A 90622-nucleotide genomic window follows, 5' to 3' on the forward strand; every position below is an offset into this window, starting at 1 on the left:
GGTTTCGTTCGTCACCCTGGCCGAGGTTTTCGCGATCATTTCCGCGGCCGATCCGGCGCTTGGGCAGATCCCGCAAAACCAGTTCGGCATTCTTAACCTGATACTCGGCAGCGCCACCGAAGCGCAGAAAGGACAACTGTTCAAAAGTGTCCTTGATGGCTGGCGCATCGGTAATGCCGGGCCGGAACGCGGCACCAAAAATACCCTGGAGCTGAAGGCGCGCATCACCGCTGACGGCGTCCTCAATGGCCAGAAGTTTTATTCCACTGGCGCACTGTTCGCCCATTGGGTCGCGGTCAAGGCGTTGAACGATGACGGCAAGCAAGTGCTGGCATTCATCCGTCGCGGCACACCGGGATTGCGCATCGTCGATGACTGGTCCGGTTTTGGTCAGCGCACCACCGCCAGCGGCACGATTTTGCTTAACAACGTGCAGGTCGATCCCGAACTGGTGGTGGATAACTGGCGGATCAACGACACGCCGAACATTCAGGGTGCCGTCTCGCAACTGATTCAAGCAGCCATCGACGCCGGTATCGCCCGAGGCGCCATCGACGACGCCATCGACTTCGTGAAAACCCGCGCCCGGCCGTGGATCGACGCCAAGGTCGAGCGAGCCAGCGATGACCTGTACGTGATCGCCGATATCGGCAAGTTGAAAATCGAACTGCACGCTGCCGAAGCGCTGCTGCGCAAAGCAGGGCAAGTACTCGATGACGTCAGCGCCGCACCATTCACCGCCGAGTCTGCCGCCCGCGCCTCGATTGCCGTGGCCGAAGCCAAAGTGCTGACCACCGAGATCTCGTTGCTGGCCAGCGAAAAGCTGCTCGAACTGGCCGGCAGCCGCGCGACCCTCGCCGAATTCAACCTCGACCGCCACTGGCGCAACGCCCGGGTGCACACCCTGCACGACCCGGTGCGCTGGAAGTATCACGCGGTTGGCGCCTATCGCCTCAATAGCACGCTGCCTAATCGCCATTCCTGGATCTGACGACCAGACATCTGGAGAAACACATGACAAGTTCTCAGCACGTCGCGGTCATTACCAGCGATGAACAAGCCCTGATCGTCGCCAGCGACCTGGCCGAAGACTTCAAACGCGACAGCGCCACACGCGACCGCGAGCGCCGTTTGCCACATCCGGAACTGGAGGTTTTTTCCCGCTCGGGTCTTTGGGGCATCAGCGTGCCAAAGGAATACGGCGGCGCCGGTGTATCCAACGTGACCCTGGCCAAAGTCATCGCTCTGATTGCCCGGGCCGATGGCTCCCTGGGGCAGATCCCGCAGAACCATTTCTATGCACTCGAAGTACTGCGGGTGAACGGCAGCCACGAGCAGAAGCAACGCCTGTACGCCGAAGTCTTGGCCGGCCAGCGCTTCGGCAATGCGTTGGCCGAACTCGGCACCAAAACCGCACACGATCGCGTCACCAGCCTGACTCGCGACGCCAGCGGCTATCGCATCAATGGTCGCAAGTTCTACGCCACCGGCGCGATCTACGCCCAGCGCATTCCCACCTCGGTGGTGGATGAAAACGGCGTGCAGCAACTGGCGTTCGTCCCGCGCAACAGCAAGGGCCTGACGGTGATCGACGACTGGAGCGGCTTCGGCCAGCGCACCACCGGCAGCGGTTCGGTGGTGTTCGAAGATGTCTTTGTTGCCGCCGAAGATGTGATCCCCTTTCAAAGCGCTTTCGAGCGCCCGACTCCGGTCGGTCCGCTGGCGCAGATACTTCATGCCGCCATCGACACCGGCATCGCCCGCGCCGCGTATGAAGATGCGCTGCACTTCGTGCGCACCAAAACCCGGCCGTGGATCGACGCCACCCACGAAAAAGCCACGGATGATCCACTGACCCTCAAGAGCTTCGGCCACCTGAGCATTCGCCTGCACGCCGCCGAGGCGCTGCTGGAACGTGCCGGTGAATACCTCGACAAGGCCCAGGCCGACACGAACGCCGAGACTGTCGCTGCCGCCTCGATTGCCGTCGCCGAAGCCCGCGCCCTCAGCACAGAAATCTCCCTGGCCGCCGGCAGCACGCTGTTCGAACTGGCCGGCAGCCAGGCGACCCTGATCGAACACGGCCTCGACCGCCACTGGCGCAACGCCCGGGTGCACACTCTGCACGACCCGGTGCGCTGGAAGTACCACGCCGTCGGCAATTACTACCTCAACGATGAAAACCCGCCACTGCGGGGGACCATCTGATGGCCAAGAAGAAAATTCTGCTGAATGCCTTCAACATGAATTGCATCGGGCACATCAACCACGGTTTGTGGGCGCACCCGCGCGACACATCCACCCGCTACAACACGATCGAATACTGGACCGAACTGGCGCAGTTGCTGGAGCGCGGGTTGTTCGACGGCCTGTTCATCGCCGACATCGTCGGGGTCTACGACGTCTACCAGAACTCGGTGGACGTGCCGCTGAAAGAGTCGATCCAGTTGCCGGTCAACGATCCGCTGCTGCTGGTTTCAGCGATGGCGGCAGTGACGAAAAACCTCGGCTTCGGCCTGACCGCCAACCTCACCTACGAAGCGCCGTACCTGTTCGCCCGCCGCCTGTCGACCCTGGATCACCTGAGCCGTGGGCGGGTCGGCTGGAACATCGTCACCGGCTACCTCGACAGCGCCGCCAAGGCCATGGGCCTGAGCGAACAGGTCGAGCATGACCGCCGCTACGACCAGGCCGACGAGTACCTGGAGGTGCTCTACAAACTCCTGGAAGGCAGTTGGGAAAACGGCGCGGTGCTCAACGATCCGCAACAGCGGATCTACGCGCAGCCGGACAAAGTGCACAAGGTCGAGCACAAGGGCGAGTTCTATCAGGTCGACGGTTATCACCTCTGTGAGCCTTCGCCGCAGCGCACGCCGGTACTGTTCCAGGCCGGCAGCTCGGATCGCGGTTTGCTGTTCGCCGGGCGACATGCCGAGTGCGTGTTCATCAGTGGTCAGACCAAGGCATCGACCAAGGCGCAGGTGGACAAGGTGCGCGCCAGTGCCGTCGAAGCCGGGCGCAATCCCGAGGACATCAAAGTGTTCATGGGCCTGAACGTGATCGTTGGCGCCACCGAAGAGCTGGCCTGGGCCAAGCACGCCGAATACCTGAGCTACGCCAGTGCAGAGGCCGGCGTGGCGCACTTTTCGGCGTCCACCGGGATCGATTTTTCTCAATATGAAATCGACGAGCCGATCCAGTACGTGAAGAGCAACGCCATCCAGTCCGCCACCAAACACCTGCAAAACAACGACTGGACTCGGCGCAAATTGCTGGAGCAGCACGCTCTCGGCGGTCGTTACATCACCGTGGTTGGCTCGCCTGAGCAGGTAGCCGATGAACTGGAATCGTGGATCGCCGAGACGGGTCTGGATGGCTTCAACCTGACCCGCATTGTTACGCCGGAAAGCTATGTGGATTTCATTGATTTGGTGATTCCCGAGTTGCAACGGCGGGGCTCGTACAAGACCGCGTACGACAGCGGCACCTTGCGCGAAAAGCTGTTTCAGCGGGAGGCGCATTTGCCTGAGCAACATACCGGCTCGACCTATCGCCGCTAAAAAGCTTCGCTGGCAAGCCAGCTCCTACAGGGGATCGCAGGCCCTTGTAGGAGCTGGCTTGCCAGCGAAGAGGCCCGACCAAACACCACAAATTCTATGCACTGACTGGATTACTCATCATGAAAAAGCACTACCTCTTCCACCCAGTCAAAGCACTGGCCCTGGCCCTCGGTCTGTTCAGCTCGGTGACCTTCGCCGCCGACGCTCCCCTGAAAATTGGCACCACCGCCGCTTTCGCCATTCCCCTTGAAGCAGCTGTCGAAGAGGCCTCCAAACAAGGACTGAAAGTCGAACTGGTGGAGTTCACCGACTGGATCGCGCCGAACGTCAGCCTCGCCGCTGGCGACATCGACGTGAACTACTTCCAGCACATCCCGTTCCTGGAAAACGCCAAGGCTGCGTCAGGGTTCGACCTGGTGCCATTCGCGCCGGGGATCATCAACAACGTCGGCCTCTACTCGAAGAAATACAAAAGCTTCGACGAACTGCCGCAAGGCGCCAGCGTGGCCATCGCCAACGATCCGATCAACAGTGGGCGCGGCTTGCAGCTGCTGGCCAAGGCTGGCCTGATCACCCTCAAGCCCGGCGTCGGCTACAAGGCCACCGAAGAAGACATCATCGCCAACCCGAAGCACATCAAGATCCTCCAGGTCGAAGCCGTGCAACTGGTGCGCGCCTATGACGACGCCGATCTGGTGCAGGGCTACCCGGCCTACATTCGCTTGTCGAAAACCTTCGACGCGGGCTCCGCGCTGCTGTTCGACGGCCTCGATCACAAAGAGTACGTGATTCAGTTCGTGATCCAGCCAAAGAGCAAAACCGACCCGCGCCTGATCAAGTTCGTCGACATCTACCAGCACTCGCCCGCTGTGCGCGCCGCGTTGGATAAAGCCCACGGCAAGCTCTATCAAGCCGGCTGGGAAAGCTGAGCATGACCGCCGCCTTCCAACGGCGACTGGAGATTCCAGAGCCTCAACGTGCTGAACAAACCGAGCTGCATCCCGAGCTCAATCGTGCCCATGTTCGATTCATTGGCCTGGGTAAAACCTACAACGGCCAGCAAGGCCCGGTGGCCGCGTTGCACGGCATCGACCTGGCGATCCAGCGCGGCGAAGTGTTCGGCATCATCGGCCGCAGCGGCGCCGGCAAGTCGTCGCTGATCCGCACCATCAACCGCCTGGAACAACCGAGCAGCGGTCGGGTGCTGATCGATCAGGTCGACATCGGCGAGTTCGACGAAGACCGCCTGGTGGCGCTGCGTCGGCGCATCGGCATGATCTTCCAACACTTCAACTTGATGTCGGCCAAGACCGTTTGGCAGAACGTCGAGTTGCCGTTGAAAGTCGCTGGCGTGCCCAAGGAACAACGGGAGCAGAAGGTCCGTGAACTGCTGGAACTGGTTGGCTTGCAGGCCAAACACCAGGCCTATCCGGCGCAGTTGTCCGGCGGGCAGAAACAGCGCGTGGGCATTGCCAGGGCGCTGGTGCATGACCCGGAGATTCTGCTGTGCGATGAGGCCACCTCGGCGCTGGACCCCGAGACCACGCAATCGATCCTCGGCCTGCTGCGCGAGATCAATCAACGCCTGGGGCTGACCATTGTGCTGATCACCCACGAGATGGCGGTGATCCGTGAGATCTGTGATCGCGTGGTCGTGCTCGAACACGGGCGCATCGTCGAGCAGGGACCGGTCTGGGAAGTGTTCGGCAATCCACAGCATGAGGTCAGCAAGACATTGCTGGCGCCGTTGCAACACGCATTGCCCAAAGAGCTGCAAAGCCGTTTGCAGGCGCAGCCAACATCCTCGGACGCCGCCGTGGTCCTGCGCTTGCAGTTCACCGGCAGTCAACGCGATGAACCGGACCTGGCGGCACTGTTCAGCGCCCTCGGAGGCCGTGTGCGATTGCTCCAAGGCGGCGTGGAACGGATTCAGGGTCATGCCCTGGGGCAACTACTGCTGGCGGTGACAGGCTCACCCCTCGCTGCCGAAGAGTTGCGTCAGCGCGCCAGCCAATGGGCGCAACAAGTGGAGGTACTGGGTTATGTGGTTTGATCGCTTGCTACAGGGTTTCATCGACACGTTCTTGATGGTCGGCGTGTCGTCGTTGATCGCGCTGTTGGCGGGCATTCCGCTGGCGGTGATCCTGGTCACCAGTTCCAAGGGCGGCATCTACGAAGCCCCGGCGCTGAACCGCGCACTGGGCGCGTTCGTGAACCTGTTTCGCTCGGTTCCGTTTCTGATTTTGATGGTGGCGTTGATTCCGTTCACGCGGTTGATCGTGGGCACCACTTACGGTGTATGGGCGGCCGTAGTGCCGCTGACCATCGCGGCTACGCCGTTCTTTGCACGCATTGCCGAGGTCAGCTTGCGCGAGGTCGATCATGGATTGATCGAAGCGGCGCAGGCGATGGGCTGCAGGCGCTGGCACATCGTTTGGCATGTGTTGTTGCCTGAGGCACTGCCGGGGATTGTCGGCGGGTTCACCATCACCTTGGTGACCATGATCAACTCATCAGCCATGGCCGGGGCGATTGGCGCCGGTGGGCTGGGGGACATTGCCTATCGGTATGGGTATCAGCGCTTTGATAGCCAGATCATGTTGACGGTGATTGTGTTGCTGGTGGCGGTGGTGGCGGTGATTCAGTTGGGTGGGGATCGGTTGGCGCGGGGGTTGAATAAGCGCTAGCCCTGTAGGAGCGAGCCTGCTCGCGATGGAGGTCAACGATAACGCGGGAAACCAGATTCCCCGTGGCGCCCTCAGGTTTTTCGCGAGCAAGCTCGCTCCTACACGAGTGGCGATCTTGATGATATTTCTTACAGGAAAATCAGCGGTTTTGCAGGCCTGTTCCCTTTCTTTTGCAGGACATTTCCTAGATCATTTCGCTCGCTTGCGCCTGCCGAATCCGGTGGCTAGTCTCGGTCCGTCACTGCTCATCAGTGATCGGGTTTAGTCGCCCGGATCCGCGTCGGGCGCACAGCGTCACCTTTTGTCAGGTGTTTTTTATTGCCTGAATTTTATGGTGGCTGTGCGCAGGGCACCCTCGTGGTGCGCCGGTTTTGCCTGGCGGCCGGTCGACTAACCTGTGTGCAGCCGCCACCCCCTGTTCGTTTAGTCGCGATATCGGTTGGCTCCAACTTATGCTCAGGAGTTTTACCAATGAAGAAACCCGTTCCCGACCCACCACCCGAAACCCCCACCAACGAAACCGTCACTGAAGACCTGCTCAGAGACCGCTCAGCACTCTACCGCGCCATTGATTTCCACCTCACCGGCAAACAACCCACACCACCCGATGAAATGCGCTTCTACAACGTCAGCAAAGACGTGAGTTTTGAAGACACCCAACTCTATGTCGCCGACCTGCTGCGCTGTGCTTCGGTCACGGCGTATCAGTGTGGCGATCAACTCAAAGGCGCCGACCGGGCGATGGTGTACTCGATCTGGCATTTGCTGGAGATTGCCAAGGCGATGGTGGATCACTCCATTGAGTGTTTGGGGATGAAGAAGGACTGAGCCAAGATCAAAAGATCGCAGCCTGCGGCAGCTCCTACAGAATTTACGTCCGGCTCAGGCTCTGTAGGAGCTGCCGCAGGCTGCGATCTTTCAAAGCGCGAAAGCGCTTATAGTCAACCCATCTCCTTTTTCCTGCGCAGCCGACCATGAAGCAAACACCCGACGACCTCGAACAGATCACCTCCACGACCCTGGGCCACTACAACTCGACGGCCGAAAGTTTCCGAGAAGGCACCCGCGATCACGACGTCAGCCAGAACATCGATGCCCTGCTGCGGCACATTCAGCGCGAAGCGCCTTTCGACATTCTCGACTTCGGCTGCGGGCCGGGACGTGATCTGCAGACATTCACCCGTATGGGCCACAAGGCGGTCGGCCTCGACGGTTCGGAAAAATTCGCGCAGATGGCCCGTGAGGACAGCGGTTGCGAGGTGTGGCAGCAAGACTTCTTGAAGCTTGATCTGCCAGCCGAGCGTTTCGACGGGATTTTTGCCAACGCGGTGCTGTTTCATGTTCCGCGTCAGGAATTACCGCGGGTGTTGAAACAGTTGTGGGGAGCGCTGAAACCGGGTGGGGTGTTGTTCAGTTCCAATCCCCGTGGCGAGAATCAGGAAGGCTGGAACGGGCCGCGTTATGGGTCGTATCACGACCTGGCGGCCTGGCAGCAATTGTTGATCGAGGCGGGGTTTGTGGAGCTGGAGCATTACTACCGGCCGGCAGGGCTGCCGCGGGAGCAGCAGCCCTGGTTGGCGAGTGTCTGGCGGCGCGCTGACTAAAGCGCAAATCAAAAGATCGCAGCCTTCGGCAGCTCCTACACCCACCTACTGTAGGAGCTGCCGAAGGCTGCGATCTTTTGTTTTTGTTGCCGCGGGCAAGCCCGCTCTCAAAGGGTTCAGCGCAATCCCTGTGGGAGCGAGCTTGCTCGCGATGAGCGCGATGCGCTCGCTTTTTAAACAGCCTCTTTCTTCGGCTCGCGAATCTTGTACCAGGCCACATACAGCGCCGGCAAAAACAGCAGCGTCAGCAAGGTGGCGATGACGATCCCGCCGATCATTGCGTAGGCCATCGGCCCCCAGAACACTTCCCGGGCAATCGGGATCATCCCCAGGCTCGCGGCGGCTGCCGTCAGCAGGATCGGCCGGCGTCGGTGTTCAGTGGCCTCGACCACCGCGTCCCACGGCTCATAGCCTTTATTCTCGTACTCATCGATCTGGGTCACCAGAATCACCGAGTTACGGATGATGATACCGATCAGCGCCAGAATCCCCAGGATCGCCACGAAGCCCATTGGCGTTCCGGTTGGCACCAACGCCAGCACCACGCCGATCAAGCCCAGTGGCGCGACGCTGGCGACCAGGAACATCTTCTGCACGCTGTGCAACTGGATCATCAGGAACGTGGCCATCAAGAACAGCATCAACGGCACAACCTTGGCAATCGGCCCTTGGGCCTTGCCGCTCTCCTCCACTGTACCGCCGGTGGCGACCTTGTACCCGGGCGGCAGCTTGGCGGCAAAGGCATCGATGGACGGCTTGAGGATTTTCACCAGGTCCGTCGGCTGGATCTCGTCGCGTATCGCCGCCTTGATGGTGATGGTCGGCAGGCGATCGCGACGCCACACCAGCGGCTGCTCCAGTTCGTAGCGCACGGTGGCGAACGCCAGCAGCGGAATCGAGGTGCCGCTCGGCGTGACGATTTGCAGGTTTTGAAGGGTTTCCGGCGTACCACGTTCGGAGTCCACTGCACGACCGACCACGTTGATCAGGTAGATGTCGTCGTCGACCTGGGTCACCGCCTGGCCACTGACGATGCCGTTCATCAGGTTGGCCACATCCTCGGAAGACAACCCCAACTGCCGCGCCTTGTCCTGGGCGATGTCGATGCGCAGGACTTTGCCCGGTTCGTTCCAGTCGTAGATGATCTCGCCAACGTGCGGGTTCTTGTCCAGCTCGGTGGCCAGGTCGATGGCATGGCGGCGCACCTGATCGACGTCTTTGCCGCTGACCCGGTACTGGATCGGACGCCCTACCGGCGGGCCCATTTCCAGTGCCTGGACATAACTGCCGATGCCGACGAAGTCGTTGCGCAAGCGCTCGCGAAGCTTCTGCATCATGGCCTCGCGGGTATGGCCTTTGCTGACGATCACCAACTGCGCGTAGAACGGGTTTTGCAGTTGTTGGTCCAGTGGCAGATAGAAACGGATCGCGCCCTGACCGACATAGGTGCTCCAGCGCACGATGTCCGGATCGTCCTTGAGCGTGGCCTCGAGTCGATCGACAGCCCGGCGGGTTTCGTCGAGCGAGGCGTTTTGCGGCAGGTTCAGGTCCACCAGGATTTCCGGACGATCCGAAGACGGGAAGAACTGGTTCTGCACGTAGCGCATGCTGAACAGCGCCAGTACAAAGCACAGCACCGTGATGCCAATGGCCCACCAGCGATTGCGCATGCACCACAGCAGCCCGCCGTTGAAGGCCTTGCCGATGCGCCCGGGTTCGCCTTCGTGGGGCTTCACGTTGGTGCTGAGGATGTGCACGCCGATCACCGGCGCAAACAGCACCGCCACCACCCACGACACCAGCATCGCACAGGCAATCACCGCAAACAGGGTGTAGGTGTATTCACCGGCGGAGCTGGCGTTCAAGCCGATCGGCACGAAGCCCGCCACCGTCACCAGCGTACCGGTGAGCATCGGGAACGCCGTGGAGGTGTAGGCGAAGGTCGCCGCCTGCTCCTTGGTCTCGCCCAATTCCAGACGCGTGACCATCATCTCCACGGTGATCATCGCGTCGTCCACCATCAGGCCGAGGGAAATGATCAGTGCGCCAAGGGAGATCCGCTGCATGGTAATACCGCTGTACTCCATGAACACGAAGACCAACGCCAGCACCAACGGGATCGAGCACGCCACCACCAGCCCGGCACGCACACCGAGGCTGATGAAGCTAACCACCAGCACGATGATCACCGCTTCGAACAGCGCACGGGTAAAGCCGCCGACGGCCTCTTCCACCACCACGGCCTGATCCGAGACGTTGTAGATGCCAACACCCACCGGCAGGTCGGCGGTCAGTTGTTCGATACGCTCGTGCAAGGCCTTGCCGAACGCCTGGACATTGCCACCCTTTTGCATGGCAATCGCCAGGCCGATGGCCTGTTTACCGTTGTAGCGGAATTCCGGCGAGGCCGGATCGACATAGCCGCGACTGATTTCGGCAATGTCGGCCAGACGATAGTAGCGGTCGTTGAGCTTGAGGTTGACCTCGGCCAGGTCTTTCTCCGAAGCGAACTTCCCGGAAGTGCGCACCGAGATTCGCTCCGGCCCGGCCTCGATGACACCTGCCGGGGTCACGGCGTTCTGGGTTTGCAGGCTCTGCACCACCTGACGCTGATCGATGCCCAGCGCGGCGAGTTTGCGCGTGGAGAAGTTCAGGTACAGCACTTCGTCCTGCTGGCCGACCATCTCGATCTTGCCCAGCCCCGGCACGCCGCGAATTTCCATGCGCGCCTGTTCCACGTAGTCGCGCAACTGACGCAGGGTCAGGCCGTCGGCGGTGAAGGCGTAGATCGAGCCGAAGACGTCACCGAACTCGTCGTTGAACGACGGCCCCTGTATGCCTTGCGGGAACTGGTATTTGATGTCGTTGATCTTCTTGCGCACCTGGTACCAGATTTCCGGGATGTCCTTGGCACTGGTGGTGTCGCGCAGGTACACGTACACCGTCGATTCGCCGGGGCGCGTGTAGCTTTTCACGTAGTCGAGGGAGTCGAGCTCTTCGAGCTTTTTCTCGATCCGGTCAGTGATCTGCTTGAGGGTTTCCTCCTGGGTCGCCCCCGGCCATTTGCTCTGGATCACCATGGTTTTGATGGTGAACGAAGGGTCTTCTTCGCGCCCCAGGTTGAAGTACGAGAACACACCCATCAGCAACGCAACGAACATCAGATACCAGATGAACGACTGATGCTTGAGGGCCCATTCCGAGAGGTTGAAAGGCCCTTTCATTGACTGTCCTCGTCGATTTTCACTTGTTGCCCCGGTTTGAGGCTGTTGACACCGGCACTGACCACTCGCTCGCCGTTCTTCACGCCGTCGGCCAGCACCACAGTGCTTTCGGTGCGGCTGATCACGGTGACGTCACGGGGAGAGACGGTTTTACTCTGTGCATCGATCACCCAGATGCGTGGCTTGCCATCGACCTCCTGCAGCGCGGTGAGCGGCAACTCGATGCGCGGCTTGATCGCCGAGCTCAGGGTGACGCTGATGGCCGTACCCAAGCGGAAGCCCTGTGGCGTTTCGGCCAGGGTCAGGCGGGCGCGACGGGTGCGTGTGGCGCTTTGAGCCTTGGGTTCGATTTCGCGGATGATGGCGGTGGTGTTGATGCTTGGATCAAGTTGCGCAGCAACCAGGAACACCACATCGCTGCGCAGTTGATCGACCAGGGTATCGGGCAGGTCGATCACCGCTTCCTTGATGTCCGGCTGCGCCAGGGTCACCACTTGCTGACCGGCCGTCACCACTTGCCCGGCCTCGGCGCTCCACGCGGTGACCACGGCTTTATGGTCGACACGCAACTCGGTGTAGCCCAGTTGGTCCTTGCTCTGGTTGACGGCTGCCCGGGCCTGATCGAGGGAGGCCTGGGTGGTTTTCAGGTCCGTGTTGGCCTCGTCGAGTTGTGCTTGCGCGCCGACCCCGCGGTCAAACAAGGCTTGCTGACGCTGGGCAGTGGCCTTGGCGTTGATCAGTTGCGCCTGGATTTTCGCCAGATCGCCCTGGGCCGAGCGCAATTGGTTCTGCTGATCTGAAGGATCGAGGGTGGCGAGCAATGTGCCCTTCTCGACTTCGGTGCCGACATCGACGTTACGACTGGCGATTCGCCCGCCCACGCGGAACCCGGTATTGCTTTCATAACGTGCCTGGATACTGCCGGCGAAGCGGCCCAGGTCCTCTTCGCTCAAGGCCTGGACCTTGATCGATAACACCGGCCGTACCGGCGCCGGCGGCGGTTCGCTCTTGGAACAGGCGCTCAGCACCAGCCCGATGGACAACGCCCATAAAGGCTTCATGGCTTTGCTCCCCACGTCAGGTCCTTGTAAGTGTTTTCGGCAATCTCGACTTCCATGTCCGGGTGCAACAGTTGCCCGCCCGCGATGATGACTTTGTCCCCGTCCTTCAACCCGCCACTGATGATGACCTTGCCCGTCAGGTAGCGGCTGACCGTCACCGAATGCAATTGCGCCTTGCCCTTGTCGTCGACAATCCAGACAGCAGGATTGCTGATGTTTTTGGTCAGCGCCGACCACGGCAACTCGATGACCGGCTTGCCCGATCCCCTGGCTGTGGCACTCACCACCGAACCCAACTGCATGCCGTCGGGCAGTTTGTCGAGGCCGACCTTGACCTGCACGGTTCCGGATTGCGCCGACACCGACGGGGTGATTTCGCGTACGGTGCCGGTGGTTTTGATCGCAGGGTTGTCGAGCAAGCTGAGGACAATGGTGTGATCTCTCGGCTTCTCGGCCAGCAGCGATTCATAGACATTGAACACCGCATCCCGGTCGCCGTCCCGGGCCAGGCTGAAGATCGGCATCGTCGCCTGCACCACCTGGCCGACTTCCGCCTGGCGCGCGGTAATGATCCCCGGCGCATCGGCAATCAGCGCCGTATAGCTCAACTGATCCCTGGCATTGGCCAACTGCGCCTGGGCCGCGCTCAGGGCGCTCTGGCTGCTGTGCAAGGCGGCCTGGGCCGAGTCATATTCGCTCTGGCTGGTGTAGCCCTTGGGCAAGAGTTTTTGCTGACGTACGAACGCCAGCTCGCTCTGCTTCACCCGCGCCTGTTCGGCGACCACTTGTGCCTGGGCCGAGTCGACATTGGTCTGCAGATCCTTGGGATCGAGCCGGGCGAGCACTTGCTTGGCGGTCACACGATCACCGACGTCAACCGAGCGCTGGATGATCTTGCCACCGACGCGGAAAGACAGCTCCGTCTGTACCCGCGCCTGGATATCACCGGTGAGGGTGACCGAGGCCGCGTAATCCGCTGGCTTGACGACCTGCACGAACACCCGTGGCAGGTATTCCTGTACGGGCTTTTTCTCCTCGCAAGCCGTTAGCAGGGTGACGACACTCAAGGCCATGACTACTTTCAATCCGGGAACCGCCATGCAAACTCCTTGGCCTTTTTATGGACAACTCGACAGAGAGCTTAGAACAGGATTTCAACGGCGCACGCTCCCTTTATGAAGAAACAATTCATAACGTTTTCCCCCAAAAACACGTGTCATAGACGCCTGCACGTACCTGAAAATGAGCCCGCTCGATCTCGCCTCAGGAACCCATATGCTCAAGACCCTCGCGGTGGCCAATTACCGCTCGATCAACAAATTGGTGATCCCCTTGGGCCGGCTGAATCTGATCACCGGCCCTAATGGCAGCGGTAAATCCAACCTTTACCGTGCACTGCGCCTGCTGGCGGAAACCGCTCAGGGCGGCGTGGTCAATGCGCTGGCCCGCGAAGGTGGGCTGAATTCGACCTTCTGGGCGGGCCCGGAAACCATCACCCGGCGTATGCGCAATGGCGAAGTGCCCGTCGAGGCCACGGTGCGCCAGGGCGTCAAACGCCTGCGGCTGGGGTTTGCCGGGGAAGATTTTGGCTACTCGATCAGCCTGGGCCTGCCCGATTCCAATGGCCATTTCATGCTCCCCGGGCACAGTTCGCCCATACCGTCACGCTTCGGCCTCGACCCGCAGATCAAGCGCGAATGCCTCTGGGCTGGAGCGTTCTATCGTCCGGCCAGTCTGCTGGTCGATCGTGACGGCCCAATGATCCGCGCCCGCGCCGATCGCAAGTGGGATGTGCTGGCGCAGCACACGCCGATGTTCGACAGTCTGTTCGATCAGGTCGGCAGCTTGCGCAGTTCGCCGGAAGTGCTGGAGATGCGCGAGTTCATCCGCCGCTGGCGCTTTTACGATCACTTTCGCAGCGACACCGACGCCCCGGTGCGCCAGCCGCAACTGGGCACCCGCACGCCGGTGCTGCACCACGACGGACGCGACCTGGCGGCGGCCTTGCAAACGATCATCGAAATCGGCGATCCCGAGGCATTGCGAGCCGCGATCAGCGACGCGTTTCCCGGCGCCAGGCTGGCTATCGAACCGCTGCCGGGCGGGCGCTTCGCCATCGAGTTTCATCAGGAGGGGTTGTTACGGCCGTTGTCGGCGGCGGAGTTGTCGGACGGGACGTTGCGCTATTTGCTGCTGGTCGCCGCACTGCTGACACCACGGCCACCGACACTCATGGTGTTGAACGAGCCGGAAACCAGCCTGCATCCGGATCTGCTGCCGGCGCTGGCGCGCTTGATCATCCGCGCCTCCGGGCAGTGCCAGGTGTGGGTGGTGTCCCATGCCCGGCGATTGATTTCGGCATTGCAGCAAGACCCCGACTGCAACTGCATCGTGCTGGAGAAAGATCTTGGCCAGACCGCAATTGTCGGCCAGCGCATGCTGGATGAACCGGCATGGTATTGGCCGGATTGAACGACGCGTGATTTGCCGGGACGCCAGTCTGAGCAATCCATCGCCCCAAAAAAAACGCCGACGCTAAATCAGCCGTCGGCGTTTGAAACCTTAAAGGGGTTTGCTTCGCGAATCAGAACGCCGGCAGTACCGCGCCGCTGTACTTCTTCTCGATGAATGCTTTCACTTGCGGGCTGGTCAGGGCCTTGGCCAGTTTCTGGATGGCAACGCTGTCCTTGTTGTCCGGACGGGCCACCAGGAAGTTCACGTAAGGCGAATCGGCACCTTCGATTACCAGGGCGTCTTTAGCCGGGTTCAGACCCGCTTCCAGTGCGTAGTTGGTGTTGATCATGTCCAGGTCGACCTGATCCAGCACACGCGGCAACATCGCGGACTCAAGCTCCTTGAACTTGAAGTTGTGCGGGTTCTTGGCGATGTCTTTCGGGGTCGACACGGCGTTTTTCGGGTCTTTCAACTCGATCAGGCCAGCCTTCTGCAGCAGGATCAGGGCACGGCCGCTGTTGCTGCCTTCGTTCGGGATGGCAATGGTCGCGCCATCTTTGAGCTCAGCCAGGGTTTTGACTTTCTTCGAGTAGCCGCCGAAAGGTTCAACGTGCACGCCAATCACGGTTTCAAGGTGAGTGCCTTTGCCTTCGTTGAAGCTCTTCAGGTACGGCAGGGTCTGGAAGTAGTTGGCGTCCAGACGCTTCTGGTCGACCTGCACGTTCGGCTGAACGTAGTCGGTGAAGACTTTGATTTCCAGGTCCACGCCTTCTTTGGCGAGGGTTGGCTTGATCAGCTCGAGAATCTCGGCGTGTGGGACCGGGGTCGCGGCAACCACCAGTTTCTCGCCAGCCTGGGCCAGGCCCGCGGTCAGGGCAGCCGCCAGTGCGGTGAACAACAGAACCTTTTTCATGCAGTGTCCTTATCGAAAATCACAGTCGCTTGTGGCGACGGCTTGAAAACGAGAGTGCCAGTGAAGTGCTATCGCTGGTGTGAAGCGGACAATACCGAGATTTTTTATTCCCGGACAATAACTTTTATTCGCTTTGATATTCCATTTTGAAAGCATTCAAATCTCTGGTCATCATTGCTCAAGTGCCACGCAACGTTGCGATCCGCTCGCCAATCTCATGGGTGAATGACTCCAGAGCGTCCGCTGCATCGCTTCGAAACTTCTGAGCACTGAAATCCTCAGCCAGTGATGGCCAGTGATCTTGAAGAAATTCGTCGACTTTGGCGGCGTACTTTTGCGAATTCGCGACCATGAATGCTGATGTAGAAGCGATACTCACCCCACTGGTTACCGTTTTTGCCGTCAACACGTTGTTGAGCCGGCTCTGCAATTTGACTGTACTTCTCAATGCCTCATTTGCCGTGGAAACAGCACCGTATAGACGCTGCCCCACCGCCACGCGCGCGCCCCCTCGCTGTGCAGTCACCACGTCCGCCAAGGAGCCCACACTTTTCGTCAACGCAAAGCCAATGCCTTTGCTGCCAATTTTTGCAACCGCGGTGGCCCCGAGCGACACCACTCCCAGCGCTATCGACGAGTAGGTCAATAGCTGGGCGCCAACGGTATCCGGGGCCAGCTCATCGACAACCGCCGAGGCAATTGAAACCGTCGCGGAAATGACCTCCAGCGTTAACAAGGCGAAGGCGTTAGCCGAGATCGGTACGAGTGGTGCGGTTGCGCCCATGGTAACGACTGTCAGGGCAATCGCGGCGGCAGCCAGGGCGGCGCTCACACCGATTTTCACCCACCCCAAGGTCGAGATATGCCCGGTGGGATCCTTGAGATTGACCGGATCTCCCAGACAATAGGCATAGGCATTGATGCCGCCATCCTCAAAGGGGCTCCAACTGTCGGGGCTGTGAAATCGCATCAATCGGGGGTTGTAGGCCCGATAACCCCTGCCGAGCAGATAGCACCCGGTTGACGGGTCCAGTCGCTCACCCTGAAACCCCAGCAGGGCGCCAAGTCCGCTCGATGCGGGGCGATCACCATAAGGAAGACAAGACAAAACAGATTCGTCTTGAGATCCAAGGCGCGCAAGGGCCGTGCCCTGACCATCCGTGACAAACAAGACAACGTCGTCACCTTGCTGCTCGGCCAAGGACTTGCCGTCGCCTGACAACAGACTGCGTCGGTGGTTACCGGCCACTTCGCAGCACAGTGCATGCTCGCTATAGAAAAGCCTGATCAGCTCTCCGGATTCGGCAGCCACCGCATGCAATTGATCTTCGCCGTCGAATTGATAATGCGCACGACCGCCAGCGCTGGCCACACTTTCGAGCCGACTCAGCGTGTCATATCTGAACGTGCGCCCTTGGTTATCGTTGAGCAGATTACCGTTGGCATCGTATTCGAAGCTCACTTGCCCGGGTTGATAGTGCGCGTGACTGTGAGTCAGTGAACTCAACTGGGTTTTATCAGGGCGATCGTAGGAAAACCTGCACAGGTTCACCTCCCCATCGAACCCCGTACGCACCGTCAACAGGTTATCGAGGTAGTCGTAGGTGAATTCCTGAAAATCAATGCGTTTTCCCCAGGCATCGATCGGTGCCTGCGTGCCCTCACAGTCATAGCGCTTCAGGCGCCCGCGCCTGTCGTAGGCGAAGGTTTCTGTACGTGATTGCGTACCGGACACCAACGATCGCTGTTGAAGTTTGTCATCGGCCCCAAACACTTGAAGGATTTCCAGGCGAGATCCGTCGCCGAACTGCGAAATACGCTGGATCTCACGACCGAATTCATCGTGATTCAAGGCGGTCGTCAACGAACGTTTCGAGGCGGTGTCCTCGACACTCAATGTCAGCAACTGGCCCCGGGCACCGTAGGTGTACTTCGCCAGAACCGGTCCCTGCTGAATTTCTACGGGCCGCGCCGCAGCGTCATAGACATAAGTAGTTTCTACATCGTTAACATCGGTAAAGCTGATGGGCAGCCCATTCAATGAACGGGTAGTGGCGGTGCCGAAGCGGCCTTCTCTGGAGATCCACTCCTGGGACTTCTCTTTGCCCGACCTGGCGTACTCAACCCGGCGCTGGATGGCAGGGCTGGAGGTTTCGACGAGTTGCCCGGTCAATGGATCAAATCGATATCTGGCTGATTGAGCGTGGCTGCCCATCCGCGCGGTCACGGCCCCGTTGAGCATGGGATCAAGAGTGAACCTGAAAATATCGCCCGCCGCCGTCACTTGCTGCACAGCTTGAGCGCCCCCACCTTCATAGGTCCTTGTTGCGGTTCTGCCGCCGACGATCGTACGGGTGACACGTAATAAACCGTCATAAGTCCGGGTGCCCAACACGTAGTCATCGGCACTGATTTCGATCGGATGATCACCCGTGCTCAGAGGGTCATACTTTTTTTTTATCGAAGTACCATCCGGCAGAACCGTCTCGGTCAGACGACCGAAAAGGTCATAACGCAAGCGCGTTTCGAATCCTGCCTCGTTGGTTTGCGTCAGGCAACGCCCAAGTCCGTCATAGGAAAAAGTCGCGGTAATAGTGACCACATCTTCGGAATCGATGCGTTCTTCCCGATCTGGCTTACCGAACACGTTCAATACAGAACGGGTTTTTCCAGCGCCGTCGCACCAGCATGTTCGAGTCAATGAAACCGGGTCAAACACATCGTTCACCGCGACACCATCAGGACCTACCGTTCTGCATACGCGCCCCCAGCCGTCGTGGCTGTAGGTCGTGGTTGACGCAGTGGCCTTGTCATCGCACCAATCCTGGCTGACTTCGCTCACCAGTCGACCAAAATTGTCGTAGTGGGCCTCATAGCTCAAACGCATTGGCTTTTCGGGTGAATCGACATCCTGAACTTTGACTTTGGTCGTGCGCCCGACCCCGTCGAGCCAAATCTTGCTCAGCACACCCCGTATGTTAGTGATGCCGATGGTTGCGCCGTCCTCTGACTGGCTTTCGCCGTAGAATTCAGTGATGCGTGACGCGATATCCGTTCCATCGAATGCCGCTGTCTCGCGAACGACACGGTTCAGATTGTCGTACTTCTTCAACAACTCACTGCCGCCCCCATCCCGAAGCTTGACTTCCTGTCCGATAAATCGGTCATGCCAGACTTTGCGATCATGCCTTTCGCTACCCACGTACAATTGTTGAAGGGTTTCTACCCAATCCCCATCAATTGAATATTTGAATTCGAGACGGCGGTTGCCGTTGTGCTCGGCTTGCGAGCGACTCTTGAGGCGTCCGTAAAACGTATCGCTGGCATCATCGATGTACTCGAATCGAGTATCCACGCATGGCTCTTTATTCCCTCCTTCAAACAGCCTTTCGCTTTGAGGCAACAAAAACCGATGACCGTCTTCGCGCATGGAGGGTAAGTCAATGTAGGAAAAACGGACAATGACCGTCGGCGCCGGGGCAAAATCAGGTGAAGGCGTGACCGATCGCTCCTTCAATGCCGTGACGAAACCCAGTGGGTTGGGGGGGCAACCCTCGGCACCTTCTGCCGGATAATAGACGTATTCCTCCCGGGCTCCGCTCGGATTTATCTGCGTTAGCAGATTGCCGGATTCATCATAGGTCGTATGGGTGGTTTCGGTTCTGGGCGCGGCGTTCGTAGAAGTATCGACATAACTGACGACAGATGTTTTCTGCAGTTGAAAATGGGCGGGCTGATCGGAGAAGTCCAGACCGTCAATATCGTGATAGATAATCGTTCTTTGCTGCACCTTCCCGTCGGAAGCGGACTTTTCCGAGATCATCAGGTGGAAGCGGTTGTAGGTTCTTTCGATGCGACTCAGTTCAACTGTCTTGTCGCCCACACCCGTAACCAGGCATTCGGTACAGGAGTAGGTATAAGGCCCTTTGTGCCCATGCAGATGGTCCCCATCCTGCGCCCAACGAAGTCCCGATTGATAGCCGAGGAAGTTTTTGTCGGAGTATTCATAGGCACGGGTGATCGTCGGCAACCCTGTACCCGGCACCAGAACACTGCGCCGCACCGCCGGCAAAGCATTGATTGGTGCCCCGGGCGGTAACCGGTGCTTCTGAGGAGCGTACTCAATACTCTCGACACTGCCACCCGGCGCGCGGACATCCGTCATGACCAGAAAACCATTGAGTAATTGGTAATCGAATGACCATGCAAGGTGCTCGGCGGTACCGTGATCAAGGGATATCTGCCGGAGCCATCCATCGCGAACCCGCAAAGCAAACTTCAAGCGTCTTTGCGGATGATCAGGCCATACGGTAATGCTGGCGGGTTGATCTTTCGTTTCATAACTCAGGGCCACGAGGCGGTGTTGCTGATCGTGAATTTCGTGCAGGACACGGCGGCCCCGTACCAACATGTATTTCAGACTGATCGAGCGCCCTTCGTTGGAGTGAACCTGTTCGGGCAACCATTCGTCATACGTTTCATCCGGCCTGACCAACCTCTCGATCAGACCGTTTTTATGGCTGACAACCAGATTGTCGCCGTCGAGCGTGACCAGGGTGTCTTGAAGCTTTTTATCCCTGACGATGACCTTCCCTCTGTTGATGTAGACACGATAAGAAGTTCCGCTTGCAAGGGTCAGCTTACGGGTCTTCCGATTGTAGGAGCTCAAACCCAATGACCAACCGCGTCCCCAACCGAAATCTGTTGTGCGGAAACTATCGAATGAAATACTGAAGGATATCTGCGGACCGTTGATATTGTTGGCCACCCACCCAGCGAGATTAATGCTGGTACTATAAGAGCCGGTACGGACATCAACTCCAGACTGGATAAATTCAGAAAAATTGAATGCGTTGGATTCCACTTCTGGCACTGCTGTACTCATCATCATTCCTTGACTTTGCAGACACAGTAAAGTTAAACAATTTCGATCATCGAAGAATTTCGGGTATTCATTGCGACGTCGACTTCATGCCTGTTCCCATACATATCCCGGACAAACACCCTCACCAACAAATGATCATATCGAACATGGGACGTTCCGCCCTTTCTGGCAAAGTGCATCAAAAAAGTGACTTTGCCTTGTTCTTCATGGCAGGTCGCAAGTTTATCGGCTGTTTCCCACAACACCTCCGTGCCATGATTAGCCTTGAGCCCTTTAAAATAGCCAACGGCGTAATACCCGAGATAGTCGGGATACTCGCTGCGTGCATGCAACACGCCGCTAATCGAGCAATCGATGAATTTTATATGGTGCTGATCCACTAACAGATCCAGAACATATCGATCAACCTTGGCAAGGTTCTCTGTCGGTTGCAAGTTGCCGGATAGGTGTTTGACCCTGAACTGTTCTTTTCGATAGATCGGCGGTGGAACGGTCCTCAGGCTTATTTCACCGAATTCCGAGGTTTCTTCCGAATAGAACGCCTCCCCGTCCGAACGGGTAATGGCTGCAATCAGCTTGATGGGCTCGGGAGAGTTGCTGCTGACGTAGAACTCCTTGAGAAAGATGGCTTTCCCCCGCACAACCGGGCCACGCAGTTCACCCGTGTGAGGAAACGGCTCGTAGGGCAAGCGTCGTTCCAGCGCGCATTTCCATGCCAGTTCCTCGCCGTCTCGGATGTTGTCTATCGGCAGGGCTTTGCCGGAATAGGCATCCAGCAGTTGAATGCTGTCGAACTCGCTTTGGGAAATGCCTACTACCTTTTGCCCATCGTCTACAGCTTGCACAACCACCATCAATTTCAACTGCTGATACCCATTGGCGTAAATTGTATTTCCGCCCGAAGTCGAGAAGACTTGAAATCGTTTGAGGTCTATCCACTCAGGAGAATCAGCCTCTTGAAAAGACAAGGGTGCCATCCCCGGATCAGCGGGCATATGACCCTCGACAAGAGGATTGATATCTTCCAACTCATCGTCGGCACCCGGGGCTATCGCAGCATTATTTTCAACAAGCCTCACAGAAAAATCCTTTTTCATATGATATTTAACAATGACGGATATCAATGTATCCAAGAGAAGTTAAAAGATATATCAAACCCCATCGGCCTGCAAAACGCAAAATTGTCACAACCACACTGCAAATATTACAAAATATAAAACAAGGATCAGCCCCCACAAAAAACCAAGCAACAATCAATTGCCTGGTTTCGTTATAAATATAATCAATGAGTTTATATATTGATGCTTGTGAAATGTTTTTTCAGCGCCCGGACTTCAGCGACATCTCCTTGTTGAACAAGTTGATCTATCCATCCTTGTATAAGAACCGCAGATGGCCGGGCAACCGACAGATTCAAATGTTCCGGCAATATTTCGTCACCCGTACTGACCAGCAATGCAAAGTGAATGACGTTCTCCAGCTCCCTGGTATTGCCCGGCCAACTGTGCCGCTCCAACACTTGTTGCGCCTCCTCGCTGATCAGCGGTACCGGCAGGTCCAGGCGTTGGCTGTAGATGCCGAGGAAGTACTCCGCCAGCGAGAGGATATCCCCCACCCTCTCACGCAACGCCGGCAATTCGAGCGGGCCTTCGCTGAGGTAGTGATAGAGCCGTTCATGGAATTTTCCGGCGGCAACCGCCTGGGCCAGATCGATGCTGGTGGCCGCCACCAGCCGCACATCCACCGGGCTCGGCTGCTGGGCACCGACGCGGGTGACTTCGTGGTTTTCCAGTGCGGCAAGCAGCTTGATCTGGATCGGCAGCGGCAGGTCGCCGATTTCGTCCAGGTACAGCGTGCCGCCGTTGGCCGAACCGAACCACCCGGCACGACTGCTCGCCGAGCCGCTGTAACTGCCCGCCGCATAGCCGAACAACTCGGCGTCGGCGTAAGTCGGGCTGATGGCGCCGCAGTTGACCGAGACGAATAACCCGCCGCGATCACTGGCGCGATGGATATGCCGCGCCAGCAATTCCTTGCCGGTGCCGGTTTCGCCACGGATCAGCACTGACACTGAACGCGTGGCCAGTTGCTCCAGGTCTTCACGCAATTGCCGCGAACGCGGATCGACAAACACCAGCGCCTTGGCGCGGATGCTCAGGGGACTTTTTTCGGCATCGGGAAAGGTCAGCAGCGGCTGACCGAAGGTTTCAAAGCTCATGGCAGACTCCCGCCCAAAACCGCCGGGAGACGGGGGCGTTAAATAAAGAAAGTGTTCAAGCGCGACGCAGGGCGTGGTGTTCCATGCGGTTCTGCAAGCGATAGAGATAGGCAAAACCCTGCTCCCAGCGCTGGTGACCGGACTTGACGTTGATATGCCCCGCCCCCGCCAGAATCCCCGCCTCGGCCCCCCAATGACGCGCCAGTTCCAGGGCACGCGGTGCACTGACGGCGCTGTCGTTGTCGGAGCTGACAACCTGGCTCGGGAATGGCAGCAGGTCCGTCGGAATCGGCGCGAAGTTACGCAAAGCCGGCACGCAGGCCGGGCGTTCGACATCTGCCGGCGCGACGAGCAAGGCACCGCGTACTTGACGCAAAAACTGCACGGGGGCGCTCGCTGCCCAATGGGCGACGGTGATGCAACCCAGGCTGTGGGCGATCAGGATGACCGGCGTGCTGTCGGCGGCAATCGCCTCGGCCAGCGCCGCGACCCAGTCTTCGCGACGTGGCGTCAGCCAGTCGGCCTGCTCCACCCGCGCACTGTTCGGCAGGCTGTTCTGCCAGTGGCTTTGCCAATGATCTTCCGGCGATCCTTGCCAGCCCGGCACAATCAGGTAGCGAATTGATTCGTTGCGCATGGGGGAGCTCTCCTGCTGCGTGTCTGTTCTCGGTCGAGTATAGGGAGAGGATTTATATTCGTTAAGGAATAAGAAGCTATTTATTAAGATCCATATCGAATATTAAACAACCCCCTGTAGGAGCTGCCGAAGGCTGCGATCTTTTKATTTTTAAAAACAAGATCAAAAGATCGCAGCCTTCGGCAGCTCCTACAGGGGTCAATTCTGTTTCGGGAATAAAAAAAGGGCCGCACCCTGCCAAGGAGACGGCCCCGGAAAACGAAAATCCGTTAACGCGCAGTAATCACCGACAGTTTGGTAATCCCTGCCCGCTCAATCGACGCCATGGCCCGCGCCACCTCGCCGTAATTCACACCATTGTCGGCCTGCAACTGCACGCGCACCTCGGGGTCCTTGGCCTTCACCGACTTGAGGTTGAACTCCAGCAAGTCCGGTTGTATCTCGTCCTTGTTGATAAACAGTTTGCCGGCACCGTCGATGCTCACCACCAACGGATCTTTCTGCTCCACCGGCGCCACCGCTTCGGTCTTGGGCAGGTTGATCGGAATTGCGTTGGTCAGCAGCGGCGCGGTGACGATGAACACCACCAGCAACACCAGCATCACATCCACCAGTGGCGTCACGTTGATCTCGCTCAGCACCTCATCAGAGTCTTGCGTGGAGAAAGCCATATCAGGACGCCTCCTTCACTTTCTGCGCATTGTCCTGGGCTGCCACCTTGTGCGCCTTCGGGTGGATCAGCACACGGAACGAACTCTTCTGCGCCAGGCTGTAGAAGTCATGGGCGAAGTCATCCAGGTCCGCCGCCGTCAGTTTCAAACGGCGCAAAAAATAGTTGTACACCAGCACCGCCGGCACCGCGACGGCGATCCCCACACCGGTGGCGACCAGTGCCGCGCCAATCGGTCCGGCAACCGTTTCCAGGCTTGCCGAGCCCGCCGCGCTGATGCCTTTCAACGCTTCCATGATTCCCCACACCGTGCCGAACAAACCAATGAATGGCGAGGTGCTGCCAATGCTCGCGAGCACCGCCAACCCGGTTTCCAGCGACCGGCGCTCGCGCACGATCTGCTGACGCAAGGCCCGTTCCAGACGATCCTGATGATTGATCGCCTGACTCAAATCCGCAGCCTGTGGCGGCTCGCCCACCTGGATGGCCGCGTAACCGGCCTGCGCGACACGGGCCGCGGCACCGGGCCGGGTTTCGCTCAGTTCGGCCGCCGAGTCGAGGCTCGAAGCGGCCCAGAACTGTTGATGAAACTTTCGATCCTGTGCCTTGAGGCGACCGAACTGCACGCCCTTGAGCAATGCCAAACCCCAGGTCGCGACGGAAAAAACCACCAGCAGCCAGATCACCGCGCTTTCGATGGATTCAAGTGGAGATGCCAGTAAAGTCATGGTGTATTCCTCGTATAAACGTTTCGCGCGAATTTGGTTTCGGTTTAATGAATCTTGAAATCGATGGGCACGCTGACCCAGCCGTCCCGGGCGACATCACCTTGCTTGGCCGGCACGAAACTCCAGCGTTTCACCGCGTTCAGCGCGGCCTCGTCGAGTGCCTCACGACCGCTGCTTTTCTGGATCTGGATCTCGCCGGGCTTGCCGCTGGCCAGCACGTGCACGCGCAACAACACCGTGCCTTCCCAGCCGCGACGCTGGGCCAGCGACGGGTATTCCGGCACCGGGTTTTTCAAGTAGCCGGCCGTTGCGGAGGCCGGTGTCACAGGCGCGGGCGCCGGCAGTGCAGGTGATGCCGGGACGGCGACGGGCGTTGCCGGTATCACAGGCGCGGGTGGTTGCTCAACCGCCTTGGGCGCCGGTTTCGGTATCGGTATCGGTTTGGCCTCCGGTTTAGGCTTGGGAACCGGCTTCGGTGGCGGTGGTTTCACGGCCAGTTCGTCTTCCACGGGCGGAGGCGGCTCAACCACTGGCGGCACGGGTTGTGGTGGCAGTGGTTCGACCACCGGTGGCGCCGGCCGCGAGAACTCGATGGTCATCGGCGGAATTTCCGGCGGCACGATCGGCAGCACTGGGGTCGGTTGCTGATTGACCCAATAAATCACCGCGCCATGCACCAGCAGCGCCAGCACGCCGAGCAGGATCGTTTCCCTTCGGCTCAAAATGCCCTTGGGCGAACGCTGCAAACGCAACTGGCCCAAGGGCACGCGGTGCGGTCGGCCGAGGTCGACCAACTCGCCACCAGGTGCCTGGCGCCACAACACTTCATGCGCACTGGCAGCGGTCTGGACATTGCCCATTGCTGACCCCCCCTTCTTAGAAGTCGTATCGACCGGTCACGCCCAGCGTTCGTGGCGTGCCGAGCAGGCCTTCATAACCGCCATTCGCAGCCGTCCACAGCGTCGTGTAGTAGGTTTTGTCGAAGGCGTTTTTCAGCCATAACGAAACGTCCCACTGCCCCTGGTTGAAGTCGCCGCGAAGGCCGGTGGACAGGTTGACCACTGCATAACTCGGGATCTGCCCGAAGTCGGAATCTTCCACCGTGCCCACCGCTTTGGAGCGGAACGCATAGCTGGCAGTGACGTACTCTTCGAAGCCGTTGCTCAGGTTCCACTTGTATTCGCCGTTGGCGTTGCCGATCCATTTCGAAGCGCCCACCACTTGATGCCCGCTGAGGTCGCAGGATGCCGGAGCGCCCGGCGCCAGGCTGACTTCCGGTGGGCAGGGTGCATCTTTGTACGAGAGGTAGCTCACGTCGTTGTACGAGCCATTGATGTTCAGCGTCAGGCCGCGCAACGCAAGCAGGGTGCTTTCGAATTCCACGCCACGGGAGCGCACCGAGCCGGCGTTGGTCAGGAACTGCACGCGGTTGACGTCGTCGAAGGCGTTGGTCTGATAGCCGTTGACCTGGGTCCAGAACACGTTGGCATTCAGTTGCAGGCGACGGTCCCACAGGGTGCTCTTGAAACCGAGTTCGGCGTTGTTGGCGCGCTCGGTGCCGATCAGCAGCGAATCGGCGCCGGCCACCGGCGCGGTGCCGACAGCCAGATTGACCCCGCCGGATTTTTCGCCGTGGGACAACGTGGCGTAGGTGAGCAGGTCGTCGGTGAGGCGGTAGCTGAGGTTCAACAGGCCCGAGGGACTGGAGCTGTACTGGTTGAGATCACCGGAATCGAAGACCCCCGCACGAGCGCGTCGTGCCGCGGCCGCCGCACCGGTGACCGCGGCACCACCGGCCGGCGCATCACGGGTCACCCTGGCGTTTTTCTCTTCATAGGTGCCGCGCAGGCCGGCGGTGAAATCCAGGCGCTCGGTCAGGTGCCAGGTGCCTTGGGCGAACAGCGCGAAGCTGTTGGTTTCGATATGACCGTTGCCGACACTGTCGATGTTGTTCAGCGCACCGTTGGGCGTACCGTTCCAGATGTCCGCTTGCGGGCCGTAAAAGGTGAAGGATTTGTTGTCCAGGTCAGAACCGAAGTAATAGGCGCCGAGCACGTAATCGAAGAATCCACCGGTAGGCGAGGCCAGGCGAAACTCTTGGGAATACTGCTTATCCTCCACCGAAACGCCGGCGTTGTGGAAGACGGATRCGTTCAGGCCGTCATCATTGCGCGGGGTGAAATTCCACCAGCGATAGGCGCTGATGGAGGTCAGGGTGAAGTCGCTCGGCAGTGTCCAGTTGGCCTCGACCGACGTACCGCCCTGGTGCACGGTGACGTGCTGGTCGCTGTTCAGGTTGACCTTGCGGTGCGTGCCGTCAACCAGTGTCGCACCCGCCGCATTGGCCCGACGCTGGTAAAGGTTGGTGCCATTGATGGTCGGCCCGGTGTTGAACAACACACGGGTGCCGGCGCTGGAATCCTCTTCGTTGTAGTCGCCGATCCAGCGCAGGCTGAATGATTCGTTGGGCTTGAACAGCAACTGGCCACGGAAGCCATCGCGGGAGCCGCCGTTCAAATCGTGGCCGTCGAATTCGTTCTTGATATCACCGTCGCTGCGGGTGCGATACGCAGAAAAGCGTCCGGCGAGTTCGTCATTGAGCGGGCCGGAAATCGTGCCCTTGGTCTGGAAGTATCCGTCCTCGCCGACCGAAGATTCGATGCTGCGTTCCGGGGTAAAAGTCGGCGCACGGGTGCTGATGTTGATCACGCCCGCCGTGGTGTTCTTGCCGAACAAAGTGCCTTGCGGACCGCGCAGCACTTCGAGCTGCTCGATGTCCATCAGGTCGAACACGGCCATGCCCGGCCGGCCGAGATAAACATTGTCGATGTACAGCCCGACACTGCCCTCCAGGCCATCGCTGGCCGGGTTGTTGCCCAGTCCACGGATCGACACGCTGGACTGGCGCGCATGCATGTAGGCGACGTTGACGCTGGGCACCAGTTGCTGCAAATCCTGGATGCGATAGACCCGCTGGATTTCCAGGGTCTGGCCGCTGACCACGCTCATGGGTGTCGGCACATCCTGCGCGCTTTCTTCGCGGCGGCGGGTGGTTACGGTCACGGTTTCCAGTTGTGCATTGTCGGCCGTGGCGGTTTTTGCGGGAGTGGTTTCAGGGGTGGTGCTGTCGGCCGCATAGCCTTGGGTCCAACCGGCGCTTCCTGCCAGCAGCAGGGCCAGAGGCAGGCGTTTGAGCCGTTGGGGTGACGACGTTGGGGCGAGGTACAACGGACTCATAAGGCGGGGTTCCCGATCAAAAGAAATGCTTTGTTGCTTGCCAGGCCGCCATCGCCAGCAGGCTGGCTCCCACAGGGAATTTGTGGCGTACACAAAACCAATGTGGGAGCCAGCCTGCTGGCGATGGCGTCAGCTCAGACGCCGTCGATATCCGGCCCTTTCACCGTCTGGCTGACCTGCCCGTTCACACCCACCGGCACTTCTCCCTTAAGCGTCACCCGCCGCACGATCCGGTCTTGAGTCCCGTAGTCATCCACCGCGTAATGCTGAGTGGAGCGGTTGTCCCAGATCGCCACATCGCCAGCCTTCCAGCGCCAGCGCACGATGTTTTCCTGGCGGATCACATGGCTTTGCAGCAACCCGAACAGGTGCGCCGAATCGGCCTGGGAATAGCCCTTGATGCGTTTGACGAAATGCCCCAGCAACAGGCTCTTCTCACCGCTGACCGGGTGCACGCGGACCACCGGGTGTTCGGTCTCGTAGACGGTCGAGGTGAAGATCTTGCGATAGCGCTCCAGCTTCTCGGCCGAGACGTCAGGCCTGGTGCCGGCGTAGTCGTATTCGTTGCTGTGCACGGCGACCAGTTTGTCGGCCAGCTCACGCAGCTCCACCGACAACCCGTCGTAGGCGGTGGCAGTGTTGGCCCACAGGGTGTCGCCGCCGAAAGCCGGAGCCACCACCGAGCGCAGGATCGAAGCTTTGGGGTAGGCCTCGACGAAGGTCACGTCAGTGTGCCAGGAGCTGGCTCGCTGGCCCTCGGCACCGTCCAGTTCCAGTAGAAAACGCGTGCCCTCGCGCACCGGTACGGTCGGGTGCGCCACCGGTTCGCCGAGCAGGTGGGCGAACGCCTCCTGGCGCTGATCGTCGAGCTGGGTCTGCTCGCGGAAGAAGATCACTTTGTATTGCAGCAGCGCCTGTTGAATGGCTTCGACGGTGGCGGCATCCAGCTCGCCCGAAAGCTGTACGCCACGAATTTCGGCACCGATGCGACCAGCCACCGGGTGGATTTCAAGCGCGTGAACAGCGGGTTGTACTGCGAAAGCGGCATTGCTCATGGGTAGACCCTCATCAGACTGCTTGCGGTTGAACCGGCCGCGAAACACTGCTCTATCTATATTCAATTTAGATCTAATAGATATCAACATGCTTCGTTGACGGAATAAGAGGTTGCATTTAAAACCTCAGTCAACCCTCGTCGCAAATGCCTTCGAGCTATTTTTAGGATGCCGGAAAAGCATATGGATCTTCGCCAGTTGCGTTACTTCATCGCCCTCGACGAACACCGCAGTTTCGTGCGCGCAGCCGAGGCCATGGGCATCACCCAGCCCGCCTTCAGCCGCAGCATTCAAGGGCTGGAGCACGAGTTCGGCTGTGTCCTGGTGGACCGCGGCAACAAGGATTTGCGCCCCACCCCCGAAGGCCTGGTGGTGCTGCAACATGCCCGCAGCCTGGTGCAGGGTGCGGCGTTGCTCAGCTGCGAAGTGACGCAGATGACCAAGCTCGATGCCGGTGAGTTGCGTTTCGGCTGCGGCCCGGCACCTGCGGTGAAACTGGTGCCGGATGCAGTGGCGCAATTCATCAACGCGCACCCGAAAGTGCGCACCTGTTTCGAGGTGGATAACTGGGAAAAACTCAGCCGCGCCCTGAGCCGTGAAGAGATCGAATTCTTCATCGCCGACATCCGCCATTTCGAGTCCGATCCGAACTTCCAGACCCAGGCGTTGACGCCCAAGCGCGGCGTGTTTTTCTGCCGCCCCGGGCATCCACTGCTGGCCAAGGAGAGCCTGTCGACCAACGACATGTTCGATTACCCGCTGGCGACCACGATGATCCCGCCAGGCATTCGCAAACTGCTGGCGAACCTCAGCGGCCGGGTGGATTTTTCGCCAAGCATCGAGACCGAACATTTCCCTGCGCTGGTGAAAGTGGTGCTGCAATCGAATGCGATTGGTGTAGGCACCGAGGAGGCGTTTATCGAGGACATTGCCCAGGGTTCGCTGGTGCTACTGCATTGGCGCAACTTGCCGCAGAACATCGAAAGCATGAATGCGCGGTGCGGGATCGTCAGTCGCACGGGGTTTCGGTTGTCACCGGCGGCGCGGGCGATGATCGAGACGTTGGTGGCGGTGGACAGGCAGCAGATGGCCGTTGCTGTTTGAAGATCAAGAGATCGCAGCCTTCGGCAGCTCCTACACTGATCGATGTAGGAGCTGCCGAAGGCTGCGATCTTTTGAGATTTAAAGCCTGGCCGCAGCCAACTCCGGCGCCACCCAATCGCTCACCTTGAACGACTTGCGAATCAGCTTCTGCTGCGAAGCCAGATCCACCGCATCCTGCAACTTGCCAAGGAACACCGGGTCAAGCGTCGACGGGAAAACCTCACTCAGTTTCTGATCCTTCAAATCCTGAGAAAGAATCACCGGTGGATAACTCGCCAGCCCCGACACCAACTGAATGTAGGCGTCCTTGTTGCTGTCCTGGGTCAGCCACTCCACGGCTTGTTGTTGGGCCTTGAGCAGTTTCGCCACCGCCTCCGGATGCGCATCGACAAACTTCCCTGTCCCTATCAGCACCGCCTGCACGCTGCCGGCACCGCCCAGATCCTTGGTATTGAGCGGCAACTCGGCCAGCCCCTTGGCCTGTAACGCCGTGAGCCCGGAACCGCCCCACGAGGCATCGATCTGCTTCGCCGCCAGCGCCGCGACCGCCGCGTTGAAGTCGAGGTTGATGACTTTCACGTCCTTCTCGCTCAACCCCTGGCTGGCCAGCGCCGCATCGAAGGACAACTGGCTGGCGGTGCCACGGAAGATGGCCACGCGTTTGCCCTTGAGGTCCTGCAGGGTCTTGATCCCCGAACCCGGTACCACGCCGAGGTAATGCTTCACCCCGCGCGCAGAGGCACTGAGCAGTCGCGTATCCAGACCATTGGACTTGCCGATGATGGCCGCCAGATCGCCGAGGTAGGCCAGGTCCACTTGACCGTTGGCGAATGCCTCGTTGATCACCGGGCCTGCGCCCTTGAAGAAGCTCCACTGAATCTTGATGCCCTGATCGGCGAAAGCCTTTTCGAAGATCTGCTGATCACGCAGCACATCCACGACACCGCCACCACTGTGCTGGGTACCGGCACTCAGGTCCGGCACGGCGATGCGGATTTCCTTGAGTTCGCTAGCGTTGGCCGTGAAGGCCAGCAGACCCGCCAGGGCCGGTGCGGCGAACAGGCTGATGACACGTTTGAAGGGAAGGTTCATGGGTGCGGCTCCTTGGGGCAACGGGCGTTGAGGAGCCGAAAGTGGGCTGAAGTGGAACCAACACTTAAATACTATAAATTCACATTTTTAGATCATTAAGACATATACCAACACTTGCGGGCCTCTTGTCAGGGTATGCAGGAACGGCATCGAAAATATTCTTCGAATGCATTGGATGCGGGTCGGCGGTGATGCCTTAAATGACCCTTCTTATCTCTTAATAATTTATTTTTATACATTAATAGATCAATAACGAATAACTGTAGGAGCTGGCTTGCCAGCGAATTCAGACAATCCGGTCTATCAGATACACCGCCTTCGCTGGCAAGCCAGCTCCTACAAGAGACCGTGTGTTTTTGATGACGCGTCCATTCCGACAACGGAGGTCACCTCATGACCCGTGTTTCACTTCTCGATCTGCCACTGGCCGCACCTCAGCTTGAAGGTCGACGACTCTGGCCGACGCTGAGCCAGCGGCTCTTGCCCTGGCTTTTGCCCCTCAGCCTGTTTGCATTGTGGTGGCTCGCCAGCCGCCAGCACTGGATGAGCGAGCAGATCCTGCCGGCACCGAGCCTGGTCTGGAACAGCGCGCTGGAATTGTCCCAAGGCGAGTTGTGGAGTCATTTGTGGATCAGCCTGCAACGCTTGTTCTGGGGGCTGCTGGCCGGTATCAGCGCTGGTGCTGTTTTGGGTGCGGCACTGGGTTTCAGTCGTCGACTGGAGCGCCTGGTGTTTCCGACCTTCGCCGGGTTGGCGCAAGTTCCGACCTTGGCCTGGATTCCATTGTTCATGGTGTTTTTCGGCATTGGCGAAGTGCTGAAACTGGTGGTGCTGATCAAGGCCATCGTGGTGCCAGTGACCTTGCATACACTGGTCGGTGTGCGCGATGCACAACCAAAGCTGCGCGAGGCCGCCGCCGTGTTGCGCTTGCCCAGGCATCTGTTGATCCGACGCCTGGTGCTGCCTGCCGCACTGCCGGCATTCATGGCCGGTGTACGCCTCGCGCTGGCTGCCGGTTGGACCTCGCTGCTGGCTGTCGAACTGCTCGCATCCAGCGAAGGCATCGGTTACCTGATGGTCTGGGCGCGACAGCTGTTCATGCTCGACATCGTCTTCGTGTGCATCGTGGTGATCGGCCTGATCGGCGTGGCGATGGATCGCGGCATCGGTCTGCTGGACAGGAAACTGGTGCACTGGCCGCACCCGGCCACCGCCGAAATCCGTCGCGGGCCGCGTTATCAAGGTTGGCAACGCCTGCAACCGTGGCTGCTGCCATTGGCGCTTCTGGCGTTGTGGCAACTGACTTCGGATCAGCAGTGGATTGACCCGAACATTCTGGTCAGTCCTCTGGCCGTCCTGCAGACCACTCGGGATGGCTTGCTCGACGGCACACTGCTTGGCGGCATGGCCCTGAGCCTGGGCCGGACCCTTGGCGGATTGCTGCTCGGCGGTGGGCTCGGGTTTGCCTTGGGGTTGCTGCTGGGGTTGTCGCGCACCAGTGAACGCGTGCTCGGCCCAACCCTCGCCGCCATCCGCCAGATCGCCATTTTCGCTTGGGTGCCGCTGCTCACCGCGTGGTTCGGTCTGGGGGAACTGGCCAAGTGGGTATTCGTTGCCCTCGCCGCCTTTTTCCCGCTGTTCATCGCCACCCAACGCAGCGTCGCCCACCTGTCGCCGCAACTGAACGAGGCCGCGCAGGTATTGCGCCTGAATCTGCGTCAGCGCCTCGGGCGACTGGTGCTGCCGGGCGCGGCACCGGGAATCTTCGCCGGGCTCAGGCTGAGCCTGATCTACGCCTGGCTCGGCACCATCGGCGCCGAATATTTCATGCCGTCCAACGGCGGCATCGGCAGCCAGATGATCGGCGCCCAACAACTGCTGCGCATGGACCTGATCATGGCCGGCATGCTGCTGGTGGGCCTGACCGGTGCCCTGCTCAACCTAATTGGCCAACGCCTGGAAATCCGCGCCACTCGCTGGAGACACGCATGAACGCATCAATTGTCAGCTTCAATCACGTGGGCAAAACCTTCGATGTCGACGGCTTCGAACTGGAGGCCATTCGAGAATTCAACCTGGAGATTGCCGAGGGCGAGTTCGTCGCCATCGTCGGTTCCAGCGGTTGCGGCAAATCCACTTTGCTACGGCTGCTGGTGGGCCTCGACACACAATTTCGCGGGCAGATCCGTGTGGACGGCAAAGCCGTCACCGGCATCGGCGGCGAGCGCGGCATCGTCTTTCAGGAACACCGCTTGTTCCCGTGGCTGAGCGTGGCCGACAACATCGGCCTGGGCCTGGTCAACGAGCCATTGAGCGCTGTGCAAAAGCAAAAGCGCATCAGCGATTTCATCGAATTGGTGGGCTTGAGCGACTTCGCTCGCGCCTATCCGCACCAGCTCTCCGGCGGCATGGCGCAGCGCGTGGCCATTGCTCGCGGCCTGGTGGCCAGCCCACGGATTCTGCTGCTGGATGAGCCCTTCGGCGCCCTCGATGCGCTGACCCGCCAACAGATGCAGGACGAACTGCTGGCGATCCGCGCGCGGGCAAAAATCACCACGGTGCTGGTCACCCACGACGTCGAGGAAGCGATCTTCCTCGCCGACCGCGTGGTGGTGATGGAGCCGCGTCCGGGGCGGATCAAGCAAGTGGTCGACGTTGCCCTGCCCCATCCGCGCCAGCGTAGCAGTTTCGACTTCCACCAGCTGCGCGAAGAACTGCTGCACGAACTCACCAGCGACGATCACTACCAGCCCCCCGTGCCGGTGCAGGTCCGCGATCTGCCGCTGTCCTTCATAGCCTACTGAAAAAGGAAATGCTTGATGCCGCAACGTCCCAACTTTCTAGTGATCCTGGCCGATGACCTGGGCTTTTCCGACCTCGGCGCCTTCGGTGGCGAAATCAACACGCCGAACCTCGATGCATTGGCCAACAATGGCCTGCGCCTGACCGATTTTCACACCGCACCAACCTGCTCGCCGACCCGTTCGATGCTGCTCACCGGCACCGATCACCACATCGCCGGCATCGGCACCATGGCCGAAGCGTTGACCCCGGATCTGATCGGTAAACCCGGTTACGAAGGGCACTTGAACGACCGCGTGGTCGCCCTGCCCGAACTGCTGCGCGAGGCCGGCTACCAGACCTTGATGAGCGGCAAATGGCACTTGGGCCTGACCGCAGAACTGGCGCCCCATGCCCGGGGTTTCGAGCGTTCGTTTTCGCTGTTGCCCGGCGCGGCCAACCACTACGGGTTCGAGCCGACCTACGATGAAACGACGCCACGGCTGCTGAAATCCACGCCGGCGCTGTACATCGAAGACGACACCTTCATTGATGAACTGCCCAAGGATTTCTACTCCTCCGACGCCTTTGGCGACAAGCTGCTGCAATACCTCAAGGAGCGCGACCAGACCCGGCCGTTCTTCGCCTATCTGCCGTTTTCCGCACCACACTGGCCATTGCAGGCGCCGGCCGAGGTGGTGGAGAAATACCATGGGCGCTATGACGCCGGCCCTGAAGTACTGCGCCTCGAGCGCCTGGAAAAACTCAAAAAACTGGGGCTGATCGAGGCCGATGTCGAGCCGCATCCGTTGATCCAGCTGACTGCACAATGGGATGCCCTGAGCGACGAGCAACGACAGATCTCCGCGCGGGCCATGGAGGTTTATGCGGCGATGGTCGAGCGCATGGACTGGAACATCGGGCGTGTCATTGACTATCTGCGCCAGCAAGGGCAACTGGACAATACGTTCATCCTGTTCATGTCCGATAACGGCGCCGAAGGGGCATTGCTGGAGGCCTTCCCGAAATTCGGCCCGCAGTTGCTGACCTATCTCAACCAGCATTACGACAACAGCCTGGACAACATCGGCCGCGCCAACTCCTACGTCTGGTACGGGCCGAACTGGGCGCAAGTGGCGACCGCGCCATCGCGGCTGTTCAAGGCCTTCACCACCGAAGGCGGGATTCGCGTGCCGGCGCTGGTGCATTACCCGCAACTGCCGCTCAAGGGACAGATCAGCCACGGTTTCGGCACGGTGATGGACATCACGCCGACCATTCTCGACCTCGCCGGTGTGCGCCATCCGGGCAAGCAGTGGCATGGCAAACCCGTTGCGGAAGTTCGCGGCAAGTCGTGGCTGGGGTTTCTGTCGGGCGAGACGGCGCAAGTGCATGACGAGCAGACTGTCACCGGGTGGGAACTGTTCGGTCGGCGAGCGATTCGACAGGGGCAATGGAAGGCGGTGTACATTCCGGGACCGGTGGGGCCGGCGACCTGGCAACTGTATGACCTGGGCAATGATCCGGGGGAGATTCATGACCTGGCGTCGAGCCAACCGCATAAGCTTGGTGCCTTGATCGAGCACTGGCAGCGGTATGTGGATGAGACCGGGGTGATCCTGAGTGAGTCGCCGTTTCAGCCGGATTGATGTTGCCTGAACTACCGCCATCGCTGGCAAGCCAGCTCCTACAGGTTATGCGCGGCCTTTGTAGGAGCTGGCTTGCCAGCGAAGAGGCCATCAGGCGCGCGCACCCTCCACAGCCTACCCCTGAACTTCTTCCCGGCGCTCAAACCGGTTAGCCCGCGCAAACGTTCCGAAATCATTGAACCGCACACCCATCTCGCGCATCACCTTGTGCCCCACCGGCACGGTCAACTGGCGGATGTAAAACGGCTCCTTCACCACAAAGTGATGGATCCCGTGGCTGCTGCCGAAGTTGAAGCAGAACGCCTGCAACGGCCACAGCCACCACGCGTTCAGTACTTGCGTTTGCTGCATCACGTTGCCCGGCTCCACGTCTCCGTAGTAATGCATGTTCGAGCTGATGAAGTGCAGGCAGAACGTGCGCAACACGTTCGGGCCGATGATCACGACTGCCGCGATGTCGATCACCTGCATCACCGACAACGTGGTCGCGGACCACTCGATCGGTACGCCCATCAGATGCGCAACGCCGTTCGCTGCGTGGAAGCCGAGAAACACGTACCACGCACCCCAATGCATCAGCGCCAGCGGTGCGTAGACCTTCAGCGTGCGGTAAATGATGCTGAACTTCATGGCCAAGGTCTTGGCCCGCAGCATGCGGATTAACGACGACATGATGTTGTCGCCAATCATCAGAAACCGTGCGAATCCCCATGGCTCGCCATTGGTGATGGCGCGTTCTTCCATGTCGGCTTCGGAGCCGGAGACCTTGTGGTGATTGAGGTGCAGGTGTCGGCGAATCCACGGATTGATGGTGCTCGGCCGCGCCAGCCACACCAGGCCCATCATCAGGTTGTGCGGCACTTTCTGCTTGCGGAAGTACATGCTATGGATCAGGTCGTGTTCCAGCTCATGGGTCAACGAGGCGAAAAACGCATTGAGCAACAGGCACGCCCACCAGGCCATGTGCCCGGTCATGTAGAGCGCGGCCGAACCGACCATACCGGCCAGGGCGAAGGCCAGAATGCCCGCGCCCATGGCGTCCTGATGCCTGAGAATCGGATAGCGCTCGCGCAACTCGACGCCTTTGGCCAGTACCACTTCACGGATATGCGCTGATCGCTGTGATGCATTCAGTCGCTGGGGGCTTGCAGAAGTACCGCTCATGCTTCCATCCTCTGGTTATTGATGGTTGCATCCTGCCTTGCGGACATTCGCAATGCGGTAGCCAAGAACGCCAACCTGTTGACCGGAAGCGCCAATCAGCATGACTGAACCGACCTCCCTCGCCAGCTGGACCCGCGCCCTGCGCAAGCAACTCGATGCCCTGAGCATCGACAGCACCGCCCTGTGCCAGCAAGCGGGGCTCGACCCGCAACTGATGGACGACCCGAACGCGCGCTACCCGCTGTCGGGCACCACGCACCTGTGGAGTCTGGCGGTGCAGGCCAGCGGTGACCCGGCGATTGGTTTGCGGGTTTCGCGTTTCGTCAGCCCGACCACCTTCCATGCGCTGGGTTATGCGCTGGTCGCCAGCGGCAGCCTGCGGGAAGTGTTCGAGCGCATCGTGCGCTATCACCAGGTGGTCAGCGATGCCCTGGAACTGGAACTGACCCGCACCGAAGATCACTACTGTTTCCGCCTGAAAATCCCTGCCGGCAACCCGGCCCCGGCCTTCGAGGCCATCGATGCGTTCATGGCGATTTACGTGCGCACCTGCCGCAATCGCCTGGGCCGCGACTATGCACCGCTGGCGACCTACCTGCGCCGTCCGGAGCCGGCAGACGCGCATCAATGGCATAAAGTCTTTCGCTCGCCCGTGCACTTCGGCGCCGACGAGGATCGACTGGAATTCGCCCTCGTCGACTTCGACAGCCACCTGGATGACGCCAACCCGGAACTGGCCGAACACAATGAAACGGTGCTCAAGCGCACCCTGGCACAACTCCAGCCGCTGACGTGGGAACGCAAGGTCCGCGATGCAATTGAAGAACAACTGCCCGAAGGCGAACCCAGCGCCGAACACATCGCCAAGGCCCTGCACCTGAGCCTGCGCAGCCTGCAACGGCACCTGGCCGATGAAGGCTGCCGGTTCGATACGCTGCTCAACGAAAGCCGTGAGAACCTGGCGTTGCTGCACCTGCGCGATCCGCAATGCTCGTTGAGCGAAATCAGTTATCTGCTCGGGTTTGCCGACACCAGCAGCTTCAGTCGTGCGTTCAAGCGCTGGACGGGGATGACGCCGGGGCAGTTTCGGGATGGGTTGCGCTGATCTAGCCTTTGACCAGACTGCGTACCATACCCTCGTTCCACTGCTCCAGCATTGCCTCTCCAATCTCGGCAAAGGCACTGTTTGCCTTTATGTGTTGGCCCATCTCGCCCATCGCCATTTCCATCCCATGGATGACTTGTTGCAGCAATTCGTTGCAGCGCCCCTCGGTCAAATTGCAGGCGGAGCGACCAAATCGCATCAGCATTTTGTACTTGGGCCACGCCTTCGATCCGCCCAATAACAACGCCATGCTATCGGTCTTGATGTAGATCGAAGTGGTGATGATGTCGTAGGCAGGTGCCAGGCTGATTGGCGCATCGACACCACAATCTTCGTAGAGAACGCCAAAATTCTTGAGGTGCGCGTCGCCATTTTTCAGACCCGATGAAAGCGCGACGATTTTGAAAAACGACTCAAGTGCCTGATTGAGCAAAGGAGGAGAAACAAAGGCCTTGATCTGCTTGGCCGCACCTTCGTATGAACCATCGTATTTGGCTTTTGAAGGCCACGCATTGAGCACGCAGAAGTCCTCGAACCCCAAGTAACCTTTTTCATTCAGGTCGAAGCGTTCAACGATCAGAAATTTACCGTGTTCACTGAGCTGAAACTTCGGTACCTCAAGTCCCGAATGTAACGCCGCCCGCATGCAGAAGTATTCATTGGCAGCGAGTTCCGGGTATTGCTCTGGACGAAAGGCTTTGACCAGATGCGTCGCCCCCCGATGGGACAGCCGATCGATGGATGACGCGCTGTCACGCACCAGTACCTTCGGCTGTACACCGGAAACGCCCGAATACTGGCCATAGGTCTGCAAGAGGTCCTCGAACAAACCTTGCGCACCATCATGTACAAGAAGGTCCGCCAGGCTGGTTTCAGGTGGCTGGTCGCCCGGATCCTGCGCCTTTGAAATGCCGACTCTTCCGAGCTGGTGCGGGCCGACGATGGCCAGCATCGAAAAATCGTCAAACCCTCGAACGGCCTTGCTGAAGCGTCGTGTCAATTCATCGCGCAGGGCTCCCTCAGGCAGATTCATTTCAAAAACCGGTGGAACACCTGGTTCCCACGCGTAACTCTCCAGACGCACCGGCATGGTCAACGAGACGGCGTTTTGTTCGGGCGCGTTTTCGGTGTAGGCAAACACGGTGTCGATGGGAGGCTGGCCACGACCGAGGATTCCGACCGCACTGTTGGAAACGCTGATAGCCAGTCGATCCTTTTCCTGCGGCTCATCCATGGAAATCCACCTTTTTCAGGGTGTCCAGCGTCGGCCGCTTCGATTGTCGCGGCACGGCGGTCAGCTCATAACCGAAGCCGTTGAGTATCGCCTCGACCTTGCGCAGACCAATTTCGGAAATGGTGTTGTTTTCGATGCCGGAGATTGTTGCACGGCTCATTCCGTACTTCTGTGCCACGTCTTGCTGAGAGAGTTTTCTCTCCTTGCGCAAGGTTCGGATCAGTTCGCCAAGGTTTTCCATATCATCACCATGCATTACATACAGTGCATATATTGTCATATTAACCACTATGCATTGTATTTAGTGCAGATTTTGATCGAAGTCCAGCTACATTTGCTGACGCCCTTATCAGGCATCAAACCATCGCCAACACCCGCAACCGCGCGGCATCGATAATTTCGATTTCGCCGTAACTCAGCCCGATGATTCCCTGCCCCTGCAAATCCTTGAGGATCTGGTTGGTGGTCTGGCGCGACAGCGACAGCATCGATGCCAACTGCTCCTGGGGCAGTTGCAGGACGCGACGCGGGGGGGCGGTCTCGCCATAACCTTCGGCGATCATCAACAAGCGGTGCGCCAGCCGTGCCGGGGCCGGCAACAGGCTCAACTGTTCGAGGTTGATGAAGGTCATGCGCAATTTCTGGCTCATCAGCAACGCCAGTTGCCGCCAGTGCTGCGGATGCTCGTCGAGCAGTGCCAGCAACGTATTTTGGGGAATATTCAGCAGTGTGCACTGGCCGACGCCGTAGGCATCGTGGGTGCGTGGCTGGCCATCGAACAGGCAGATTTCGCCGAACCAGTGCGGCGGCTCCACCAGGCTCAACAAGGCTTCCTTGCCCTGCTCGCTCACGGCACCGACGCGCACTGCGCCTTCAAGTACCGCGTACAGGCCACAGGGCGGATCACCGCGCTTGAACAGCCGCTGGCCCGGCGACAGGCGCCGCAACCTGGCCGCCGACAGCAGACTATCCTGTAGGGAATCAGGCAAATGGCTGAACCACTGACCGCTCATCAGGCGTGGACGCCAGACCTGCATATCCATGAAAACTCCTAGAGATTGTCGCCTGGCTGACAGAGCGGGAAATGAACCCGGGGCATGATCAATCACCCCACAGGAGAACAACAATGAAAAGCCTCGTCGACCACCTCAGTCAATACGCTGCCTACCATCGTGACCCGCGCAACATCGCATCGCACTTTATCGGTATCCCGCTGATCGTGGTGGCCGTTGCGGTGTTGCTGTCGCGGCCGCAGTGGTCGCTGGGCGGCGTGTGGCTGTCACCGGCGGTGCTTGTCTCGCTGGCATCGGCGTGGTTTTACCTGCGCCTGGAGTTGCGCCTGGGCGTGTTGATGACCGTGTTGCTCGGGCTGAGTGTCTGGGCCGGTCATGCGCTGGCGCAGCAAAGCACATTCGTCTGGCTCGCCAGCGGCATCGGCATGTTTGTGGTGGGCTGGGCGATTCAGTTTGTCGGGCATCACTACGAAGGACGCAAACCGGCCTTTGTCGATGATGTGATGGGGCTGATTGTCGGGCCGTTGTTTGTGGTGGCGGAGCTGGCGTTCATGCTGGGGATGCGGCATGAGCTCAAAGAGCAGATCGAGGCGCGGGCGGGTGGGGTGCGTCTGCGTCAGAAAAACGCTGCGGCGTAAGACGCCATCGCGAGCAAGCTCGCTCCCACAGTGGATCAGGGTTGAATACAATATTTTTGTGCCAACCCAAAACCCTGTGGGAGCGAGCTTGCTCGCGATGCTTTTGCTTTAAATGTTGGCAACCTTCTGCCAGACCTTCGGCTTGAAGAACAGCGTCTCGCCCTTCGCCAGACCGATCAGGCTGTCGTGATCCTTCACCACTTCGGCTTCGATCAGATCGCTCTGCCCTTCGACCTTCAGGGTCACCCGGGTCGTCGCCCCCAGTGGCCGAATGTCCCGCACTTCAGCCGCGTGATGGTCTTCCAGTTCATGGCGCGACAGCGACACCTCGTGCGGACGGAACAGCACGTGTTTATCCTCGCCCAGATGCAGACGGTTCGAATCACCGAGGAAGTGATAAACGAAATCGCTGGCCGGGTTTTCGTAGACGTCGCCCGGTGAGCCGATCTGCTCGATCACTCCCTTGTTCATCACCACGATGCGGTCGGCGACTTCCATCGCTTCTTCCTGGTCATGGGTCACGAACACCGAGGTCAGGTTGATATCTTCGTGCAGACGCGCCAACCAGCGGCGCAGTTCTTTACGGACCTTGGCATCGAGGGCGCCGAAGGGTTCGTCGAGCAGCAGCACTTTCGGCTCCACCGCCAGCGCTCGGGCCAACGCAATGCGCTGGCGCTGACCGCCGGAGAGTTGTTCCGGGTAGCGATCCGACAGCCAGTCCAGCTGCACCATGTTCAACAGTTCGTGAACTTTGGTGGCGATCTGGCTTTCGCTCGGGCGCTGGTTTTTCGGCTTCATGCGCAGGCCGAACGCGACGTTGTCGAACACCGTCATGTGACGGAACAGGGCGTAGTGCTGGAACACGAAACCGACGTTGCGATCCCGTACGTCGTGGCCGGAGACGTCTTCACCGTGGAACACGATGTTGCCCTGGTCCGGGGTTTCCAGGCCGGCGATGATCCGCAGCAGCGTGGTCTTGCCGCAGCCCGACGGACCGAGCAGTGCGACGAGTTCGCCGCTCTGGATGTCCAGGCTGATGTTGTCCAGCGCCTTGAAGGCATGGAAGTTCTTGCTGACGTTACGCACTTCGATCGACATGAATTATTCCTCCGCGGCGCTGGCGCGCAGGCGGTTGATACGGTTTTCGCTCCACTGCTTGAGCAGCAGGATGAAGAGCGCCAGGATCAGCAACAGGCTCGCCACGGCGAACGCGGCCACGTGGTTGTATTCGTTGTAGAGGATCTCGACGTGCAGCGGCAGGGTGTTGGTCACCCCGCGAATGTGCCCGGAAACCACCGACACCGCACCGAACTCCCCCATGGCCCGCGCGGTACACAACACCACGCCGTAGATCAGGCCCCATTTGATGTTGGGCACGGTGACATGCCAGAACATCTGCCAGCCGTTGGCACCGAGCAGGCGCGCAGCCTCCTCTTCCTGAGTGCCTTGCTCCTGCATCAGCGGGATCAGCTCACGGGCCACGAACGGCACGGTGACGAAAATCGTCGCCAGCACGATGCCCGGCAGGGCGAAAACGATCTGGATGTCGTGATCCTGCAACCAAGGCCCGAACAAGCCTTGGGCGCCGAACATCAGCACGTAGACCAGACCGGCAATCACCGGCGACACCGAGAACGGCAGGTCGATCAGGGTCACCAGCATGCTCTTGCCGCGGAACGAGTACTTGCTCACGCACCAGGCGGCGCTGACGCCGAACACCAGGTTCAGCGGCACCGAAATCAGCACGGCGATGACCGTGAGTTTCAGTGCCGACAGCGCGTCCGGTTCAAAGATCGCTGTGAAAAACGCCCCGAGGCCGAGCTTCAGCCCTTGGGACACCACGATGAACAGCGGCAGCAGCAGGAACAGCGCAAAAATCAGCCAGCCAAGGCCAATCAGGATTCGCCGCGAAGTCGCACTGCCACGGCGGGCAGCGTTCGAGGAAGCGGCAGCAATAGACGATTGGGACATGGGTGCGCCTCCTTATGGGGTTTCGATGCGCCGCTGCAACAAGTTGATCAGCAGCAACAGGACGAAGGAAACCACCAGCATCAGTACACCAATGGAGGTAGCGCCGGTGTAATCGTATTGGTCGAGCTTGACCATGATCAGCAGCGGCAGAATCTCGGTTTTCATCGGCATGTTGCCGGCGATGAATATCACCGAACCATACTCGCCGACCCCGCGGGCAAAGGCCAAAGCGAAACCGGTAAGCCATGCCGGAAGCAGTGCCGGCAGCAGGATATGGCGGAAAACCTGCAAGGGTTTTGCACCCAGGCACGCCGCCGCTTCTTCCACTTCACGAGGAATATCCGCCAATACTGGCTGTACGGTACGTACCACGAATGGAAGTGTCACGAAAGTGAGGGCAAGGGTGATGCCCAGGGGGGTGTAGGCGATCTTGAAACCCAGATCCGCTGCAAACTGACCCACCAGGCCGGTAGGCGTGTACAACGCCGTCAGCGCAATACCGGCGACCGCCGTGGGCAACGCGAACGGCAAGTCGATCATTGCATCGATCACTTTTCGTCCAGGGAAGGTATAGCGCACTAATACCCAGGCCAGCAGCGTGCCGATGATGCCGTTGATGATCGCGGCACACAGGGCGGTGCCGAAGCTGAGCTTCAGCGCCGCCAGCACCCGTGGTGCCGAGATGATTGCCCAGAACTGATCCCAGGTGAGTTGAGCGGCATGCACGAACATCGCCGCCAGTGGTATGAGCACAATCAGGCTGAGGTACACCAAGGTGTAGCCCAGCGTCAGCCCGAAGCCGGGTATGACGGGGGAGATACGACGCGACATAAAAGTCCTTGGTTGAGAACGCAATAAGCCCCGGAGATAAATCCGGGGCTCGTTGATGGCTATTTAAGATTACTGCGCCTGGTAGATCTGGTCGAACACGCCCCCGTCATTGAAGAATTTCGGCTGTGCGGCTTTCCAGCCGCCGAAGTCCTTGTCGATGCTCACCAGTTCCAGTTTCGGGAACTGCTGGGCGTACTTGGCCGCCACGTCCTTGTCACGTGGACGATAGAAGTTCTTCGCCGCGATTTCCTGGCCGGCCGGGCTGTACAGGTGCTTGAGGTAGGCTTCGGCGATCTGCTCGTTGCCCTTTTTCTCGGCGTTCTTGTCGACCACCGCCACCGGTGGCTCGGCGAGAATCGACAGCGAAGGCACGACGATGTCGAACTTGTCGGCGCCGCCCTCTTCTTTCAGGGCCAGAAAGGCTTCGTTTTCCCAGGCCAGCAATACGTCGCCCTGACCGTTGTTGACGAAGGTAATGGTCGAGCCGCGAGCGCCGGTGTCCAGCACTGGCACGTGCTTGAACAGGGTCTGTACGTATTCCTTGGCCTTGGCTTCGTCGCCGCCATTGGCTTTGAGGCCATAGGCCCAGGCCGCGAGGAAGTTCCAGCGTGCACCGCCGGAGGTTTTCGGGTTCGGCGTGATCACCGAGACGTCATTCTTGACCAGGTCGCCCCAGTCCTTGATGCCTTTGGGGTTGCCCTTGCGCACCAGGAACACGATGGTCGAGGTGTACGGCGTGCTGGCGTCCGGCAGGCGTTTTTGCCAGTCGGCTGGCAGGGTTTTGCCGAGTTTGGCGATTTCGTCGATGTCACCGGCCAGGGCCAGGGTCACGACGTCGGCACGCAGGCCATCGATCACCGCCCGGCCTTGCTTGCCCGAACCGCCGTGGGATTGCTGGACCTTCACGGTGTCGCCGGCGTGATCTTTCTGCCAGAACTTGATGAACTCAGCGTTGTAGTCCTGGTACAGCTCGCGGGTCGGGTCGTACGACACGTTGAGCAACTCGTAATCCTTGGCTACCGCGGAACCGGCAAAAAGGGCGCTGGCCAGGGCGGCCAAAGCGAAGTGGCGAATCGACGACATGGTGAAAGCTCCTGGAATTCTTGGTGTGTTGGCTTTTTTATGGATTTCTGGAATCGCGTTGCCAGTTCAAAGATCGCAGCCTGCGGCAGCTCCTACAGGTGATCGCGTGCTTCTGTAGGAGTTGCCGCAGGCTGCGATCTTCTTCAGCCCGGCTTGTTGCCCGGCTGCTGCAAACGGAATTTTTCTTTGCGCTCGATCTGCACCACCTGGGCGTTGTGCACGGTGATTTCCACGGCACCAAAGCGCAGGTCGCGCAGGGCACTCTGGATTTCACGCAGGATGGTGGCTTCGTCTTGACCGTCGACGCTACGCAGGGATGCGCTCATATTGCTGCTCCTTCAACTGAGAGGTTGCCTCGCAGTGTCGGCACTGCTTGCGGCGTGAGAGCAATACTAGAGAGACACAGATATTCTTAAAAAGACTATTTAAGAATGTTTATATAACCAGAAGAGATTAACTGAAGGGACAAGGGTTTGAGGTGAATCACCCTCTTTCAGGCACACCAAAAACCTGTGGGAGAGAGCTTGCTCCCACAGGGATTTTGTAAATCAGGCGATGACCGGGGCATGAGCCCAATCGAGCTGCACCGCCGGCACCGGTCGCCCGAACCAATAGCCCTGCCCCAGATCACATCCCTGCTCGAATAGGAAAGCCGCCTGTTCAACCTGCTCGATCCCCTCGGCATGCACCTGCATGCCCATGCTTTGCGCCAGCGCAACGATCACCCGTGAAATCGCCGCATCATCCTCATCCCACGGTAATCCGGCGACGAAGCCCTGGTCGATTTTCAGCTTCTGCACCGGCAGACGCTTGAGGCGCAGCAGCGATGAATAGCCCGTGCCGAAGTCGTCGATGGCCAGACGCACCCCCAACTCGCGCAGACGATGCATTTGCTCCAGCGCGACTTCCGGGTCCTCCATCACCGCACTTTCGGTTACTTCCAGCTCCAGAAACGCCGGCTCCAGCCCGGTTTCGCGCAAGACCTGCGCCACCTGCTGATACAGCTCACGACGGGCGAACAGGCGCGAAGAAACGTTGACCGCAACGAACGACAGCACCACTCCACTCTGCTGCCACTGGCACATCTGCCGGCACGCCTGCGCCATGACCCAGGCATCGATTTCAGCAATCAGACCGGTTCGTTCGGCGACCGGAATGAATTCCGCCGGCGACACCAGGCCCCGCTGCGGGTGCTGCCAACGCACCAGCGCCTCGACGCCAATCAGGCGACGGGTCTTGAGGTCGTGAACCGGCTGGTAATAAACCCGCAGCTCTTGCCGATCCAGGGCGCGGCGCAATTCGAAGGCAATCTCGAACCGTTGCTGGGCGTGGGCCGTCAGCTCTTCGGTGTACAGGGCATAATCATTGCGCCCCGCACTCTTGGCCTTGAACAGTGCAGAGTCGGCATTGCGCAGCAGTTGCTCGACGCTCAAGGCATCGCTGGGGAACAGGCCGATGCCGATGCTGGTGTTGGCGCGGTCGGTGAACAACAGGCGGTTCGGCAGGCCGGTCAGCGGATCGTGGTGCGCCAGGTGCATGCGGTCGGCATCGCGCTCACGCAATTTGTCGCCGCCCCCCAAGCACCGCAGCAGCCGCGCCCGGGCAATGAAGATCAACCCCGCGCTGAACAGCACCCAGACATAACCGTTGATCAGTTGCCATCGCAGTCGCTCGGCAGAGCTATCGAAGAAACTGTTTAATAAATAGCCACTGACCTGCAGCCAAACCACAGAAAGCAACAGATAGAGCAGCGCTGCGCGCAAGGCATTGCGATAGGTGGCAGACATCCGGCGGCCCATGTCCCTACAAAAAGGTTGGAATGATGGTTTAAAGACACATCCAGCCACTCTTATCTGAAAGGGCGACTGGTTTTCTGTGTGGGCTTAGTGATAATGCAACGGCTGTTTTTTCTTTATCGAGGGCCCTACAGCCTATGTGGTACGAAGGTTTTCTTGGCTTGTCGCCCTGGTCGCTGGTGGCAGTCACCCTGCTGATGACCCATGTCACAATCATCGCCGTCACGGTCTATCTGCATCGTTACTCGGCCCATCGCTCCCTGGAGCTGAATGGGGGCCTCAAGCATTTCTTCCGTTTCTGGCTGTGGCTGACCACGGCTCAGAACACCCGCGAGTGGACCGCCATCCACCGCAAGCATCACGCCAAATGCGAAACCGTCGATGACCCGCACAGCCCGGTCATCAAGGGTTTGTCCACGGTGCTGCGCAAAGGCGCCGAGTTGTACCGCGCCGAAGCGGAAAACCCCGAGACGCTGCGCATCTACGGCAAGAACTGCCCCGAAGACTGGATCGAGCGCAACCTCTACAGCCGCTACCCACTGCTGGGCATCGCGATCATGGGCGTTATCGACCTGCTGCTGTTCGGCACCATCGGCATCACCATCTGGGCCATCCAGATGATGTGGATCCCGGTGTGGGCCGCCGGCGTGGTCAATGGCCTGGGCCATGCCATCGGCTACCGCAACTTCGAATGCCGCGATGCGGCGACCAACCTGGTGCCTTGGGGCATCCTGATTGGCGGCGAAGAACTGCATAACAACCATCACACCTACCCTAACTCGGCAAAACTGTCGGTGAAGAAGTGGGAATTCGACCTGGGCTGGGCGTGGATTCAAGTCTTCAGCTTCCTGCGCCTGGCCAAGGTCCAGCGGGTTGCGCCGATTGCCCATCGCGTCGAAGGCAAGGGCAACCTGGACATGGACACCGCCATGGCGATCCTCAACAACCGCTTCCAGATCATGGCCCAATACCGCAAGTTGGTGATCGGCCCGCTGGTCAAGCAAGAGCTGGAAAAGGTCGATCACTCGGTACGTCACCAGTTCCACCGAGCCAAACGCCTGCTTTCGCGGGAGACCAGCCTGCTGGATGACAAACACCATGTACGCATCCAGAACATGCTCGAGCACAGCCAGGCGCTGAAGGTAATTTACGAGAAACGCCTGGCCCTGCAGCAGATCTGGGTCAAGACCAGCTCAAATGGTCACGACATGCTGGCGGCCATCAAGGACTGGGTACACGAAGCTGAAGCCAGCGGGATTCAGTCCCTGCGTGACTTCGCCGACCAGTTGAAAACCTACTCCCTGCGTCCTGCCGCTGTCTGATTGCAGCGCGCAGCCGCAAAACCTGTGGGAGCGAGCCTGCTCGCTCCCACATTGGTTTATCGCCTGACTGAAAAAATCGCGTCGCCAGTACCGCCCGGCGGGAGCCAGCTCACTCGCCACAAAAGGCGGGAACTTCATCTGAAAAGCCCTATCTCAAAGACACTTCGCCATCCCCGGCGGGCTTGATGTTGGCCGCGATCGCACGCGGCATGCCCTTTGAGATTTGTGTCGATGGACGAAAAAAACCTGCAAGACTCATCTCCGTCCCATTGGCCCGAGGCCGCGCAGACCCTGATGGCGCTCATGCACGCCCAAGGCGAAGTCGCACGCCTGAGCGAACGCGAACAGCTGTTCAACACCCTGCTGATGAGCGTCAACGCGGTGCTGTGGGCATTCGATTGGGAAACCCGCCGGGTGCTTTACGTCAGCCCGGCCTATGAGCGGATCTTTGGCCGTTCAGCCGATCTACTGCTGGCCGACTGCGATCAATGGCGCGACAGCATCTATCCCGACGACCTGGACTATGCCGAACGCAGCCTGGCCGAAGTGCTGGACAAAGGCGCCGTCGAAGACCGCGAGTATCGAATCATCGCCGCCGACGGACAGGTGCGCTGGCTCAGCGACAAATGCTACATCAACCGCCAGGCCGAGCCGGGGCAACCGGTGATCATCGTCGGCATTGCCGAAGACATCACCGACAAGAAGCGGATGGAAAGCGAGCTGCACCGCCTGGCCACCACCGACGCCCTGACCCAGAGCAGCAATCGCCGGCATTTCTTCGAATGCGCCCACCGCGAGTTCGCACACGCCCGGCAACGGGGCGAGCCGCTGTCGTTCCTGATGCTGGACATCGATGACTTCAAAATCATCAACGACACCTACGGTCACCAGGAAGGCGACAACGTGTTGCAACGCATCGCCGATAGCGGCCGCGCAGCGTTGCGCCGTGGCGACCTGTTCGGGCGCATTGGCGGTGAGGAATTCGCAGCGGTATTTCCCGGCTGTACGCCGCAGATGGCCCTGCAAGTGGCTGAACGCTTGCAACAGCAGATTCAGCGATTGCGTTTCACCCATGAAGGCCAGACGTTCGGCATCACCGTCAGCCAGGGCCTGACCAGCCTGACCGCCGCGGACGAAAACGTGGAAAACCTGTTTTCCCGCGCGGATGCCGCGATGTACCAGGCCAAGCGCGAGGGCAAGAACCGGATTGTCACTGCCTGACAGGATCACCCAGGAACCCTGTGGGAGCGAGCTTGCTCGCGATGGCGGACTTTCAGTCGACATTGATGTTGAATGTCAGCCCCTCATCGCGAGCAAGCTCGCTCCCACAGGGGGTGGTGTACTTACTTCCTGCGCAAACGCATCAACTCCGGCAAGCCAATCTTGAGCAACCGCGCCGTCCGGCTCTTCGCCAGTTCCTCGATGCCCTCATGCTCAGTCAGGCGCGCCATCTGCGCCGCCATGTTCATCACCAGCGCTTCGCGGGAATAAACCCCGCCACCGAGCTGGTAGGCCGCCGCAATCAGCTCCCGCAACTCCAGTGGCAGGCGCCAGCGCGTGCGCAGGGCCGAACCATAGGCCGCGCCAAATTCAACCAGCGCTTCGCCCACTTCCTCCAGCTCGTCCAGTTCACCACCGGCCTGCTTCCATTCCTGCAAACAGCGCAGCAACGCCAGATCGCCGAGACGGTGCAACATGCCGGCACAATAGCAGCGCTCCTGATCCAGATCGAGCAAGCGCGCCAGGGTTCGCGCGTATTCGGCGGTATGCAGGGACAGATCCCAGTATCGCTCGGCATAGTCGGCCAGTTGCGGATCGCTGAGCCGGGCACTGCGCTTGAGCGCCAGCCCGAGAATCAGGTTCATGCTCTGCCCGGTGCCCAGGCGATGCAGTGCCTGGGACAGGGTTTGCACAGCGGCGCCGTGGTGCTGGGCCGCGCTGCTGGCAGCGGCGATCAACACGGCCGTGACCTGCGGATCGGTGCGGACTTCGTCTTCCAGCACCGTCAGGTCGAGACCATTGGGGTTGAGGCTGCGTTTGACCGCCACTTGCACGTCGGTCATCAGCGGCGCGCCGTCGGCCAATTCCCGGCGACGCTCCAGAAACACCGACAGCGTCATGCCCGGTGCCAGCGACGGCACTTCGCACGAGACTTCTTCGCCAGCATTCAGCAGCAACCCCTGCAACCGATGGGTCAGGCTTTCCATATTCAGGGGCTTGGTCAAGTAAGCGGCCGGTGCCAGCGGCAAGACCTCGCGCACGCTGGCACTGTCGTTGCGGCTGCTCATCAGAATGAACGGCAGCAGCGGATTGCGTTTGCGCTGTCGTATATTGCGCAGGACATTCAGGCCATCGACACCGGGCAACTCCCAGTCGGCGATCACCAGGTCATAGGGGTTGGCAGCCAATAGCTCCAGCGCTTGCTGGCCATCGGCGCACAAATCCAGCCGCGCATCGCAGCGTACGTTCAACAACACTTCCTTGAGCAAATCCCGGGACCAGGGGTCGGCCTCGGCGATCAGGACTCTTGGAACGGCGGGTAAAATGACGGTTGTCATACAGCTCTCCGTGGCGATGCAGGAACCTTAGCCAATGCTGGCCATTCGATACAGCGCTAATGGGTTTCCAGGGACATGAAAAAACCCGCCGAAGCGGGTTTTTTGTGGATCAGGTCACACTGGGTGATCAGAGCTCGGAGAAGCACTCTTCGATGATCGCCAGGCCTTTGTCCAGTTGCTCGTCCGGCGAAGTCAGCGGTACCAGGACGCGAAGAACGTTGCCGTAGGTGCCGCAGGACAGCAGGATCAGACCCTTGTCGCGAGCCTTGGCCACAACGGATGCCACGGCTGCAGCGTTCGGCTTGTGGCTGTCGCCGTTTTCGAACAGCTCGACAGCGATCATCGCTCCCAGGGCACGGACTTCGCCGATCACCGGGTACTTGGCCTGGATGGCCTTCAGGCCGGTTACCAGACGCTCGCCAACAGCCTTGCAACGATCCAGCAGGTGCTCTTCTTCGAACACTTCCATTACGGCCAGGGCCGCGGCGCAAGCGATCGGGCTACCGGCGTAGGTGCCGCCCAGGCCGCCTGGAGCGATGGCGTCCATGTATTCGGCCTTGCCGCACACACCGGCCAGCGGGAAGCCGCCAGCGATGGATTTGGCGAAGGTGGTCAGGTCGGCAGCAACGCCCATCTGTTCCATGGCGAAGAAAGTACCGGTACGGCCAGCGCCAGTCTGTACTTCGTCAGCGATCAGCAGGATGCCGTGCTGGTCGCACAGGGCACGCAAACGCTTCATGAACTCTTTAGGCGCGACGTAGAAACCGCCTTCGCCCTGAACCGGCTCGATGATGATCGCGGCGATGTCTTTCGGCTCGGCGTCGTTCTTGAAGATGCGTTCGATGGAAGCGATCGAATCGTCGATGCTCACACCGTGCAGCTCATTCGGGTACAGCGCGCGGAAGATGCCGCCTGGCATCAGGCCCATGCCGGCCGAGTAAGGCACGACTTTACCGGTCAGGCCCAGGGTCATCATGGTGCGACCGTGGTAAGCGCCGGTGAACGCGATCACGCCGGCACGGCCAGTAGCGGCACGGGCGATCTTGATCGAGTTTTCCACGGCTTCGGAGCCGGTGGTCACCAGCAGGGTTTTCTTGTCGAAATCACCTGGGACCTTGGCGTTGATTTTTTCGCACACTTCCACGTACGGCTCGTAGGCCAGAACCTGGAAACAAGTGTGGGTCAGCTTGTTCAGCTGCTCGGTCACGGCGGCGATGACTTTCGGGTGCAGGTGGCCGGTGTTCAGCACAGCGATACCGCCGGCGAAATCGATGAATTCACGACCTTCAACGTCGGTTACGGTCGCGTTCTTCGCGGAATCGGCGAAGATCGGGTGAATCTGGCCAACACCACGTGGAACAGCAGCGGTACGGCGGGCCATCAAAGAAGCGTTAGTCTTGCTCATACATTCCTCATTCACCGCTCATCGGGCGGCGTGGTTCAAGGATAAAGCGACGGGGAGCAACGGCGGCAGCATGCGATGATCGACTGCCACGGCGTTCCCGGTCACCGAGAAAATTTCGGTTTTACGCACGCAAAGGGACAGCGCTCTCGTGCCCTTTGCGTTTCAAGCAATGCCTTCCCGGCTTATACCTTCGAGCTTAGATGCCCAGGCAGAGGTATTTGATTTCCAGGTAATCTTCGATGCCGTACTTGGAGCCTTCACGGCCAAGGCCCGAGGCCTTGATGCCGCCGAACGGCGCGACTTCGTTGGAGATCAACCCGGTGTTGACGCCGACCATGCCGTATTCCAGGGCTTCAGCCACACGGAACACACGACCCAGGTCGCGAGCATAGAAGTACGAGGCCAGACCGAACTCGGTGTCGTTGGACATCGCGATCACATCGGCTTCGTCTTTGAAGCGGAACAGTGGAGCCAATGGACCGAAGGTTTCTTCCTTGGCCACGGCAGCGTTATTCGGAACGTTGGTCAGAATGGTCGGCTCGAAGAAGTTACCTTCCATCGACTTGCCGCCGGACAGCACGGTGGCGCCTTTGGCAACGGCGTCGGCAATGTGCTCTTGCACCTTGGCCACGGCTTTTTCGTCGATCAGCGGGCCAGTGGTGGTGCCTGCTTCCAGACCGTTACCGATCTTGAGCTTGGCCACAGCCACTTTCAGCTTCTCGGCGAACGCGTCGTAGACCGAATCCTGAATGTACAGGCGGTTGGCGCAGACGCAGGTCTGACCGTTGTTGCGATACTTGGAAATGATCGCGCCTTCGACGGCCTTATCCAGGTCCGCGTCGTCGAACACGATGAACGGAGCGTTGCCGCCCAGTTCCAGGGACACTTTCTTGATGTCCTTGGCGCATTCCGACATCAGTTGACGACCGATTTCGGTCGAACCGGTGAAGGACAGCTTGCGCACGATCGGGTTGCTGGTCAGCTCGCTGCCGATGTCGCCAGCGCTACCGGAAACAACGCTGAACACGCCAGCCGGGATGCCGGCACGCTGGGCCAGTTCGGCCAGGGCGAAGGCGGAGAACGGAGTTTGCGAAGCAGGCTTGAGCACCATGGTGCAACCGGCGGCCAGGGCCGGGCCGGCTTTACGGGTGATCATTGCAGCCGGGAAGTTCCACGGGGTGATGGCAGCGGTCACGCCGATTGGCTGCTTGATCACGATCAGGCGCTTGTCTGGCTGGTGGCCCGGAATCACGTCACCGTAGATGCGCTTGGCCTCTTCGGCGAACCACTCGATGAAGGAAGCGGCGTAAACGATTTCACCCTTGGCTTCGGCCAATGGCTTGCCTTGCTCCAGGGTCATCAGGCGAGCCAGGTCGTCCTGGTTCTCGATGATCAGCTCGAACCAGCGACGCAGCTTGTTTGCACGTTCTTTGGCGGTCAGCGCACGCCAGGCCGGCAGCGCTTTGTCAGCAGCTTCGATCGCACGGCGGGTTTCGGCAGCACCCATTTTCGGCACGGTGCCCAGAATTTCGCCCGTTGCCGGGTTGTTGACCTTGATCGTCTGACCATTGTCCGCATCAACCCACGCGCCATCGATGAAGGCTTGCTGGCGGAACAACTGGGTGTCTTTAAGCTGCATGTCGGCTTTCCTTAACAGCACCGCGCACGCGCGGAGCAAATTATGATTGTTGAAAGGCGCCTCGATAGGCTGCCGTCAGGGAAATCATTCACCGGGCTGAAGCACATAAATAGCGCACTGATTCAAATCGCGCGGTTCAGCACCCAGAGATGAGCGTTTGAAATCTCAAACGAATCCTAGGATCAAAGGGGGTAAAGGACAATAGCCTGTTCGAAAAAAAGAACGAAAACGACGCTTTTGCCTATTTTTTCTGATCAACGTAGCAAACGCGCGTTACAGCTTTAAAAAAACGCAGGCGATTCAGCAGCATGGACGCCCGCAGCGCATATGAGTATCATGGCGCCCGCTGCACCAGTAGCTCAGCTGGATAGAGTACTGCCCTCCGAAGGCAGGGGTCGTGGGTTCGAATCCCGCCTGGTGCACCATACGTTGTAGCGAGAAAGCCTCAGGCCTTATGGGTCTGGGGCTTTTTTGTGGGTGATTGAAAGCTTGGCGCCTAAGGATCAATGCTGTTTTTTTCAAACAGCCGGCCAATGTCTCTCGCACTATGCAGCACACGTTCGACCTTGATCTCGTCGTCCATCAAACAGTAGAAAATCAGATATCGGCCATGGGCAAGCATTCGCAATCCCTTGGCGCAATCGTCTCTTGAAACACCCAGGTTCGGTTGATCGATCAATCGTGTGCACTGCATGCGTAGCTCGCGCACAAACGTCCGGGCCCGTTCAGGGTTATCTCGGGCGATAAAACGAGCGACTTGCAGCAGATCGTCCCGTGCCAATGCAGAGAAAAGCAATTGCCTCATGGACGGTTTTGCTCGGCAGCTACCTCATCAATCAGCGCATCAAGCTCGGCAAACAGGGTATCGGCAGCAATGGCCGGACGCGGATCGTTGCGGCTGGCCGCAATGGCTTCACGAAGTTCGGCAGCCTGTAGCCGATCCAGCAGTTGTTGATAGGCCGCGTGCGGTAAAAGATAGGCGGCAGGGCGATTGTGGTTGAGCACGGCAACAGGCTCGGAGCCAGCTTGTTCGATTACAGTGCTCGGGCTGCGCTTGAGCTCGGTGATACTGACCGAACGGCTGGCAAGTAGTTGCTCCATGACGGCTCCAAAGGTACGAAAAAAAGTACCTTATAGTGTTCCATTCCCTGCATGAGGGTCAACGAATCTCCGACCGGTGCTGCCCTGGCCCACAAAAAAACCGCCGAAGCGGTTTTTTTCATTCTGTCGTCCAGTCGAACTCGTCGTACTCATCATCGTCCTCGTCGTCCTCGAAAAACTCCTCTTCAAGGTCGTCGTCTTCAACAATGTCCTCTTCCGGCTGGTTCAGCAGAAAATCCTTGCGACTCTCGGTAATCGCTCGCCGCAGTTCCTCACCCTTTTGCGGGCAGTTGAGCATTTGGGCGATGCGGTCGATTTTTTTTGCCACGGCATCCTCCAACGCATCGGCTATAGCCTGATAGTGCGCGCTTTCGGGGGTGGATGCCAAATCCCAGGAATGCCGCGCACTTCAGTTTTCTGCAAATCTGCTGAGGCGATCAGCCTTAGCGGTGATAGCGCCGCACCACGCTGCTGTTTCTCAGGACGTGGCCTTTGATTTTTTCCAGCAGCTGCGCACGGGTCAGGCCGGCGGGCAAGGCTTCCGGGGCCAGGTCCAGGGCGTAGATCTGGATGATGTAGTGGTGCGCGCTGTCGCCAACGGGCGGGCAAGGGCCAATGTAGCCGGTGGTTGCCTTGCTATTGGTACCGCTGACGCCCTCGAGGCCTGGTTTGGTCCCGGCACCGGCCGGGATCTGGTGGGTAGCGGCCTTGATGCCGTAATGCACCCAGTTATCGACGCCCTGGCCTTTCTGGCCGTCAGGGTCGTGCATGACGATGGCGTAGCTTTGGGTGGCTGCCGGGCCGGCGTTCCAGTTCAATGCCGGGGAAATGTTATGTCCGCCACAGCCCGCGGAATCGCCGGCGGCGGCGGACGTGAACAGACGGTCATCGGAGACACCCGGAATGTTCAGGGTGAAACGTTCCTGGGCCTGCGCCGGGAACTGCACGCAAAGGGCGACTGCCAAGGCCGCGAGCCAAGTGTTGATTGAGGTCAATCGGGTCATACCGGAGCACCTTGTGCGTGTTGGGCCGTCGTCGGCGTGCAAACTATAGCCGGACCGTTCACGCCGTGGCAGGGGGGAATTGGCTGAACCTCGCGATAAGCGCCAGACTCATAAGTGAAACGTCTGTCTGGAGAGCAATCATGACTCTGCATCGCGTTGCGCGTGTCGCCAATGTGCCCGAAGACCGGGGTCTGGAAGTGCAGGTCCAGGACAGCAAGATTCTGCTGTTGCGGGCCGGTGAACAACTGCGCGCTTATCAGGCCGAATGCCCGCATGCCGGCGCCCCGCTGGCCGACGGTGCGGTATGCAATGGGCGCCTGACCTGCCCGTGGCACAAGGCGCAGTTTCGGATCGAGGATGGCGGGCTGTGTGAACCACCAGCCCTGGATAGTCTCAAGCGCTATCCCCTCGAAGTCCGTGACGGCGACATCTGGGTCGGCGACCAGCCGTTGCCGGACGCCCACACGCCACCGGCCGACGATCCACGAACCTTCATCATTGTCGGCGCTGGCGCGGCAGGCACGGCGGCGGCAGCGTGTTTGCGCGAGAAAGGTTTCGGCGGCCGGTTACTGTTGATCGACCGCGAAGCCGAAGCTGGATACGACCGTACCGCGCTGAGCAAATACGTGATCGCCGGGGAGATGCCGCTGGACGAAGTCCCGCCGCTGCGCGACGAGGATTTTTACCGCGAGCAGCGGATCGAGCGCCTGCGAGGCGAAGTGGCAAGCCTGGATGCGCCAAACAGGACGCTGCGGCTGACTGACGGCCAAACACTGACATACGACGCCGCGCTGTTGGCCACCGGCGGCGTGCCCAACCCGCTGACGCTGCCGGGCGCCGACCTGCCGCAAGTGTTCGTCTTACGCTCCAAAGCCCATGCGCAACAGATTCTGGACAGCGCCAGCGCCGGCCAGCGAGTCGTGATCATCGGCGACAGTTTCATTGCCATGGAGTCCGCCTCGTCCCTGCGCCAGCTTGGCCTGAATGTGACAGTGCTGGCCCGCCACGAAGTGCCGTTTGCCAAGCAGTTCGGTGACACGGTCGGCAAGGCCATTCGCGCGCGGCATGAAGCCAATGGCGTCGTGTTTCACACCCAGGGCAATGCGGTACAGATCGAAGGAACGGACAAGGTCGAAGCCGTGCGCCTGGACAACGGCCAACGTTTGCCGGCCGATCTGGTGCTGGTCGGCATTGGCGTCACGCCAGCCACTGCCGCCTTCACCGGGCTGGCGAAAGAGCAGGATCACTCGCTGCGTGTCGACGGCGCAATGCGCGTGGCCGACGGCCTCTGGGCGGCTGGCGATATCGCCACGTTCCCGCTGAACAACCAATACCTGCGCATCGAACACTGGCGACTGGCCCAGCAGCAAGCGCGGATCGCCGCGGCGAATATGCTGGGTGGTGACGAGCATTACCTCGACGTGCCATTTTTCTGGACCTGGCATTTCGGTAAAACCTACGACTACCTCGGTCACGCCGAGAACTGGGACGAAGTCGAGTTCAAGGGCGACCCTTGCGATCCGCCCTTCATTGGCCTGTTTGGAAAAAACGGCGTGGTGTCGGCGGCGGTCGCCTGCGAGATGGACCGGGCCATGGCGATGCTCGCCGAGCGGATGAAACAGCCGTTGCCATGGGAAGAGGCATGGCGACTGATCCGTGATGTTCCCTAGGGGGCGTTCTCAATTAGTTTCCCTACCGCGCCGGGTCTGCTGTTGTGCAGGGCAAGGCGCGAGAAGCGCAGTTTGGTCATTCCAAATCAGCTTCGAGCAACACAGCCCTGCACAACAGCAGGCCCGGCCCTTCGGGTTGTGCCTTAAAGCTGGCCATGCTGCGTTGCAGGCCTTGGAAAGGGAACAACCATTCCCAGCGGCCTACGCCTTGCCTGGCCAGCTTTAAGGCGACAACGCGGTGGGGAAACTAATTGAGAACGCCCCCTAGATGCCGGACAGCAAAACGCCCGGCGTCTGCACGATGCAAAGGCCGGGCGTTGCCGGGTACACGACCGCCGTTATTCGGTGGCATTAGCCCCCGCGAACTTGCTCATCACAAAACCGGCAAACTCCTCGACGGTCATTTTCTGGCCGTTGAAGTCCACCTGATCGTTGGCGTAATGCAAGTTGGTGACGATGTTGTTGCCGTCCAGTTTTGCCAGTTGGCTGCCGACCGCCATGCTGCTGAACATGTCTGCGGTGGCCGTGGCCTGGTCGGCAATCAGCTTGGCATCGGTCTGACCGTCGATTTGCGATTGCACGGTAAGCACATCGACCAGCATGGGCTTGGACACTTGCAGTTTGAAGTCCAGCAGCGCAATCAGCTGCCTGACCAACTGATCGGTCGGCAGATCGATGGCTTGCGGCTTGGTCAGGTCGAGCACCATATTGGCGCGGCTCTCACCGTTGGCGGTGTTGAACGACAGGTTTTCCAGGGCCACTTGCGGACCGGCCGCCAGCAGTTTTTCCAGGCTGGACTTGAGCAGTGCTTCTTCGGCTTCGGTCAGTTTCAGCTCCGGTGCCGGCAGCCCGGCCGCCGTCGCTTCCGCTGCCGCCCTTTCATACGGCTGCAGTTTGCTCTGGTAAACCTGCATTAACGACAGGGTGGCCGGAATGTCGAGGTTCTTCAGGCTCATGGCCAGCGCACCGGAACCGATGGTCTTGCCGTTCAGGGACACTTCGCCGACCTTGTAATCGGCACGCCCGGAGGCGTTGCTGCCCGATTCTCCGGTCAGGTTTTTCATCTCGAATTTCTTGAAGTCCAGCACCGACTGCTTGGCGCCAAAGGTCGATTTGCCGCTGGCCAGTTCAAGGACGTTTTCGCCGGTGTAGAAACCGTAGGTACTTTTTGTCAGGTTGCTGGCCAGGGTCAGGCCGTTCAATTCAACCTGCACCGGTGCCTGGTCTTCGGACACGGTGGTCACTTTCAGGCTGTCCATGTAACCGTTGGCCTTGACCTTCTGCGCCTGGGCGCTGGCATCGACGTCCATGCTCAAGCCGGAGAACTTCATGCTCGACTTGTCATCCAGGGCCATTTCCAGCGGCTGCAACTCGAAGGTGCCATTGGTAGCGTTGTCATAGCCGATGTTGACCACGCCGGTCAGCGGGGATTTGTCCTTGGCGGCGGCAAACCACTTCTCGGTGGACGGGGTCTTTTCCAGTTCGTAGTGACTGGTCGCCAAGACAGGCAACCACTTCAGCGACATCAGCCGCGAGAACGGCAACGGGCCGTGTTCGATATGATCGACAAACAGCAACTCGACCGGCGCTTCGCCGAACATTTCGCCTTCGCCCTTGAGGCGGTAGTGCGCGGTGCTGCTGAATACATGACGTTCCAGCGATACCAGTTCCAGCGACGCTGTGCCGTTGGAACCGACCATGGCCGCCTGCAATTCCTTGTTGGCATTGGCAATCGAGGTGTTCAACACACCTTCGAGCCTGGTGCCGGTGAACCAGGCTCCGCCTGCGCTGATGGCACCGATTGCGACAACGATTCCCAGTAGCACGCCTGCTGATTTATTCATGTATGACCCGTTCAATGTCCGTTGTTGAAAGTGAGGTCGTCTTCCMTGAACCCATGACGGATTGCAGCTCGACTGTGCTGAAAGTGGAATGCAGGTTAGCACCGGGCGCGACGAACGGCCCAATGATTAAAGGTGAAAGAGTGTCTTGGGGTAGTTCGCACGGTTCAAGATTTTCGGCGGTCATACTATTGCGTTCGCTGGCAAGCCAGCTCCTACAGGGATCACCTTGTACCGTAGGAGCTGGCTTGCCAGCGAAGGCGTCAGTCTTGCCACCACTAAATCAGGAATACTGGACCTCGATCTCATCAAGCTGATGATCGAAGCTTTTGAGCCGCGCAGTCCAGGTGTACACCAGCACTTCGAAGTCGCGGTTGATCACCGCCCCGCCCGTCACTTCCGCACGCGGGTCGCAGACGTCCAGTTGATAACGTTCGCGGGCCATGGCCGTGGCGACATCGGCCAGCTCCCGAGCATTGCTGAGCCAGTGCCGACCGTCGTCAGCCACCTGCCGGTCCAGCGCCAGGCATTGTTTTTTAAGGCTCTCGAGGCTTTTTTCCAGTGGCGTGCCGGTCAATTCGCCCATGACTTCCTGAAACGTGCGCCCCGGTTGCCAGTAACTGCCCCAGAAATAACGGTCGAACACCGTTTCGACACGACGCAATGCCACCTTGGTGTCCCAGATCAGGACCAGGGTCTTGCCTTGTTCGAGTTGTCTTTTCTTGATGCGTTGATTCTGGACCGAGGCCCAGGCCACCACCGCAATGGACATCACGGCAATCAGCGCGACGGCACTGTCGAGGAACGCCAGAGCCTTGTCGATCTGGTGGGCCAGCATGATGCCGTAGAAATAGGTGGCCGACAGCAGCACTAATGCCACGATGGCGCACCAGAAGCCGAGAGCATAAGGGTTTTTCATTCTTGGTTTCCCCCTGACCTGCGCGTGCCTTGTGCGAAGAAAGGGCGCTTTGCACGGGCGCCCGTCCAACACTTCAAAGCATAGCAACGGCCTCAGGGTTTGCCGGAGTTCGACGCTTGCGTTCGTCCGCTTTCCCAACCGCCGCCCAAGGCGAGGAACAAATCGATCTGGCTGGCGGCAACCTGGGTGTTGGCAGCAGCCAATTGCGCCGTAACGTCGATGTAGGTGCGGGTGGCTTGCAGGTCGGCCAGGAACGAGGCGCGTCCGGCCTGGAAGAAGCGGTGGGTCTGGTCGGCCGCCAGTTTCGCCGATTGCTCGGCGTCCGCCAAGGCATCGCGACGTTGCAATAACGCGGTGTATTGGGCGAGGCCGGTCTGGGTTTCACGAATGGCGTTGAGCACCACCCCATCGAAATGCGCCAGCGTCGCCTGGGTCACCGCCTCGGCCTCGCGGATGCGCGCCCGGGCGCCGTTGGTCGGCACCTTCCAGGTCAGCGACGGGCCGAAGCCCCAGCGGTTGGTAGACGGGTCGCCGAGATCGTCCAGGATACCGACGGTACCGATGGTCGCGCCGATGCTGATATTCGGGTACAGCTCACCCGTGGCGACGCCAATACCGGCCGTCGCGGCCGCCAGCCGCCGCTCAGCCTGCCGCACATCCGGGCGACGCTTGAGCAACGCGGCGCCGTCGCCCACCGGAATCAATTGCGCGATTTTTGGCAGTTCGTCGCAGGTGGCGGTGCCGGCCGGCAGTTGTTCCACGGGTTTGGCCAGCAACATCGACAAGCGATACAGCCCGGCCTGACGTGAGGCCTCATAACGCGGCATGTCGGCGCGCAGGGATTTGAATTGGGTTTGCGAGCGGGTGACCTGGGTTTCATCGCCACGTCCGGCATCGCGCAGGCGCTGGATCAGCGTGGTGCTCTGGGCTTGCAGATCGAGGGAATGCTGGGCGATTTCCCGCTCTTCATTGGCCGCACACACTTGTGTGTAGGCGCGAACTACATCGGCCACCACGGTGATGCGTGCAGTATCGGCGGCGGCCTGCGTCGCATCGGCATTGGCCTTGGCCGCTTCGATGCCACGTTGCAAAGTGCCGAACAAGTCGAACTGGTACGACGCGCTGATGCCGATATCGCCGATGTTGGCCACCGGTACTTTTTCCGGTATCAGGAAGGCCTGGCCGGACTCCTGCAAGCGCTGGGCACCCATCTGCACGCCGCCGCTCCAGCCGCCCGCCGCTTGCGCCTCATCGACCTGAGCGCGAGACCGCGACAAGCTGGCCGCCGCCACGCGCAAATCAGTGTTGGAGGCCATGGCCTGCTGCACCAACTGGTCGAGTCGCGGGTCCTGATACAAACGCCACCAATCGGCCGGCACCGGCGCGGACACCACCGTTTTGCCGTCGACCGCCAGATCGCCCTGGAAGTCTGGACGATGGACGGCCGCCTCTTCGGGCAAATGATAATCCGGCCCGACCATCTGACACGCCGACAGCAGCAAGCCTAATCCGGCGACTGCCAAACCCGAGGCCTTGCTCATTGCGCCGGCTCCCGTTTCTGATCGTCGATGATCGATACCGTGGCGGTGCGCCCGGCGATCATGCGGAAATCTTCCGGCACGTCATCGAAGGCAATCCGCACCGGAATCCGCTGGGCCAGCCGCACCCAGCTGAAGGCCGGGTTGACGTTGGGCAGCAGGTTGTTGCCGCTGGTGCGGTCGCGATCCTCGATACCGGCGACGATGCTCTCCACATGCCCGCGCAGGCGCGCATTGTCGCCGATCACCCGGATGTCGACGCTTTGGCCGATGTGGATGCCGTTCAGTTTGGTTTCTTCGAAATAGCCATCGATGTGGAACGAGTTGCTGTCGACCACCGACAACACCGGACGCCCGGCGCTGACGAACTCCTGGGCCCGTGGCGCGCGGTCGTTGACGTAGCCGTCCACCGGGCTGCGGATCACCGAGCGGTCGAGGTTGAGCTGCGCGCTGTCCACCGCCACCTGGGCTTCCATCAACGCCACCTGGGCGCGGGCCACTTTTGACTGGCTTTCTTCCAGTTGCTCACCCGGCACCAGGTTGCCAAGACCCTTGTTCCGCTTGGCCTCGCGCTGGGCCTGGGCCAGGGTTTCCTCGCGGTCGGCGACTGCCGCTTTCGCCTGGCGCAGGGCCAGCTTGAAGCGGTCAGGATCGATGCTGAACAGCACCTGGCCGCGCTTGACCAACTGGTTGTCGCGCACCTCCACTTGCTGGATCAGCCCGGACACGTCCGGCGCGATTTGCACGATGTCGGCACGGATGTGCCCGTCGCGGGTCCAGGGCGCGAACATGTAATACATCACCATGCGCCAGACCACGACAACGGCGAAGCTCACGATCAGCAGGGTCAACACCACGCGACCCAGGGTTAGAAACGGTTTTTTCATGTCATCAGGTATCGACTGAGTGAGTCCACGGCGCCAAGCAGCAAGGCGTAGAGGGCCACGTTGAACAATGCCCGGTGCCAGACCAGACGGTAAAAGTGCAGGCGCGTCAGCACCCCGTGCACCAACAGGTACAACGCATACGTAATGCCCATCAGCACCAGCAGCGTGGGCAGGAACACCCCGCTCATATCCAGGTCACCGATCATAAAGGTGCTCCATCAATGCCATGGGGAAGCGGTTCTTCGGGCTCGGCGGCACCAACGAATTCGACGCCGGGCAACAATGCCAGGCGCAGGCCGCTCAGGGCGTGCAGCAAATGCCGACGGGTTTCATCATCGCCGGCACCGCTGAGGGCACGACGCGTGCGGTCGAGGGTCATCAGCAACGGGCTCGGTGCCTGCAAGCGCTCACCGGCCTTGAGACAGGCCTTGAAGTACTCGCCAACCTCGGCCACCACCTGGCGCAGCAGCACCTGCGGCACACCGAGGACCCGCGGCGTATAAGCGAGCAGGTCCAACAGATTCAGCGCCACCCGCACTTCCCGCAGCGCCACGCCGGAGTCCTGGCCGGTCATGGCCAGGCGCGGCAGATGCTGCATCAGCCGATCGAGCATCCGTATGCCCAGAAGCCGATGCTCGGACAACGTCGCCGGCTCGGAGAGGCTGACGATGTCGCGCCAGCTGAAACGGGTCAGGCGCTTGGCCGCCAGTTCGGCACCGAACGGCCGGGCGATCAGGGTCCAGATGAATGCGAACAGCAAACCCATGGGGCCGGCCAGATTGGAGTTGGCGAAACTGAGGAAGTCCGCGTCGTAAGCGCCCTGAATGCTGATGAAGGACGAGGTGTTGACCAGGGTCAGCAGCATGCCCAGGTAAAACTGCGGCTTGACCGTCAGGGTGCCGACGCAAATGAAAGGCACGGCAAACGCCAGCACCAGCATCGGAAAGTCATGCAGGTTGGGCAGCACCAGAAACAGATAAAGGCTGGCGAACACCACCGACATCGCCGTCCAGAAAAAGAACCGGTAAATCTGCGGCGCCGGGTCGTCCATCGAGGCAAAGAAGCTGCACGCCACCGCCGCCAGGATCACGGCGCTGCCGCCATCGGTCCAGCCGAGCAGAATCCACAACACCGAAGCGACGATTATCGCGGTGACGGTGGAAGCAGCGGAATAGAACATCAGGCCGCGATCCAGAAAAGGGGATAGCCGTCCCAGCCGCCAGTGCCGATACACCGCGCGCCAGCTGTCCTGGCTTTCGCACTGAATGGCGTATTGCAGGCTGCGGCAGTCTTGCCACAAATCGATCCACTCGCCGAGACGGTAAATGGCGTTGGAGAACAGCAGTTGCTTGCGGTCATCCAGCGCTTCGGGAGCCGGTTGCAGGGCCTCAAGTTGATACTTCAGGGCTTGCCAGCGGACGAGATCGGCATCCTTGTGTTCGAGCCATTCGGTGGTGGCCGTCAGCAATGGCGCGAACTTGTCCACAAGCTCGGGGGTGCGCCGTTCCAGGGCGTAAAGCGCGTCGTCGAGGGCATCGATCACTGGCAACAGGTGAATCATCCGTCCGCGCAATTCCTTGGTATTGCGCACTGTCTGCGGACGCGAGCCTTCGTGGGGCAACTGACCGATCATCAACTCCAGGGAGTTGAACGTGGCGACCATCGATGCCCGCAACGCGCTGACTTCTTCAGGCTGCACGTTGCGGCTGAGGAAGCGCAGGCTGTAGGTCGAGGCATCGGCAAACCATTTGCTCACCGAATCATTGAACACCGGCGCCAGGCGCCGGGGCCAGAACATCGCACCGACCACCGCCGCCACAGCGATGCCGAGAAAGATTTCTTCGGTCCGCGCTTCGGCCACGTCCCACACCCCCAGCGGGTTATTCACCACCGGCAGGGCGATCAACGGCAAGGTGTAACCGGCAAGCATCAACGCGTAGTTGTTGGCCGTGCGCAAATGCAGGGACAGAAACAACAGCGTCCCGGTCCACAGTGCAATCACCACCACCAGCACGTAAGGGCTCTGCACAAACATCGGCACGAACAGAACCGCCGCCGCAGCGCCGATAAAGGTGCCAACCGCCCGGTACAACGCCTTGGAACTGGTAGGGCCGAGAAACGGACTGGAAACGATGTACACCGTGGCCATCGCCCAGTACGGACGCGGCATTTGCATGAGCAGGGCGATGTACAGCGCGATCATCGATGCGGCGAAAGTGCGGACTCCGTAGAACCAGTCCCGCGCCGGGGGCATGCCAGAGAAAAATCCGTTCAAGAGTTGGCCACCGATGGCGGCGTGGCCGCTTCAAAAGCTCTCAGTACCCGCAGCGTAGCTTCCAGATCACTCGGGGCAATGCCTTCGAGTACTTCGTGGCGCAAGCGCACCAGTTCCACTTCGACCGCCTGCACCAGCTCCCGACCGGTTTCGGTCAGGCTCAGGCATTTGGCGCGGCGATCCTGTGCATCTTCGGTGCGGCAAACGTAGCCGCCATGACACAACTGATCGAGCAAGCGTACCAGCGACGGGCTCTCCATCCCTGCTGCCTGGGCCACCGTCACCTGGCGCACACCCTCGCCCAGACGCCCGATCATCAACAGCGGGACGGCGCAGGCTTCGGAGATTCCATAGTTGGCCAGCGTGGTCTGGCAGATTTTGCGCCAATGCCTGGCGGCCACCACCATGGCGCTGCTGATGTTCATCTGGAGAACGTCGAGGTTATTCGGCACGAGGGAAAATACACACTGTTAGTTTGCTAACTATCAATATTGCCTTGGAGGGGTTTATCCGTCAAGTTTTGAAACAAATACGTAACAGCGACCCGCCGAGAGCCATCAACGTTTCCTGGCACGCTCATACACTTCACTGCGTTCGCGCTTTCCTACTGCAACGACAGAAACGACGACGCGCTCATCTATCACCTCGTAGACGAGTCGATACCCCGATGACTTCAACTTGATTTTGTAGCAGTCGGGCATGCCATGGAGTGAGTCGGAAGGGATTCGAGGCATTTCGAGCCGCTCTGCCAACTTCTTTTTGAATTGTTCACGCAGCGTGTGCCCCAGCTTGTCCCATTCCTTGCGTGCAGATGGCAGAAATTCGAGCTTATAAGTCATCCAGCGTTACCGGGATCGGCGTTTCATGACGACGAGAACGCACGATTTCCGCCAACTCCAGATCATCCAGGCGTTCCATCATGGCTTCGAACACATCGGCAGGAACCATGTAACCCATGACGCGATTGTGATTGAGCACTGCGACGGGCCCTCCATGGGCGCCATTCAAAACGGCAGAGGGGTTTTTCTTTAGTTCAGACACGCTGACAGCCATATCAGCCAAAACGCTTTGCATAATTAAGACCTCAAATAAGGTCTTAATTCTGGTCAGTTATTGTAATCAGAGCAACCTCGGTTGAGCACCGTCTATCAGTTTTTTACGCCCCACGCCCCTTCCTCAACAGCACATCCAGCTGATCAACTACTTCGGCCCAATCCGCGTCATCGAGTATCTCCTCACGCAGAAGATCCGCCTGACTCGAGCTCCAGAAAAATGCATCCGCAAGGTGCAGTTCCGGTTTGAGCGGTGAATGGGTGGCGATGAATTTATCGATGCTTTCGGCGTCGTCCGGCAGGCCGAGTTGTTTGAACAGGGATGGGAGGTTGTGGGTTGGGTTTTCCATGACGAACTCCTGATGACTAATTTAGGGACCGCTGCGCGGTCATCGTCGGAACGCCGCCCGGAGCAAGCTCGCTCCCACAGGAAAATTCGATCTCCCTGTGGGAGCGAGCCTGCTCGCGATGACGGCAGCGAAGACACTGCAGACCTAATGACTCAACTCCCGCACTTCGGCATGCGGCACCATTTTCAGAAACTCTGGCATGTCCATACGCACCAGGTTGACGTGATTACCGGCCTCCAGGTAGATGTCTTTCTGCCGGGTCAGCAGCGGATCGATCACCACCTCCAACCCATAGGACTCACCCAGCGCCGGTACGGCACCGCGTTCGCAATCATCGAACAGGTGCGCCAGGTTGCTTTCGCGGGAAACCTGCCACTCACCGCTGCTGCGGACTTTGCTCAGGTCCAGATGACGGCTGGCGGGCAGCACGGCCATCAGGTAATGCCCATGGTGATCGTCGAGGATCACTGATTTGGCCACCCGTTCGGCAGGAATACCTGCGACCCGTGCCGTTTCGAGGCTGCTGGCCGAGTGTGGGTGGCTGACGATGTCATATTCGCATTGAGCCTTTTCCAGGCTTCGCTGCACGGTTCTTGCCATACGCATGATGCACCTCGGTGTCCGCCATGACCGCCGGCGGACGATGGTTAAAGTTTTGCTTGCGTAGTAAAAGTCTAGGCCCGTCCGCGCGATCCGGCGGGAAATCCGCCCATCGGATGTCGACGGCAGTTGAGCAAAATTCATACCGGCCAAGGCTCAACTAAACTGTATGCAGAGCCACTCCACGACTCTCCCGGAGGGTCAAGTGAACACGCGTTGCTGTGCAGTTGCGTTGCTGTTGGCATTGAGCGGATCGGCCTGCGCCACCGACACGGTTGTGTTGCTGGTGCCCAACCCCATCGGGATCTGGCTGATCACCTTCGGCCTTGCGTTCCTGATCGCCGAGGCTGCCTTGCCCAATTACGGCGTGATCGGCCTGGGCGGCATCGTGATGTTCGTGATCGGCGCGGTGATCCTGTCCAATACCGAAGTGCCCGTGCCGTTGATGATTGGCCTGGGACTGATCAGCGCGCTGTTGCTGATCTACCTGGTGTTTCACGCCCTGAAGACCCGACCGCGCCACACCGTCAGCGGTGATGCCGGGCTGGTCGGCAGCGAAACGCCGGTCACGTCAGTGCAGCTCGGCAACGCCTATGGCGGCTGGGTTCATCTGCAAGGAGAACGATGGCAAGTGCTCAGCGCGACGCCACTGCAACCCGGACAACGGGTACGGGTGGTGGGGCGCAAGGGTTTGCTGCTGCAAGTGGCCGCGGCTGACGCGGCGTCGGGCGGAGAATAGTCATGGGTTTGCAATTGGGTCTTGTCGCGCTACTGCTATTGCTCATCGCACTGGCGGGGGCGACGTTTCGCATCCTGCGCGAGTACGAGCGCGGCGTAGTGTTCCAGCTCGGGCGCTTCTGGCAGGTCAAGGGACCCGGCCTGATCCTGCTGATTCCGGTGGTCCAGCAAATGGTCAGGGTCGATTTGCGCACCGTGGTGCTGGACGTTCCGCCGCAAGACGTGATCACCCGCGACAACGTGTCGGTCAAGGTCAACGCGGTGCTGTATTTCCGTGTGCTCGATCCGCAAAAGGCCATCATCCAGGTCGAAGACTTTCTAATGGCCACCAGCCAATTGGCGCAAACCACGTTGCGGGCGGTGCTGGGTAAACACGAACTGGACGAACTGCTGGCCGAACGCGAACGGTTGAACCTGGACATCCAGCAAGTGCTCGACGCCCAGACCGACGCCTGGGGCATCAAGGTTGCCAACGTCGAGATCAAACATGTGGACCTCAACGAATCGATGATCCGCGCCATTGCCAAGCAGGCCGAGGCCGAACGGGAACGGCGAGCCAAGGTGATCCACGCCGAAGGCGAATTGCAGGCCTCGGAAAAACTCATGCAGGCCGCCGAAATGCTTGGCCGCCAACCGGGGGCCATGCAGCTGCGCTACATGCAGACCCTGAGTTCGATTGCCGGCGACAAGAGTTCGACCATCGTCTTTCCGCTGCCAATCGAGTTGCTCAAGGGCATGGCGGACTTGTCGTCGAAACCTTGAAGGTTGCGATGACGCCACTCATTGTCCGGTATTGCCGGACAGGTACAACCTCGCGGCAACACCACCAGCCTTCATCTGACGAGCGATCTGCCATTGCGCCGGCAACGGTGCGAACTCGTCAGGTACGTCGGCGGTACTGATCAGCCAGGTTCGTCCCGTGCCCTTTGGCAGGTCGCTCAAGTGGTCCAGATACACGTCTGGCATCGTCAAGGTACCGAAACCATAGTCGTTCGGCCGGCTTGAAGTGCCATCGGCCCGTGGCGGGGTGTAGAGCAGGGGCTGGGTACTGGTGCGGTTGTAGTAGACGTAACTCAAGTACCAGAGCATGTCACTGGTAACGATCCGGTCCCCCGGCTGAAAATGCAGATTGACGTCTTCCACCAGGACGCTGACCTGATCATGGACGTCCACCGTCGCGTTGTTTTTCAGGCCCACCAGTTCAACACCGACAAACAGGACCAGCACCGTCAGGGCCAGCACCCGGGAACCGGAGTACAAGCGGTCGATTGCCAATGCTGCCAACAGCGGCAGGCCAAGGGCATACGCGGTGAGGTAGCGCTCGATGAATATCGGCGAAAAAAACGACACCGCAAACACCAGCAGCATCGGGACAAAGGTGTAGATCGCGAGCAACGCGCTGCCACGGAACACACTGCGATCACGTGCCAGCGCCACCCACGCCAACACCGGCAAGGTCACCGGCAAGGCAATAAACACCAGGGGAGGCAGGGTTTCTCCGTCGTCCTGGGTCAGCAACGACCAGACCATCGACGGTAAGGAATCCAGGCTGACGGGCAGTTCCCAGCCAACATCGCCATTGGCCTTCAGTTGGTCCAGGTGCCGTAGCAGGTCGACAAACCCCGGCAGCCACGGCAGATACAGCGCCACGATAGCCACATTGGCCAGCCACCAGTCACCCCGCTGGATGTGCCGCAGACGATGCCCTGGCTGCACGCGGATGATCCCCAGGTACAACCAATGGCAGAGCACGCACAGGGCCGTGAAGTAATGGGTGTAAAACGCCGCGCTCATCAGCACGACATAGATCACCAGATAGCGCCGACGCTGTGGCTTGCGGATCCAGTACACCAGCGCAATGGTTGCCCCCAGCAACCACAGTCCCAGCAGCGAATACATTCGCACTTCCTGGCTGTAGCGCACCGCCGTGGGCAGCAGGGCCAGCAGGAGGCCGGCGAAGATCGCGGCACGGCGGGTGGCGAGCCGATCGACCAGCCACACACCGAGCCCGACCGAGGCAATCCCCGGCAGGACACTGAGGCAGCGGATCGACAATATGCCGTCGCCAAACATCGCGATCCAGCCGTGCAGCAGTATGAAATACAGCGGCGGGTGCACGTCGTAGGCGGCGTGCACCCAGATATCAGGTAATGAGTAACGGGCCAGCAGCAGGCTGGAACCCTCGTCGCCCCAAATCGCGGCAGCGGTCAGATCGTAAAAGCGCACCAGCGCGGCCAATACCAGAATCGGCACCAGCCAATGCTCTCGCGCCCAGCGGATCAACGGTTGCACGCCCCTGGCGAAACCAGGATTGGCGTGCGGTCCCTGAGTGTCGCCCATCGGCGTTTCTCTGCGCGCCTCCATTGCCTCCCCTTGCGACGTTGAGTGAAGAGCCAGATTGTTTGTGCATCACTTTAGCCCTTCAAGCCGAGCAACGTCGATGCTGACCCGATAATGAAGCGATAGCCGGCGGCTGCACCGTCAGCGCTGCGCCGTCTCAACCAACGGATACACCGACTCCCACCCCCCTCCCAACGCCTTGTACAACCCGACGGCCGCCAGCGACACGCCGGTCGAACTCTCGACCCACTGCTCCTGCGTCGCCAGCAACGCCCCTTGCACGGTGAGTACGGTGACGAAATCCACCACGCCCTCAACGTACTGCTGTTGCGCGGTGTCCAGCGCAATGCGGTTCTGGCGCACGGCTTCGGCCAGGCTGTCGCGGCGCAACTGGCTGGCGTTGTAGGCGGTCAATTGGTCATCGATTTCATGCCAGGCGCGCAACACGGTTTGCTGATAGGCGATAGCGGCTTCCTGCTGCTGTGCTTCACGCAACTCGAGCACGCCACGCAAGCGGCCGCCGTCGAACAACGGCAAAGTGAATTGCGGGCCGATGCCGAACGAACGCGAACCCCAGGAGCCGAAATCGCTCAGTTGCATGGCCTGGGAACCGATGTTCCCCGACAGGGTGATTCGCGGATAGAAATCGCCCTTGGCCACGCCAATGCTGGCCGTGGCGGCATACAGCCGTGCTTCGGCCTGGCGAATGTCCGGCCGACGTGCAGCCAGTTGCGAGGGCAAGCCGATGGCGACCTGGCGCGGCGTTTGTGGCACCGGTGCGTCTGTGGATAACTCCGCCGCCAATGCCTGGGGCGGTTCGCCCATCAACAGACTCAAGGCGTTGATCAGTTGCCACTGGCGCTGCTCCAGTGCGGGCAGGCGCGATTCGATGGCCGCCACTTGTGCGGCGGCTTCGGCGACATCCAGGTCCGTCGCGACGCCGTCGGCCAGGCGCAACTGCGAGAGCTTCAGGCTATGGCGGGCAACGTCGAGATTCTGTTCGGTGACGAGCCGGGTGTTCTGCACACCGCGCAGTTGAATGTAGTCCTGGGCGGTTTCGGCCAGCACCGACAGCAGCACACCGCGTCGGTCGTTCTCGGCGACTTCCAGGTTGGCGTCGGCCGCTTCGGTTTCCCGACGCACACGACCCCAGAAATCCAGCTCCCAGGAGGCGGAAAAGCCGGCATCCCACAGGTTGAAGGCGGACTGACCGTTGTGTCCTGACGGGTCGTTCAGGCCTTCACTACTGTTACGGTTGCGTCCGTAACGGCCGCTGGCAGCCGTGTTGGGGTAGCGCTCGGCGGTGATGATCTGACGCACGGCACGACTTTGCTGCAAGCGGCTGCCGGCCAGTTTCAGGTCGAGGTTGTCGGTCAGGGCGCGCTGGCTCAGGGCCGAGAGTTTCGGGTCGTGGAACACCTCCCACCAGCGCTCGGCCATTGTTTCGGCGACGGCCTGGCTGGCGGCGGATTTGGCCGGTTTTGCCCAATCGGTGATTTGTGTGGTTTCGGGCTTTTTGAAATCGGGGCCGACGGTGCAGCCACTGAAACTCATGACGAGCAAGGCACTCAAGGTAAGTTGCGACAGTTGGCCCCTTCGCGAGCAAGCTCGCTCCCACAATGGACTTTCTGTGATGCGAAAATCTTGTACATCGCACATAACCCTTGTGGGAGCGAGCTTGCTCGCGATGGCGTCCGCGCCGTCAACACTGGTTTTCATCGCTGAGTCACCTCACGCAATACATCACTTGCGGTATCGATGCTCGCCTCCACCGACATCCCCACCCGCAAGCGCTCGGCCAGCGACTGCCCCGGCTCAAGCACGATCTTCACCGGAATCCGCTGCACCACTTTGGTGAAGTTGCCGGTGGCGTTGTCCGGTTTGACCGCGGCGAACGTCACCCCGGTAGCCGGCGCAATGCTTTCGACACGACCTTTGAGTGCCGCACCGCCCAGACTGTCAACGCGCACTTGTACAGCCTGCCCCGGCTGCACATCCGTCAGCTGGGTTTCCTGGAAATTGGCCATCACATAAGCCTGCGCCAGCGGCACCACTGCGAGGATTTTGCTGCCCGGAGTGACGTAGGCGCCGACCCGCACCGCGCGTTCGCCGACCATACCGTCCTGTGGCGCGACAATCCTCGTATAGGACAACTCATAGCTGGCCATTTCCAGCTTCGCTTGCGCCCGTTTCAGACCGCCTTCGGCGGCATCGCGCTGGGCCGTGAGGATCTCCACCTGCTTGCGTTCCGCCGCCAGTACTGCAGTGGCGTTGGCCAGCCGCGCGGAGGCCTGGTCGATGCGCGTTTGCGCCTGCTGCGCATTTTGCACTGTGCCGGCGCCCACTCCGGCGAGGTGGCTGTAACGGTTCAACTCATGTTCGGCAAACGCCATTTCCGCCTTGGCCGAGACCACCGAGGATTGCGCCTGGGCAATCACCGACGCCTGGCGCTCGAGGGTCGCCCGGGCGTTTTGCAGTTGCGCCCTGGCCACCAGCGTTTCGGCATCGGCGGCCTGGGCGGCTGCGCGCAAATCCCGGTCATCGATAAGTGCCAGCAACTGCCCGGCCTTGACCTGCTGGTTGTCCTCGACCAGCACTTGCTTGATAAACCCGGCGACCCGCGGCACGACCAGGGTGAAATCCGCCGAGACATAAGCATCGTTGGTGTTCTGTTGGGTGCGCTTGCCGAACAGGCCGGGCATCGCCAGGTACAGCAATACGCCGACGGCCACTGCGGCGGCCACGGCAACCGCGACTTTCTGCTTTGCTTGAGTGTTCATAAAAACCTTCTGTATCAGTGGAGCATTCAGGTCGGTGCGCGCGGCGGATAGATCCGCGTTGGCAGCCAGAAAATCAGCAGGATCAAGGTCACGGCGATACCGGCCATGCACAGGTAAAGATCAGAGGAAGTGAGCACCACCGCTTGCTCATGCAGACGATGAGCGAGGCTTGCGCTGTCGTGCTCGGCCAGCGGCGAGTTGCCGAGGCGGTCGACCAGCATGGTCGAGTGAAAATGCAGACGTGCCGTGGTCAGTGCTTCGATCACCCCGGTGGCGATGACCGCCGACAGGCCTTTGACGGTGTTGAACCAGGCCGATGCGAACGGCCCCTCCATCGGGTTGATGCTGCCGGTGGACAGCATCAGCAGCGGCAACACCGCCATGGGCTGACCAAAAATCTGCAGCCATTGCAGCACATAGAAATCGTCGCGAATCCACGCGGACGTCAGTTGCGAGCCGCCGACGCACGACAGCACCAGCATGCTCAGGCCGATGCCCAATACCCAGCGGCAATCAACCCAGCGAAAGTTGCACAGCGCCGCCACCAACGGCAGCGCAATCAATTGCGGCAGCGCCGCGAGCAGCATGATCGGCGCGGTCTGCACCGGACGATAACCCTGGACCTGCGCCAGGTAGCTGGACGGAATAATGATCACCGCCTGCAACACCACCAGCACGCCCGCCAGGGTCAGCAGGGCGAAAGACAGGTTACGGATGCCGAGCATCTGCATCTTGAAAAACGGCATCGGCTGCGACCACTCGCCGCTCAAAAACAGCACCAGCAGCAACAGCCCGCCACCGAGCAATCCGCAGATCAGGTTCGACTCGAACCAGTCCAGGCGATTGCCCTGCAGAATGCCGATCACCAGCATGCAAATGGCGGGAAAACCCAGCAGCACACCGCGCCAGTTGAAGGACTTGAAGCGTTCCAGACGCAGCGGGTCCCGGGGCAAGCCATACGCCACCGCGGCCATGGCAATCAGGCACGGCGCGATGATTTGCCAGAAGGTCCATTGCCAGCCGACATACTCGGTCCACAACCCGGCCAATGGCGTGCCCAGGCCCGGGCCGAACGTCGCCGTCAGGGCATAACCGGCCAGGCCATACAACTTCACATTGGCCGGCAAAAACCGCAGGGCCACGGTCATCAGCATCGGCGGCAATGCGCCGCCCGCCAGGCCTTGCAAGGTGCGCAGCAACAACAGGCTTTCGTAATTCGGGGCGAAGGGACACAACACACCCAGCAGGGTGAACAGGCTGATGGCGCACAGGGTGAAACGCCGCAACGAGAACGTCACCGCACACCACGGTGCGAACGCCATGGCCGCCACCGAAGTCGCGGTGTAACAGGCGACCAGCCAGGTGCCTTCGTCGTAGCCGATGGCCAACGCACCACGGATGTCAGCCAGGGCGACTTTGGTCACCATCTCGTTCAGGCCCGACACCAGCACCGCCAGCAGCACGCCCACCAGGCCGATGATGATCCGCGGGCCGAAGACGGGTGGAGCGGCTGCCGGGCTGGCCGCAGCAACAGGTGCCGTGACCGTAAGGGAAGTCATGTACTGCAAGCTCCGTCGTGGAAAGACCGAAGCATTCTAGGAAGCGTAATGCCTGACGAAAATCAACTTATTGGCAGGTTATAAGTGCGCTAGACGCAACGATACAACCCCCTGCCCCCTGTAGGAGCGAGCTTGCTCGCGATGGACGCCAACGATAACGCGTGCTGACTGATTGATCGTGTCGTTCAGACGTTTTTCGCGAGCAAGCTCGCTCCTACAGGGGGGAAATTGCGTTCACCTCAGTCCGGCTGCGCAGCCAGCCAGGTTTCGTCGCAACAAGCCTTGAGCGTTTCGCGCAACCAGCGATGTGCCGGATCCTTGTCGAAGCGTGGGTGCCAGGCCTGGGTCAGCATCAAGGTCGGCAACGGGATGGGCAGGTCAAACGAGCGCAGTTTCAACCCCAGCCGCCGCACACTTAGCAAGGCTTCCTTGGGCACCGGCAGAATCAGGTCGGAATCGGGCAAGGCAAACATTGCCGCATGAAAGCTGGGCGCGATCACCGCCACCCGCCGCTCCAGCCCCAGGGCATTGAGTGCGGTATCGATCGGACCTCTGGCAATGCCACGCCGGGACATGCTGATATGGGAATAACCGGCATAGCGCTCTGCCGTGATCTCTTCGTCCAGCAGCGGATGATCCTCACGCACCAGGCCAACGAAGTGGGTGGAAAACAGGTTCTGAATCTTCACTTCCGGCGTCAGCGGCCGGGTGTTGCTGACGCTCAGATCGATCCGCCCTTCGCGCAACGCCTCATCATCGCCATCGCCTTCCGGGACGAAACGTAATTCGCAGTGCGGTGCCTGCCGGTCAAGGGTGTCGAACAGCTTGCCGCCGTAGACGCCGACAAAAAAATCGTTGGCGCGAATACTGAACCGCCGCCGCAGCGAACTCAGCTCCACCGCATCGGCCGAACGAAACAGCAACCCGGCCTGTTCCACCACACTGCGCACCTGCTCGCGCAATTCCAGCGCCTTGGGGGTCGGCACCAGGCCACGACCGGCGCGCACCAGGATCGGATCGCCAATGGCTTCGCGGATGCGCGTCAACGTCCGGCTCATGGCCGCCGGACTCAGGTTCATCCGCCGCGCGGCGCCCACCACACTGCCCTCGTCGAGCAAGGCGTCGAGGGCGACCAACAGGTTCATGTCTGGCAATTGCATTGCGAGCACTCGTGTCTGATCAGGGTTGACTCAGACGCAATGCTAGCAAACATCACCGAACCATCCCCCACCGTTTCACCGTCACCCGCTCCAACGAATCAAACACCAGATTCTCCACCAGCAACCCAATCAGAATCACCACCGCCAACCCGGCAAACACCTTGTCGGTATACAGCTCATTGCGATTCTGAAAGATGTACCACCCCAACCCACCTTTGCCACTGGTAGCCCCAAACACCAACTCAGCAGCAATCAACGTACGCCAGGCAAACGCCCAGCCGATTTTCAGCCCGGCGAGAATCGACGGCAGCGCCGCCGGAATCAGAATGAACAGCACAAAGCGAATGCCCTTGAGGCCGTAGTTGCGCCCGGCCATGCGCAGGGTTTCCGAGACGCCGAGGAAGCCAGCGTAAGTGTTCAGCGCCAGTGCCCAGAGCACCGAATGCACCAGCACGAAAATCAGGCTGTTCTGGCCCAATCCAAACCACAGCAGCGCCAGCGGCAGCAGGGCGATGGCTGGCAAGGGGTTGAACATCGAGGTCAGGGTACTGAGCAGATCTCGACCGAATTGTGTCGACACCGCCAACGTCGTCAGGGCAAACGCCAGGACGATGCCGATCAGGTACCCCTTGAGCAACACCACCAGTGATATCCACACCTTGCCCAGCAATTCACCGCTGAGCAGGCCGTCGTACAAGGCGTGTGCGGTTTGCACAAAACTCGGCAGTAGCAGGTCGTTGTTTTGATACCGGGCAACAGCTTCCCACAGCACTGCGAGCAAAATCAGGATCAGGCTTTTACGCAGCCAACCTTGCTGCCACAGTCTTTGGCCTAGGGGTAGCTCCCGCTCCAGCGGCACGCTGGTCAGTGGCTGCAAAACCGTTTCGAACTCTTCACGCGGGGATGATAAATGGCTCATCGGGCCCTCCTCTCAACTGGCTCAATAAGCGATGCGGATGTCGGCGAAATCCAGTTCATGCTCGGCTTGCGGTGATGGACCTTCGTCGAACAACAGCCGGTGAATACGTCGCGCCGACTCCTGAAACGCCACACCGCCAAGGCTGTGCAAATCGTATTGGTGGCTGTGGACTTCCGCCCTCACCCGGCCCGGATGGGGTGACAGCAACAGAATGCGGTTACCCACCACCAGCGCCTCTTCGATAGAGTGCGTGACGAACAGCAGCGTGAAACGCACTTCCTCCCAGAGCAGCAGCAACTCTTCCTGCATCTTGCGTCGGGTCAGCGCATCGAGGGCGGCGAAGGGTTCGTCCATGAGGAGGATTTTCGGCTGCATCGCCAGTGCCCGGGCAATAGCAACCCGCGCCTTCATCCCGCCCGACAGGGTATGCGGATAAGCATCGGCAAACGCCGCCAGGCCGACCTTTTCCAGATAGTGCAGCGCCCGCTCTTCAGCCTCCCTGCGCTTGAGGGTTTTCGAGGCCAGCAGCGGGAACATCACGTTCTGTTTCACGGTTTTCCACGGCGGCAGTTGATCGAACTCCTGGAACACCACGATCCGGTCCGGTCCCGGCGCATCGACGCGCTGGCCTTGCAGACGGATCTCGCCTTCCACGGGCTGGATGAATCCGGCGGCGGCTTTGAGCAATGTCGACTTGCCGCAGCCGGACGGCCCGAGCAGGACAAAGCGGTCCGCCGGATCGATCTCGAAACTGACTTGATGGGTCGCCCGCACCACCCGCTGCGGCGTGCGGTATTCGAGGCTGACGTTATCGACCGACAGCAGCGCCTGGGCTGCCGCGATCGGTTTGCTGACCGTGTGGCCTTGCAAAGGGGCGTTCATTTCGGTCAGCTCCCTTGCAGCGGCTTGGCGTCCTGGAAGAAGTAGTCCTTCCATGAATCCGGTTTGTTTTTGATCGCGCCGACGCGGTAGAGGAACTCCGCCAGCGGGTAAGTGTTTTTCGGCGTGACGCTGAATTCGAACTGCGGATTGTCGATGATCTTCAGCAACGCGGCGCGGTCGATTTTGGCTTTGGTAACGCGGATGTAAGTGTCGGCCGCCGCGCCTTTGTCGTTCTGGGCAAACGTGGCCGCTTCGGTCAGCGCATCAATGAATGCCTTGTAGGTTTTCGGGTTCTCGTCGCGGAATTTCTCGGTGGCGAACAGCACCGTCGGCGAGTTCGGACCGAGCAAGTCATAGGTGTTCAGCACCACGTGCACATTGGGATTGGCTAGTTCCTGATCCTGGAATGGCGGGTTGGAAAAGTGCCCGCTCAGCTCGGTGCCGCCGGCCACCAGCGCAGCCGTGGCATCAGGATGTGGAACGGCGATGGTGTACTTGTCGAGGCGATTGAAGTCCTTGTCACCCCACTGTTTGGCCGCCGCGTATTGCAGGAAGCGCGACTGCACCGACACGCCCACCGCCGGCACCGCGATGCGGTCCTTCTCGGTGAAGTCAGCGATGGTTTTAACCTTGGGGTTATTGCTCACCAGGTAGTACGGAAAGTTGCCCAGGGAAGCCACGGCCTTGACGTTCTGCTTGCCATGGGTGCGGTCCCAGATGGTCAGCAGCGGGCCGACGCCTGCGCCGGCAATGTCGATCGAGCCCGACAGCAACGCATCGTTGACCGCTGCACCGCCGGAGAGCTGGGTCCAGTCGACCTTGATGTCGATACCTTCCTGCTTGCCGTATTTCTCGATCAGGTTCTGATCGCGCACCACATTGAGCAGCAGGTAGACGATGCCGAACTGTTCGGCGATGCGGATTTCACCTTCGGCATGGGCCACGGTCGGCGCCACCAGGCTGCCGGCGATCAGGCTGAAACCCAGGCCGATGGCTGCGGCCAGCGGCGCGAATGGAAGACGTTTGGACATGATCAAATCTCCGACAAATCAGAAAGGCGTGTCGCCCTGGATGGTGGTGCGATACAGCTTGCGGCGCAGATGGCTGGGGCATCCAGCAGCGAGGTGGATCAGCGAACGGTTGTCCCAGAACACCAGGTCATGGGCCTGCCATTGATGGCGATAGATGTTTTGCGGCAGCACGCTGTGGGCATATAGCTCGGTCAGAAGTTGCTGGCTCTCGTCCTCCGGCAGACCAACGATACGGGTGGTGAACCCTTCGCTGACGAACAACGCCTTGCGACCGTTTTCCGGGTGGGTGCGCACCACCGGATGCACCACTTCGGCGACCTGGGCGAGTTGCTCCGGGGTCAGGGTCGGGCGCCAGTTGCCTTCGAATTTGGTCTCGCTGTAACGCGCCGTGTAGGAATGTGCCGCCGATCGACCTTCCACCGCTTTGCGCAGCGCGTCGGGCAGGCTGTCCCAGGCTTTGTGCATATCGGCGAACAGCGTGTCGCCGCCCTCCGCTGGCAGCTCTTGGGCATGCAGCATCGAGCCAAGGCTCGGCAGTTCTTTGTAGGAGAGATCTGAATGCCAGAACTTGCCGGCGTCGCCCAGGCCGATGTTCTGGCCGTTCTCGACGATGTTGGAAACGATGAGGATTTCCGGATGCCCTGCCAGCAGGAACTGCTTGAGCACGTGAATCTGCAACACACCAAAACGATGGCTGAAGTCGATGTGCTGTTCGGGGGTGATGCGCTGGTCGCGGAACACCACCACATGATGGTCCAGATGCGCGCGGTGAATGCGTGCGAAGTCCTGATCATTGATCGGACGGGACAGGTCGAGGCCGATGATTTCGGCCCCCACCGCACCGCTGAACGGGCGGATTTCAAAGAACTGTGGCGCGATGCTTGGCGAAGCTGAAGCTGCAGACATAAATCACTCCCACGCACGGCACGCTCAAAGGCGCGCGCGTCGATCAGAAACTCACGGAGATCCCGTGTTGGTTCGTGTCGTGCGGCGCGCCGATTGATCGGCAGGTACGCAGGAGATTGACTTTATAGATATAAGAACTGAAATTTAAATACCGTTAATGAATAACGATATGGCGATTGATCAGGAATGGTCGGGGATGATGAGTGACGTTTTATGTCACTTATTGATGTGGATTGAGTGTTTCCACTGACGCCATCGTCGGAACGCCGCCCGGAGCAAGCTCGCTACCACAGGGGTTCTCCGTTGGGCACAAGATTGTGCTCCAGCAAAAATCCAATGTGGGAGATTCTATGTTTGGGGGGAACCCCAAGCATAGAATCTGGCCTGTATTCACTTTGGTTTTTCATCAGCGCGAACATCACTCTGGCCAGCTTGCGTGCCAGGATAACCAAGGCTTGAGTGCCTTTTAGGCCTCTGGTCAGATAGCTCTGGTAGTACGGTTTGCAGACCGGCGAAGTGACCAGCGTCCGGCTGACCCGGTCTTCCCAGGCCTTGCCGGTGGCCTGGGCCTTGTTCAGCTCGGTGCGTGCTTCGTTGAGTTGGGTCAGGGCTTCGCTACGGAATTTGCCACGGGTTTCATCGACCTTGCGCTGCATTTCCTTGATTGCCGATTCGGCTCGCGGAATCGCCAGGGTGGTGGCGTCGAGCTGACCATGGGTCTGCGCTTCGGCACGCCTTAGCCGCAGGACTTCCACCGGCGATACCGCGCCCTGGGCCACCAACGGCTCGGACCTGCTGATTTCCTGACGCTGGAAGCCCAATTGCTGGCGATACTGCGTCTGCTTGGAGGTGCGGGCAATGACATCCTGCTCGGCGGCACTGGCAACGACACGCTGATGGGGTGGCCGTCACGTTTGCATCCACTGCCCGGTGACGATTTCGTCACCGCGCCACATACTGGCGTGCAGTTGACCTATGCTGCTGACAGCATGACGCTGGCTCAAATCCGAGGGGTGCTCAATGTTTTACGTGCAACGCGATGCGCAGGGTCTGTTGGTACGCGTGGAACCCGCCGCCTACGCCGAGGCCACGGAAACGCTGCCGGCCGACCATCATGAAATCCAGACCTGGTTTGCCAACGCGGCGGTGGAGAACAGCCTCAAGCAGCTCAAGCAAAGTGACCTGGAGATGATCCGGGTACTCGATGACTTGATTCAGGTGCTGACCCAGAAAGGCGTGATCCGCGTCACCGACCTGCCAACGGCGGCCCAGGCCAAGCTCATGGACCGTAACCAGGCCCGTGAAGCCTTGGGTGGCTTGAGCCAATTGATCGATGATGAAGAGACCGGGTTGATCTGATCATTGATCTTCAGTGACTGTTCCAACCTCATCGCGGGCAACCCAGCTCTAAAGAGTTACTTCCAGGGCCTGGGCTCGCCGAACAACTGGCCCTGCACACCGTACAGCCCCATCTCGCGAATCACCGACAACTCGCCTTCAGTCTCGACCCGCTCGGCAATCAGCGGCAAATCAATGCTGTGCGCCGCTCGCTGGATCGCCTCGATGAATAGGCGTTTGTCGCTCTCCAGATCAATCGACCGAATGTAGCTGCCATCGATCTTCAGGTACGCCAGCCCCAGCCGTGCCAGGTTGCCGATCATGCTGAAGCGGCCACCAAAACGTTGCAGGCTCAGGGAGAAGCCGAGTTCGCGCAGGCGCCGGGTCAACTGCTCGAGCACCGCCTGGTCAGGCAGCTGCTCTTCGCCAATCTCCAGGGTCAGGCGCGGGCCCAGGTTGGAATGCGCACGCAGTATCTCGAAGATTTTGTTTTGCGCCTGCGGGTCGCCCAGGGTCGCCGACGACAGATTCAGCGCCAGAGACTCCTCATGCTCGCTCATTTGCTCCAATACCCGTTCGAGCATCAGCCGATCCAGACGCGCAGTCCAGCCGAAGCGCTCCAGCCATGGCAGAAAATGCCCGGCGGGGATGGTCTGGCCGTGTTCGTCGAGCAGTCGCGACAGTACTTTGTGATGCAGTACCAGTTGCGTGTCCTGGGCGGCCACTACCGGTTGGAAATACAGCTCGAAACGTTGCTGAGTCAGCGCCTGGTCGAGCATGCGATGCCAGGCGTGGTGATCGTCGCCGACACTGGCCGAGAGGCTGTGTTCGATACAGGCCCAGTTCTGCTCGCCCTGACCTTCGGCCTGCGCCAGCGCCTGATCGCCGAGGCTGAGCACGGCTTGCGGCGAGTCGCCGTGAGCAAAAGGCGCCAGGCCGATAGACGCCACGGCAGCCACATCGGTGGCGCCGGTAGCGTGCAGACTGGCCAAGGCACTATCGAGGTTCTGTGCCAGTTGCAGCGCCTCTTCACGTACCAGCCCCGGCGCAAGCACGGCAAATTCGCCACCGCGGATACGGGTCACCAGGTTCTGGGTTTCCGGATATTTGGCGCACTCGCGAGACAGTTGCTCACCGACGGCCTTGAGCACTTCATCGGTGCGCTGGCCGCCGAGGCGCTGGTTGAGACCGGCCAGATCCTTGACCCGCAACAGCAGCAGGTAACCCGAACTGGCCTGCTCCGGGTTGCTCACCCGCGCATTCAGTTGCATCTCGAAATAACGCCGGTTCGCCAACCCGGTCAATGAGTCCTGATAGGACTCGACCCGTAGTTTTTCACTGCGCTCGGCCTGCTCCTGGAACAGCGCCTTGAGCTTCTCGACCATCTGGTTCATGGCCTGCACGACCCGGCGAAGTTCGGGGGTGCGCGGCAGTTCCGGCAGGCTGAGGAATTCCCGCCGGGCGATGGCGTGGGATTGTTGGACCATGTAATCCAGTGGCCTCAATTGCTGACGCAGCAACAGCGCGCCGAGTACCGCACTGACCGCGCCACATAGCAGCAACCAGCCCAGGCTGCCCAAAGCGCTTTGCCACAACTTGGCCAGCGCAAACATCGGGTGGCTGACCACCTCGACCCGGGCAGCCTGCTCCCAGCCGCGGCTGACGATCGCGTCACCACCGGCGGGTTCCAGGCCGATCAGTTTGACGAACCAGTCCGGAACGTTGTTCACCGCCGGGATACCCGTGCGCTCAACCAGGGTCTGGTCGGTCTTGAGATCGACCACGCGGATGCTCGCGTAGTAACCGCTGTCGAAAATCGAGCTGACCAGCAACTCGACCATCGCCGGGTCGTCGATATTCGGTGTCAGGGAAAGTGCCAGCGCCGTCGCGGCGTCCTGGGCATGGGAGCGCAACTGGTTGACGTACTGAGTGCGCGAGCTCTCCAGACTGACCATGAAACTGCCGGTGAAGGCGACCACCAGGAACAGACAGATAGCAATCAACAGCTGTTTGAACAAAGACATCTGAGCGTGTGCTCCTAGTTGGTCGTCTCGACCGGGAATCCTTCGGCCTGCATCTTTTTCAGCAGATCCTGCCAACGCGAAAGGCGTTTGGTATCGCCGACCTTTTTATTGCCCTTGGCGTCCGGCAGCCACACCCCTTCCGCATTGAAAGAGTAGACCGGCAGCAAATCCTTTCGCTGGCTGGCCGGCTTGATTGCATCAATCAGGCTGTCGAGCACCAGGGGCTCTGCTTCCGGACTTGAGTAGTAGGTCAGCACCATGTGCGCGCGATTCCGGGTCAGTGCCTTGACATAGGTAATGCGCAGCTTTTCACTGGCTACACCGAGGTGACGCAGGCTAAAGTACTTGGCAATCGCGTAGTCTTCACAGTCTCCGGCGCCTTTCCAAAGGGCTTCGATCGGGGTTTCCCAGTAATCGACTTCGTGCCACAGGTCGATGTCTTCGACGTATCGCAGTTGTTTATTGAAGAAGCGATTGACCACATTGAGTTGTTCCAACTCGCCGATCTGCTTCTGGCTGGCCAACAAGTGTTGCCAATCATTAATGCGCTGCTGACCTTCTCCCAAAGGTCCGTACAATGCCTGCGCCCGCCGGCTGATCAGGGAAAAGTCCCAATCGGCGCTCAAGCTGCCCAGCATCACGCCAGCCAGCAGCAATGCGCTGCACAGCCAGCGTAAAATCCGCGGGATCGTTAAACTTGCCGCCAATGCGAGGCATCCTGGATAGGCAGGAGGGAGTCATTTGAATGGTGCAGGTTAGACCGGAAAAAGACAATGGCACAGTGCAATCACTGGCGGCGCGCTAAACTGCAAGAAAGGCACTCGTGAACTTGTTTGACAAGCCGTCAGTCAATTACTAGTGTCGCTTGGATCCAAAAAATTCCATCAATCAGGGTGCGTTTAGTGACACAAAAGCCCAACCCTCTCAGCAGTATCAAGGTCAACGGGCCGATTCCCGCTCATATGGCACGCTCGGTGATCGAAGAAACCCTGCGCGCAGCCATACTCGACGGGCGCATTCCTTGCGGTGCGGCCCTGCGCCAGCAAGACCTCGCCGACCTGTTCGGCGTCAGCCGCATGCCCGTACGCGAAGCCTTGCGCCAGCTCGAAGCTCAATCGTTGCTCAACGTGATTGCCCACAAGGGCGCCGTGGTCGCGCCGCTGGTCCAGGGCGACGCCGTGGAAACCTACGCGCTGCGCATCCTGCTGGAATCCGAAGCCCTGCGTCTCTCGGTGCCACTGCTCCAGGACAGAGATCTCGAACAGGCTGCCCGTTACATCGACGAACTCGAAACGCAAAACGACTACACCGAAATCGGACGGCTCAATCGCCTGTTCCACATGGCGCTTTACAGCCGGGCGCCCAATCGCCGGCTGTTGAAACTGGTCGAAGACGGCCTGATCGAAGAAGAGCGGTTCCTGCGTTTCAACCTGGAAGCCATGGGCCTGGGCAAATTGTCCCAGGACGACCACCGGGCACTGTTGCGGGCCGCCGAAGACCGGGACGTCGAACGCTCGATGAAACTGCTCGAACATCACCTGAACCGAGGGGTCGAGGTCATTACGCGCTACCTCGACAGCCCTGAAGTACAGACCAAAAACACGTCGAAGTAACCTGCAGCGGCAAGCCCGGGGAGGCACACCGAAAGGTTCGCCTCGCTTGCCGCACATTCCTCCGAATGTGCATGCGAATAATTTGATTACAAACCCCCTGTGCTCATACCACACCACCCTCGCGACGCCATACCGCAACCCAATGCCTTGCCACCTTCAAACCTGACCATCGCAACGATTGCGTGATGCCTCAGTAATGGCGGCCGCCTTGATTTGCGCCCACTCTGGGTAACCAAGACAAAATAAAACGGGGGACTCGCCGTGCGAATGGCGTAGCCCCCGCCCCAAGAAGCGAAGGAAGGAGCCTCATTACGGGAACGGAAGGATCGGCATCACTCGCGACCTGCTTCCACCCCCTCAGACACCCCCAACGACGCCCGATAAAAAGTTACTTCGAGTGAGGCATTCACTCTTTATTCAATTCTGACTTATATAGGTTGGAAGGAGTAACTACGCCCAAATAAAACAAATATAAAAAGTTTTATTGGAACTTATCATCTTTCAAAAAGTTGAATATTAAAATAATAGCAAAACAACTTGATCAACACTTTATATGTGTATTAGTTTTTCTTCGCCGCCAGCCACAAGTGACAGCAACGCCTTGGTTACTCGGCATCTATAGCACTGAAAAAGATCAATTCGTTTGAGGTACCCGTTCGCCAGGAGAAAACTTCCAGCGAACTTCAGTGCTTGATTACTTCTCACCTCAGATCACTTACAGGCTCATCCATGAAACCAACTAAAGAACGTCTGCTTCAAAAAAAATCCGAACTTAGCGAACATCCGATTTTCTCTGAAATACATTCGCTTGCGGTCCTGCGACGCTTCATGGAAACCCACGTGTTTGCCGTATGGGACTTCATGTCGCTGACCAAGCGCCTGCAACAGGAGCTGACTTGCGTGCAACTGCCCTGGTTGCCGCCACAGGATCCCCAGGCAGCGCGGTTGATCAACGAGATCGTGCTGGGTGAGGAGTCGGATGACCGCCCGGCCCAAGGTCATTACAGCCACTTCGAGTTGTACCTGGATGCAATGCGCGAAGTCGGCGCCTGCACCGTTGCCATCGAACGCTTCGTGACCCTGCAGCAAGAAGGCGTGAGCTACGACGTGGCCTTGCAGAGCGTCAACGTCGATCCGGCGGCCGCAAATTTCGTTCGCCATACGCTACACACAGCCCTGCATGCGCCGGGTCACAGTGTGGCGGCGGCATTTCTGCACGGTCGCGAGAGCGTTATCCCGCGGATGTTCCAGCGCATCCTCGACGATTGGGGCATCGGCATCGAGCAGGCGCCGACCTTCCGTTACTACCTTGAACGGCACATTGAGGTCGACTCCGAGGACCACGGCCCGGCAGCGGAAAAGCTCCTGTCGCGATTGGTCGATAGCGACCCGCAACGGCAGGAAGACGTGTACGCCAGCGCCATCGCTGCCGTGGAAAGTCGTATCGCCCTGTGGGACGGGTTGCGCCTGAGCATGAACGAATCCGTCACGGAGGTAAGCGCATGAACGCCGCCGACTACCAATCCTTCGCCGACGCCTGGGAAAGTCGCGCGACCATCCGCACTCGCCCGCGCCGCGTTCTGGAGAACGACGACAAACTGATCTACCCCTTGAGCCGCCAACCGCTGGTGCTGAGCGAAACCTTTCTGCGCGAATGCCCGGAACAGCGCGACTTCGCCCTGGTGCAGACGCTCTACAAGTTCATCAACGATGTGGTGATTTTCGAAACCGAGATCGTCGACAAAACCGCCCGCAGCATCGCCAAGAATCGCTTCGCGTTCGAGTTCCCGTTCGCCTGCCGCTACGACGCCATGACGGTCGTGGTGGACGAGGATTACCACGCACTGGTGGCGATGGATTTCATGCAACAGACCATCGCGTTGACCGGCATCCCCCCCATTGAATTGCCGGATGAGATCGAGCTGAACCGGGCGATACCGGCGGCCGTGGCGCTAGCACCGGAGCACCTGCGCAGCGCTGTAGAGCTGATCTGCGTGGCCATCGCCGAAAACACCGTGACCGGTGATGTCGCTGCGTTCGCCAAGGACGACACGGTCAAGCAATCGATCAAGGGCCTGATGGCCGATCACCTGCTGGACGAGGGCCGTCACTCCGGTTTTTGGGCGCGACTGGTACGCATCTACTGGCATACCGCAAGTGCAGATGACCGCCAGTACATCGCGCAGATCCTGCCGGTATTCATTGGCCATTACCTGACCAACGACATCCAGAAATCCTTCGACTTCCGATTGATCGACGCACTGCAGATCAACGACGCGGCGCGTCACGCACTCAAGAGCGAAGTGTCGGCAATGGCCTTCCCGATCAATCGCCATCACCCGCTGGTGGCCAACATTGTGCGGTTCTTCCACAGCAGTTCGCTGCTCGATTCGCCGTGCGTACAAACCGCCCTCAGCGACTATCTGGTTTGACGAGGAGCCCATCATGAGACGTCTCGACATTTTGTTCACCGGAAAAAGCCAGGCCCTGACCGACCTGGCGCTGGAACTCGAACAACACGGTCACTCACTGACGCGGATCTGCGCGCTCGACGATATGCCTGGACAGGCTGATCTGCTGATCGACGATGGCACACCGTTTCAGTACATCGGGGATGCGCAACGACTGACATTGCAATTGGGTCTCGGCCTGCCACAGGCCTCCGGTCTGCCATCGCTGGACGTGTTGTGCTGCCACGGCTCAACGCTGCTGACCCGTGTACCCATTGCCGATGAACCGTCGGGTAACGGTCAGGTTTTGCGTATGCAGGCCATGACAGCACTGGTTGACCACGTGGCGCTGCTGGTCAGCCGTTACTCGCGCGATGCCGACTATTTTCGACATGCCGTACCAGCCGTACCCGCCCGCTTCGAGCGCATCGAGAGCCTGCGGTTCCTGGACAGCCTTGCGTTCGTGCATCGCCTCAATGGCACCGCCGACCCACGGCTGCAGCAACTGGCGAAAACGCCGATGATCGAAAGGCTGGAACAACAATTCATCCAGAGCGCCGACCACCCGGCCTTGAGCATCGCTGGCAATACCCTCGAGTATCGCCAGCTACACGCCCATAGCCGCGCCATCGAGCAACGTTTGCGACCGCTGCTGGATCAGCATCAAGGCCCGGTAGTCATCGGAATCTGCCTGCCCAAATGCAGTGCGCTGTATGCGGGAATCCTGGCGATCCTGGGCAGTGGCGCGGTGTACTTGCCGCTGGAGCCGAGCCATCCGATGCAGCGTCAGCAGTACATCCTGTCGAACGCCGGCGCGGTGTTGTTCCTGCATGACGGCGAGCATCCCTTGGCGAGCGAGATGCCAGGGCTGGACATCAGCAGTATCGACGTCTATGACGCAGACCTCACTCAACCGTTGATGCGCCAACGCCCCGACCTCAATGCACCCTGCATGGTGCTCTACACCTCGGGCACCACCGGCCATCCGAAGGGCGTGCTGCTCAGCCAGGCCAACCTCGCGCACTTCACCCACTGGTACGCCGACTATATGCAGTTGACCGGACAGAGCCGGGTGTTGCAATTTTCTTCGTTGAGTTTCGACTCATCGCTGATCGACATCTTCCCGACCTTGTTACAAGGCGCCGAGCTGATCGTGCCCGGTGATGACCAACGCCGCGATCCGCTGCAACTTGTGGAACTGATTCGTCATCGACAACTGACCCACGCCTTTTTACCGCCCGCCTTATTGAGCATCCTGCCACTGGAGCAGTTGCAGTGCCTGGATCATGTGATGACCGGCGGCGATGTCTGCGAGCCGTGGGTCATCGAGCAACTGAGCCGTCAGGGCAAGCTCTACAACCTCTACGGGCCGACCGAAGCCACGGTGCTGATTACCGCGCGGCGGCTCCAGGCGGGCGACAACAACCGCTCGCTGGGTGCGCCGATCGCCAACAGCCAGGTGTTGATTCTCGATGATGACTTTCAACCGGTGGCCGAACAGACCGTCGGTGAGTTGTACATCGCCGGCCCGGGTGTGTGCCTGGGTTACCTGAACAACCCGCAGCAAACCGCCGAGCGCTATCTGGACCTGAACTTGCCTGACGGCCGGACCCTGCGCGTCTATCGCACCGGGGACATGGCGAAGTGGACGGCTGATGGGATCGAACTCTGCGGTCGGCGTGATAATCAGGTGAAGATTCGCGGCTTCAGGGTCGAGCCGGAAGAGATTGAGCGCTGTCTGCGCGACAGCCAGCTGTACCGCCAGGTTGTCGTGGTCATCGATAGCCAGCGACGGATTCTGGCCTTCCTTGCCCAACCTCAGGAAGACCTCCCCGGCACCGCTCGCCAAGCGTTGAAGGCCCACGCGACACAGCACCTGCCGGACTACATGCACCCCGTTGCATGGACCGAGCTGACAAGCATGCCTTACGCCAGCAATGGCAAGGTCGACCGCAAGGCGTTGCTGGATCTGCCCGTGAGCGTCACCGATAACCCTTCACGGCGCCTGCCCGTCAACGCCGATGAGGCCCTGCTGCTGGACATCTGGGCCAAGTTGCTGGAGCTGCCGGCGAGCGACATTTCCACCGACGAAAGCTTCTTCAATCTGGGCGGGCACTCGATCCTGCTGTCACGCATGCTCCTGCGACTGCGCGAAGAATTCGGGCGCAGCATATCGATCAACCGCTTTATCGAACTGCCCACCATCACCAAACTGGCGACTCTGGTGCGCGGCTCCGGCAGTGAAGAGGTACTGAGCGAACAGGCCCTGCGCGATGCCTTCCGCGAACTGGATATTCAGCCGTTGCCCATCAGCCGCATGGGCGATGTGCACAAGGTGATCGTCACCGGCGCCAACAGTTTTGTCGGTGTACATATCGTCGAGGCGTTGCTGGCCTGGGGGGCCAGCGAAGTCGCATGCCTGGTTCGTGACGGCAATGGGCAATCGGCGGACGAACGCTTTGCCCAGGCGCTGCGGGAGAACCGTCTGGAGCATCTGGAGATGAGCCGGGTGAGGGTTTACGCGGCGGACATAACGCGGCCGCAACTCGGTTTGGCGCCCGAGGCTTACCAGCGACTGGATCGAGAATTTGGCGCACTGGTGCACAACGCGGCCAACGTCAATCACGTCCTCGATTACGAGTCGCTGGCGCGGGACAACGTCGAGCCGATTTTCGAATGTTTGCGCCTGTGCGAAGGGCGCAGCAAAAAAATCTTCAATTTCGTCTCGACGCTCTCAGCCTCCAGCACGATATCCGCCGAAGGCCGAGTGCTTGAGTTGCCAGCCGCCCCGACACCACCCATCTACATCAAGAACGGCTACAACCTGTCCAAATGGGTCGGCGAGCGAATCCTCGAACGGGCGCGGGGGCTTGGGGTTCGGGTCAATCTCTACCGTCCCGGCAACATCAGCTTCAACAGCCTCACGGGTGTGTGCCAGCCGCACAAGAACCGCCTGATGCTGATGCTCAAGGGCTCGATCCAGCTTGGCCAGGTGCCGGAATTCGCCTTGAACTTCGACCTGATGCCGGTGGACTTTCTCGCCCGATTCATCGCCTTCCACGCCAGTCGTTATCAACCGGAACAGGCTGTGTTCAACCTGCACAACCCCGAGCCCCTGAGCTGGGACAACTACGTGGCGTCCTTTCGCGAGGCAGGGCGTGAGTTCGCGATGGTCAGCGTCGCCGACTGGCAACAGCAACTGGGTCGGGTCGACAGCGACAACGCGTTGTTCGGCGTGCTGGGGTTCTACCTCAACGGCTTTGAGGAGGACATCGGCGACATCTCGATGATCGGGCACGACAACGCCCAGGCCGGCGTTCGGCTGATGGGTGCGCACTACCCGCAAAAGTCCCCGGCGCTGCTGCGTCGCGGCTGCGACTACCTCAAAGAAATCAACTTCATCTGACTCAACCCCAACGGAGCAAAACCATGAGTACTCTGCAACCCGATACCCTGATCAAAAACCCTCAAGGCTGCCACGTGGTGTCCTCGGTGGACGTTCCCGCCGACGCTGCGCAGGTATGGGCCGTAGTCGGTAACTTTGCCCGCTTCGATCGCTTCATCCCGGCACTGTCGCACATCGAAATGACCGGTGATGGGGTGTCATCGCTACGTAAAAAATTTTTCAAGGACGGCAACCTGGTGGTCGAACAACTCAACTCTCGGGACGACCAGGCACGGCACATGACCTGGACCACCCTCTACAACACCCTGGGTGTGGCCAATCTGTGGGCAGCGATGAGCGTTGAACCACTGAATGCGGGCAAGTCCCGAGCCACCTGGACCATCATCGCCGACCCGGCACAGGGTGGCACCGAGGTGCTGCCGGCATTCAAGGATTTCGTACAGAGTTTTGCCGATGATGCGATGAACAATGTACTGAAACTGTTTGCGTAAGACGTGAAAAAGCCCGTTGTGGAGAGGCTCCGCAACGGGCTTTTCAGTACCCCTGAAACGACGAAACCCCTGTCTGCGTTAGCAGACAGGGGTTTCGGAATTCAATCTTGACGATGACCTACTCTCACATGGGGAAACCCCACACTACCATCGGCGATGCATCGTTTCACTGCTGAGTTCGGGATGGGATCAGGTGGTTCCAATGCTCTATGGTCGTCAAGAAATTCTGTGACCAGCTCGTTAGAACATCAACGCGCCAGTGAAAATTGGTGACTTCTACTAAAACAAAACCCCTACCTGCATGCGCAGATAGGGGTTTCGGAATTTAATCTTGACGATGACCTACTCTCACATGGGGAAACCCCACACTACCATCGGCGATGCATCGTTTCACTGCTGAGTTCGGGATGGGATCAGGTGGTTCCAATGC

General features: G+C 59.8%; 80 protein-coding genes, 1 tRNA gene, 2 rRNA genes and 1 pseudogene (1 of these 84 running past the window's edge). 28 read left to right on the top strand and 56 right to left on the bottom strand.

Annotated features, from left to right (window positions below):
* From AC1DKH_RS14295 to AC1DKH_RS14330, 8 genes are all read left to right on the top strand, one after another.
* Window positions 1-991, top strand: the 3' portion of a protein-coding gene (locus tag AC1DKH_RS14295) for an SfnB family sulfur acquisition oxidoreductase (protein ID WP_477798477.1). 242 nt of this gene lie to the left of the window's left edge; 991 of the gene's 1233 nt are visible here — the last part of the coding sequence; its start codon lies off the left edge, out of view; its stop codon occupies window positions 989-991.
* Between the two features lie 23 nt (window positions 992-1014).
* Window positions 1015-2208: an SfnB family sulfur acquisition oxidoreductase gene (locus tag AC1DKH_RS14300; RefSeq protein WP_477753102.1), complete on the top strand. Its 1194-nt coding sequence runs from the start codon at window positions 1015-1017 to the stop codon at window positions 2206-2208.
* Window positions 2208-3560, top strand: coding sequence for an LLM class flavin-dependent oxidoreductase (locus tag AC1DKH_RS14305; protein WP_477798478.1), 1353 nt, complete (start codon window positions 2208-2210; stop codon window positions 3558-3560). The genes AC1DKH_RS14300 and AC1DKH_RS14305 overlap by 1 nt, the downstream gene beginning before the upstream one ends.
* Before the next feature lie 119 nt (window positions 3561-3679).
* Window positions 3680-4489, top strand: coding sequence for a MetQ/NlpA family ABC transporter substrate-binding protein (locus AC1DKH_RS14310; protein ID WP_477753100.1), 810 nt, complete (start codon window positions 3680-3682; stop codon window positions 4487-4489).
* Between the two features lie 2 nt (window positions 4490-4491).
* Complete coding sequence (locus AC1DKH_RS14315; protein WP_477798479.1) at window positions 4492-5613, top strand: methionine ABC transporter ATP-binding protein; 1122 nt, start codon at window positions 4492-4494, stop codon at window positions 5611-5613.
* The gene (locus AC1DKH_RS14320; protein WP_477798480.1) at window positions 5603-6247 is read left to right on the top strand and encodes a methionine ABC transporter permease; all 645 of its coding nucleotides are present in this window, start codon (window positions 5603-5605) and stop codon (window positions 6245-6247) included. The genes AC1DKH_RS14315 and AC1DKH_RS14320 overlap by 11 nt, the downstream gene beginning before the upstream one ends.
* A gap of 471 nt (window positions 6248-6718) precedes the next feature.
* On the top strand, window positions 6719-7075 hold the full coding sequence (locus tag AC1DKH_RS14325) for a DUF6124 family protein (protein ID WP_477798481.1): 357 nt from the start codon (window positions 6719-6721) through the stop codon (window positions 7073-7075).
* A gap of 146 nt (window positions 7076-7221) precedes the next feature.
* Complete coding sequence (locus AC1DKH_RS14330; RefSeq protein ID WP_477798482.1) at window positions 7222-7851, top strand: class I SAM-dependent methyltransferase; 630 nt, start codon at window positions 7222-7224, stop codon at window positions 7849-7851.
* Window positions 7852-8024: 173 nt separating this feature from the next.
* On the opposite strand, the gene AC1DKH_RS14335 is transcribed toward AC1DKH_RS14330, so the two are convergent.
* Genes AC1DKH_RS14335 through AC1DKH_RS14345 form a run of 3 tightly spaced genes read right to left on the bottom strand, consistent with a single transcriptional unit; the run spans window position 8025 to window position 13236 of the window.
* Entirely contained in the window at window positions 8025-11075 is a 3051-nt protein-coding gene (locus tag AC1DKH_RS14335; protein ID WP_477798483.1) for an efflux RND transporter permease subunit, read from the bottom strand.
* A complete protein-coding gene (locus tag AC1DKH_RS14340; RefSeq protein ID WP_477798484.1) occupies window positions 11072-12136 on the bottom strand; it encodes an efflux RND transporter periplasmic adaptor subunit in 1065 nt (354 codons plus the stop codon). The genes AC1DKH_RS14335 and AC1DKH_RS14340 overlap by 4 nt, the downstream gene beginning before the upstream one ends.
* Complete coding sequence (locus AC1DKH_RS14345; RefSeq protein WP_477798485.1) at window positions 12133-13236, bottom strand: efflux RND transporter periplasmic adaptor subunit; 1104 nt, start codon at window positions 13234-13236, stop codon at window positions 12133-12135. Before AC1DKH_RS14345 ends, AC1DKH_RS14340 begins: the two co-directional genes overlap by 4 nt.
* Before the next feature lie 175 nt (window positions 13237-13411).
* Between AC1DKH_RS14345 and AC1DKH_RS14350 the strand changes: the two genes are divergently transcribed.
* Window positions 13412-14608 carry an AAA family ATPase gene (locus tag AC1DKH_RS14350; RefSeq protein ID WP_477755448.1) on the top strand — a complete coding sequence of 399 codons (1197 nt, stop codon included), beginning with the start codon at window positions 13412-13414 and terminating at the stop codon, window positions 14606-14608.
* Between the two features lie 112 nt (window positions 14609-14720).
* Here AC1DKH_RS14350 and AC1DKH_RS14355 read toward each other — a convergent pair whose 3' ends face one another.
* The 10 genes from AC1DKH_RS14355 to AC1DKH_RS14400 form a co-directional block, all read right to left on the bottom strand.
* Window positions 14721-15503, bottom strand: a complete 783-nt coding sequence (locus AC1DKH_RS14355) for a MetQ/NlpA family ABC transporter substrate-binding protein (RefSeq protein WP_477755447.1) — start codon at window positions 15501-15503, stop codon at window positions 14721-14723.
* A 178-nt stretch (window positions 15504-15681) separates the two neighbouring features.
* On the bottom strand, window positions 15682-20388 hold the full coding sequence (locus AC1DKH_RS14360; RefSeq protein WP_477798486.1) for an RHS repeat domain-containing protein: 4707 nt from the start codon (window positions 20386-20388) through the stop codon (window positions 15682-15684).
* 32 nt (window positions 20389-20420) lie between these two features.
* Window positions 20421-21485 (bottom strand): hypothetical protein, encoded by a 1065-nt coding sequence (locus AC1DKH_RS14365; RefSeq protein WP_477798487.1) that lies wholly within the window; start codon window positions 21483-21485, stop codon window positions 20421-20423.
* Window positions 21486-21679: 194 nt separating this feature from the next.
* Window positions 21680-22606 carry a sigma 54-interacting transcriptional regulator gene (locus tag AC1DKH_RS14370; protein WP_477755162.1) on the bottom strand — a complete coding sequence of 309 codons (927 nt, stop codon included), beginning with the start codon at window positions 22604-22606 and terminating at the stop codon, window positions 21680-21682.
* Between the two features lie 55 nt (window positions 22607-22661).
* On the bottom strand, window positions 22662-23243 hold the full coding sequence (locus AC1DKH_RS14375) for an alpha/beta hydrolase (protein ID WP_477755163.1): 582 nt from the start codon (window positions 23241-23243) through the stop codon (window positions 22662-22664).
* Between the two features lie 269 nt (window positions 23244-23512).
* Window positions 23513-23914 (bottom strand): ExbD/TolR family protein, encoded by a 402-nt coding sequence (locus AC1DKH_RS14380; RefSeq protein WP_477755164.1) that lies wholly within the window; start codon window positions 23912-23914, stop codon window positions 23513-23515.
* Window position 23915: 1 nt separating this feature from the next.
* Window positions 23916-24641, bottom strand: a complete 726-nt coding sequence (locus AC1DKH_RS14385) for a MotA/TolQ/ExbB proton channel family protein (RefSeq protein WP_477798488.1) — start codon at window positions 24639-24641, stop codon at window positions 23916-23918.
* A gap of 44 nt (window positions 24642-24685) precedes the next feature.
* On the bottom strand, window positions 24686-25501 hold the full coding sequence (locus AC1DKH_RS14390) for an energy transducer TonB (protein ID WP_477798489.1): 816 nt from the start codon (window positions 25499-25501) through the stop codon (window positions 24686-24688).
* A gap of 16 nt (window positions 25502-25517) precedes the next feature.
* Entirely contained in the window at window positions 25518-27878 is a 2361-nt protein-coding gene (locus AC1DKH_RS14395; RefSeq protein ID WP_477798490.1) for a TonB-dependent receptor, read from the bottom strand.
* Between the two features lie 134 nt (window positions 27879-28012).
* On the bottom strand, window positions 28013-28933 hold the full coding sequence (locus AC1DKH_RS14400; RefSeq protein WP_223502504.1) for a TauD/TfdA dioxygenase family protein: 921 nt from the start codon (window positions 28931-28933) through the stop codon (window positions 28013-28015).
* Between the two features lie 183 nt (window positions 28934-29116).
* Between AC1DKH_RS14400 and AC1DKH_RS14405 the strand changes: the two genes are divergently transcribed.
* Window positions 29117-30037 carry a LysR family transcriptional regulator gene (locus tag AC1DKH_RS14405; protein WP_477798491.1) on the top strand — a complete coding sequence of 307 codons (921 nt, stop codon included), beginning with the start codon at window positions 29117-29119 and terminating at the stop codon, window positions 30035-30037.
* Between the two features lie 78 nt (window positions 30038-30115).
* Here the strand turns inward: AC1DKH_RS14405 and AC1DKH_RS14410 are convergent, their stop codons facing one another.
* Window positions 30116-31129, bottom strand: coding sequence for an ABC transporter substrate-binding protein (locus tag AC1DKH_RS14410; protein WP_477763739.1), 1014 nt, complete (start codon window positions 31127-31129; stop codon window positions 30116-30118).
* Window positions 31130-31522: 393 nt separating this feature from the next.
* Here AC1DKH_RS14410 and AC1DKH_RS14415 point away from each other — a divergent pair, with 393 nt between their 5' ends.
* Genes AC1DKH_RS14415 through AC1DKH_RS14425 form a run of 3 tightly spaced genes read left to right on the top strand, consistent with a single transcriptional unit; the run spans window position 31523 to window position 35559 of the window.
* Window positions 31523-33121, top strand: coding sequence for an ABC transporter permease (locus AC1DKH_RS14415; RefSeq protein WP_477798492.1), 1599 nt, complete (start codon window positions 31523-31525; stop codon window positions 33119-33121).
* Window positions 33118-33933 (top strand): ABC transporter ATP-binding protein, encoded by an 816-nt coding sequence (locus tag AC1DKH_RS14420; protein ID WP_477759877.1) that lies wholly within the window; start codon window positions 33118-33120, stop codon window positions 33931-33933. The genes AC1DKH_RS14415 and AC1DKH_RS14420 overlap by 4 nt, the downstream gene beginning before the upstream one ends.
* Before the next feature lie 15 nt (window positions 33934-33948).
* Window positions 33949-35559, top strand: coding sequence for an arylsulfatase (locus tag AC1DKH_RS14425; protein WP_477798493.1), 1611 nt, complete (start codon window positions 33949-33951; stop codon window positions 35557-35559).
* A 114-nt stretch (window positions 35560-35673) separates the two neighbouring features.
* Here AC1DKH_RS14425 and AC1DKH_RS14430 read toward each other — a convergent pair whose 3' ends face one another.
* Window positions 35674-36723: a fatty acid desaturase gene (locus AC1DKH_RS14430; RefSeq protein ID WP_477798494.1), complete on the bottom strand. Its 1050-nt coding sequence runs from the start codon at window positions 36721-36723 to the stop codon at window positions 35674-35676.
* 100 nt (window positions 36724-36823) lie between these two features.
* On the opposite strand from AC1DKH_RS14430, the gene AC1DKH_RS14435 reads away from it, so the two are divergent.
* On the top strand, window positions 36824-37828 hold the full coding sequence (locus AC1DKH_RS14435) for an AraC family transcriptional regulator (RefSeq protein ID WP_477798495.1): 1005 nt from the start codon (window positions 36824-36826) through the stop codon (window positions 37826-37828).
* A 1-nt stretch (window position 37829) separates the two neighbouring features.
* Here AC1DKH_RS14435 and AC1DKH_RS14440 read toward each other — a convergent pair whose 3' ends face one another.
* The 3 genes from AC1DKH_RS14440 to AC1DKH_RS14450 form a co-directional block, all read right to left on the bottom strand.
* Window positions 37830-39062: a type II toxin-antitoxin system HipA family toxin gene (locus tag AC1DKH_RS14440; RefSeq protein ID WP_477798496.1), complete on the bottom strand. Its 1233-nt coding sequence runs from the start codon at window positions 39060-39062 to the stop codon at window positions 37830-37832.
* The gene (locus AC1DKH_RS14445; protein ID WP_477754292.1) at window positions 39055-39303 is read right to left on the bottom strand and encodes a helix-turn-helix domain-containing protein; all 249 of its coding nucleotides are present in this window, start codon (window positions 39301-39303) and stop codon (window positions 39055-39057) included. The genes AC1DKH_RS14440 and AC1DKH_RS14445 overlap by 8 nt, the downstream gene beginning before the upstream one ends.
* Before the next feature lie 115 nt (window positions 39304-39418).
* The gene (locus tag AC1DKH_RS14450) at window positions 39419-40105 is read right to left on the bottom strand and encodes a Crp/Fnr family transcriptional regulator (RefSeq protein ID WP_477754291.1); all 687 of its coding nucleotides are present in this window, start codon (window positions 40103-40105) and stop codon (window positions 39419-39421) included.
* An 83-nt stretch (window positions 40106-40188) separates the two neighbouring features.
* Between AC1DKH_RS14450 and AC1DKH_RS14455 the strand changes: the two genes are divergently transcribed.
* Window positions 40189-40713 carry an Mpo1 family 2-hydroxy fatty acid dioxygenase gene (locus AC1DKH_RS14455; protein ID WP_477754290.1) on the top strand — a complete coding sequence of 175 codons (525 nt, stop codon included), beginning with the start codon at window positions 40189-40191 and terminating at the stop codon, window positions 40711-40713.
* Window positions 40714-40821: 108 nt separating this feature from the next.
* Here AC1DKH_RS14455 and AC1DKH_RS14460 read toward each other — a convergent pair whose 3' ends face one another.
* From AC1DKH_RS14460 to AC1DKH_RS14485, 6 genes are all read right to left on the bottom strand, one after another.
* The gene (locus AC1DKH_RS14460; RefSeq protein ID WP_085717793.1) at window positions 40822-41811 is read right to left on the bottom strand and encodes a sulfate/molybdate ABC transporter ATP-binding protein; all 990 of its coding nucleotides are present in this window, start codon (window positions 41809-41811) and stop codon (window positions 40822-40824) included.
* A 3-nt stretch (window positions 41812-41814) separates the two neighbouring features.
* A complete protein-coding gene (cysW, locus tag AC1DKH_RS14465; protein WP_007972954.1) occupies window positions 41815-42684 on the bottom strand; it encodes a sulfate ABC transporter permease subunit CysW in 870 nt (289 codons plus the stop codon).
* Between the two features lie 12 nt (window positions 42685-42696).
* A complete protein-coding gene (gene cysT / locus AC1DKH_RS14470; RefSeq protein ID WP_007972956.1) occupies window positions 42697-43515 on the bottom strand; it encodes a sulfate ABC transporter permease subunit CysT in 819 nt (272 codons plus the stop codon).
* Window positions 43516-43584: 69 nt separating this feature from the next.
* On the bottom strand, window positions 43585-44598 hold the full coding sequence (locus AC1DKH_RS14475; RefSeq protein WP_223463259.1) for a sulfate ABC transporter substrate-binding protein: 1014 nt from the start codon (window positions 44596-44598) through the stop codon (window positions 43585-43587).
* Window positions 44599-44741: 143 nt separating this feature from the next.
* The gene (oscA, locus tag AC1DKH_RS14480) at window positions 44742-44924 is read right to left on the bottom strand and encodes a sulfur starvation response protein OscA (protein ID WP_007975618.1); all 183 of its coding nucleotides are present in this window, start codon (window positions 44922-44924) and stop codon (window positions 44742-44744) included.
* Between the two features lie 222 nt (window positions 44925-45146).
* The gene (locus AC1DKH_RS14485) at window positions 45147-46385 is read right to left on the bottom strand and encodes a putative bifunctional diguanylate cyclase/phosphodiesterase (protein ID WP_477798497.1); all 1239 of its coding nucleotides are present in this window, start codon (window positions 46383-46385) and stop codon (window positions 45147-45149) included.
* Window positions 46386-46531: 146 nt separating this feature from the next.
* Here AC1DKH_RS14485 and desA point away from each other — a divergent pair, with 146 nt between their 5' ends.
* Together desA and AC1DKH_RS14495 are read left to right on the top strand one after the other, a co-directional pair.
* Entirely contained in the window at window positions 46532-47716 is a 1185-nt protein-coding gene (gene desA, locus AC1DKH_RS14490; protein ID WP_223550135.1) for a delta-9 fatty acid desaturase DesA, read from the top strand.
* Window positions 47717-47947: 231 nt separating this feature from the next.
* On the top strand, window positions 47948-48937 hold the full coding sequence (locus tag AC1DKH_RS14495) for a GGDEF domain-containing protein (protein WP_477754286.1): 990 nt from the start codon (window positions 47948-47950) through the stop codon (window positions 48935-48937).
* A 122-nt stretch (window positions 48938-49059) separates the two neighbouring features.
* Here AC1DKH_RS14495 and AC1DKH_RS14500 read toward each other — a convergent pair whose 3' ends face one another.
* From AC1DKH_RS14500 to gabD, 3 genes are all read right to left on the bottom strand, one after another.
* Complete coding sequence (locus tag AC1DKH_RS14500) at window positions 49060-50274, bottom strand: HDOD domain-containing protein (RefSeq protein ID WP_477798498.1); 1215 nt, start codon at window positions 50272-50274, stop codon at window positions 49060-49062.
* A 127-nt stretch (window positions 50275-50401) separates the two neighbouring features.
* A complete protein-coding gene (gene gabT, locus AC1DKH_RS14505) occupies window positions 50402-51679 on the bottom strand; it encodes a 4-aminobutyrate--2-oxoglutarate transaminase (protein WP_108219752.1) in 1278 nt (425 codons plus the stop codon).
* Between the two features lie 196 nt (window positions 51680-51875).
* A complete protein-coding gene (gene gabD, locus AC1DKH_RS14510; protein ID WP_442097738.1) occupies window positions 51876-53318 on the bottom strand; it encodes an NADP-dependent succinate-semialdehyde dehydrogenase in 1443 nt (480 codons plus the stop codon).
* A gap of 348 nt (window positions 53319-53666) precedes the next feature.
* Here gabD and AC1DKH_RS14515 point away from each other — a divergent pair.
* A tRNA-Arg gene (locus AC1DKH_RS14515) sits at window positions 53667-53743 on the top strand.
* 71 nt (window positions 53744-53814) lie between these two features.
* On the opposite strand, the gene AC1DKH_RS14520 is transcribed toward AC1DKH_RS14515, so the two are convergent.
* The 4 genes from AC1DKH_RS14520 to AC1DKH_RS14535 form a co-directional block, all read right to left on the bottom strand.
* Complete coding sequence (locus AC1DKH_RS14520) at window positions 53815-54123, bottom strand: type II toxin-antitoxin system RelE/ParE family toxin (RefSeq protein WP_477798499.1); 309 nt, start codon at window positions 54121-54123, stop codon at window positions 53815-53817.
* Window positions 54120-54419: a type II toxin-antitoxin system prevent-host-death family antitoxin gene (locus AC1DKH_RS14525; RefSeq protein ID WP_477798500.1), complete on the bottom strand. Its 300-nt coding sequence runs from the start codon at window positions 54417-54419 to the stop codon at window positions 54120-54122. Before AC1DKH_RS14525 ends, AC1DKH_RS14520 begins: the two co-directional genes overlap by 4 nt.
* A gap of 118 nt (window positions 54420-54537) precedes the next feature.
* Window positions 54538-54807 carry a hypothetical protein gene (locus AC1DKH_RS14530; protein WP_223457256.1) on the bottom strand — a complete coding sequence of 90 codons (270 nt, stop codon included), beginning with the start codon at window positions 54805-54807 and terminating at the stop codon, window positions 54538-54540.
* A gap of 55 nt (window positions 54808-54862) precedes the next feature.
* Window positions 54863-55423, bottom strand: coding sequence for a YbhB/YbcL family Raf kinase inhibitor-like protein (locus AC1DKH_RS14535; protein ID WP_477756514.1), 561 nt, complete (start codon window positions 55421-55423; stop codon window positions 54863-54865).
* 140 nt (window positions 55424-55563) lie between these two features.
* Between AC1DKH_RS14535 and AC1DKH_RS14540 the strand changes: the two genes are divergently transcribed.
* Entirely contained in the window at window positions 55564-57093 is a 1530-nt protein-coding gene (locus AC1DKH_RS14540) for an FAD-dependent oxidoreductase (RefSeq protein WP_477798501.1), read from the top strand.
* Window positions 57094-57431: 338 nt separating this feature from the next.
* Here AC1DKH_RS14540 and AC1DKH_RS14545 read toward each other — a convergent pair whose 3' ends face one another.
* The 11 genes from AC1DKH_RS14545 to AC1DKH_RS14595 all read right to left on the bottom strand — a co-directional run bounded on the left by AC1DKH_RS14545 (window position 57432) and on the right by AC1DKH_RS14595 (window position 66561).
* The gene (locus AC1DKH_RS14545; protein ID WP_477798502.1) at window positions 57432-58937 is read right to left on the bottom strand and encodes a YdgA family protein; all 1506 of its coding nucleotides are present in this window, start codon (window positions 58935-58937) and stop codon (window positions 57432-57434) included.
* A gap of 280 nt (window positions 58938-59217) precedes the next feature.
* Window positions 59218-59853, bottom strand: coding sequence for an NADH:ubiquinone oxidoreductase subunit N (locus AC1DKH_RS14550; protein WP_116264423.1), 636 nt, complete (start codon window positions 59851-59853; stop codon window positions 59218-59220).
* 92 nt (window positions 59854-59945) lie between these two features.
* Entirely contained in the window at window positions 59946-61394 is a 1449-nt protein-coding gene (locus tag AC1DKH_RS14555; protein ID WP_477755339.1) for an efflux transporter outer membrane subunit, read from the bottom strand.
* Window positions 61391-62278: an efflux RND transporter periplasmic adaptor subunit gene (locus AC1DKH_RS14560; RefSeq protein WP_223541566.1), complete on the bottom strand. Its 888-nt coding sequence runs from the start codon at window positions 62276-62278 to the stop codon at window positions 61391-61393. The genes AC1DKH_RS14555 and AC1DKH_RS14560 overlap by 4 nt, the downstream gene beginning before the upstream one ends.
* On the bottom strand, window positions 62275-62484 hold the full coding sequence (locus AC1DKH_RS14565) for a DUF1656 domain-containing protein (protein ID WP_477798503.1): 210 nt from the start codon (window positions 62482-62484) through the stop codon (window positions 62275-62277). The genes AC1DKH_RS14560 and AC1DKH_RS14565 overlap by 4 nt, the downstream gene beginning before the upstream one ends.
* A complete protein-coding gene (locus AC1DKH_RS14570; RefSeq protein ID WP_477798504.1) occupies window positions 62481-64553 on the bottom strand; it encodes an FUSC family protein in 2073 nt (690 codons plus the stop codon). Before AC1DKH_RS14570 ends, AC1DKH_RS14565 begins: the two co-directional genes overlap by 4 nt.
* Window positions 64550-64978: a MarR family winged helix-turn-helix transcriptional regulator gene (locus AC1DKH_RS14575; RefSeq protein ID WP_095945024.1), complete on the bottom strand. Its 429-nt coding sequence runs from the start codon at window positions 64976-64978 to the stop codon at window positions 64550-64552. Before AC1DKH_RS14575 ends, AC1DKH_RS14570 begins: the two co-directional genes overlap by 4 nt.
* Before the next feature lie 132 nt (window positions 64979-65110).
* On the bottom strand, window positions 65111-65392 hold the full coding sequence (locus AC1DKH_RS14580; protein ID WP_057399135.1) for a type II toxin-antitoxin system RelE family toxin: 282 nt from the start codon (window positions 65390-65392) through the stop codon (window positions 65111-65113).
* The gene (locus AC1DKH_RS14585; protein WP_046040690.1) at window positions 65382-65627 is read right to left on the bottom strand and encodes a type II toxin-antitoxin system prevent-host-death family antitoxin; all 246 of its coding nucleotides are present in this window, start codon (window positions 65625-65627) and stop codon (window positions 65382-65384) included. The genes AC1DKH_RS14580 and AC1DKH_RS14585 overlap by 11 nt, the downstream gene beginning before the upstream one ends.
* An 82-nt stretch (window positions 65628-65709) precedes the next feature.
* Window positions 65710-65955: a DUF2789 domain-containing protein gene (locus tag AC1DKH_RS14590; protein ID WP_477798505.1), complete on the bottom strand. Its 246-nt coding sequence runs from the start codon at window positions 65953-65955 to the stop codon at window positions 65710-65712.
* A gap of 144 nt (window positions 65956-66099) precedes the next feature.
* Window positions 66100-66561 (bottom strand): aminoacyl-tRNA deacylase, encoded by a 462-nt coding sequence (locus AC1DKH_RS14595; RefSeq protein WP_007975646.1) that lies wholly within the window; start codon window positions 66559-66561, stop codon window positions 66100-66102.
* 199 nt (window positions 66562-66760) lie between these two features.
* Here AC1DKH_RS14595 and AC1DKH_RS14600 point away from each other — a divergent pair, with 199 nt between their 5' ends.
* Entirely contained in the window at window positions 66761-67294 is a 534-nt protein-coding gene (locus AC1DKH_RS14600; protein WP_477798506.1) for an NfeD family protein, read from the top strand.
* A 2-nt stretch (window positions 67295-67296) separates the two neighbouring features.
* The gene (locus tag AC1DKH_RS14605) at window positions 67297-68055 is read left to right on the top strand and encodes a slipin family protein (RefSeq protein ID WP_477759881.1); all 759 of its coding nucleotides are present in this window, start codon (window positions 67297-67299) and stop codon (window positions 68053-68055) included.
* Window positions 68056-68073: 18 nt separating this feature from the next.
* Here AC1DKH_RS14605 and AC1DKH_RS14610 read toward each other — a convergent pair whose 3' ends face one another.
* The 10 genes and pseudogenes from AC1DKH_RS14610 to AC1DKH_RS14655 form a co-directional block, all read right to left on the bottom strand.
* Entirely contained in the window at window positions 68074-69657 is a 1584-nt protein-coding gene (locus AC1DKH_RS14610; protein ID WP_477798507.1) for a glycosyltransferase family 39 protein, read from the bottom strand.
* Window positions 69658-69774: 117 nt separating this feature from the next.
* Window positions 69775-71352 carry an efflux transporter outer membrane subunit gene (locus AC1DKH_RS14615; RefSeq protein ID WP_477798508.1) on the bottom strand — a complete coding sequence of 526 codons (1578 nt, stop codon included), beginning with the start codon at window positions 71350-71352 and terminating at the stop codon, window positions 69775-69777.
* Window positions 71349-72413 (bottom strand): HlyD family secretion protein, encoded by a 1065-nt coding sequence (locus AC1DKH_RS14620; RefSeq protein WP_477798509.1) that lies wholly within the window; start codon window positions 72411-72413, stop codon window positions 71349-71351. The genes AC1DKH_RS14615 and AC1DKH_RS14620 overlap by 4 nt, the downstream gene beginning before the upstream one ends.
* Before the next feature lie 26 nt (window positions 72414-72439).
* Window positions 72440-73972: an MFS transporter gene (locus AC1DKH_RS14625; RefSeq protein ID WP_477756095.1), complete on the bottom strand. Its 1533-nt coding sequence runs from the start codon at window positions 73970-73972 to the stop codon at window positions 72440-72442.
* Window positions 73973-74211: 239 nt separating this feature from the next.
* The gene (locus tag AC1DKH_RS14630) at window positions 74212-75132 is read right to left on the bottom strand and encodes a LysR family transcriptional regulator (protein ID WP_477798510.1); all 921 of its coding nucleotides are present in this window, start codon (window positions 75130-75132) and stop codon (window positions 74212-74214) included.
* A 52-nt stretch (window positions 75133-75184) separates the two neighbouring features.
* Window positions 75185-76051, bottom strand: coding sequence for an ABC transporter permease (locus AC1DKH_RS14635; RefSeq protein WP_477798511.1), 867 nt, complete (start codon window positions 76049-76051; stop codon window positions 75185-75187).
* 21 nt (window positions 76052-76072) lie between these two features.
* Window positions 76073-76933, bottom strand: a complete 861-nt coding sequence (locus AC1DKH_RS14640) for an ABC transporter ATP-binding protein (RefSeq protein ID WP_477798512.1) — start codon at window positions 76931-76933, stop codon at window positions 76073-76075.
* Between the two features lie 5 nt (window positions 76934-76938).
* Entirely contained in the window at window positions 76939-77964 is a 1026-nt protein-coding gene (locus tag AC1DKH_RS14645) for an ABC transporter substrate-binding protein (RefSeq protein WP_008003470.1), read from the bottom strand.
* 18 nt (window positions 77965-77982) lie between these two features.
* The gene (locus AC1DKH_RS14650; protein ID WP_477763718.1) at window positions 77983-78870 is read right to left on the bottom strand and encodes a TauD/TfdA dioxygenase family protein; all 888 of its coding nucleotides are present in this window, start codon (window positions 78868-78870) and stop codon (window positions 77983-77985) included.
* A gap of 506 nt (window positions 78871-79376) precedes the next feature.
* Window positions 79377-79733 (bottom strand): annotated as a pseudogene (locus AC1DKH_RS14655) (HlyD family type I secretion periplasmic adaptor subunit); the annotation flags it as partial.
* On the opposite strand from AC1DKH_RS14655, the gene AC1DKH_RS14660 reads away from it, so the two are divergent.
* Window positions 79692-79988, top strand: coding sequence for a hypothetical protein (locus AC1DKH_RS14660; protein ID WP_477759886.1), 297 nt, complete (start codon window positions 79692-79694; stop codon window positions 79986-79988). The pseudogene AC1DKH_RS14655 and the gene AC1DKH_RS14660 overlap by 42 nt on opposite strands.
* On the top strand, window positions 79891-80229 hold the full coding sequence (locus tag AC1DKH_RS14665) for a tryptophan synthase subunit beta (RefSeq protein WP_477757220.1): 339 nt from the start codon (window positions 79891-79893) through the stop codon (window positions 80227-80229). The genes AC1DKH_RS14660 and AC1DKH_RS14665 overlap by 98 nt, the downstream gene beginning before the upstream one ends.
* Window positions 80230-80285: 56 nt before the next feature.
* Here the strand turns inward: AC1DKH_RS14665 and lapD are convergent, their stop codons facing one another.
* Both lapD and lapG read right to left on the bottom strand, forming a co-directional pair.
* Complete coding sequence (gene lapD, locus AC1DKH_RS14670; RefSeq protein WP_477798513.1) at window positions 80286-82232, bottom strand: cyclic di-GMP receptor LapD; 1947 nt, start codon at window positions 82230-82232, stop codon at window positions 80286-80288.
* A gap of 14 nt (window positions 82233-82246) precedes the next feature.
* Complete coding sequence (gene lapG / locus AC1DKH_RS14675) at window positions 82247-82939, bottom strand: cysteine protease LapG (protein WP_477755373.1); 693 nt, start codon at window positions 82937-82939, stop codon at window positions 82247-82249.
* A gap of 195 nt (window positions 82940-83134) precedes the next feature.
* Between lapG and AC1DKH_RS14680 the strand changes: the two genes are divergently transcribed.
* From AC1DKH_RS14680 to AC1DKH_RS14700, 5 genes are all read left to right on the top strand, one after another.
* Window positions 83135-83845 carry a GntR family transcriptional regulator gene (locus tag AC1DKH_RS14680; protein WP_477755374.1) on the top strand — a complete coding sequence of 237 codons (711 nt, stop codon included), beginning with the start codon at window positions 83135-83137 and terminating at the stop codon, window positions 83843-83845.
* 729 nt (window positions 83846-84574) lie between these two features.
* Window positions 84575-85351, top strand: a complete 777-nt coding sequence (locus tag AC1DKH_RS14685) for a DUF3050 domain-containing protein (RefSeq protein WP_477755375.1) — start codon at window positions 84575-84577, stop codon at window positions 85349-85351.
* The gene (locus AC1DKH_RS14690; protein ID WP_477798514.1) at window positions 85348-86277 is read left to right on the top strand and encodes a diiron oxygenase; all 930 of its coding nucleotides are present in this window, start codon (window positions 85348-85350) and stop codon (window positions 86275-86277) included. The genes AC1DKH_RS14685 and AC1DKH_RS14690 overlap by 4 nt, the downstream gene beginning before the upstream one ends.
* A gap of 13 nt (window positions 86278-86290) precedes the next feature.
* A complete protein-coding gene (locus AC1DKH_RS14695) occupies window positions 86291-89701 on the top strand; it encodes a non-ribosomal peptide synthetase (RefSeq protein WP_477798515.1) in 3411 nt (1136 codons plus the stop codon).
* Between the two features lie 23 nt (window positions 89702-89724).
* Window positions 89725-90192 carry an SRPBCC family protein gene (locus tag AC1DKH_RS14700; RefSeq protein ID WP_477798516.1) on the top strand — a complete coding sequence of 156 codons (468 nt, stop codon included), beginning with the start codon at window positions 89725-89727 and terminating at the stop codon, window positions 90190-90192.
* A 105-nt stretch (window positions 90193-90297) separates the two neighbouring features.
* On the opposite strand, the gene rrf (AC1DKH_RS14705) is transcribed toward AC1DKH_RS14700, so the two are convergent.
* A 5S ribosomal RNA gene (gene rrf / locus AC1DKH_RS14705) occupies window positions 90298-90413 on the bottom strand.
* 108 nt (window positions 90414-90521) lie between these two features.
* Window positions 90522-90622, bottom strand: a 5S ribosomal RNA gene (rrf, locus tag AC1DKH_RS14710); the annotation flags it as partial.

This window comes from Pseudomonas sp. 05L36 (assembly GCF_056398125.1).

Excerpts from the sequence above, each read along its gene's own strand:
- AC1DKH_RS14300 (WP_477753102.1), top strand. The coding sequence starts at position 1,015 with ATGACAAGTTCTCAGCACGTCGCGGTCATTACCAGCGATGAACAAGCC.
- AC1DKH_RS14305 (WP_477798478.1), top strand. The coding sequence starts at position 2,208 with ATGGCCAAGAAGAAAATTCTGCTGAATGCCTTCAACATGAATTGCATC.
- AC1DKH_RS14310 (WP_477753100.1), top strand. The coding sequence starts at position 3,680 with ATGAAAAAGCACTACCTCTTCCACCCAGTCAAAGCACTGGCCCTGGCC.
- AC1DKH_RS14315 (WP_477798479.1), top strand. The coding sequence starts at position 4,492 with ATGACCGCCGCCTTCCAACGGCGACTGGAGATTCCAGAGCCTCAACGT.
- AC1DKH_RS14320 (WP_477798480.1), top strand. The coding sequence starts at position 5,603 with ATGTGGTTTGATCGCTTGCTACAGGGTTTCATCGACACGTTCTTGATG.
- AC1DKH_RS14325 (WP_477798481.1), top strand. The coding sequence starts at position 6,719 with ATGAAGAAACCCGTTCCCGACCCACCACCCGAAACCCCCACCAACGAA.
- AC1DKH_RS14330 (WP_477798482.1), top strand. The coding sequence starts at position 7,222 with ATGAAGCAAACACCCGACGACCTCGAACAGATCACCTCCACGACCCTG.
- AC1DKH_RS14335 (WP_477798483.1), bottom strand. The coding sequence starts at position 11,075 with ATGAAAGGGCCTTTCAACCTCTCGGAATGGGCCCTCAAGCATCAGTCG.
- AC1DKH_RS14340 (WP_477798484.1), bottom strand. The coding sequence starts at position 12,136 with ATGAAGCCTTTATGGGCGTTGTCCATCGGGCTGGTGCTGAGCGCCTGT.
- AC1DKH_RS14345 (WP_477798485.1), bottom strand. The coding sequence starts at position 13,236 with ATGGCGGTTCCCGGATTGAAAGTAGTCATGGCCTTGAGTGTCGTCACC.
- AC1DKH_RS14350 (WP_477755448.1), top strand. The coding sequence starts at position 13,412 with ATGCTCAAGACCCTCGCGGTGGCCAATTACCGCTCGATCAACAAATTG.
- AC1DKH_RS14355 (WP_477755447.1), bottom strand. The coding sequence starts at position 15,503 with ATGAAAAAGGTTCTGTTGTTCACCGCACTGGCGGCTGCCCTGACCGCG.
- AC1DKH_RS14360 (WP_477798486.1), bottom strand. The coding sequence starts at position 20,388 with ATGAGTACAGCAGTGCCAGAAGTGGAATCCAACGCATTCAATTTTTCT.
- AC1DKH_RS14365 (WP_477798487.1), bottom strand. The coding sequence starts at position 21,485 with ATGAAAAAGGATTTTTCTGTGAGGCTTGTTGAAAATAATGCTGCGATA.
- AC1DKH_RS14370 (WP_477755162.1), bottom strand. The coding sequence starts at position 22,606 with ATGAGCTTTGAAACCTTCGGTCAGCCGCTGCTGACCTTTCCCGATGCC.
- AC1DKH_RS14375 (WP_477755163.1), bottom strand. The coding sequence starts at position 23,243 with ATGCGCAACGAATCAATTCGCTACCTGATTGTGCCGGGCTGGCAAGGA.
- AC1DKH_RS14380 (WP_477755164.1), bottom strand. The coding sequence starts at position 23,914 with ATGGCTTTCTCCACGCAAGACTCTGATGAGGTGCTGAGCGAGATCAAC.
- AC1DKH_RS14385 (WP_477798488.1), bottom strand. The coding sequence starts at position 24,641 with ATGACTTTACTGGCATCTCCACTTGAATCCATCGAAAGCGCGGTGATC.
- AC1DKH_RS14390 (WP_477798489.1), bottom strand. The coding sequence starts at position 25,501 with ATGGGCAATGTCCAGACCGCTGCCAGTGCGCATGAAGTGTTGTGGCGC.
- AC1DKH_RS14400 (WP_223502504.1), bottom strand. The coding sequence starts at position 28,933 with ATGAGCAATGCCGCTTTCGCAGTACAACCCGCTGTTCACGCGCTTGAA.
- AC1DKH_RS14405 (WP_477798491.1), top strand. The coding sequence starts at position 29,117 with ATGGATCTTCGCCAGTTGCGTTACTTCATCGCCCTCGACGAACACCGC.
- AC1DKH_RS14410 (WP_477763739.1), bottom strand. The coding sequence starts at position 31,129 with ATGAACCTTCCCTTCAAACGTGTCATCAGCCTGTTCGCCGCACCGGCC.
- AC1DKH_RS14415 (WP_477798492.1), top strand. The coding sequence starts at position 31,523 with ATGACCCGTGTTTCACTTCTCGATCTGCCACTGGCCGCACCTCAGCTT.
- AC1DKH_RS14420 (WP_477759877.1), top strand. The coding sequence starts at position 33,118 with ATGAACGCATCAATTGTCAGCTTCAATCACGTGGGCAAAACCTTCGAT.
- AC1DKH_RS14425 (WP_477798493.1), top strand. The coding sequence starts at position 33,949 with ATGCCGCAACGTCCCAACTTTCTAGTGATCCTGGCCGATGACCTGGGC.
- AC1DKH_RS14430 (WP_477798494.1), bottom strand. The coding sequence starts at position 36,723 with ATGAGCGGTACTTCTGCAAGCCCCCAGCGACTGAATGCATCACAGCGA.
- AC1DKH_RS14435 (WP_477798495.1), top strand. The coding sequence starts at position 36,824 with ATGACTGAACCGACCTCCCTCGCCAGCTGGACCCGCGCCCTGCGCAAG.
- AC1DKH_RS14440 (WP_477798496.1), bottom strand. The coding sequence starts at position 39,062 with ATGGATGAGCCGCAGGAAAAGGATCGACTGGCTATCAGCGTTTCCAAC.
- AC1DKH_RS14445 (WP_477754292.1), bottom strand. The coding sequence starts at position 39,303 with ATGGAAAACCTTGGCGAACTGATCCGAACCTTGCGCAAGGAGAGAAAA.
- AC1DKH_RS14450 (WP_477754291.1), bottom strand. The coding sequence starts at position 40,105 with ATGGATATGCAGGTCTGGCGTCCACGCCTGATGAGCGGTCAGTGGTTC.
- AC1DKH_RS14455 (WP_477754290.1), top strand. The coding sequence starts at position 40,189 with ATGAAAAGCCTCGTCGACCACCTCAGTCAATACGCTGCCTACCATCGT.
- AC1DKH_RS14460 (WP_085717793.1), bottom strand. The coding sequence starts at position 41,811 with ATGTCGATCGAAGTGCGTAACGTCAGCAAGAACTTCCATGCCTTCAAG.
- cysW (WP_007972954.1), bottom strand. The coding sequence starts at position 42,684 with ATGTCCCAATCGTCTATTGCTGCCGCTTCCTCGAACGCTGCCCGCCGT.
- cysT (WP_007972956.1), bottom strand. The coding sequence starts at position 43,515 with ATGTCGCGTCGTATCTCCCCCGTCATACCCGGCTTCGGGCTGACGCTG.
- AC1DKH_RS14475 (WP_223463259.1), bottom strand. The coding sequence starts at position 44,598 with ATGTCGTCGATTCGCCACTTCGCTTTGGCCGCCCTGGCCAGCGCCCTT.
- oscA (WP_007975618.1), bottom strand. The coding sequence starts at position 44,924 with ATGAGCGCATCCCTGCGTAGCGTCGACGGTCAAGACGAAGCCACCATC.
- AC1DKH_RS14485 (WP_477798497.1), bottom strand. The coding sequence starts at position 46,385 with ATGTCTGCCACCTATCGCAATGCCTTGCGCGCAGCGCTGCTCTATCTG.
- desA (WP_223550135.1), top strand. The coding sequence starts at position 46,532 with ATGTGGTACGAAGGTTTTCTTGGCTTGTCGCCCTGGTCGCTGGTGGCA.
- AC1DKH_RS14495 (WP_477754286.1), top strand. The coding sequence starts at position 47,948 with ATGGACGAAAAAAACCTGCAAGACTCATCTCCGTCCCATTGGCCCGAG.
- AC1DKH_RS14500 (WP_477798498.1), bottom strand. The coding sequence starts at position 50,274 with ATGACAACCGTCATTTTACCCGCCGTTCCAAGAGTCCTGATCGCCGAG.
- gabT (WP_108219752.1), bottom strand. The coding sequence starts at position 51,679 with ATGAGCAAGACTAACGCTTCTTTGATGGCCCGCCGTACCGCTGCTGTT.
- gabD (WP_442097738.1), bottom strand. The coding sequence starts at position 53,318 with ATGCAGCTTAAAGACACCCAGTTGTTCCGCCAGCAAGCCTTCATCGAT.
- AC1DKH_RS14520 (WP_477798499.1), bottom strand. The coding sequence starts at position 54,123 with ATGAGGCAATTGCTTTTCTCTGCATTGGCACGGGACGATCTGCTGCAA.
- AC1DKH_RS14525 (WP_477798500.1), bottom strand. The coding sequence starts at position 54,419 with ATGGAGCAACTACTTGCCAGCCGTTCGGTCAGTATCACCGAGCTCAAG.
- AC1DKH_RS14535 (WP_477756514.1), bottom strand. The coding sequence starts at position 55,423 with ATGACCCGATTGACCTCAATCAACACTTGGCTCGCGGCCTTGGCAGTC.
- AC1DKH_RS14540 (WP_477798501.1), top strand. The coding sequence starts at position 55,564 with ATGACTCTGCATCGCGTTGCGCGTGTCGCCAATGTGCCCGAAGACCGG.
- AC1DKH_RS14545 (WP_477798502.1), bottom strand. The coding sequence starts at position 58,937 with ATGAATAAATCAGCAGGCGTGCTACTGGGAATCGTTGTCGCAATCGGT.
- AC1DKH_RS14550 (WP_116264423.1), bottom strand. The coding sequence starts at position 59,853 with ATGAAAAACCCTTATGCTCTCGGCTTCTGGTGCGCCATCGTGGCATTA.
- AC1DKH_RS14555 (WP_477755339.1), bottom strand. The coding sequence starts at position 61,394 with ATGAGCAAGGCCTCGGGTTTGGCAGTCGCCGGATTAGGCTTGCTGCTG.
- AC1DKH_RS14560 (WP_223541566.1), bottom strand. The coding sequence starts at position 62,278 with ATGAAAAAACCGTTTCTAACCCTGGGTCGCGTGGTGTTGACCCTGCTG.
- AC1DKH_RS14565 (WP_477798503.1), bottom strand. The coding sequence starts at position 62,484 with ATGATCGGTGACCTGGATATGAGCGGGGTGTTCCTGCCCACGCTGCTG.
- AC1DKH_RS14575 (WP_095945024.1), bottom strand. The coding sequence starts at position 64,978 with ATGAACATCAGCAGCGCCATGGTGGTGGCCGCCAGGCATTGGCGCAAA.
- AC1DKH_RS14580 (WP_057399135.1), bottom strand. The coding sequence starts at position 65,392 with ATGACTTATAAGCTCGAATTTCTGCCATCTGCACGCAAGGAATGGGAC.
- AC1DKH_RS14585 (WP_046040690.1), bottom strand. The coding sequence starts at position 65,627 with ATGCAAAGCGTTTTGGCTGATATGGCTGTCAGCGTGTCTGAACTAAAG.
- AC1DKH_RS14590 (WP_477798505.1), bottom strand. The coding sequence starts at position 65,955 with ATGGAAAACCCAACCCACAACCTCCCATCCCTGTTCAAACAACTCGGC.
- AC1DKH_RS14595 (WP_007975646.1), bottom strand. The coding sequence starts at position 66,561 with ATGCGTATGGCAAGAACCGTGCAGCGAAGCCTGGAAAAGGCTCAATGC.
- AC1DKH_RS14605 (WP_477759881.1), top strand. The coding sequence starts at position 67,297 with ATGGGTTTGCAATTGGGTCTTGTCGCGCTACTGCTATTGCTCATCGCA.
- AC1DKH_RS14610 (WP_477798507.1), bottom strand. The coding sequence starts at position 69,657 with ATGGAGGCGCGCAGAGAAACGCCGATGGGCGACACTCAGGGACCGCAC.
- AC1DKH_RS14615 (WP_477798508.1), bottom strand. The coding sequence starts at position 71,352 with ATGAAAACCAGTGTTGACGGCGCGGACGCCATCGCGAGCAAGCTCGCT.
- AC1DKH_RS14620 (WP_477798509.1), bottom strand. The coding sequence starts at position 72,413 with ATGAACACTCAAGCAAAGCAGAAAGTCGCGGTTGCCGTGGCCGCCGCA.
- AC1DKH_RS14625 (WP_477756095.1), bottom strand. The coding sequence starts at position 73,972 with ATGACTTCCCTTACGGTCACGGCACCTGTTGCTGCGGCCAGCCCGGCA.
- AC1DKH_RS14630 (WP_477798510.1), bottom strand. The coding sequence starts at position 75,132 with ATGCAATTGCCAGACATGAACCTGTTGGTCGCCCTCGACGCCTTGCTC.
- AC1DKH_RS14635 (WP_477798511.1), bottom strand. The coding sequence starts at position 76,051 with ATGAGCCATTTATCATCCCCGCGTGAAGAGTTCGAAACGGTTTTGCAG.
- AC1DKH_RS14640 (WP_477798512.1), bottom strand. The coding sequence starts at position 76,933 with ATGAACGCCCCTTTGCAAGGCCACACGGTCAGCAAACCGATCGCGGCA.
- AC1DKH_RS14645 (WP_008003470.1), bottom strand. The coding sequence starts at position 77,964 with ATGTCCAAACGTCTTCCATTCGCGCCGCTGGCCGCAGCCATCGGCCTG.
- AC1DKH_RS14650 (WP_477763718.1), bottom strand. The coding sequence starts at position 78,870 with ATGTCTGCAGCTTCAGCTTCGCCAAGCATCGCGCCACAGTTCTTTGAA.
- AC1DKH_RS14665 (WP_477757220.1), top strand. The coding sequence starts at position 79,891 with ATGTTTTACGTGCAACGCGATGCGCAGGGTCTGTTGGTACGCGTGGAA.
- lapD (WP_477798513.1), bottom strand. The coding sequence starts at position 82,232 with ATGTCTTTGTTCAAACAGCTGTTGATTGCTATCTGTCTGTTCCTGGTG.
- AC1DKH_RS14685 (WP_477755375.1), top strand. The coding sequence starts at position 84,575 with ATGAAACCAACTAAAGAACGTCTGCTTCAAAAAAAATCCGAACTTAGC.
- AC1DKH_RS14690 (WP_477798514.1), top strand. The coding sequence starts at position 85,348 with ATGAACGCCGCCGACTACCAATCCTTCGCCGACGCCTGGGAAAGTCGC.
- AC1DKH_RS14695 (WP_477798515.1), top strand. The coding sequence starts at position 86,291 with ATGAGACGTCTCGACATTTTGTTCACCGGAAAAAGCCAGGCCCTGACC.
- AC1DKH_RS14700 (WP_477798516.1), top strand. The coding sequence starts at position 89,725 with ATGAGTACTCTGCAACCCGATACCCTGATCAAAAACCCTCAAGGCTGC.